Here is a 115343-nt window from a genome sequence, read left to right as displayed (position 1 = left end):
CCTTGCTGTTGCCTCTTTGGTTGTCATTCCCGAAGGGAACCTGCTCTTGCTTTTGTCTCTGCTAACACCAACCGGCGAAACTCTCTCCCCCGGTGTTCATAGTTCTCAAATTGGTCGAAGCTCGAACAAGCCGGAGCCAACAACACAACATCCCCCGGCACAGCCCGCTCTTTCGCCCGTGCAACAGCAACTTCCAATATTCCGGCAGACTCTATCTTCGCCACACCAGCCAGTTGCCGCTCAATCTTTTCCGCGGCAGAACCAATGGTGTAAACAAAGTTAACCCTCTCGCGGATCAAATCGCTCAGCAGCGAATAATCCGAGTCCTTGTCCTTCCCTCCCAAAATCAGGTGTACCCCCTTCGAGAACGAAGCCAACGCCTTCATCGTCGCGTCCACATTGGTCGCCTTCGAGTCGTTATAGAACTCCACCCCATTGATCGTCTTCACCAGCTCCAGCCGGTGCTCGACAGCCTTAAACTCTCCAACCGTCTTCCGAATCGACTCACTCGAAATCCCCGCCAGCCGAGCGATCGTCACCGCCGCCAGCACATTCTCCACATTGTGCGCCCCCTTCAACGGAATCTCCGCAACCGGCATCACCGGCTCGGCCTTCCCGCCCTCCGAAGGCATCCACACCACCGACTCCCCATGCACAAACGCGCCCTGCTTGATCGGCCTCCGTCCGCTGAACCAGAAGATCTGCGCCTTCGTCTTCGCGGCGAACATCTGCGTCTCCTTATCCTCCGCATTCAGCACAAGAAAATCGTCGCTCGTCTGGTTCTCCGTAATCCTCTTCTTCGCCGCCGCGTAGTTGGCGAACGTCCCATGCCGATCCAGATGGTCCGGAGTCAAATTCAGCACCGCCGCAATCTTAGGCTTGAACTCATCGACCGTCTCCAACTGAAAGCTCGAAACCTCCAGCACATCCCAGGTCTCGCCCGAGTCCGCCCCAATCAGCTCGACCACTGGCAGCCCGATATTCCCGCCCACCTGCGTCGGCAGCCCTGCATCCTCAAAGATCTTCCCCACCAGCGTCGTCGTGGTCGTCTTCCCATTCGACCCCGTAATGGCCACAACCTTCCCCTGCAGAAACCGGAAAGCCAGCTCCAGCTCCCCGATCACCGGCGTCCCCAGCGCCGCCACCTGCTTCACCTCCGGCGTATCGAGAGGCACCCCAGGCGAGATCACAATCAGATCCTGCCGCCGAAATGTAAGCAGCCCATGCCCACCCGCTTCCACCATGATCCCAGCCTCGAGCAGTTCCGGAATATCCTTCGCCAGCGCAGCCGCGCTCCGCGAATCGGACACCGTGACCTTAGCTCCCTGCCCCCGCAGAAACCGAGCCGCCGACATCCCCGACCGCCCCAACCCCACCACCAGTACCTTCTTGCCCTTAAGTTCCATGCGTACAGCCTAAAACATCCGCCCCGTTGTTTGTCACTTCCGAGGGCAATCTGCGATCCTGGTCGTCTTTGCACCTTTTGTTGTCATTCCCGAAGGGAATCTGCTTCTGCCTTTGCCGTTGCTTGTTCTTCTACGCCCCCCCAAAAAAAATCACGTCATCTCGACCGAAGCGGTGGACAGCATCATCGTCCATCGCGCAATGGGAAAGTTTCCCCTATCTCCCGTGACTATGCCACGCATCTGCTAAAAATAGAGCACGATGGAAGACTGGCAAGACATGTTTTCAGCCGTTGGTTACAGTCTCGGCACCGCTCTAGCCATTACAGCTGCCATCTGCACGCCAATCTACGCCATCATGCTGCTTATCCTACGTCTGCCCGCTCTTCGTGCAAGTTACACATGGAAATCTCCACTCCTAGGAATGTATTGGGCAGCCGGGACTCTCTCTGTTCTCGTCTTCGCTGGCGGCATGTTTCTAAACTATGCGCTCTCACCTCTGTGCGGCACGGACCACGTCACCGAAGTCGCTTCGCCTGATGCCAAACACAAAATCGTTGTTTACAACTTTGATTGCGGCGCAACCACCGACTTCTCGCTGCTCGTCTCACTCCTGGGATCAAAACAGCAGCTTCCGAAAAACAAAGCGGCAAACAGCCTCTACTCCCATTACCACCAGCTACCCGAAGCCAACGGAATCCGCAAGAACTTTGAAGTGCAATGGCACGATTCCTCGCACGTCACCGTCCGCATCGCAAGCTACGATGGAGCTACCCCCATAAAGAGTCAGGATGGGGTCGTGGTCTCATTTGAAAATTGGCCAAGCCCAATTCCTACCGCAGTTTCAAAGTCGTCAAAGCCAAAAGCGCAAACACCAAAGCCATAATCCAGAACCGCGCAATCACCTTCGACTCACTCCACCCCATCAACTCAAAGTGGTGGTGCAGCGGAGCCATCCGGAAGATCCTCTTCCCATTCCGCAGCTTATAGCTCCCCACCTGCAGGATCACGCTCAGCATCTCCAGAATGAACACGCCCCCAATAAACGGGAGCAGCAACTCCTGCTTGATGATCACCGCCACCGTCCCGATCGCACCCCCCAGCGCCAGCGATCCCACATCCCCCATAAAGATCTCCGCCGGATGCGCGTTGTACCAAAGAAACCCGATACTCCCCCCCACCATCGCCCCGCAAAACACAGTCAGCTCACTCACCAGAGGCATCCGCTGCATCTCCAGATAGTCCGAGAACACCGAGTGCCCGCTCACATACGTCAACACGGTGAGCGCACCGGCCGCAATAATCGTGCATCCGATCGCCAGACCATCCAAACCATCCGTCAGATTGACCGCATTGCTCGCCCCCGTAATCACGATCATCACGAAGATCACAAACGGAAAAAACGCCAGCCATCCCAGGTGAGGCACATGCCGCAGACTGTCGATAATCAGGTTCGGCCGAAAGTTCTTCAGAAACGGCACCACCAACCGCGTCGAGTACATCCCCTTCGTCTGCATCCACACCAGCACCGCCGCCACCAGAAAACTGGCCGTGAACTGGAAGAACAGCTTCTGCCGCCCCGTCAACCCCTGGTTATGCTTGTGTACGACCTTGATGTAGTCGTCCGCAAACCCGATCGCCCCGAACGCCATCGTCGACAGAACCACGATCCAGACCATGGGATTCCCCAGGTCCGACCAGAGCAGCGTAGGCACCAGAATCGAAATCGCAATCAGCACCCCGCCCATCGTCGGCGTGCCGCCCTTCTTCTGGTGAGACTGCGGCCCATCCTCGCGAATATATTGACCAATCTGAAACTGCCGCAGCCGTTCAATCACGAACGGCCCAATCAGCAGCCCGATCAGCAGCGCCGTCAGACTCGCAAACACCGTCCGGAACGTCAGATACCGGAAGATCCGAAGGATCTTGAAGTAGGGAAAAAGCTTCTGGTACAGCAGCCAATAGAGCAAAGTATCGCCTCGCGGGCATCGCAACCCACCCGTATCTTACTAGCCCGAAACCGCCGCGTCCCCGCTTTCCTCCAACGAGTTATCCACTGCGCCACCCCGCCTACCGCCCCAGCACCACCGTCTCATGCCCCCGAAACATCACCCGCGTCTCCTCCACAAAACCCAGCTTCTCCGCCACCCGCAGCGACCCGCGATTCTCAGGATCGATCAGACACACCGCCCCGTCATCCCCAAACCGCTCCCGCCCCCACGCCAGCACTGCCCGCATGGCCTCTGTCGCATATCCCTTCCCATGCGCCGCCGGAGAGAACACCCACCCCGCCTCAGGCCTCCCCACAATCGACGGCTCAATCTCCCGCCGATACTCCGCAAATCCGCACTCTCCCAGATACTTGCCCGTGGCCTTGTCCTCCACCACCCAATACCCATACCCCAGCAGCGCCCAAAGCCCCGCATAACGCAGCAGCCGAGCCCAAGCCTCTTCACCGTTCGATGGCTTCCGCCCAATGAACGCCACCGTCCGCGGATCCCCCCAAAGCTCCGCCAACCGTCCATAGTCCTCCACCCCATGCCCCCGCAGGCGCAGGCGCTCCGTCTCCAAAACCGGTGCAAGATTCATCCTGAAAGACTACCGCAAACCGTCCCGCCGGACAGATCTCCGACCCATCCGGCGGGACAGAGCCTATCCTTCCAGCCCCTCGCAGATCCCATCCGCCGCCATCGCCAGCTCCCACGCCAGATGCAGATCCTGATCCGCTGCCGCCTCCGCCCGCCCCAGTAGCTCCCCAGCCATCAGCGGCAGCCGCGCCTCAAACCCGACAGCCTCCTCCGACTCATCCAACTCATCTACCTTCACCGCCACCCGGTCGATCAGCCTCTCCACCTCGCCTGCCGCAGGCTCCCTCACATCCAGACGATGCATCGCCCGGGCCGCATACAGCCCGGCCATCGCCAGATGCTCGGCCGCCCGCAGCAACCCAGCCGCACCATCCTCCTCATCTCGATATCGCGCCACCCCCACCTCCAGCAGCATCCGCAGATCCCCACCCGACTCGCCCTCCAGCAGCGAAATCACCGCCGAAGCCCGCTGCAGATGATGAAACGCCCGCGCGTCGCTTCCCACCAGCTTCATCGCAACCTTCTTCGCCGCCTTCTTCCCCGCGGACTTCTTCCCAGGCACCTTCTTAGCCGCCTTCTTCCCCGGAGCCTTCTTCAAAGCACTCTTCTTCGCCGACTTCTTCAACGCCGTCTTCTTGGCAGCCTTCTTCAAAGCGCCCCCGCCCCGCACCGACAGTTCCTTAGCCATGGTCTAAATCTCCTCGCTCATAGGATGCGCCCCGTTACTTCCGCGTCAACCCGCGAATCATCCCCTCAAACTCCGGCCACCCACGAACCAGCTCCTCCGCCCCTCCATCCTCATAGTCCTCAAACGCAAACCCCGGACAAACCGTGCACCCCATCAAAGCCCAGCTCCCACCCTCCACCAGCCGCGCCCCCTGCCAGACCCCGCGTTCCACCACCACCTGCGGCCTCTGCCCCGCCCGCAGATCCATCCCAATCACCACCCGCTTCCCCGTCCCATCCGGAAAAAGCTGCATCTGCTCCACCGCATCCCCCGCATACAGATGAAATACCTCATCCGACTTCAGGCGATGCATCTCGCTAAACGTGTCCGGCTCCAGCAGATAGTAGATCGCCGTCCCCGTCAGCCGCTCCAGCCCTTCAATCTGTTGCGACGCCTCCCACGTCCGCACAAACCACCCACCCTCCCGCGGATGCGGCACCAAACCCAGCACACTCTTGATCTCTTCAGCCGTCACGAACGAATCCCCCTTGCGAAATCCTCTTCCTAGGCTATCCTGCCTCTATCCCATGCCCACAAACACCCTGCGCCAACGCCTGGAAACCCACTTCGCCTTCACCGCCCACAACACCACCTGGCGCACCGAGATCCTCGCCGGCCTCACTACCTTCATCACGATGGCCTACATCATCTTCGTGAACCCCGCCATCCTCTCGCAAACCGGCATGCCCCTCGCGGCCATCACCACGGCCACCTGCCTCTGCGCCGCCTTCGGCTCCATCTTAATGGGCAGCATCGCCAACTACCCCCTCGCCCTCGCCCCCGGTATGGGCCTCAACGCCTACTTCACCTACACCGTCGTCAAGGGCATGGGCATCCCCTGGCAAACCGCCCTCGGAGCCGTCTTCCTCTCCGGCATCATCTTCCTCCTGCTCACCTTCGGAGGCATCCGCCAAAAGCTCGTCGGCGCCATCCCCTACCAGCTCCACGCCTCCGTCGCCGGAGGCATCGGACTCTTCATCGCCTTCATCGGTCTCCGCAACTCCGGCATCATCGTCCCCTCCCCCGCCACCACCGTCACCCTCGGCGACATGCACGCCCACACCGTGCAACTCGCCCTCTTCGGCATCGTCCTCATCGCCATCCTGCAAGCCTACAAAGTCAAAGCCTCCATGCTCATCGGAGTCCTCGCCACCCTGGCCGTCGGCATAGCCTTCCACCAGGTCCAGTGGCACCCGTCCACCTTCAACCCCATGGCCATCCGCGACACCGCCTTCCACCTCGACCTCCGCGGCGCTCTCCGCATGAACGCCCTCGAGATCATCTTCGTCTTCCTCTTCGTCGATCTCTTCGACAACATCGGCACCCTGGTAGCCGTCACCGAACGCGCCGGCCTCATCGCCCCCGACCACACCATCCCCCGCCTCGACAAGATCTTCTTCGCCGACGCGACAGCAACAGTAGTAGGCTCCCTCGCCGGCACCAGCACCGTCACCAGCTACATCGAGTCCAGCGCCGGAGTAGCCGCCGGAGGCCGCACCGGCGTCACCGCCATCACCACCGGCGTCCTCTTCCTGGCCGCCATCTTCGTAGCCCCCCTGGTCGGCGCCATCCCCGACTTCGCCACCGCCCCCGCCCTCATCCTCGTAGGAGCCCTCATGGTCGCCGGAGCCGCCCGCATCGACTGGGAAGAGCCCCGAGTAGCCATCCCCAGCTTCCTCACCTTAATCACGATCCCCCTCACCTACTCCATCGCCACCGGCCTGAGCTTCGGCATCATCAGCTTCGCCCTCCTCGAAGTCGCAACCGGCCGAGGCCGCCGCCAGCACTGGATGCTCTACCTCCTCGCCCTCCTCTTCCTCTCCCGCTTCATCTACCTCAAAACCGCCTAAGAATCCCTGAACCAAAGGCAGTTGCAGTTGCAGTTGCAGTCGCGGTGGCAGTTGCGGTGGCAGTTGCAGTTGCAGTTGAGGTGGCAGTTGCGGTTGCACTTGCCGTTGCCTGTTTTAACAACGATCCACCCGCCAAAAAAGCGCGTCATCCCGACCGAAGCGATGGACAGCACCATCGTCCATCGCGCAGTGGAGGGACCCCCGCATTTCGCTTTTGCGGTTGCCTGTTCCTGCCGTTGTTTATCCTTGCTCAACCACCAAACGAAATGCCACAATCCCCGGCATGCCCGAAATCGCCTACGTCTACATCATGGCAAGCACCTTCCAGGTGCTGTACATCGGCATCACCACCCACATAGAACAACGCGTAACCCAGCACAAAGAAGCCAAAGACCCCGACTCCTTCACCGCCCGTTACAAAGTCAACAAGCTCGTTTACTACGAAGAATTCGCCTGGATCACCAACGCCATAGCCCGCGAAAAGCAGTTGAAGCGCTGGTCTCGCATCAAGAAGATCCGTCTCATCGTAGCGATGAACCCAACTTGGCAAGACCTAAGCGCCGACTGGGGCAAACCCTTCCCACTCTTGACCCCAACGAAGTAACCACAACACTCAAGACGTTGGTTGTCCTTAAACCTTCAACGTCCCTAAAAAGATGCGTCATCTCGGACCGAAGCGATGGACAGCACCATCGTCCATCCCGCAGCGGAGAGACCCCCTCATTTCGCTCTTGCAGTTGCTTGTTTTGCTGTCGCATCCGTCCTTACCATTGCTCGTCCTCCCCCCACACCCTACCAAAACTCGTGTCATCTCGACCGAAGGATGGACGGCACACGCAGCGGAGAGCCCCAATAAGGCTGATCCCCCTTGACACCCCCGATATAATATAAACAGAGAAAAAATAAAAGCCCGGCACCCGCCGGGCTTTTCCATTTAACCCGCAACCGCCACAGACCTGCCCCGACCTGGCTCAACCCAGGTCCACCGGCAGGTCTTTTCCTTTGAAGACTTTGCACCAAAAATCCAGGGGGGAGGAGCCCCATCACCATGAACACCGAACCGACCCAAGAAACCCACTTCCAGTGCCGCCACATCTTCACCACCGGCTACCGCTGCGGCAGCCCAGCGCTCCGCCACGAATCCTTCTGCTACTACCACCACAAAAATCGCCGGCCCATCCCAAAACGGGAATTACAGGAGCGTCGAGGCCACCAATCCACCTTCGACCTCCCCCTCCCCGAGGACCGACCCTCCATCCAGATCACCATCGGCGAGGTCCTCCGCCGCATCGCCGCAAATGAGATCGACCCGCGCCGCGCCGGACTTCTCCTCTACGGCCTCCAGATCGCCTCCATGAACCTCCCGCAGCCCAAAGCTCAGGAGAGCCGTGGCCGACGGTCCCACCGAACCCTCGCCCAACGCCTGAATGACCCCACCGAGGCGCCCTCATCCGGACTCATCGAAGAACTCATCGACGACCCCATCCACGGCGAGATCGCCCCCATCGCGCCCTGCGAGAACCCCGAGCGACGCCTCAGCCTCGCCGGTAAACTACTCAAAGAAATCGAGGAGCTGCACAAAAACGAGCAGCCTGCGGTCCTCGCCGAGGTAACCGCCACCGCAGACGCCCCGCACGCGCCGTCCTCAGCTACTTCGTCGCAGCCAGCCGGGGCCGCACGGCAGCCAGCAAATTCTCCGTCAGCATCGGAACATCTTCCTTATGCGGATGGATATACCGGATATCCCTCACAAACTCCCCCACCGGCAGCACCACCGGAGCCTTCGCCGGCAGCGACCCATAATCGTGGTTCATCACCTCGGAGATGTTCGTGCACGCGGGCACCGGAGCCACAAAAAATACCACATCCGTCCCGGCCTTCCGGTACTTCTCACCCAACGCCTTCACCCACGGGAACTGGATGTTATCCAGCAGCAGCGGCGGGAACTGGCACGGACTCGCCAGCACGGTCACGTCGACATTCTCGATCGTTCCATGCGTCCTCGCCAGCATCTCCTCCTGCCCCGCATGCGAAACCCGATGCGATAGAAACTGCAGGGAGTCCGCATAAAACCGCAGGGGAAACAGAAGAACCTCCACCGGCTTCTTCATCAGGAAGGCAAGAACCTCCCTCCCCGTTCCCTGCCTGGCAAGCAGCTCCTCTCCTTCAAAGACGTGCATCGCCTCTAGACTGACGTTGCCATAGTTGAAATCCCAAGGAGCAAAATAAAACACGATCAGCTTCGGCGGCTTGTTCCGCGCCAGATACCGTTCCAGCGGAAGGTCGTTATTGATCATCAGGCTGCCATGCGTGTTCGGCAGATTCAGCACCGTCATTCCCAGCGCTTTCTGCATCTGGCTCGGGTCGATCCCAAACATCGCCGTTGAATCCCCAAACACGATCACATCCGCGTCCTTCACCGGGGTCTCATACGCATAGTTCAAAGGACGCGAATAGTACGAGAGATTCCACTTCTCGTAGATCGCCGACCGAGCCACAAAGAACGGAATGACATACAGCACCAGCAACAGCGCACACACCTGCACGTCGTAGCGAGCCATTGCACTGCGTCCACTCGATCCCCCTGCCTTAGGAGTCTCCGAAACGCGCCTCGGAGCCGAAGCATCCTCACTCTCCATGGTCCTCTGCTCGAAACGTTCCTCTTCCATCACCCGCGAATGGCCCTTGGGCTCCTTAGTCATTCGGTTCTCCGTACTGCACTTCTCTAAAACTGGAAGTAAAGGAACGTTGCCGGCTGCTGCAGCTTCACAAGCACAACGAAGAACAAAGCCCCCACCACAAGCGCCCACACCCTGTTCGGTGCCCACGTCAACCTCTCCGGCACCCCTCTCTGATCCCAAGCCGTCTTCTGCAACGAAGGCTTGAAGTGAGTAAGAATCTGCTGCGTGTTCGGCAGGAACCAGACGATCGCCAGCCCAATCGCAATCAGCGGGAACGCACGGTGCATATCGCTGGCGTCATACCAGTTCGTCGCCGGCGGTGCGCTCAGCCCATGGATACCGGCCATCCCACCCAGCATGGAAAGCGCATGATCCACGCTGCTCGCCCGGAAAAACACCAGCGACACCACGATGCAGAGGAACGTCAGCATCACACTCGCCCCATGCCGCATTCCGTCTAAAAAGTGGTTCGCGATCCGCGCCGGTTTCCCATGGAACTGACGCCACGCATGGTTGATCGACAGGTATACCCCATGCAGAAGCCCGAAAGCCATAAACTGCAACCCCGCCCCATGCCATATCCCCGCCAGCACCATCGTCACAATCAGAGGCAACGCCACAACCTGCACAAACGTCCCCACGGATGCGCGATCCTTCTTCGACATCCCCTGCCCCTGCTTCTTGCGGTACTCCCGCACCAGCTTCGTCAAAGGGCCGTACAGATACGTAAAAATATACCGCCCCAACGTCATATGCCACCGAGTCCAAACTTCGATGATGCTCGCCGATTTGTAAGGCGAATCGAAGTTGAGCGGAAAGTCGATCGAGAACATCCGCGCCAACCCCAGCGCCATATCCGAATATCCCGAAAAATCGAAATACAACTGCAGCGTATACGAGAGAGCGCCGATCCAAGCGTACTTCAACGACAGCGGAGACTGCACAAGAAACATCGGCGTCGCACTCGCCGCAAAGGTGTCGGCGATCAAAACCTTCTTCGCCAGCCCCAGGACAAACCACGTCCCGCCCACCGTAACATCCGCCATGTTCAGCTCAAACCGGCTGCGCTTGAACTGCGGCATCATCTCCCGATGATGCAGAATCGGCCCCGCAATCAGGTGTGGGAAGAAGGTAACAAACAAAAGGTAGTCCGCGAAGTCCTGGTACTCCGCGCTCTTCTTGTGCAGATCCACCAGGAACGCAATCTGCGTGAACGTAAAGAAGGAGATCCCCAGAGGAAGCGCAAGGTTCGCCCAGTGTTTCCCATGCCCAAAGACGTTGCTAAAGAAGTCTTCCGCCGGAATAAGGTACTTGTAATAGCCAAGAATCAGCAGGTTCAAGACGATCGCGCCCGTAAGCCAATACTTGGACTTAATCCCGCTGGGAATCCTCCCACTGATCATCGCCGCGGCAGCATAGTTGATGGCAACCGAGCCCACCAGAATAATCAGCAACGACGGTTGCCACCACCCATAGAACAGCAGCGAAATGAATCCCAGCCAGACGACGACCGCCTTGCGATGGAGGTGACTGGCAATCTGAAACCCGAGTAGCGCCAGGGGCAAATAGATAAAAATGAACGGATACGAATTGAAGAGCATAACCCCCCTTATCCCTCGTGGGACGATCGGCGCGCTTGCCGCGGCGATAATCCTGGGACCTCTGCGATGTGTGGCGTTAGTCGTTCTCTCAATCGACTTCTTTAGGTCTCTTCTACCTCCGAAAGCACCGATTGGACATCAAAGTCGGCAACGATCATGATCCGTCTTTTTACGGAAGTGTAGGCGCTACCCAACGCTTAGGCAATGAAATGCGAATAAAAACTGTCAGTATTTCGATTAGACGCGATTTTTCATAACCCACGTCAAAACCGCCAGCCTCGGAACATGACTAAAGTTTCCTTCGGAAAGCCCATTCCGAGACTTTGGAAGGCTAAGGCTCTCCTACCGCCACACAACTCCCATCCAGTCCGTCATGTCCATCAATCGAGCGCGGATGGTCGACGACCCGCATCATCGCAATCGTCAGCCCCCCCAAGAGCAAGAGGCACCCCTCAAGGGTGCCTCTTGTCAAAATCCCTCTCTGAATCGAGGGTTACTTTGCAGCAGCCTGGAACTCGATCATCTTCTTCAGCGATTCGTAAGGCACCTCAGTAATCGTGATCAGCCGTCCGTTCACCACAAGCGTCGGGGTTTGCTCCACCTGGGCGTCCTCCGCCAGCTTCACGGAGGAATCCACTGCAGCCTTGGTCGCCGCCGTCGTCGAACACGCCGCAATCGCTGCCGGATCGAGCCCAGCCTTCGTCACCGCGTTGCTCAAAACGCCCGTGGTCCCCTCAGCCGTCAGAGCCTCCTGGTGGTCGAAAACATCCTGCGCAAATACGAAGAACGCGTCGTTCTTGGCCTTCTGCACACACACCCCATACGCAGCCGCCTGAAACGCCGAAGGATGAATATTCACCAAGGGATAGCTCTGATACACAATCCGGGCCTGCGGGAAGTCCGCTGCGATCTGCTTCATCGTGTCCTGTGCTGTCTTGCAGTGCGGACACTGCATATCGGCAAACTCCACCAGCAGCAGATCCTTGCTCGCCGCACCGTGCGCAGCGCCATTCACACGCTCCTCCATCATCTTCCGCGTGGCCTCAAACGGCTTCGCGCCAAACGGGATGATCCCAGCGCCATCCACGATGGCATGGTTGCCATCCGGCGTTGTGAAGAACGAGAAGGACTGCACCTTCGCGTTCGGCGTATTGTCGGTCACAAACACCGTCACCTTGCTAATCCCCGCCGCCGCAGTCGACTGCACCGCCATCACCTTCCATACGCGCGCCGGATCGAACCCCCACTGCGCCTTCAAAAACGCATTCACCGTGTCGACACTGGGAGTCGTAGCCGTAAAAAACTTCTGGTCAATCGGAGGAAACGGATCCGTCGCTGCCTGCCCTATCGCGCTCGCCGCCAACCCGCACATCAACGCCAAACCTGCAAAAAAACGCTTCACCGAACTCTCCTTGAACTTTGCTGAAAGCCTCTTCTAGACAGCGACCTTAGCCGCGATTGGAAACCGCCGCCCATTGCCAAACGACTTCTTCGTCACCTTCAACACCGGCGCAGCCTGCTGCCTCTTGTACTCGGCCCGCTCCACCATCTTCAGGATGTGACGCACCATCTCCACATCCAAACCCTGCTCCACGGCAATTTGTTCCGCAGAGAGGTAATTCTCCACGTACGACTCGAGAATCGGGTCCAGCACCTCATAGGGAGGCAGCGAGTCCGTATCCTTCTGGTCCGGCCTCAACTCCGCCGAAGGCGGCTTCTCGATCGTGTTCACCGGGATAACCTCACGCACGCGGTTCGCATACCGGCTCAGCTTATACACGCGCGTCTTCATCACATCGCCGATCACCGCCAGACCGCCGACCATGTCGCCGTAAAGCGTGCAATACCCCGTCGACATCTCGCTCTTGTTGCCCGTTGTCAGCACCAGCGACCCGAACTTGTTCGACAGCGCCATCAAAAGCACACCGCGAATCCGGGCCTGCATATTCTCCTCTGCCAGCCCGAAGGAAGTCCCGGCAAACAGCGGCCCAAGCGTCGTCCCAAACTGCTCCACAATCTCCCGGATCGCGAGTACTTCAAACCGAATCCCCAGGTTTTCAGCCAGCGCTCGCGCATCGTCCACCGAGCCTGTCGAAGAGTACTCGCTCGGCATACCAACGCCCATCACGTTCTCCGCTCCCAGAGCCTCCACGGCAAGCGCAGCCACCAGCGCCGAGTCGATGCCTCCGCTCAGCCCCAGCGTCACCTTCCTGAATCCGCACTTCCCCACATAGTCCCGCACACCGAGCACCAAAGCATCCCACGTCGCGGCGATATCCTCCTCATCCGCATCCCGCTCGGGCAGCGGCTTAGCCTCCTCCGTATCCAGCAGCACCAGGTCTTCCGCGAACGATGCCGCCCGGGCAATCGTCCGTCCCTGCGCATCCAGAGCAAACGACGAACCATCGAAGATCAGGCTGTCGTTTCCACCCACCTGGTTCACCATCACCACGACGGCTGCGTCACGCCGCGCCACATGCCCCAGCATCTCCTCGCGGAGCGCCCGCTTGCCCAGCCAATAAGGCGAGGCCGAAAGGTTCACCATGATCTTCTGCGTATCGTCCCTGCCCAGGGGCCAACGCCCCATCAGTTCCTCGACCGGGTCGAGCGTATACCGGCGCTTCGGCCAGAACCCCTTGTCGTTCCAGGCATCCTCGCAGATCGTAATCGCAACCGTCTGTCCCCGCACCGTCACCAGCGACTGCCCTTCGGCTGCCTCAAAATATCGCTGCTCATCGAACACGTCGTAGAACGGCAGCAGCATCTTCTGCTGCACGAACGCAAGCTTCCCCTGATCGAGCAGCACCGCCACATTCCGAACCAGCTTGCCACCCGATCGCGAAGCTTCCATCACGGTGCCGCACAGAATAGCCGGTCGCCCGTCCCCGGCTGTCCACGCCGCGATCTCGCTGACAGCCTTCTCCGCTCGCTCCAGGAAGTCGGCTTTTTCCAGCAGATCCGCCGGTGGATACCCACACACTGCCAGCTCCGGAAACACCACCAGAGAAGCACCCAGCTTCGCCGCCCGTTCCACACCCTCAAGAATCTTCCGCGTATTCCCCGCGAAGTCTCCAACCGTAGGATTGATCTGTCCCAGCGCTATCTTCACAAGATCAAGTCTACCGCTTTTACCCCGCTCGCAAAGCCAAAAGGGAACGGCTCCAAAACCTCGAAGCCGTTCCCTGTTTTCTATCTATGTGGATCCTGGTCACAGCTTGCTTCACCGCATGAAGAAGCGACTAAGAACCGGTTCCGCTAAACACAACGCCCACCGTGCGAGCCAGGATCTTCAGATCCAGCCAAAGACTCCAGTTCTCGACATACGCCGTATCCAGCGAGATATAGCTGTCGAACGACGGATCCTGCCGAGCTTCAACCTGCCACAATCCCGTAATCCCCGGAAGCACATCCAACCGGCGCAGATGAGCCAGGTCATACTGCTCCACCTCAGCCGCCATCGGAGGCCGCGGTCCCACCAAGCTCATATCCCCGCGCAACACGTTATAAAGCTGCGGCAGTTCATCCAGCGAATACTTGCGCAACACCGCCCCGACCTTGGTAACGCGCGGATCCTTCGCAATCTTGAACAGGACACCCTCGCGCTCGTTCATGTGTGCCAACTGCTCACGCAGCTTGTCGGCGTTCGTCACCATCGTGCGGAACTTGAAGCATGAGAACGTCCTGCCCTTGCGACCAATGCGTTGCGCTCTGTAGAAAATCGGCGCTCCGGAGGTGAAATAAACTGCCGCGGCAATGCCGAGCAGAAGAGGTGAGATCGCCAGGAGCCCAAGGAAGGATACTGTCATATCCAGCATCCGCTTCATCAGGAAGGCGCCAATCTGGAAGTCACGCCGGTGCAGAGGAATCGTCGGAAACTGACCGATGTACTCCACCGGGGCATTCCAAGCCAACCCGTCATACAGATCCGGCACCACCCTCACATCGATTCCAGCTGCCCGAGCCTCTTCCACCAGCGCGATAACCAGCTTCTTCTCCGCCGGAACCGAAAAGAAGATCTCGTCGACGAACAACGAGCGCGCCAGCGGTAGGCAGTTCCTTACATCGCCGATCACATCCGCGTCGCCCGACTCGGCCTCCCGCTCAGTGAGGGCTACAAAGCCCTTGAACCGGAAGCCAAGGTGCCGCAACGACTCCAGGTGGTTCCGCAGTGCATGCGCAACACGGCCAGCGCCCACGATCAGCACATTCCGCGTCTCCAGCCCCTCGCGATACCGGCTGTAAACCACCCGCCGCCACGCTGCCCTGCGTACCGACATCAGGATTGCAGTAAAAAGAATCGTCAGCAGAACGACGACGCGCGAAACAACCTCGGCGCGCCCTAGATACAGGGCTCCGCACAGCAAAAGTCCCGCCGTCAGCGTGGCCTGAAAGGTCATCCTCTGCTCATGCAATCCGCTGCGCGACTGAATCGGGGCATAAAGCCCATAGGACCGCGCAAAGAAAATCAGGCAAAACGAGAACCAGCCCATATAAAGCGCAATGAGCGGAAAGGAGGAAAGACCGAAATGAGTCAGCACATGCCGCGCGCTCACCTCAACCGGTGTCACAGCACGGAAGCGCATCGCAATCGCGCCTGCAACTAAAGCCGTTAAAACGTCCAGCGTCGCCCAGACCAGACTCGTGACCGACGGTCTCTGGAACAGGCCAACACGCGACACACCGCCTGTTCCGTTCCGGCGCCGTCCCGAGATGATCACCTGTTGTAGATAGTCTGGTGTCGCCATCGTTCTGATCAGGCCTCAAACACTCTCAAAGTTAGCCACTACAAAAGAAACCATGCCTTCCGGCCAGTGAAAACAACAACTTGCCTCTGGAAAGCGCCCAAGGAACGATAACGGGTAATGGGAAAGACCCGGGTTGCTACAAAAAGTCTCTGGTCGCCGCCTTGCAGTCCGCGCCATTTTGTCGTTTGCTTACCTCTCACCATACTTTTCTCAAGCGCCTTGGTCAACCCGAACACAAAAATGCAAACCCCTCATACATCGGCGGTTAAGGAATAGCCCGGATTCCGGACTCCGGCGTCATCCCCGAGGTCGCCGGAGGCACGTCCTGATCCGGAAGCACCAAACTATCCAACGCCAGAAACTCTTGCAGAATCGGATCTTGGCTCTCTTCCATCTCCTCCATCGTCCCAAAAAACCGGGCCGTACCCTCATGCAGAAACACAACCCGGTCCGCAAGCTTCTTGGCGAACCGCATGTCGTGAGTCACAACGATACTGGTGAGATGCAACTGCTGCTTCAGCCGTTTGATCAGGTCGCCCAGCAACTGAGCCATCAGCGGATCCACCATCGTCGTCGGCTCGTCATACAACACCGCCTCAGGCTGAGAGGCCAACGCCCTGGCAATCGCCACCGACCGCTTCATCCCGGTCGATAAATCTGAAGGCAGAAGGTTCTCCATCCCCGCCACCCCCACCATCTCCAGCAATCCCTTCACCACCTGAAAGATCTGATCCTCCGCCAGGTCCCCGCGCTCCCTGAGCGGAAACGCGACATTCTCTCCCACGGTGATCGAATCGAACAGCGCTCCATTCTGGAACACCATCGTCACCTTCCGTCGGATCTCTTGGAGTTTCTTCTCGTTGAAGGTCGTAATGTCCTCCCCCGCGACCAGCACGCGCCCCTTATCCGGCTTCAGAAAGCCCATCAGCATCTGGAGCGAGACCGACTTCCCCACACCGCTTCGTCCCAGGATGCAAAGCGTCTCCCCAGCGTTCACAAAGAAGCTGACGTCGTGCAGCACCACAAAGTCCCCAAACGACTTGTACACATGGTCGAACGAAATATAAGGCCCCGGCGTGTCACCTGGGCCAGCGTCATCCACCGCCTCCTTGGCATCGGCGTTCTGCTGTGCGGCCTCTGCCATGAACTCTTCGACCGCCGGAGCCACATCCGCCGAAACCTCTGCCGTCAGCGGCGTATGTTCATCGGTCGTATGGTTCTCCGCGGTGCTATCCGCCATCGTTGCCTCATCATGCCCGTCAGAGATCGCCATCCCGTCACCCCACTCTCATTATCGCGCACGCATCTACGCCGAAAGGGTTAGATGTCCCCCAGACGCACCTCGAGCTCAGCAAATTCCTCGGGGGTATTCACATTGCGAAACCAGCCGTCCTCCTCGAATCTCACCCGGGAAACTTGTCCTGCAGCCTCGATCGCAGCACGCACTCGATAACGGCCAGCCGCCAGTGCAGCCTGCAGCGCCGGCAGCGCCCCCCGGGAATACGCCCCGCATAAAGGATGCACCCGCCCACCCGCCTCCGCCATCACCGCCACGTTCATCCCACCCGCCGCCGAGAGCAGCCTCCGCAAGGCTTCCACCGGAACCAGAGGAACATCGACGGGCAGGAAAAGATTCCACTCCGCCGAACTATCCTCCAGGGCGGCAACCAGTCCCCCCAGAGGCCCACATCCCGCCATTCCATCCGGGATGATCCGGCCAAATCGTGCCAGCTCCGCCGTGCCACCGGCGATCGCGACCTCCGTGCAAACCTCCCGCAGCTTCCGCAGACCGATCTGCACCAGGGCCTCACCATCCAACTCCAGCAGAGCCTTATCGCGGCCCATGCGGGAGCTCTTCCCCCCGGCCAGAAGAAAGCCCGCAACCTCCACTAAGCCCCCAGCGCCGCCAGCCAAAGCACAATCGACTCAATCCCCCGATGAAAGTTCGCCAGGTGGAACTTCTCGTTCGGAGCATGCAGATTGTCATCCGGCAGCCCAAATCCCATCATCACCGTCGGAATCTTCAGCTCCCGCACAAAGTCCCCCACAATCGGAATCGACCCGCCGCCCCTCACAAACACCGTCTCCTTGCCGAACACGCTGTGCATCGCCTCGGTCGCCGCCTTCACGAACGTGTTATCGGTCGAGACCACAATCGGATCCCCTGAGTGAATCAGCCGTACCTCAAGCTGAATCCCCTTCGGGCAGATCGACTCCACATACGCCTTGTACTGCGCAAAGCTCTCCGCCGGAGTCATATCCGGCACCAGCCGCAGGCTCACCTTCGCCAGCGCCTTGGCCGGAATCACCGTCTTCGCCCCCGCACCGATAAACCCACCCGGCATCCCATGCACATCCAGCGTAGGCCGCGCCCACGTCCTCTCCATCACGCTCAACCCTGGCTCGCCGGTAAGTTCAGTCGACCCAACCTCCGTCTCGCGATAGTGCTCTTCGTCGAAAGGCAGCGCCGCCCAAGCCTTGAACTCATCCGCAGTCGGAGCCTGGACCTTGTCGTAGAAGCCCGGAATCAGGATCTTGCCATCCTCATCCTTCAGCTTCGCGATCACCTGTGCCAGCGCCACAAAAGGGTTCGGAGCCGCTCCGCCGTACATGCCCGAGTGCAGATCCGTCCTTGCCCCCCGCGCCTCGATCTCCGTATAGATCATGCCGCGCAAACCCACGCATAGCGTCGGCAGCTCCGGCGCAAACATCTCCGTATCCGAGACCAGCGCCACATCCGCCTTCAACTCATCCCCATGTTCCCGCACGAACGCCGCAATCCCCTCGCCGCCAACCTCTTCCTCGCCCTCCAGGATCACCCGCACATTCACCGGAAGCGGCCCAGCCGAGAACAGCGACTCCAGCGCCTTCACATGCATCCACATCTGCCCCTTGTCGTCCACCGCGCCCCGGGCGTACACGTTCCCATCCCGAATCTCCGGCTCAAACGGTGGCGACTTCCACTCATCCAGCGGTTCAGCAGGCTGCACATCGTAGTGCCCATACATCAGCACCGTAGGCTTCGGCTTTCCATCCGCAGCGGGCGCTGCATGCAACCACTCCGCATACACCAGCGGATGCCCCTTCCGCGTAGCCGTGGATGTCTCGATCAGCCGAACCTTCTCCATCCCGATCCGCGTCAGTTCCTCAGCGCAAAAATCCGCTGCCCGCCGCACGTCCTCTACCCGCGCCGGATCGGTCGAGATCGATGGAATCCGCAGCAGCTCCAGCAACTCCCCTACAAACCGAGTCCCATTGTCCTTCGCAAACTGAACCGCCTTCATCTCCGCCATCACACTCTCCTCAAAACCCCTGCCGTTACGTCTCTATGCTTCAACAACTACCCCCACGTAAACGTGATGGGAGCCTCAATATTCAGGACGTTGTGTATCGGGCACGCATGCGCCGCATTCTTGAGCCTTCGCCGTTGACCTTCGTCCAGTACACCCGGAACACGCACATGCACGGAAATCTTCGCGATTCTCCTCGGTGCATCCGCCATCTCTTTCTCAACCGTCGCGGTAGCGCCGCTCATATCGATCCCCGACGACCGCGCCATGATCCCCATAATGCTTAGAATGCAGCTTCCCAGCGAAACCGACAGCAGCTCACTCGGAGAAAAACTCGAGCCCTGACCATGGTTATCCTTCGGAGCATCCGTGACCACCACCACTCCCGATTCCTCATGCTCGGAGCGGCATCGCAAAGAACCTTCATAGTGAACGACAGTCGCACTCATCGGCCTATTCCCTGCCCTTCGGCTGACCGCCCTTGTTCCAGCTCGGTCTGAAATCGCTCGAAGCCAGCCAGCGCATCGGCTCCACCAGGCTCTGAATCGCCTCCGTCATAAACGCCAGATCCAGATGTTCCAGGTCGTCATTCGGCTGATGATACGTCGGCGGAGTCCCCCACCCCGCTGCCGTATGCGCCACGACACCCTTCAGCGCCAGCATATAGTTATCCGACCGCTGAAAGAAGTGCTGCTCCGGATAAGGATCCGGCCCCAGCAGAGCCCCATGCTCCTTTAACGTCGGGCCCAGGTTCGACCTCTCCCATCCCGTCAGCAGAAGAACTCCCTTCGGCATCTTCGGATCCTGGTTCCCGATCATCTCAAACTCCAGATTCGCGATGATGCTGGCCAGCGCCACCGGAGGATGAGCCCCAAAATAGGTCGACCCAAGACCGCCCAGCTCCTCCGCCCCGTAGCAGACAAACAACACATTCCGCTTCAGCCGCGGACCGCTCGCCAGCGCATGGGCCAGCTCTAGTACCGCAGTCGTACCCGCCGCATCGTCGTTCGCTCCGTTATAGATCCCGTCGCCCTTCCCGGCATCCTTCGTCCCGAGATGATCCAGGTGCGCCGTCAGCAGAATCGTTCCGCTCGACGGGTCCGTCCCCTCCAGGTAGCCGATCGCATTGAAGGTCTTCGCCGCTCCCGGCTTCCCCTGCTGCTCCGCCACCCTCACCCTCTGCCGTCCGTTCGGCGTCTGGTAGGGCTCCACATCCGCGCTCTGCAGATACCCGGTCATCCCCGGCGCCGGTTTCAGGCCATAGCCGATAAACTCCGAAGCCACATAGTTCGCCGTAATCTCTTCAAGCTTCGTCGCACTCCCACGCCCGGCCATCGCATCGCTGGCGAGAAACTCCTCATGCGCCCGCACCCACTCCGGCTTCACCGTCCAGCTCTGCCCTACCGCAGTTCCACACAACACACCCAACGCAAGCAAAACACGAAGCTTCATCTCATCTCCCCGAACCAGCAACCACGCACAATCCTACCGGACCACGACATCCACCACCAACCTCCTGCACAGCCGGAGGCGCACCCGCCACCGGCAACGGCCCCAGCCGGCTGGACAGCTTTTCACCCACGAAGCATTCTTTTCACATACAATTCTCTCGCTACGACATCCCCTTGAGGAACACCCGTGAAACTAGCCGCATCCATCGCACTCCTGGCCGCCACTACCTTCGCCCCAATGCTTGCGAACGCCCAGCTCGCCGGTTCCAAGCCCGACACCACCCCCACCAACCACCCCGTCCCCTCCATCCAGGACACTGAGACCCCCGCCCAGAAAGACGCACGGCTCGCCTGGTTCCGCGAGGCCCGCTTCGGCATGTTCATCCACTGGGGCCTCTACTCCATCCCCGCCGGCACCTGGGACGGCAAGCAGGTCCCCGGCATCGGGGAGTGGATCATGAACAACGCCTCCATCCCCGTCGCCGACTACAAAGCCCTCGCGCCCCAGTTCAATCCCACCGGCTTCTCCGCGCACGACATCGTCGCCCTCGCCAAGGCCGCAGGCATGAAGTACATCGTCATCACCGCCAAGCACCACGACGGCTTCGCCATGTTCGACTCCAGGGTCGATCCCTTCAACATCGTTACCGGCACCCCCTTCCACCGCGATCCCCTCAAGGAACTCGCAGAAGAATGCCGCAAGCAAGGCGTCAAACTCGGCTTCTACTACTCACAGGATCAGGACTGGACCGCTCCCGGCGGTGCCGCGCTCAAGACCGGCGACCACCAGCCCCCCACCTACCACTGGGATAAGGCACAGGACGGCGACTACGCCACCTATCTCCGCACCAAGGCGATCCCACAGCTCAAAGAACTCCTCTCCAACTACGGCGACTACCCCGTCATCATCTGGTTCGACACCCCCACCAAGGACATGACCCCCGAGCTCGCCTCCGAGGTCGTCGCCCTCCTCAACAAGTACCCCAAACTCATCTGGAACAACCGTCTCGGCGGAACCTACAAAGGTGACACCGAGACCCCCGAGCAGTACATCCCCGCCCAGGGCTACCCCGGCCGCGACTGGGAGTCCTGCATGACCATGAACGACACCTGGGGCTACAAGTCCTTCGACACCAACTTCAAGTCCACCGAAACCATCCTCCGCAACCTCATCGACATCGCCTCCAAGGGCGGCAACTACCTCCTCAATATCGGCCCGGACTCCCACGGCATCGTTCCCGCCCCCGAAGTCGAACGCCTCCATCAGGTCGGAAAGTGGCTCGACGTCAACGGCGAGGCCATCTACGGCACCACCAACACCACCTTCGGCCCTGAAGCCGGCGCGTTCAGCACCACCGAAAAGGATAACAAGGGCAATCCGAAGTTCGTCTCCACCTGGGACTGGCGCTCCACCACCAAGGCCCACAAGATATACCTTGAAATCTTCAAGTGGCCCAGCGGCTCCTTCCACCTCGACAAGCTCACCCGCCACGTCACCAAGGCTTACCTGCTGGCTGACAAGAGCCGCAAGCCCCTCAAGCTGACCCAGGGCTCCGGCACCTTGGACATCCAACTCCCGTCCCAGCCCCTGGACCCCATCGCCACGGTCGTAGTCCTCGAAACCAACTAACCGCCGCAACCCCGGGTGAACCCACATCCCGATTCTGGGATGTGGGTTCACCCGGAACTCACCCCAGCGGTCCCGCCTCCCGCCGCAAATCCTCCAGCGAATAGAAAGTCCCTCTCCACCAGACCCCACCCTGCCGCAGTGTCACCGCCATCGACCGGAGCAGCGTAAAGATGAACAACAAAGCCCCCACCGGAAACCCCGCCGCGTACCAGGCCGAGATGCCCGAAGTCCGCCCATAGAGCCGGTAAGCCCACACCGCGCAGAGCAGAGCAATCGCCGAAGGCACCCTCACCCCGGGCATCCACACCCCCACCGAAGGCCCCACCGCAAACACCGCCAGCCACACACAAGCCCCCAGCAGCAGCGAAGCGTGAAACCGGAACGCCGAAAAGATGTTCTTCGTCATCACCCCCACCAGCCCCTTCGCCCCCGACGCCCAGTGGACTGTCACCAACCCATGCCCAAAGCAGATCCTCTGCCGCAACCCGGCCTTCTTCACCCTCTTGGCCAGCGTAAAGTCCTCAAGGATATCCATCTTCTGCCCTTCGAACCCACCGATCGCACGGTACGCCGTCGTCCGCATCAAGTTGAATGCGCCAATCCCCACCACATCCCGCATCGCCTTCGGGTCTTCCACCTTCCACGGACGCGTAGCCCACAGCCCGAAGATCTGAAAGAACCCCAGCACCACCCCTTCGTCCCAGCGCCGCAGATCCATCGTAGGCACCGTCACCATATGGTCCGCCTGCACATCGACCACACGCGCCAGCGTCCGTCGCAGCGCATCGGCACGAAACACCACATCCCCATCCGTAAACAGCAGGAACTCCGGCTGCGTCAGCACCTCAGCCTGCTTCGCCCCTAACGCCAGCGCATGCACCTTCCCCAGCCACCCCGCCGGAAGCTCGGTCACATGCATCACCGTCAGCCTCTCGGGAAACCGTCCCGCCAGCGCATCCATCAACGCACCCGTGGCATCGCTCGACCGGTCGTCCACCGCAATCACATGCAGCCCCGGATAATCCTGCGCCATCAGCGACTCGAGACAAGCCACCACCCCCTCTTCTTCATCGCGAGCCGGCACAATCACCGTCAACCGCGGCCCCCCCACGGGCCACCGGTCGAACTCCTCCCGCAACAGGTCCGGAATCCGTGGAAGTCCCCACGCCGCTTCACCCGTCTTCAGGGCCCACGCTCCCGCCACCACCCAGGCCACAACAACATCCCACCGAATCAACATCTGAGTCTCCGCCTTTGTCTCTTTACCCGCTTGTTCCGCCTTTCCCCAACAGTCTTTTGCTCTTAAGCAACGGCCTCCAGCTTCGGAGCCGACCGCGATCCCAGGTAGAAGATCCCCGACCCAATCACCATCGTGATTAACGTAGCCCCCAGCCCGATCCGCAGGTTCGAGTGGTCGCTCACAATCCCGATAATCTTCGGCGAAGTCATATCCCCCAGCAGGTGGATCACCAGCAACTGCCCCGCCATCGCCGTGGCCCTCACCTCCGCGCTCACCGAGTTCAGCGTCGTCGCATTCACCGGCCCCGTCCCCAGAAAGATAAAGAACACCGCCACCGTCAGCGCCGGCAGCGTAAAAGGCTTCGGCCCAAAGAAGCACAGCAGCGCCGGAGGCACCGCCGCCAACGCACTCAGGGAAGGCACATAAAACATCGCCTTGGGCGTCTTCTTCGACCACCACTGCGCCCAAAGCCCACCTACAATCGTCCCGCCCAGGCCGCCGACCACGATAATCGGCCCCATCACCCCCGAAGCCTCGCTCTGCGACATCCCCTGCACCCTCACCAGGAACGACACCATCCACCACGAGATCCCGCCCAGCGAAAACGTCACTGCTGCATATCCCAGGATCGTGCACATATACGCCCGGTTCGAAAGCAGCGACAGAATCACGCCCTTCTCCACCTTGGCCTTCTCCACCCGTCCGCTCCGCGCCGGCTCCTTGATCAGGAACGCGACCAGTAAGGCAATAATCGCCCCCGGAATCGCCGACACGATAAACGAGTGCCTCCACCCGTACTTCGCCCCAATCATCCCTCCGCCCACGACCCCAATCGCAGCGCCCACCGGCAGAGCAATATTGAAGATCGTCATCACCCGGTTGCGCTGGTCTTCCGGATAGAAGTCCGCCAGCATCGAGGGCGCAAAGATCCCGAAGCTCGCCTCGCCGATACCCAGCATCGCGTGCCGAAAGTTCAGCGAATCATACGAGTGCACATCCGAGGTAAAAAAATTCACGGCACTGATCAAAAGCGCCGCACCCACAATCATCGGCTTGCGCGGAAACCGGTCCCCCAGCCACCCCGTCAGCGGCGAGATTCCCATATACGCGACCATGAACCAGAACGTCAGCGACCCAATCTGACTATCCGTAATATGAAACTCGCCCCGAATCTGCTCCTGCACCGCAGGCAGAATGTAGCGGTCGATGTAGTTCACAAAATTCAGCGCCGTCAGCAGCACCAGCGCAGTCGCTGCCCCAGCCACAGGCAGCCCCTTCGGTTTCGAGGTCGTCTCAGTCACGGTCGTCATACACAGCCGAGCATAGCAGCACCGGAAGATAGATGGTCACTGCGGTCAAGACGAATCCAGGAGGAAGACAGGCAATATTGGTGTCACTACAAGAGCCCAGACAAAGCCCTCCCCAGAAGCTCCAACAGCAAAGAGGCAAGCCCGGGGACTCCCCCGCACTTGCCTCTTTTTCCTGCCTTTTCCGCTTTTTCCCTATAATCTGTTGCCTGTTCTACTTCTCCGAAGGCCGCGGATACCGAGCCGTCACCACAGTAGAAATCCCACCCCTCGGCCGGAAGTCGCCCTTCACCTCAGCCCAAACCGGATCGGTAGCCTTCACGATATCGTTCAGCACCTGATTCGCGATGTTCTCCTGGAAGATCCCCAGATTGCGATAGTGGAACAGATATTCCTTCAGCGACTTCAGCTCCAGGCAACTCTTCCGCGGCGAGTACCGAATCGTCAGCACGCCAAAGTCCGGCAGCGACGTCTTCGGACACACGCTGGTGAATTCTGGATCGTCAATCAGGATCTCATATCCCGGAAACTGGTTCTCCCACGTATCGATCGAGGGAAACTCGTGGTCAAGACCTGCCTTGGCGTGGTCGTCGGTATAGCCTGTGTTCTGTGTGCCCATAGCCTGTATTTTACCGCGAACCCTTACTGCGCCACCGGGAAGTGGAACACCACGCCCGTGCTCACGCTCTGCAACGGATACGTATGGCCGCCGCCCGAGAGAGCCCCATAGCCCACCTCAAACACGCGCCACTCCGCAATCGGCGTCACATGCAACTGCAGGCCGACGAACGCGTGATACTCGAAGTTGTTCTTGTAGATAATGCGCGAAGCGGGCGTGTTCGTCTCCTTGGTGACCGCCGCGATCGCCGCGGGAGGAAAGCCATAGTTCGACTGACCCAGGCCCGCCGAACCCTGCACATACCCCTCGAAAGCCTTCAGAGGCGTATGAAACGTACCGCGCACGCCGCCCAGGTACGAATACACCTTGCCACCGACTCCGTTGTATCCGCTCTCCGCGCCCTGCTTCGTCGTCAGCAGCATCGTACGCGCATCCACACCCAGGCGAACCGGCCCAAGCGTCTTGAAGTCGTAGTAAGCACCAAACGTGCCGCCCAGCGGATTGAACGAATTGTCGATCGGGTTGGGAGCCAGCGGAGCCGCATAAGGCGAGCTCTGCAGGTTCGACATCCGGGACACCGTCAGAGTGGCATACCCAGCCAACTGAGCATGAGCGGAAACAGCAAAGAGAGAGGCAGCGAGCAATACAACTGATTGACGAATCATCTTTCCGTATTCTATCCCGTCTTCAAAGCCTCACCCAAGAGGCCGTGCTATCGCTACTGTTTCGGCTCTTTCGCCACGTTGGCCTTGGCCAGCTTCACACGCGCCCCATCCAACTGGTGCCGCACCTTCGCCACATCCTCAGGATCGGAGTCCGCCGGCAGCGACTGCGCATACTCCGTCATCGCCCTCTCCCACTGGCTCACCGCCAGCTTCAGACGACCGGTCTTCTCATACACCTGGCCCAAATGATCGTGGACCGTAGCGTCCGCGCTCGAGCGCTCAATCGCCTTGTGCAGATTCTGCTCGGCCAGCGCATTCTGACCCATCCGGAAGTACACCCAGCCCAGCGAGTCCAGATACGCGTAGTTCTGCGGATCGAGTTCCACCGCCGTCTTGATCATCTCCAGCGCTTCGGGCAGCTTCTCATTCCGGTCCGCCAGCATATAGCCCAGGTAGTTCAGAATCGCCGGGTCCTTCGGATCGGCCGCGAGGGCCTTCCGGAACTCCGCCTCTGCCAGGTCATACTGCTTCGACTTGTCGTACAGCTCGCCCCGCAGGAACGTAATGTACCGCTTCTCTTCCGGACGCTTCGCCGAAGCCGTCGCGATATCCAGCTCTGCCCCGGCCTCCTTGAACTGCCGCAGCCGAATCTTCATCACCGCCAGTTGCAGATGCACATCGCGGTCATCCGTCGTGCCGGTCAGTTGCGCCTTGGCCAGAGCCATGCCCTCCTCGACCTTGCCCATATCGGTCAACTGTTGCGCATACATCAACTGCACATTCTTGTCCTTCGGAAACGCCTTCGCAGCCTCGGCCGCAACAGCCGTCGCCTCCTTGAACTGGTGCGACTCGCGATACGTATCGACCTCGCCCTGGTACCCGCGAATCGTAAAATCTCCGCCCAGCGCAACGATCAGCTTGTACGCCGCAATCGCCTCCGTGCTCTTGTTCTCCTCGCGGTAGATCGAAGCCTCGCGATCCAGGAAGAGGTAGCGGTTCCCCTTCTCCTGCTCCGAGTAGTTCCCCTCCGGATGCGTGGACGCCGCAATCAGCTTGTCCAGCCCCGCGATCGCCGACGGAAAATCACCCAGCGCGTCGTACAGCAAAGCTTCGTTGTAGCTCAACTCCGCATTGTCCGGAGCCAGCGTCTTTGCCTTCTCCAGCGTAGCCAAAGCCTCTTTATAGTGCCCCTGCCGACGCTGAATCTCCGAAAGATGAATCTGCGACTGCACATCCTGCGGGTCGGCGGCCAGAATCACATCCAGCGACTTCTTCGCCTCGTCCAACTGCCCATCCAGCAGCAGCGCGCTCGCCATCCCCTTCTGCGCGTCGAGATTGTCCGGCTCCATATCCAGCGACCGCTTGTACGCCGCAGCCGCTTCCTTAGGCTTCTTCAGTTGGTCGTAGGTCGCTGCCAGCGCAAACTCCATGCGCGCCGTACGGTCGGTCTCGGGAACCCCAACCAGCACATCCACCGCACGCTGCGGATTACCCTCCTCGGTATACAGCCGCGCCATATTCAACACGACCTCCTCCGAGTTCGAATCGATCCCCTGCGCCGCGCGGAACTGCTTCTCCGCCTTCACCGAGTCGTGATCGACCCCATAGAGCTGTCCCAGCACCAGCTTTGCTTCGACATCCTTCGGCTTCAGCTTCACCAGCTTCTCGTACTCGCCAATCGCCAGCTTCAACATCTCCGCCGCCTGCGCACCCTGCATATCGCCCAGCGAACGGACATAGACCTTACCCAGCAACTCATGCGCTGCAATGTCGTCCGGATTCCGTCCCACCTGCTCCTGCGCGGCCTGCACCGCCTCGCGAATCCGTCCCAGCCGGAAATAAAGATCCGCCAGCCCATCCTGCAACAGCAACGAGTTCGGATCGGCATCGAGCGCCAGCTTATACTGCTCCACAGCCTGCGTCGCATAGTCCGGGCGTCCGGCATTAACCGCCATCTCTTCATACAGATGCGCCAACCCGTAGTGGTAATACGAGGAGGCCCGGTCCGGCGTCTTCACCGCATCGGCGGGCTTGGCCGGAGCCTGCCCCACAGCCGCGGTCGTCACCAGAAGAAGGGCAACCGCAGGGGTCCACATGCGAAAAGAGGCAACAGGAACGAACGAGAGACGACGCAAAGCAGAGCGCAGGAACGGCATGGTCATAAGCAGTAGTTTCCTTGGTGCCGCGGATAAGTAAACAGGCCAAAAACAACGCGTTGCGGCAAGAAACAGTACGATCCGAACGAAACAATCCTGAAACAATACTTTAGACGACACAATACACGGTTTGGGTGCCAAACAATAGACACCGATACCAATGCGACCGTCCTGCGAAACAGTGTGCCCCACCTTCGCGACGGCATCATCGTTCGCGAAGGTGGGGAGTCCATCCGAGAATCCGTCGCATCGGTCAACGCACCTGCCCTACTAGGCTCTGCCTCATCCATGCCGGAAGTGCCGAACCCCCGTAAACACCATCGCCACGCCCAGCTTATTCGCCGCCGCAATCACATCCGCGTCCCGCACCGAGCCACCCGGCTGAATCACCGCCGTAGCCCCCGCCTTCGCGACAACCTCCAGACCATCCGCAAACGGAAAGAACGCATCGCTGGCCGCCACGCATCCGGCCAGGGGAAGCACAGCCTTCTGAGCCCCAAACTCCGCCGCGGCCACCCGGCTCATCTGTCCCGCGCCGATCCCAACCGTCTGCCCAAAGCCCTCGGCATACCGCCCATACACAATCGCATTCGACTTCACATGCTTCGAGATCGTCCACGAGAACAGCAGAGCCTTCATCTCTTCAGGCGAAGGAGCCCGCTCCGTCACCACCTGCAGCTCCGCCTCGGTCACCGACTTCCGATCCGCATCCTGCACCAGATACCCACCCGAGATCTGCTTGATCACCCGCTTCGTCTTCACCGGATCGATCTGCACCAACCGCAGATTCTTCTTCGCCGCAAACCGCTCCAGCGCCTCAGGAGTAAAGGAGGGCGCCACAATCGCCTCCACGAACAGCTTCGCAATCTCCTCCGCCGCTGCTCCATCCACCTCGCGATTGATCCCGATCACGCCCCCAAACGCCGAGATCGGATCGGCCTCCAGCGCCCGCGTATACGCCTCCAGCACCGTCGTGCCCGCCGCAGCCCCGCATGGATTCGTGTGCTTGATAATCGCGACCACAGCCTCCGACGGATCGAACTCCGTCACCAGCTCCCAGCACGCATCCAGATCGACCAGGTTGTTATAGCTAAGCTCTTTCCCCTGCAACTGCTTCCCGCCCGCAACGCCCTTGCCCGAGCCATCTGCATACAAACCCGCCGTCTGGTGCGGATTCTCCCCATACCGCAACGCCTGCTGCAATGGCGCGACCACACGCAGCACCGGAGGCAGCGCATCGTCCACGAACTTCGCCTTGCCCGCCGGCGTCTCCACCGCTTCCAGCGCCGTGGCAATCCCCGAGTCATACGCAGCCGTCACCGCGAACGCCTTCTTCGCCAGCATCCAGCGCGTGTCGTACCCCAGCGACCCATCCGTCTCCGTCATCTCCGCAAGAATCGCGTCATAGTCGCTGGGAGAGGTCACCACCGCCACATCGCCAAAATTCTTCGCCGCCGACCGCACCATCGAAGGCCCGCCAATATCGATATTCTCGACCACCTCGGCGAAACTCACCCCAGGCTTCCCTGCCGTCTTCTCAAACGCATAAAGATTGACCACGACCATATCGATCGGTTCGATCCCATGCTCTTCAACCGAAGCCATATGCTCCGCGTTCCCGCGAATATGCAGAATCCCGCCATGAACCTTCGGGTGCAGCGTCTTCACCCGCCCATCCAGCATCTCCGGAAACCCCGTCAACCCCGAGATCTCCTGCACTTCAAGCCCACCGGCCCTGAGCGCCGACCACGTCCCGCCGGTCGAAACCAGCTTCACGCCAAACTTCGAAAGTCCCCGGGCAAACTCCACCACGCCCGTCTTGTCCGTCACCGAAAGCAAAGCCCGCCGTACTCGCCGCAAACCATCGGTCGAATCGGAGGAAGTGGAAGCAATCACGCCAGAGGGAGAGTCGTTCTCAAAAGTTTTCACTCCTGAATTTTAGTGCAAACGAGCCGCAAAGCCGGGTGCCCGCATCTCGATTCTGAGATGTGGGTTTCAACGCGCCTCAGAAATCCTGGGCAACCGCGCACCGTGCCCCCCTTCATCGCAGCGAATGCGGGCTCACGCCCAAAGCTTCAACAACGCCTACCGCACCATCCCACCCGTCAGCGTCCGCACATCCGTCACCCCATGCGCCCCGCACCACTTCCGCAGCCCATTCGAGATCACCTCCACCGCCCGCGGATCCGCATAACTCGCCGTCCCCACCTCCACCGCCGTAGCCCCCGCCAACATAAACTCCACCACATCCTCCGCCCGCACAATCCCACCCATCCCCACCACGGGAATCCTCACCGCCTTCGACACCTCATGCACCATCCGCACCGCGATCGGCTTGATCGCCGGTCCCGACAGCCCACCCGTCACATTCGCAATCCGGGGCCGCCTCGTCTCCACATCGATCGACATGGAAACGAACGTATTCACCAGCGAAACCGCGTCCGCACCCGCCGCCTCCGCCACCTTCGCCATCGTCCCGATACTGGTCACATTCGGACTCAGCTTCACCAGCAAAGGCCTCTGCGATGCCCTCTTGCACGCGTACACCAGCTCTCCCAGCAGATCCGGATCCGTCCCAAACACCATCCCCCCATGGCTCGTATTCGGACAGCTCGCATTCAGCTCGTACATCACAATCCCCGGCGCATCGTTCAGCACCCGGATCACCTCCACACAGTCTTCCTTCGTAAACCCGAACACATTCGCAATGACCACCGCGCCCTGCATCCGCCGCAGCACCGGCATCTTCTCCTCGCAGAACGCCCGCACCCCCATATTCTGCAGACCGATCGCATTCATCATCCCGGCCGACGTCTCAATAATCCGTGGCGCGTTATTCCCAGCCATCGGTTCCCGTGACAAACCCTTCGTCACGAACGCGCCGATCTTCTCCATGTGGATGATCTCTTCAAACTCCACCCCATACCCAAAAGTCCCACTGGCTGCAATCACCGGCGACCGGAAGTTCACCCCCGCGATCGTCACCGCCATATCCACTGCTTTGCTCATCAGGCCCCCAAACAACGTACTCGTCTCCTGTAGGTTATCCTTCGCAGGTCGCCATTCCAAACCAAACGCAGAGGGCATCCCAATGAACCCCAACTATCCAAAGGAATTTGCTTCTTCGAATGGCACGCCAAGAGCTCTCGTCATCTCGACCGGAGCGAAGCGCAGCGGAGAGACCCCCGCATTTCGCTTTTGCTGTTGCCTGTTCTTTGCTCTCCTCACCATCATCCTCCCCCTCCAAGCCGCCCCCCGCCCCCACCACCCCTCCGAACTCCCCCAGAACTCCCTTGAACTCTTCACCGACATGATGCGCGTAGCCGACGCCAACTTCGACCCCACCACCCACCTCGTCAACTTCCCCGGTCAAAACAATCATCCCCGCCTCGTCGTCCGCGAAACCAGTTGGTACGCCCTTGGACTCCTCCTCCGCGATGCCAACGGCGACCGCGCCAACGCCGCCGCCGCCCTCGAAGCCGTCCTCGCCAACCAGTACCTCGACCCCAAAACAAAGTGGTACGGCACCTTCCGCCGCACCCCTTCCGAGCCCCTTCCCCCCGCAAACGCCATCGATTTCAACCAGTTCGACCCCAACTGGCGTGTCTTCATCGGCACCACCTTCCAGATGATCCTCGCCGACTTCCCCGAACGCATCCCCGCCGCCCTCGCCCAGCGTCTCTACCAGTCCATCGACATCGCCGTAAAGGGCGAAAAGCAGGAGGGCCGCCTCACCCCCACCTACACCAACCCCGCCCTCATGTACGGCGCCCTCTGGGACTTTATCGCCGCCCACAACCACGACACCGGCCGCCTCGCCGAAGCCACCGCCTGGAACGCCGAAGTCTACCGCCTCTTCAAACTCCACAACGCCTTCGGCGAGTACAACTCCCCCACCTACTACGGCACGGATCTCTACGGCCTCGGTCTCTGGCGCATCTACGGAAGCTCCCCCGCCATGCGCGCCCACGGCGCCGAGATGGAAGCCACCCTCTGGACCGACATCGCCGACTTCTACCAGCCCAATCTCCGCAACATCGCCGGCCCCTACGACCGCTCCTACGGCATGGACATGGAGACCTACACCTCCCTCATGGGCCTCTGGATCCGCACCCTCCTGCCCGCCGCTAAAGCCCCTCTCCCGGCCCTCACCGCCACCGGAGACCACGCCCTCGACAACTGGTTCGTCCCTATGGTCGTCCTCCTGGGCTCCCCCGTCCCGTCCGCCGCCAGGGCCAAATTCGAACACTTCGCCGGCCCCCATCAGGTCACCCGCCAGATCACCGACCAACGCAAAGCCACCGCCTGGATCGGCACCGACGTCCTCTTCGGAGCCGAATCCACTCATCAAACCGTAGGCGTAGACGGCCACTCCCAGTTCCACCCCGCCACTATCCAGTGGCGCACCCCCTCCGGTGCCATCGGCTGGATCAACATCACCCACACCCCACCCATCGACGCCACCGCCAGCCAAAGAGGCATCGCGATCTTCACCGCAGGCGATGTCACCTTCCTGATTCACGCACCCGGCATCAATCCCGGAGACATCACCGCCAGCACTTGGAATCTCCCCGGGCTTCCTCTAAAGATCGGAACCAGCGCCACCGCCACCGTCACCCTCCATGGAGACGATACCGAGATCACCTATAAGTCCGTCCAAACCCTCGTCATCAACAGATCCTAGCAACCGCCACCAAACCGGGTGCCCCACATCCCGCATCTGGGATGTGGGTTCCACGGAACCCACAAGGAAGTCGACACATCTACCGCAACATCCTCTCTAATTGCGCCGGATACGTCTCCACTGAATCCCTCTCCTTCGTCCTCCACGGCACCCCATACGTCAAGCTATCGCCCAGACAAACCACCGTCCCCGAAACCACCCGCGGCATCGCCCGCAAAAACGTCTGAGCCAGCAACTCATACCCCTTCACCGTCAAATGCGTCCCATCCGTACTCCACGCCGCCGTAGGCCCACCCACCGCGTCCAGCTTCCGCTGAAAGTCCGCCACCGCCACCTTCTTCTCCCGCAGCATCGCCAGCAAAGCCCGGTTGTACCGGTCGACCTTCCCATTCACCCCTTCATCCCCAAACGACTCAGCCTTATGCCGCGTCATCACCTTCACGGCGTCCACATGCTGGATCGTCGAAACCACCACCACAATCCCATGCGCCCGCGCCTCATCGATCATCCAGGCCATATTCGCCACATACTGCTCCACCGGAAGAAACTTGGGCTCATTCGCCAGGTCGTTCACCCCAAAATAAAGCAGCAAAACCGAAGGCTTTTCCTCCAGCACATCGTGCGCAAATCGAGCCCGCCCCTCCGCACTGTTCTGCCCCGCAATCCCTGCATTCACCACCCGCACCCCGGCCGCCCACCCAGGACAAGCCAGCAGCAGCACCATCACCAACCCGATCCGTTTCATGCGCACCATCCTAACCTCTTCGCGCCTGTCAAGCCCCCATCCCCTCCAACCCACAGAAAGCAAAAGAGATACCCATGAGCCAACAGCCCTCCATCAAAGCGCACAATAGAACCAGCGCCCCAGGCCGTTATCTCTTTTTCCCGCCTTACCCCACAATCTTTTCCAACCTCTAACCGGACAAGTCCACCGCTAAACCCATTGGATCGAATACTTTAACCCAAAAACACCAGGGAGAGGTCCAACGCGCAACAAGCATCCACCCCACCAAACCAGCTAAAATCGACAGCGATGATCGATCTAGCTTACGTCCGGGCCAACCTTGAAACGGTCCAAAAGAAACTGCACGCCCGCGGAGCCGACCCCACCCTCCTCGCCGACTTCGCCACCATCGACCGCGACCGCCGCGAAGCCATCACCCGGCTCGAAACCGTCAAAAAGCAACGCAACGATCTCACCAACGAGATCGCCAGGCTACGCAAAGCCGGTCAGGACGCGACCGCCCCGACCGAGCAGACCAAGTCCCTGAAGACGGAGCTGGAAACGCTCGAAGCGACCGCCGCCGAGGCCGACCAGAAGCTCCAGACCATCCTCCAGGCCCTCCCCAATCTCCAGGCCGACGACGTACCCGAAGGCAAGTCCGCCGACGACAACGTCGAGGTAAAACGCTGGGGCACCCTTCCCGAGATCGCCAACCCCAAACCCCACTGGGAGCTCGGCGAAGCCCTCGGCATCCTCGACTTCGACCGCGCCGCCAAGATCTCCGGCGCAAGGTTCGTCGTCCAGTTCGGCCAGGGAGCCCGCCTCGAACGCGCCCTCGCCGCCTTCATGCTCGACCTGCACACACGCGAGCACGGATACACCGAGGTCCTGCCGCCGAACATGGTGAACTCGAAGAGCCTCTTCGGCACCGGACAGCTCCCCAAGTTCGCCGAAGACCAGTTCCACTGTGACGACAAAGGCCCCTACATCCCCGGCCAGTTCCAGGACAACGACCACTGGCTCATCCCCACCGCCGAAGTCCCCGTCACCAACCTCTTCCGCGACGAGACCCTCGACGAGGCCGAGCTTCCCATCAGCTTCTGCGCCTACACCCCCTGCTACCGTTCTGAAGCCGGCTCCTACGGCCGCGACGTCCGCGGCATGATCCGCCAGCACCAGTTCCAGAAGGTAGAACTCGTCAAATTCGCGAAGCCCGAAGACTCCGCCGCCGAGCACGAGGCCCTCACGCGCAACGCGGAGCGCGTCCTCGAACTCCTCGGCCTGCCCTACCGCCGCATGCTCCTCTGCGCCGGAGACATGGGCGCCGGCGCCGCCAAGACCTACGACCTCGAGGTCTGGCTCCCCGGCCAGCAGCTCTACCGCGAGATCAGCTCCTGCTCCAACTTCCACGACTTCCAGGCCCGCCGCGCCAATATCCGCTTCAAGTCCCCGGCCGCCAAGAAGTCCGAGTATCTCCACACCCTCAACGGCTCCGGCCTCGCCGTAGGCCGTACCTACGTCGCCATCCTCGAAAACTACCAGCAGCCCGATGGCTCCATCCGCATCCCGGACGTCCTCGTCCCCTACATGAACCACGAAACCCACATCACGCAGAAGAAAGTCAGGGGCTAAGACAAATGGGCACCCTCAAGCGCTACATCTTCTGGACCTACGACCGCGGCAGCTTCCACTACGACGTGATGGTCACGATCATCCTGATCTTCCTCTTCGTCTCGCCGCACTACATCGACTTCAAGGACAAACCCGTCTACACCGCAGCCCTCCACTCCTCCGAGGTCCTCGTCAAGGAGGCCGGCATCGGCCCCAACGGCTCCAGCCGCTTCCTCTACGAGCTCCGCGCCGACGACGTCGCCAACGTAGCCGACACCATGGAAACCGACCAGGGCCGTCGCAACGCCATCCTCAAGGCCGTCGAACCCATCGCTGGCGAAGTCCGCATCGAGCGCTACGAATCCGTCTACGACACGCATCAAAAGGTAGTAGCCTACCGCGCCTGGATCCTGCGCTAGACGCGTCGAACCTTTTGGGAGCAAACATGACCAAGCACAGCATCATCGCCGCAGCTTTCCTCCTCACGACACCCCTCTTCGCCGCCCCACAGGCCAAGCCCGATCACCTGGCCACCGTCCTCGCCCAGATGGACGCGGCCTCCGCCAGGTTCAAGTCCGCTCAGGCCGACCTCACCCAGGACACCTACGAGCGCGTCGTCAAGGACACCACCACCGACAAGGGCTCCCTCTACTTCGAGCGCAAGGGAACCTCCACCGAGATGGGCCTCCGCCTTGACCCGCCCACCACCCGCTTCGTCGACTTCAAGAACGGCGTCGTCCGCGTCTTCGACCCAGGCCCCAACACCATCACCGAAATCCGCTCTGCGCAGGCCGCCACCTACCTCGCCATCGCCTTCGGAGGCAGCGGCAAGGACCTCGCCAAGACTTGGGACATCACCGACAAGGGCACCGAACAGCTCGACGGCATCTCCGTCGAACACCTCGACCTCGTCTCCAAGGACCCCACCGTCCGCCAGAACTTCTCCCATATCGAGATCTGGGTCGATCCCACCCGCGCCATCTCCATCAAGCAGATCATCTTCTTTCCCGGCGGCAACACCAAGACCTCCCACTACACGCATATCCGCTACAACGAGAAGGTCAACACCGCGCCCTACGCCATCAAAACCAACAAGGAAACCAAGATCGACCGCCGCTAAATCGGAACCCCGGCCAGCCCCAACTCCGCCGCCTTCGCCTGCATGGCCCGAAGGCAGTTCCCGATATGATCTTCCACCGGAATCCCCAGCAGCTCCGCGCCGCCCGTAATGTCCTCGCGCAACACTGCTCGCGCGAAAGCCTTGTCCTTCATCTTCTTTCGCACACCCGCCACTTCCACATCCATGATCGATTTGCTCGGCTTCACCAGAGCACAAGCCGTCAGAAACCCCGACAACTCGTCACACGCAAACAAAGCCTTGTCCAGATGCGAATCCCGCCCCGCGCCGGTATAGTCGGCGTGCGCCAGGATCGCGTGCAGAATCTCTTCCGGCCAGCCCTGCTCTCGCAAGAACTTCACCCCGACATAAGGGTGCTCCTCTAACGACGGATGCCGGTCGTAGTCAAAGTCATGCAGCAGCCCGGCAATCGCGTACTTGTCCACAAACGCATCGAACGGAGCCCCCGAGAGTCCCAGTCGCTCGGCTTCCAGAACCCCATACGCCTCCGTGCAGCAGCTCACCGAAAGCCCATGCTTCACCAACGAAGCCGAAGCCGTCCACTGTTCCAGCAGCGCCTTCGCGCGTTCCCGCGTAAATCCGTCACTCATAAAGCCTCCAGACACAAGTTACTACTTTGGTTCCATCTTCGGGTATTTTAGGTTTTCCTCCTTGTTTCTTCCCTATACCCCCTTGACTCTCCGTGTACCCAGTGTCATTCTTGGCTCATCGGTTCTTCCGTTATCGGACTTTGTCCTTTCGCTTGACGGCCGCTGCGGTGCCTTGCTCTGGCCACCGCCCGCTACACACAACTTATGGCAACCATGATGGCGTCTGTCGAACAGCGGGAGGTTCTCCGTTGTGACCACTGCAGCCTGGTGCAATTTCGCACCGCCAATGCCCTGTGCCGCCGATGCCACAAGAGCATCGTCGTCGAGGTTCCTCCCCCGGCCCCGGCTCCTCTCGCTCTTGTGACGGCAGCACCCGTGTTGGACAACGGCCTCCAGGTGGCGCATGCGGTCCGCGATCTGCGGCACGTACGCAACCTCTCGCAGCGTCAGCTCGCTGCGCGCATGAACGTTCCCCGCACCTATATCTCGAAGATCGAGAACGGCAAAGCCATGCCGACGCTCTCCTCTCTTGATCGCCTCGCGAAGGCGCTCCAGGTGGACATGAGCGCCCTGCTCCGGGATGCCAAAACCCGTCACCAGGAGGAGGCCGCCGTTCTTATGAACGATCCCTTCCTGGCCGAGATCGCCGCCTACACCTCCAAGCTTGACGCCCTCCAGCGCTCGATCTTCCTCAATCACGTCCGCGAGCTCGCCTCCGGACACCGCCGTACCGCATAAGAATCAGGCAAGTAAGGGACGCAGCTCAAGGTCATTCTCCGTGGCCCGGGTTGGCGTCCCTTCTGCTTTTTGTTCTGACGGCTTTCTATCCCTGTTCCCAGCCTCTATCATTGTGTTAGCGTCTATTCGCGAGGTCCTGTGCGCGCCATGAAATCGAACCAGTCACAATTTCAGCCTCCTCGCGTCCACGAGCTCTCCCCCGAGGAGCAGGCGGTTTACGCCCAACTCGACCCCGAGCGCGCGCCCCAGCATGTGGCCATCATCATGGACGGCAACGGCCGCTGGGCCGGCAAGCGCCTCCTCAAGCGCTTCCTCGGACATAAGCAGGGCGCCGAGAGCGTTCAGTACGTCGTTGAGACCGCCTCTCGCATCAACCTGCCCTGGCTCACCCTCTACGCCTTCTCGCTCGAAAACAACCTGCGCCGCCCCAAGTCCGAAGTCAGCTTCCTGATGACTCTCCTCAAGAACTACCTCGTCGGCAACGTAGAGCGCATGAACGCCAACAACGTCCGCATGGCCTACATCGGCCGCATCCACGAGCTTCCCCAGGAGGTCCGCGACACCATGCAGTGGGCGTCTGAGGAGACCGCCCGCAACACCGGCACCACCCTCACCCTGGCCCTCAACTACGGCGCCCGCTCCGAGATCATCGACGCCACCCGCTCCATCCTGAACAACCTCATCGCCGAAGCCCACAAGCGCGGCTGCTCCCTCGAGGACATGCTCCAGGTCGACGGTCTCGATACGCATCTCGAGGAGCATCACATCACCAACAACCTCTACACCGCGCACATGCCCGATCCCGACCTCGTCATCCGCACCTCCGGCGAGCAGCGCATCTCGAACTTCCTCCTCTGGCAGATCGCCTACTCGGAGATCTTCGTCACGGAGCGCCTCTGGCCCGACTTTCGCGGTGTCCACCTCCTCGAAGCCATCGCCAACTACCAGCAGCGCGAGCGCCGCTTCGGCGGTCTCGGCGAAGGAACCGACGAACACCTCGCCGGCCTCCAACCCGCCAGCGAAGTCGCAGAAGAGATCAGCACCCAACTCGACCAGACCGCCTCAACCCTCACCCGCCGCTAGCGTCGCTGCCTTTCTTGTGTGTCTTCCCCGAAGGGAATCTGCGGTTGCCGCTGAACAATCTTTCCTCAGTTACCGCTGCCTGAAACAATCCCCCGAAACTTATTCCCCGCCGCCTTCGTTCTCACAACCAAGGATGGTAGCCGTATGCGCTGTACCTTACGTAATTCGCTGTCTCTCTCCCTTATCCTGCTTCTTGCCGCAACCCCAATCCTCCGCGCTCAGTCTTCCCCGAGCACCCAGGCCCCACTCCCCTCGCAGATCACCTCCGCCCACACCATCTTCCTCTCGAACGCCGGCGCACCCAATCTCTACGACGCCTTCACGGGCGGCCCCAACCGCGCCTACAACACCCTCTACGCCGACCTCAGGCAGTGGAACCACTACCAGTTCGTCCCCACCCCCGCCGAAGCCGATCTCATCCTCGAGATCAGCGCCGTCGCCCCCATCGTCGACGCCTCCGCCCACACCGGCCCCATCTACAATCCGCAGCTCATCCTCCGCCTCCTCGACCCCAAAACCCACGCCGTGCTATGGACCACCACGGCCAACGTCCACGCCAGTGGCCGTCAGAAGAACCGCGACAAGGGCTTCGATGAGTCCGTCGACGTCCTCGTCACCCAGCTCCGCCAGCTCAACGGCGAGGCCCTCACTCCCACCCAGACCGTCGCACTCCAGAAGAATGCGCGCTCCTTCACACCCACCGGCGTCAAGATCTTCCTGATCGCAGGCATCGCCGGCGCGGTAGCCCTCGGAGCCTACGGAGCCTACCGCGTCAGCCACCCTCCCTCCCTCCAACAGCCCACCCTCCCCTAGCCAACCCACCCGGGTGCCCATTCCGGAGGCTTTTATCAGGAGCGGGCACCAAGCGGGCAAGACCGCCTCAGCGCAACTCCCCCCTTATCCTCCCCGCAAAAATCCCGCCGATCCCCACGTGTACCGCCACAGCGATATATCCTGTCCAAAGCCTTCATGACACGAATCCTCACCGCCGTACTTCTCATCGCCGTCGTCTTCGCCCTCATCTTCTTCGGCCAGTTGTGGATGATCACTCTCTTCGCCGCCCTCGTCGCCGAGCTGGCCGCGTTTGAGTACCTCCAACTCGCCTGGACCGGCGGAGCCCGCATCCCCCTCGCCTGGATGCTCATCGGCACGGCCTGCCTCTTCCTCCCCCTCATGCCCTTCTGGCCCCTCGAAGGCCAGCTCCCTCTCCTCAGCGCCCTCGCCATCACCCTCTTCACCTGGACGGCCTTCCGCTCCCCCCTTGCCACGGTCCTTCCCAGTACCGCCCAGGGCCTCTTCGGCCTTCTCTACGTCGCCTTCCCCATGACCCTGGTCCCGGTCCTTTGGAAGCAGGAAGACGGCCCCGCGCTTCTTGTCTTTCTCCTCGTCTGCGTCTGGTCCGGCGACATCTTCGCCCTCTACATCGGCAAGAACTTCGGCAAGGCCCGTCTCGCCCCGCGCCTCAGCCCCAACAAGACCTGGCTAGGCTCTGCCGCCTCCCTCATCGGCTCCCTCGTCTGTGGCCTCGCCGTCGTCTTCGCGTCGGACACACTCGCCCAGCGAGGCATCACGACGATGCACATCACCGAACCCCTCTGGCAGTCCGCCCTGCTCGCCATCCTTATCAACGCCGCCGCCCAGCTCGGCGACCTGCTCGAGTCCGCCATCAAGCGCGGCGTCAACGTCAAGGACTCCGGCACCCTGCTTCCCGGCCACGGAGGCATCCTCGACCGCATCGACGCCCTGCTCCTCGCCGCCCCGGTCCTCTGGTTCGCCCTCCTGCTCAAGGACACCTTCAAACTCGGTGCGTTTTAGAGCGAGTCGTGGCTCTCCCGTCGGTCGAGAACAAAACTCCCTGCCGACCAACGGAAGGCCCGCACGATTTCACAGCGCCACGACCGGGATACGCGTCATGAAGTGACCGACGCCCGCGCAGGCGCCCGTTCCGCAGGACACACGCCTCAAAGCGTAAAATCCAAGGTGACATGAGCATCCCCTTCCAGAACGAGCCTTTCCAGAACTTCGCCCTCCCCGAGACTAAGCAGAAGATGCAGTCCGCCATCGCCGCGGTCGCCTCCCAGCTCGGCCAGACCTACCCCTTCGTCGTCAACGGCGAGACCATCCCCACCACCACCGAGATCGTCTCCACCAACCCGGCGAATCCCAGCCAGGTCATCGGCCGCCACGCCGAGGCTCTGCCCGAGCACGTCGACCACGCCGTCGAGACCGCCCAGGCCGCCTTCGCCTCCTGGTCCAAGGTCCCCTCACCGGAGCGCGTAGCCCTCCTCCGCCGCGCCGCCCAGCTCATCCGCGACCGCCACTTCGAGTTCTGCGCCTGGCTCTCCTGGGAGGTCGGCAAGAACTTCGCCGAGGCCGACGCCGACGTCGGCGAGACCATCGATTTCCTCGAGTTCTACGCCCTCGAAGCCGAAAAGCTCGCTGCTGCCACCACCCCCATCCAGTACCCCGGCGAGACCAACAAGCTCCGCTACATCCCCCTCGGCGTCGGAGCCGTCATCCCGCCCTGGAACTTCCCCCTTGCCATCATGGCCGGCATGACCGCCGCGTCCATCGTCACCGGCAACACGGTCGTCCTCAAGCCCTCCCCCGACGCCCCGACGATCGCCGCCCGCTTCCTCGCTCTGATGCACGAAGCCGGCCTCCCCAAGGGAGTCGTCACCCTCGCCATCGGTGGCCCAGAATTCGGAAGCGCCCTGGTCGAACATAAGAAGGTTCGCTTCATCGCCTTCACCGGCTCCAAGAAGGTCGGCCTCCACATCCACGAGCAGGCCGCCAAAACCCAGCCGGGCCAGCACTTCATCAAGCGCACCATCCTCGAGCTCGGCGGCAAGGATGCGATCCTCGTCGACGCCTCCGCCGACCTCGACGCAGCCGTCGAAGGCGTCGCCGTCTCGGCCTTCGGATTCAGCGGCCAGAAGTGCTCCGCCTGCTCCCGCGCCATCGTCGACGCCAGCATCTACGACGAATTCCTCACCCGCCTCACCGCTCGCGTCAAGACCATCCAGTCCGGCCCGCCGACGGAGAACTTCTACGGCGGCACCGTCATCAACCAGGCCGCACACGACCGCGTCCTCTCCTACATCGAGATCGCTCGCGCCGAAGGCCGCATCCTCACCGGTGGCCATGCCATCGACACCCCGGAAAAGGGCCTTTACATCGCCCCCACCGTCGTAGCCGACATCAAGCCCACATCCCGCATCGCCCAGGAAGAGGTCTTCGGCCCCCTCCTCGCCGTGATCAAATCCACGTCCTTCGACGAGGCCCTCGACATCGTCAACGACACCGAGTACGGCCTCACCGGAGCCATTTACTCCCAGACCCCCGAGCACCTCGAGCGCGCCCGCCACGAGTTCCACGTCGGCAACCTCTACCTCAACCGCAAATGCACCGGCGCGATGGTCGGCGCACACCCCTTCGGCGGCTTCAACATGAGCGGCACCGACTCCAAGGCCGGCGGCCCGGACTACCTTCTCCTCTTCACCCAGGCCAAATCCGTAGCCGAAAAGCTTTAAGGTTCTGCTCTGCTTTTGCTCCTGCCGTAGCCCTTGCTTCCAACCCGGGCATAAAAACGGGAGCCTCGGCCTCACCCAAGGCCAGGCTCCTGTACCGGTTACTGCCTACTCATCCCTGTTTTAGGCCGACTTCCGTGCCAACAAACTCCCCGCCTTCGCCGCAGCCTCCGCCAGAATCCGGTGGTGGATCGTAAACAGTGCCAGTTCCAGCCTGTCCGATACCCCCGTCTTGTCGTAGATACTCCGCAGGTAATTCTTGATCACCTGCTCCTTGGTCCCGAGCTGCATGGCGATCTCTTTGTTCTTGCACCCCTGAACAATCAGCGCGACAATCTGCAGCTCCTTCGGCGTCAGCCTGTCCCTCACCCGGGCCCCGACAACATCCGGAGCCTGCAGCGTCGTCAGCTTCGCTCCATGGACGCACCTCGTCCCGCGGCCCACCTTCCGCACGCAGTCCACCAGGTCCACACCCGCAATCGCCCTCGTCACCATCCCGTCGAGCGCGCGCACCACCTCTTCCTGGATCTCCGCGCCGTTCTCCGTAATCATGATCGCCCGGCTCCCGCAGGACTTCGTCTGCGCCAGCACCGCCATCGCATTCAGCCCCAGGCTCTGCGCAAACAGCACAAGCGCGCCTCGAAACGTCTCCACCGCCGCTGCCAGCTTCGCCCCGTCATCGCACTGCGCGACGATACGCATGTCGTCTTCGAGCGATAGCACCCGCGCAGCCCCCGCCCGAAAGATTGCCTGATTGTCCGCCAGTATGATGCGATTCATCGTCTCCCACCTCCAAATACCTGCAGCGATCCCCTGCTGCCGTCCCACCCCTTATCGACCATCGCCTCTGTAATCCCGTCTCGTGTCTTAAAATCGTACAAGCCGCGCTTCCTGCAACACATACCGTCCCTGACAGCGAGACGACTCCCCGCTAAACTGGGATCAATCAGCCGCAAGCCTAACCTTTCTGCAACGGAACTTCCTTAACCTGTATCAAATACCCGGACGCCAAATGCCAAAGCCGATCCTATTAGCCGTAGACGATGACACCAGCGTTCTCGAAGCCGTCGTCCAGGACCTCCGCCGGAAGTACGGCGAGCACTACCGCATCGTCCGCGCCGCCTCCGGCGCAGCCGCACTCGACATCTGCCGGCAGCTCGTCGACCGCAAAGACACCGTGGCCCTCTTCCTCTCCGACCAGCGCATGCCCGGCATGACCGGCGTCGACTTCCTCCAGCAGGCCATGCCGCTCTTCCCCGAGGCCCGCCGCGTCCTCCTCACGGCCTACGCCGACACCGAGGCCGCCATCCGCGCCATCAACGCGGCCAAGATCCATTACTACCTGAACAAGCCCTGGGATCCGCCCGAGGAAAAGCTTTACCCGGTCCTCGACGACCTCCTCCAGGCCTGGAATCAGGGCTACAAAGCCCCCTACGACGGCATTCAGGTCATCAGCGTCCGCTGGGCCCAGGGCGACCACGTCGTCCGCGACTTCCTCTCGCGCAATCGCATCCCCTTCAAGTGGCTCAACCCGGAGATCAATCCCGAAGCCCTGCCGCTCCTCTGCGAAAAAGGCATCGACGACGCCAAGCTCCCCGTCGTCCTCTTCGGCGACAACACGGCCCTGGTCCAGCCCACCACCACCGAACTCGCGCAGAAGGTGGGCCTCCGCACGCAGGCGCAGGAAGCCTACTACGACGTGGTCATCGTCGGTGCCGGCCCCGCCGGCCTCGCCGCAGGCGTCTACGGAGCCTCAGAAGGCCTCAAGACTCTCCTCATCGACGCCTACGCCCCCGGCGGACAGGCCGGTTCCAGCTCCCGCATCGAGAACTACCTCGGCTTCCCCGAAGGCCTCTCCGGCGACGAACTCGCCAAGCGCTCCTATCTCCAGGCCCAGCGCCTCGGAGTCGAGTTCCTCACCCAGCGCGTCGAGTGCATCCGCTCCGAAAACGGCTATCACCTCGTCAAGATGTCCGACGGCATCGAGATCAACTGCCGCGTCGTCATCCTCTCCACCGGCGTCGACTACTGCAAGCTCGACATTCCCGGCGAAACCCAGTTCTCCGGCGCCGGCCTCTTCTACGGAGCAGCCCTCACCGAGGCCATGGGCTGCGCCAACGAGACCGTCTACATCATCGGCGGAGCCAACTCCGCCGGTCAGGCCGCCATGCACTTCTCCCGCCACGCCGCCCAGGTCCATATGATCGTCCGCGGGCCCAGCCTCGAGCGAAGCATGAGCAAGTACCTCATCGATCAGATCGCCTCGCGCCCCAACATCACCGTCGAGGCCAACACCCAGGTCAAGGCCCTCGCCGGCAACGGCCACCTGGAATGCATCACCCTCGAAGGGCCCCAGGGAATCGAAAATCGCCCCGCCACCAGCCTCTTCATCTTCATCGGAGCGGCTCCCAAGACCCAGTGGCTTCCCAAGGGCATCGCGACCGACTCCAAGGGCTTCATCCTCGCCGGTCCCGATCTCAAGGCACACGCCAGGGAGACCTGGAAGCTCGACCGCGATCCCTACCTCCTCGAAACTAGCATCCCCGGTATCTTCACCGCCGGGGACGTCCGCTTCGGATCCGTCAAACGTTGCGCCTCGGCCGTCGGCGAGGGCTCCATTGCCATTCAGTTCGTTCACCAATACCTGGCGACCCTATAACCCATGAACCCAACCACCCTCCCAACCGCCCCGTTCGACCGCGCGACCCTGCTCAGCCTTCTCCACGAGGTGCCGATCCTCGCCTCGCTCTCCGAAGAAGATCTCCACTGCCTCGACGACGTCGAGCAGATCCACCTCGCGGCCGGCACCCTCTTCGAACGACAGGGAGAAGCCGCCCGTTACTTCTACGTCGTCCTCACCGGCTCCATCCGCATCTTCTTCCATAAGCCCGATGGAGCCGAAGTCACCGCCGTCACCCTCCCGGCCGGGAACGCTATCGGCGAACTCCCCCTCCTCGCCGGCATCCAGAACCCCACCAGCATGGAAACCGTAGAGCCCTCGCTTCTGCTCCGCTTCAGCGAAGATGAGTTCTGGTCCCTCATGACCACCTGCCCCATGGTCCGCAAGGCCATCCTCGGCAACATGGCCTTCCGCCTGCAGAGGTTCCAGAGCCACACCCTCCAGCAGGAAAAGATGGCCTCCCTCGGCACCCTCGCCGCCGGCCTCATGCACGAACTCAACAACCCCGGTGCCGCCGCCCGCCGCGCAGCCTCCCAGCTTCGAGAAAACCTTCTCCGGCTCCATGAGCTCGCCGCCAAGTTCACCTACCTCGATCTCAGCCACTCCCAGAAGCAGTGCCTGATCGACCTCCAGACCCAGGCCCTCGCCGTCAAAGCCCCCATCCAGCTCAACTCCCTCGAACAAAGCGACGCCGAAGAGGCCCTCGCCGAGTGGATGGAAAACGCCAACATCGCAAACGCCTGGAAGCTCGCTCCCACCCTCGTCTCCATCGGCTTCCATCCCGGCGAGCTCGATTGTGCGCGCTCCTCCTTCACCGGCGAAATCTTCTCCGACGCTCTCTCCTGGCTCGAAGCCCTCGTCTCCAGCATGCAGCTCGTCGGCACCATCGAGGAGTCCATCGGCCGCGTCTCCACCCTCGTCGCCGCCGTCAAAAGCTACGCCTACGAGGGCAAGGGACAGCGCCAGACCCTCAACGTCAACGAGAGCATCTACGCCACGCTCGTCATCCTCGGCCATAAAATCCGCGAAAAACAGCTCATCCTCGAAAAGAAGCTCGATCAGGATCTTCCTCCGCTCGAAAGCTCCTGCTCCGGCCTCAATCAGGTCTGGACCAACATCCTCGACAACGCCATCGATGCCCTTCCCGAGCAGGGCCACATCCGCCTCAAGACCTGGTCCGAGAAACACGCCACCGGTACCGTCGATCTCTGCATCACCATCGAAGACGACGGCCCCGGCATCCCCCTGGACAGCCAGCCCCACATCTTCGACCCCTTCTACACCACCAAACCGGTAGGCGTAGGCACCGGTCTAGGCCTCGGCATCGCCCACCGCATCGTCGAGCAGTACGGTGGCACCATCCGCTTCACCTCCGGCCCCGGCTCCACCATCTTCTACGTTCGCCTCCCCGCCAAACCGCCTACCCCTTAGGACATATCGCCCGCACAGAGAGGGAAAAGCAGCGCTGGTGCCTCGCCCTCCCTGGAGCGCAGGCCAGTCCGGCGTCAGCGCTTCACGCCAAAACCCACCAGGGCGATCCCTCCCGTGACCATGGAGCCGTAAGGCCGGCTTGGACCCACACCTCCTCCGGCCTGCACCGAGCCCGTCCATTGCCCTCCAAAGGCCTTCTTCAAGCCTCGTCCATAGCTCAACGTCACCGTCGAAGACATCGCGTTGCGGTGCGCTTCATCCACCCTCAGATTCACGTCACCGTTGATCCACCATTGCAGGCTCCGTCCGCTGTAGACGCTGTAGAGATCGAGATCCGTACGATTCACGCGCGAACGGCCAGCCCACCCACCGGCTGATACCTGTTGCTGCACGAACTGTGCCAGCAGAAACCGCGGCCCCCAGAAGCGCGCATAGGCGACGCTGGGCGTCAGGCTCAAATCACCGGAGCCCGCGTCCTTGTCCTGCGCAGTGGGCAACCTGAGCGTACCCGTCAGCAGCACTCCCTGCCGTGGCCTGACGTAGGGAATCCACTGCGACTTCAGTGCCGCATCGCCCAACACCATCCCCCGATGGCCAGTCGCCTCCGCGAAAGGAACCGAGACGCCGATGCTCATGGAGGCATGGCGCAACGGCTCCACGTACCCCAGAGACGTCGTCAGGCTATTGCCACCGTACTTCCGGTCCCACTCCTGACCGAGGGAGACGGTACGGAACAGAAACGTGGGATTCTTCGCCGCAGCGGGTTGTTCCGCGACAGAAACATTCATGGCGCGCGGGTGCGACTGCGCAAGGGCAGGCACGCTGGCGGCCAGCAGAACCCCTAAGAGAAAACGAACTTTCATGATGGATCCAGGCGTAGAAAGGCGCCCGCCTCTACACAGAAGCGGGCGCCTCGTTCCGTTATTTGCCGAGCTTGCTGTCGAACCACGCCTTCCACAGCGGAGCGGACGTCGCGTACGTGCCTCGGTGCGTCGTCTTTTCCGTGGAGATCGCTTCGACCTGCATATTGCCGCTCCCCATGGCACGCTGGTAGTTCATCGCAAGTTGCCCAATGCCGATCGCAATCGCCTCGTCCGTCTCGCCATAGTAGTTATGCACCGGGCTCTTGATGACCCAGCGATAAGCCTGCGTCTGCGCGGACAAACGTCCAAAAGCGGAGGCGGCGAAGTACTGCGGGTTGAAGTACTCGGGACGGATCAGCGCATGAAGGTCCGTCGGAACCTCCTTCGGATCCACGTGCTGACGCTCGTACAGGCGACGCGCCACATCGTAGTACTGGTCGTTGATCAAGGCGCGTGCCAGGCCCGGTTCGTTGTAATAATTCTCGAACGAGAACGAAGTCAGCATGAAGATCGTCGTCAGCCAGCTCGCATCGAACGGCCGCGGATAATCCAGCACACCGCTGAAGGTCGCATACCCGTCGACCGGCGCACTCGCCGTTGCCGCCGCATCGACCGGCACACCGGCACTCTCCAGTTTTTCCAGAAAAGCCATGGTGACGAAGCCACCCTGCGACCAGCCCCCCAGAAACAACTTGCTTGTGCCAATCTTCATCTGCGCCAGGACAGCGCGGCTTGCCATCAGCATGTCGAAGGTAGCCTGTTGATGGCTTGCCTTCACCAGGTAGCCCTCCGGCTCCTTCGAGACACCCATCCCGAAGTAATCGGCGCCAATCACGACGTATCCCTGCCCGGCGAACTGCGCCAGCATCAACTCCGTCTCAGCGGACTCCTCCGGGTAAGAGGGCACCTCATGCTTGCCGTACACCGTTCCATGTTGATAAGAAACCATGGGGAAACTGCTGCCGCCGGTCTCCGGAATCGCCAGCAACCCGGAAGCAACGATCGGCTTGTTGTTCAACTCCGGAACAACAGAGTTGTACTGAATGCGGTACATCTTCACGGCATTACTAGCCGGGGTATAGGTAACGTTCACGCCAAAGAACTTCGGAGTTTCGACCGTAAGCACTTCGTTGAGCTTCTTGACATCGAGACGGCCGATGTACTGGTAGCTCACCCCAGACGTCACCTGCACCACAGGGCTTTCCTGAGCGCGCAACGAAGGCAAGAAGGGGAAAGAAGCAGTCAATAAAAACAGAACCGCGGACAAACGCGCAAAACGAATCACTGTTCCTCCCAAAAAGTGCAGTCTTTCGAACGGTTACCATCGCTTTACCGCGGACAGGATCCCCATAAGGCGCCACGCAACGGGCCCAGAGATCCGATCCGCAGCGCAAGAATACAGTCACATCAACAAAGATGTTCAGGCTGAAACAACATCGATATCATACTGCGCTCGCTCGCTTCGTCCGTCAAGCCTCTGCCGGCAACGCATCAGGAGATAAAATCCCCTCATGCCCCTCATGCCCTTCCACATCGCCTTCCCCGTCGACGATCTCGCCGCCGCCCGCGCCTTCTACGGCACCACCCTCGCCTGTCCCGAGGGCCGCAGCTCCGCCGAGTGGATCGACTTCGACTTCTTCGGCCACCAGATCGTCGCGCACCTCTCGCCCAACGCCCCCGGCAAGCCCCACCACAACGGCGTCGACGGCCATGCCGTCCCCGTCCCGCACTTCGGCGTCATCCTCACCATGGAGGACTGGCTCGCCCTCGCCGACCGCGTCCGCTCCGCCGGCATCCCGTTCGTCATCGAGCCCTACATCCGCTTTCAGGGCGAGGTCGGCGAGCAGGCCACCATGTTCTTCTACGACCCCGCCGGCAACGCCCTCGAATTCAAGGCCTTCGCCGACATGTCCCAACTCTTCGCCAAATAGCGCCACCAATCCGGGTCCCCACATCTCGATTCTGAGCTGTGGGGACCCGCCGGGAATCCCCCAATCCCACGCAACTCTTCCTCCGCGGGCACCACGAATCTCCCCGCACTTTTCGGAATCCGTCCTAAAATGATCCCGTGCCCCTTACCCTCAACCCCACCGACGCGTTAGTCGTCATCGACATGCAGCGCGATTTCCTCCCCGGAGGCTCTCTCGCCGTCGCCGGCGGCGACGAGATCATCCCTGCCCTCAACGCCCTGGCTGCAAAGTTCGACCATGTCCTCCTCACCCAGGACTGGCACCCCGCCAACCACATCTCCTTCGCCAGCACCCACGGCAGGCAGCCATTCACCGATACCATCGAAGCCCCTTACGGCACCCAGCACCTCTGGCCCGGCCACTGCATCCAGAACACCCCCGGTGCCGACCTCCACCCGGACCTCGATATCCCCCACGCCGAGCTCATCCTCCGCAAGGGCTTCCGCGAGCAGATCGACAGCTACTCCGCCTTCCTCGAAAACGACGGCACGACCCCCACCGGCCTCGCCGGCTACCTCCGCGAGCGCAACCTCCAGCGCCTCTTCTTCGCAGGTGTAGCCTACGACTTCTGCGTCGGCTTCTCCGCCATCGACGGCCATCGTCTCGGCTTCGAGACCATCGTCCTCGAAGACCTCACCCGCGCGGTCTCCCTCCCCGGCTCCGTGGATCACACCAACGCATGCTTCGCCGAACAGGGCATCCAACGCATCGCATCGAGGGAGATCGCATGAAGCTACCCTGGGACCAGACCGAAGCCACCGTCCTCCAAAGCCGCTACCAGTTCGCTCGCCTCAACACGCTCACCCTCGGCATCCAGACCCAGAAGAAGTTCTGCGTCACCTACACCTTCTCCGTCGATGGCACCGACTACACCGGCACCTTCCAGTCTCCAACGGCCATCCTCCAGAACGAACGCATCCCGGTCCGCTATAACCCCGCCGACCCAGCCGAGAACAACCTCTCCAATCAGCCTCCCGTCCCTGAGATCTCGCTCGTCTTCATCGGTATCGCCCTCCTCTTCCTCATCCCTCTGCTCTGGCTCATCCTCCACCACGGCCACCGCTAAAGAAGATGATGGCAACGCAGTGTTGAATCAGATCCCCAACGGTGGCCTCTGCGAAAGCGAACAATTGCGACCGCCCCCACCCCACATCATCCAAACAGCATGACCATCCCGCCCATTCCTCCTGGCGTCCAGGTAGGCCACATCCATCTCAAGGTCGCCAACCTCCAGCGCGCCCTCGACTTCTACCACGGCGTCCTCGGCTTTGACATCACCACCCGCTTCGGAGACTCCGCAGCCTTCCTCTCCGCCGGCGGCTACCACCATCACATCGGCCTCAACACCTGGGAGTCCCTCGGCGGCCGTCCACCCGCCCCCGGCTCCACCGGCCTCTATCACGCAGCCTTCGTCTACCCCACCCGTGCGTCCCTCGGTCAAGCCCTCCTCCGTCTCATCCAGGCCAGGATCTCCCTCGACGGAGCCTCCGACCACGGCGTAAGCCACGCCCTCTACCTCCGCGACCCCGACCAGAACGGCGTGGAGCTCTACTGGGATCTCCCCCGCGACCAGTGGCCCCAAAACCCAGACGGCTCGCTGAAGATGTACACGCGCGCACTCGACCTGCAAAGCCTCATCGACGAAGCCGAAGCCTGACCCACCACAAACCGGGTGTGCCCCGCATCTCGATTGTGAGATGTGGCTTGTGCGCCTCCGATGCCGCTCAAGCCTACTGAATTCCCTCAGTGATATTCTTCCCACCATGAAACACCTCCTCCTCGCCGCCGCCCTCCTCCTGCTCCCCGCAGCAGCCCTGGCACAAAACACCCCCGACGCCCCACCCCAGACCGCCGTCCCCACCGACGCCCCTCTCAACCCCTCCCTGCCCACCCTCTTCATCGTCGGAGACTCCACCGCCCGCAACAAGCTCGACCTCGGCTGGGGCGATCACTTCGCCCACTTCTTCGACACATCCAGAATCAACATCGCAAACCGCGCCGTAGCCGGTCGCAGCTCCCGCACCTACCTCGTCGAGGGCCGATGGGCCACCACGCTCGCCCAGGTCAAAGCCGGTGACTTCGTCCTCATCCAGATGGGCCACAACGACGGAGCCGGGACCCCCGAGTCCGTCCAGAAAGATCTGAAAGCCCGCTCCAGCCTCAAGGGCCTCGGCAACGAGACCGTCGAAGTCACCCTCCCCGGCAAGCCCACCGAAACCGTCCGGACCTACGGCTCCTACCTCCGCCAGTACATCGCCGAAACCCGGGCCAGGGGAGCCACCCCAATCCTTCTCACCGTCACCATCCGCAATATCTGGAAGGACGGCCATATCGAGCGCGACATGGGCTTCCGCGACTACGAGACCCAGCTCGCCGCCACCGAGCACGTACCCCTCATCGACATGGCCACCTGCGCCGCCGATCGCTTCGAGGCACTCGGCCCCGAAAAGACTGCCCTGCTCTTCCCCATCGACCACACCCACACCAGCCCCGAGGGTGCCGAGATCAATGCCGGCTGCGTAGCCCAAGCCCTGCGCACCGCAAAATCCCCCGTAGCGGCCTACCTCCGCTAAATCAGAGACCGGTACTTCTCCAGCGTCAACAGCACAAGCTGCGACCTCGTCCTCACACCCAGCTTGTTGAAGAGCTGTTGCAGCGAAGACTTCACCGCGCTCTCCGAGGTCTGCTGCTTGTCCGCAATCTCCTTGTTCGACAACCCCTGCAGCAGCGACCGCAGAATAAATCGCTCGCGCTCGGTAAACTGCGGTGCCGCATCCTCCGACGGTTGAGCCGACTTCACAATCGCCTGCAGATACTTCTGGTCGATCAGCACCCGTCCATCCGCCACCTCGCGGATGCTCCGTTGCAGCGCCGTCGGCGAGTCCTGCTTATGAAAGATCCCGCTGATCCCCATCCCGATCAACTGCATCGCATCGCGATCCGGCAGCCCCGCCGTCACAATCAGAATCCGCCCGCCAAACCCGCTCTGCTTCAGCGTCATCGTAAAGTCGACCGCCGTCTGTCCGCCCAGGTCATAGTCCAGGATCAGCACATCCACCGGCTGCGTCTTCAGGATCGCGAGTGCCTCCTCCACATCCCCCGTGTGCCCCACCACTTCAAACTGCGCATCGCTGACCAGCAGCCGCAGCAAACCCTCGCGAAAGAGTTGATGGTCGTCCATCAGAAAGAGCCGTGTCGGTTGCATCGTCGGTGTCATCGCTCTGCAGACATCGTAATGGGTACCGTGATCTCGAAACAGCACCCTTCTTCCGTTGGGATATACCGCAGGTCGCCGTCGAAGCTCTTCACCATCTCCCGCGAGATATAAAGACCCAGCCCCGAGCCCGTCGCGCTCGGCGTAAACGCCTTGAAGAGATGGCTCGCGTCCTCCACACCGGGACCCGCGTCCCGAACCGTCAAGGCCACGAAATCGCCACGCTGCTCCGCCTCCAACCGCAACTCCTTGCGTTCACTCTGCGCCGAGGCCTTCAGCGCATTCTGTGAAAGGTTCAGCAGCACCTGCAACAGGCTGTGCGGATCGGCCTGCAACCGCGGCAGGTCCTCCGGAAGCGTCCACGCCACGGTCCCGCCCGCATCGTTCCAGTCCGGCTCCACGATCACGCTGAACTCCTGCGCAATCTCCGCCAGCGAGATCGTCACCGGCTGCATCTTCTGACGCTTGCTCAGGTCGAACGACGCCAGCCGCCCCAGCGCCTCAATCAGGTTCTTCAACGCGCCGAAATCGAGGTCGTTCTCCAGCTTCAGCCGCCGGTCGAGATTCGACCCCACCACCGCGATCGCCGAACACAGGTTCCTGATCTCGTGCGACACCGCCCCCGCAAGCACCTGGCTATGACTCGCCAACTGCTCGTAGTGCATCCGCTCGCGTTCCCGCACCTCTTCCGAGTTGTCCACCACGATCGCCGCAAGATTCCTTCGCCGCCCCGTCCCATAGATCGAAAACCAGGTCGCCGCCGGAAACGAAGAGTGATCCTTCCGCTTCGCCCACGTCGTCGCCGACGTCCGTACCTGTTCGATCTCCGGGTTCAGATGAAGCGCATTCAGAAAGATCGGGAAATACTCCGCAATCGGCTGATCCACCAGCGAATCGTCCCCCTCAAATCCAAGCATCTGGTGCGCCGCACGGTTCGCGGCACTCACGTTTCCCTCACTCCCGATCGTCAGGATTGCGGCAGGACTGCTCTCCGCCAGCAGACGCAGTTGATCCTCCGCGCGATGCCGAAGCCTCTGCTCGAAGCGTATCCGCAGATACTGCGCCAGCGCCTTCCGCCGGCTCGACGTGATCTGGTTCACCAGCAGCCCGCAGCCCGAATAAGCCACCGTCGCCATCAGAAACCGCAGCCAGTGCTCCAGCTCCGTCACCGGCAGATCGAACTGGCCTCGCGTAAACGCGCACAGCAGCGCAACCAGCGGCACCTGCCACCACACCACAGCCGTCGACGCAAGGATCACCGGAAACAGATACAGAAGCCCCAGCGAATAGTCGAGCTGGAACAGCCACTCCAGCCAGGCCAGTCCGGCGACCATCGCAGCCGCAGCGGTCAGCACCGCCGCCCGGTTGCTCAGCGCCGTACGCGTCCATACCTTCCAGCGAAGTCGATTTCTTGGTCGCACATCTCATTAGACCCCGAAGCCTACCGGCCGGTCACCCACCCCACCGGAAGATGACCGCACCCATCGAAAGATAGCCTCCATCGGCCGCTCTCCACCAGCCATAAGACATCCCCGCCGATAGCTGCTTTTACACCCGATTTCCAGTCATATAGCCCAAGACATTCGAAACACGGAGACTCATCACCATGATCGTAAGCAACGACCTCTCATTCCGAAGAATCTGGCCCCAGGCGTCCCGCCGCCTGCTTGTCCTCCTCATCTTCGACTGCGCCGTCGCAGGCCTCTACTCCGTCACCCACTCCAAGCTGCTCACGCTCGACGGCCTGCCCATCGCTCCCCTCGGCTCCGCCCTTACCATCTTCCTCGCCTTCCGCACCAACGCCGCCTACGGTCGCTGGTGGGAGGCCCGGCAGCTCTGGGGCGCGCTCGTCAACACCTCACGCTCTCTCGCCCGCCAGTTCCTCACCCTCATCGACAACGACGGTGGCCAGGACGGACTCGAGCTCAAACAGCAACTCGTCCGCTACCAGATCTCCTTCGCCCACGCCCTGCGCTGCCACCTCCGCAAGCAGAACCCCTTCCCCGAGCTCAGCTCCTCGCTCAGCCCCGAACAGATCGAAGAGCTCCGCACCTCCTCTAACATACCTGCCGCCATCAACCTCAAGATGGGCGAGCTCCTCCAGCTCACCCGCGAACGTGGCCTCATCGACTCCATCCGATCCGTCGCCATCGATGAAAATCTCACGCAGCTCTCCAACATCCAGGGCGCCTGCGAACGCATCAAGAACACCCCTCTCCCACGTCAGTTCGCTTACCTGCCCCGTATCCTCGTCAACGTCTTCTGCTATCTCGTTCCTCTCGGACTGGTCGCGAATCTCGGCCTCATGACCCCCATCGTCTCGGTCCTCATCAGCTTCAGCTTCATCGCCGCCGACCTCGTCGGAAGCGATATCGAGAACCCCTTCGAGAACACCATCCACGACACCCCCATGACCGCCCTCACGCGGACCATCGAGATCAACCTCCGCGAACACATGAAAGACCCCAAACCGCTGCGTGGCATCCTGTCCGCCGACGGATTCGTCTACTAACCTCCTCACAACCCCCAAGGAGAACCACCATGAACTCCATGACCGACAACATCGTCTTCGCGACGAACTTCTCCGATGCCTGCCACGCCGCCATCCCCGCCGTCACCCGTTGGATCGACTCCCACAAGGCAGATCTCACCCTGCTTCACGTCTACGATCCGTCGAAGATCCTCCGCCGCGACGCCGAGTCGCAGCTCAACTCCTTTTACGCCGAGGCCGACAACTACAGAAACTGCCGCCGTGTCCTCCTCGCCGGAGACCCCTGCGAAAGCATCAAGGACTTCTGCGCCCGCGAGCGCAACGGTCTTCTCTTCATGCCGCCCTCGGACCGCACCGGCCTCCCCCGCCCCTTCCACGTCTCCTCCCGCGCCCGCCTCCTCGAAAGCCTCGACATGCCCATCTGGACCATGGGCAAAGCCACCCTCAGCAACAACGCCGCCGTCGCCGGCAAGAACATCGCCGTCTACCTCCAGGATCTCGATCGCCCCTCGGCCTATATCTCCGCCGCCGCCTCCCACGCCCAGCGCCATGGAGCGACGCTCCATCTCTTCTATATCGTCCCGGAGACGACAGAAGGCACACTCATCACCTCCCTCCACACCGGCGCCCCCCTCGGCATCGAAACCGCCATCGACATGATCGGCGAAATCGCCGCAGGACTGCCCTCCTCGCTCAAGATTCAGATACACGTCCGCATGGGCTCGGAGAGCCGCGAACTCAAGGCACTCCTCCGTGAAAGCGAAGCCGAGCTCCTCATCGTCGGCAGCGGACAGACCATCCATCGCGGCTTCTTCCGCACCACCATCAACTCCACCCTGACAAGCTGCGAGATCCCCATTCTCTGCCTGCCGGAATCCATCCGCCTCCACCCCGGCCGCCGCGACGCCGCACAGGCAATCGCCGCATGACCCGGCAACACCATCAGGGCGTGGAAGAAACCACGCCCTGACAAAGCAAATCCTCACGCAGCAAATCCCAAAGAAACATCTCTCCCGCCCCACTCAAACCGGCAGCCCCTCTGTCAGTCCCTGCGCGACGCACACCCGGTTCCGACCCTCCGCCTTGGCCTCATAGAGAGCCGCGTCCGCCCTCACGATCAGATCGTTCCGGTCCATCCCCGCCTCCGGCAACGTGGTCGCCAGCCCGCAGCTCACCGTCGCCCAGCCATGTTGATACTCCACCCGATGCCCGACCGCCGGACTGCCCGCAACCTCGATCAGCACACGAATCCGTTGCGCCACGCGCAATCCCACCCCGATCGAGCTCTCAGGCAGCACAACGACAAACTCTTCGCCCCCATAGCGGCACCACGATCGCAGGTGGAGTCGCCACCCCAAGCCGAACCGCCAGGAAAGGCAGGAAGGTTCCCGGAAACAGGATCGAATCGGAGATCAGGAAACAGTTGTACAGCAACACGCAGCAGATACCTTCGATCCACATCCGCCGGGAACGCTGTGCGGACGAAGATGCTTCGAACTTCTCTTCAAGAACCGGAGACTGACCGAGCCACCGAAAACGCCCGCCCTCCAGCAAGACAATCTCCTCGTCCAGCGAATCCGGAAGGGAAGAAGACGCAAGAGCAGTTGGACGGAAGGGATCCTCAGCGTTCGAAGTAAGGTCGGAAATAGGGTCAGACATCAGGAGTTCGCCTTTCAGAGGCGGAACATAACTGCTCTGGCCTGAGTATCTCGATGCTTCATCGCCCGTTCCAGGCAGATTTTCATCCAGCGAGCACCTCGGAAATTCATCCCATTGGGAACCAACCCACGGATATTGATTCAGCCAACAAACCGCCGACGCGACATCCTCATGCAGTCCGGAACACGTCGCGCTCCAGCCTCGCGCCATCCAGCCACCGCGCCTGACATCTTTTCGGCTAATTTTCGGCTAAACTGATACCTGAGGAAATCACCATGCTCCGCAGGAGCCAGTCCAGAACACTCATCGCGTCGGCGGTCCTGTTAGCGTGTCTCGCGCTCACCGGCCAGTCCCGCGACCAGATGAGCCGGACCGGCGCCCCCGCGACCCTCGCCAGCCAGGGGAAGTCGAGCTTCAGCCAGAGCATCATCGCACGCGCCCAGCGCATCCTCATCGCGCACGCGGCACGCGGCCAGCACACGCTCCTGACCCTTCAGGCGGCAACCCTATCCGCCGCCTTCATCGACCACGCACCCACCCATCCGGCAGCCGCTCTCCCCATCGAGCACCCCGGCCTCTACGCCAACGACCCCTGGCGACGCACCTCCCGCCCCTTCGCCTCCTGAACCCAGACTCCCTCCCGGTAGAGTCCCCCTCGACATTCTCCGCGCCCATGCGCGCCCGCATACCCCAGTAAGGAAAAATCCAAGTGCTCAACTCCGTTCTCGCCAAAGTCTTCGGCACCAGCAACGAACGCGCCGTCAAGCGCATGCTCCCCACCATTCAGCAGATCAACGCACTCGAGCCCACCCTCACCGGCCTCACCGACGAAGAACTCCGCAACAAGACCGCCGAGTTCCGCGCCCGCATCGCCGACGCCGTCAAGGACATCGATCCCAAAGAGAACCCCGACGAGCTCTACGCCGCCGAAAAGGCCGCACTCGACGCCCTCCTTCCCGAGGCCTTCGCCGTCGTCCGCGAGGCAGGCAAGCGCGCCGTCGGCATGCGTCACTTCGACGTACAACTCATCGGCGGCATGATCCTCCATCAGGGCAAAATCGCCGAAATGAAGACCGGCGAAGGCAAGACCCTCGTCGCCACCCTCCCCTGCTATCTCAACGCCCTCGCCGGCCGCGGCGTCCACGTCGTCACCGTCAACGATTACCTCGCCAAGCGCGACGCTGAGTGGATGGGCAAGATCTACGGCTTCCTCGGCCTCTCGGTCGGCGTCATCGTCCACGACCTCTCCGACCAGCAGCGCCGCGACGCCTACGCCTCCGACATCACCTACGGCACCAACAACGAGTTCGGCTTCGACTACCTCCGCGACAACATGAAGTTCGAGCTCGCCGACCAGGTCCAACGCGGCCAGTACTACTGCATCGTCGACGAAGTCGACTCCATCCTCATCGACGAAGCCCGCACCCCCCTCATCATCTCCGGCCCCACCGACCAGACCACCGACAAATACGCCCGCGTCGACCTCATCATCCCCCAGCTCGAGCTCGGCGAACTCATCGAAACCGTCGAAACCAAAACCTGGTCCGGAGACTTCGTCGTCGACGAAAAGTCCCGGCAGATCACCGTCACCGACGAGGGCTGGGAGAAGATCGAAGGCCTGCTCGGCATCGGTAACATTGCCGACCCCGAAAACTGGGACCTCAAGCACCACGTCGAAGTCGCTATCAAGGCCCACAACCTCTACAAGCGCGACGTCGAATACGTCGTCAAGGACGGCGAAGTCATCATCGTCGACGAGTTCACCGGACGCCTCATGCCCGGCCGCCGCTGGTCCGATGGCCTCCACCAGGCCGTCGAAGCCAAGGAAGGCGTGGCCATCCGCAAGGAAGACCAGACACTCGCCACCATCACCTTCCAGAACTACTTCCGCCTCTACAAGAAGCTCTCCGGCATGACCGGTACCGCCGAGACCGAAGCCGCCGAGTTCGACAGCATCTACAAGCTCGACATCGTCGTCACCCCCACCAACCGCAAGATGCAGCGCATCGAGAACCCCGACGTCGTCTACCGCACCGCGAAGGAGAAGTACTTCGCCCTCGCCGACGAGATCTCCCGTCTCAATGCACTCAAACAGCCCGTCCTCGTCGGCACCACAAGCATCGAAAAGTCCGAGCTCCTCTCCGAGATCCTCAAGCGCAAGGGTGTCCGTCACGTCGTCCTCAACGCCAAGTTCCACGAGAAGGAAGCCGAGATCGTAGCCCAGGCCGGTCGCCTCGGCATGGTCACCATCGCCACCAACATGGCCGGACGCGGTACCGACATTCTCCTCGGCGGCAACGTCGACTTCATGGCCCGCCAGGAGCTCGTCCGCAAAAACCTCGCCCGCGCCGTCTCCGGAGCCGAAGGAGCCATCCAGCCCGTCGCCGGCCCCGGCATGGTCCGCTTCTACTACAACTCACAGGAGTTCGAAACCACCCAGGCGGACTGGGACCGCATCACCGCCCAGCACACCGCATCCGCAAAGGCCGAGCACGACGCCGTCCTCGAAGTCGGGGGCCTCCACATCCTCGGCACCGAACGCCACGAGTCCCGCCGCGTCGACAACCAACTTCGCGGTCGCGCAGGCCGTCAGGGCGACCCCGGTGCCTCCCGCTTCTACCTCTCCCTCGAAGACGACCTCATGCGCATCTTCGCCCGCGAGTGGGTCTCCACCCTCCTCCAGCGCCTCGGCATGGAAGAGGGAGTGCCCATCGAGTCCGGCATGATCTCCCGCCGCATCGAAGCCGCACAGAAGGCCGTCGAGACGCAGAACTTCGAGTCCCGCAAACACATCCTCGAGTACGACGACGTCATGAACAAGCAGCGCGAAGCCGTCTACGGCCTCCGCCGCCAGCTCATGGAAGGCGTCGATCAGAAGCAGCTCATCACCGAGGACTATGTCTCCACCATCCTCTCCAACCTCCTCGACGAGACAGCCCCGGAAAAGGCCCAGCCCGCCGAGTGGAACACCGACGCCCTCTTCACCCAGCTCTACGATCTCTTCGGGGCCCAGTTCAAGGAAGGCCCGGACAAGATCGACGTCGACACCCTCGGCCGACACGACCTCGGCGAGACCATCTTCAACAAGCTCAAGGCCCGCTACGAGATCAAGGAGCAGATCCTCGGCGCGCCCGCCATGCGCTACCACGAGCGCATCGTCATGCTCTCCGTCCTCGACGGTCTCTGGAAGGATCATCTCCTCGCCATGGATCACCTCAAGGAAGGCATCAACCTCCGCGGCTACGCCCAGCAGGACCCCCTCGTCGCCTACAAGAAGGAGTCCTTCGAGATGTTCGAAGGCATGATGCTCCGCTTCCAGGAAGACACCGCCCGCCACCTCTTCCGCATGCAGATCATCGGACCCGACGGCCAGCCCATCGAGACCGCCGAGCAGCTCGCCTTCGCCCAGAACGCCGCCCAGCAGCAGCGCGCGCAACAGACGATGTTCGAGCAGGCCGCCCTCGAAGCGGTCAGCGGCACCCCCACCCCGCCGCCCGCGCCCGTGCCGGTCCCCACCAAGGCCCCGTCGACCACCATCGACGCCCTCGAAAAGGAGTTCCAGCGCAAGAAGCAGCGCGACCTCGATAACGCCCGCGCCGCCGGAGCCTCCGCCACCACCGACGCCGCCACCCAGCGCACCACCGGCCAGAAGGTGGGACGCAACGACCCATGCCCATGCGGCTCCGGCAAGAAGTACAAGAACTGCCACGGTGCCAACGCCTAAATACCGCCACCAAACCGGGTTCCCCACATCTCGCCTCTGAGATGTGGGTGGAACGCCCCAAACTCACCCGGAGAGACACATGCTGAACCCCGAAATCACCCCCAAAGACGCCGCCGCCCTCCTCGCCTCCCCCAACCCGCCCGTCCTCATCGACGTCCGCGAAAAATGGGAGTTCGACACCGCCCACATCGAAAACGCGCTCCTCATGCCCATGGGCGACGTCCCCTCCCGCGCCCATCAGGACCTCGACGAAGACGAACCCATCCTCGTCCTCTGCCATCACGGAGCCCGTTCGCTCAACGTGACCATGTGGCTCCGCCAGCAGGGCTTCTCCCAGGCCCAGTCCATCGCCGGCGGCATCGAGTCCTGGTCCCGCCAGATCGACCCGACCATTCCCCGTTACTAAACAACCCTGCCGATGTGAGCCTATACTGGCATGGCAGGACGGCCCCCTCCCCATGTCGCTCGCTTGGTTCGATCACAGAACGCTGCTCGTCTGTAACGTTCTCGTTGCAATTCTCTTCAGTGTCCTTCTCCTCGGCGTCCGCTGGACCTATCCACGCATGCGCGGAGCCACCGAAGCCGCCATCGCCTTCCTCATCTGCATCCCTGGCGGTATCCTCATGTCCGCCCAGACCCCGACCACTCACCCTATCCTCACCGTCTTCGCCGACTGCTCCATACTGATCTTCTACCTCCTCTGTTACCTCGCGATCGTCCGCTTCCTCATCGTGCCGATGTCCCGCCTCGCCTGGATCGTCACCCTTCTCTCCATCGCCTCCATCGCCTTCTTCACCTTCGTCCACGACAGCGTCATCGCCCGCATGACCACACTCGGCCTCTCCGTCGCCATGCTTCGCCTGCTCACAGGCATCACCCTGCTCCGCTACCCCGTCCAGCGCAGGCTCATGCGCGGATTCGCAGCCTTCATGCTCCTCTCTTCTCTCATCGCCTTCCGCAACAGCTATGCAACAGCCTTACACGGCAAAGCCGCCAGCTTCTACCCGCGCGGTCACGTCGCCAGCGAAATCCTTCTCTTCGCCATCGTCGGCTTCTCGCTCACCGGCGTCTTCTTCCTCGCCCTCTTCGGCGACGAACTCACCGAGATCATCGGCCGCCGCGCCCAGGTCGATCCCCTCACCGGCGTCCTCAACCGACAGGGCATCAACGTCCGCTTCGCCGCCGAGCTCGACCGTGCCACCCGCAACCGGCTACCCCTCTCGATCCTCCTCATCGACATCGACTTCTTCAAGTCCATCAACGACACCCACGGCCACCTCGCCGGAGACAAAGCCCTCGGTCAGGTCACGCTCTGTATCCTGAACGAGATCCGCGCCTACGATCTCCTGGGCCGCTTTGGCGGAGACGAGTTCATGGTGCTTCTCCCCGAAACCAGCTCGATCAAGGCCATCGAAATCGCCGAGCGCATCCGCTCCGCCCCCTCGAAAACCTCACCCATGACCCTCAGCATCGGCGTCGCCGAAGCCATCCTGCACGAACGTCTGGCCACCCTGGTCGACCGCGCCGACGCAGCCCTCTACGACGCCAAGCGCAACGGCCGCAACTGTATCCGCACCAGCCGCTAAACAGCCAGGCCGCACAGACTCCAACCTGCATTACCCTAGACTCATGCCTCCCAAGCGCGCATTCGACGCCGAGCTCCAGGCCCTCGAAGCCCTCCGCCAAGCCACCCCCGAAGAAGCCCTCCCGCACCTCACCAAGACCCTCACCCACCGCAACAACTTCCTCGTCTCCAAAGCAGCCACCCTGGCCCAGCACCACAACCTGACCGCCCTGGCCCCCAACCTCGCAGAAGCCTTCCCCCGCTTCCTCGCAGACGCCCCCAAATCCGACCCGCAATGCTGGGCCAAGAACGCCATCGCCAAAGCCCTCGCCCACTTCGAGTACCAGGACCCCGACCTCTACCTCATCGGCATGCGCCACCTCCAGCCCGAGCCCGTCTGGGGCGGCAATGAGGACACCGCTGGCCCGCTGCGCAGCACCTGCGCCCTCGCGCTCGTCCAGTGCCGCACCATCAACTCCCACAAGCTCCTCCTGCACCTCATTCCACTTCTCGCCGACAAGGAACTCAACGTACGCGTCAACGCCGCCCGCGCCATCGAACAAACCGGTACCGACTCCTCCGCTCTACTCCTGCGACTGCGCGCCGAACTGGCCTCCGACTCCCCCGAGCTCCTCGGTGCATGCTACGCCGGCGTCCTCTCCCTCGAAGGCCCATCCGCCATCCCCTGGGCCGCCCGCTTCCTCCCACCCGAGGACGACGCCGCCGCCGAGGCCGCCATGGCCATCGCCCAGACCCACACCCCGGAAGCGGTAGACATCCTCAAATCCACCCACAAACGAGCCCGCGACCCCTGGTTCCGCAAAGCCACCCTGTCAGCCTTAGCCTTAACCCGCCAGCAGTCCGCGACCGACTATCTCCTTCACCTCATCGAGCAGGACACCCAGACCGCCGACGCGCGTGAAGCCCTCATGCTCTCGGCCCCATCCCCCGAAACGCTGTCCCGTCTCCAACAACTAGCCCCAAATCCGAACAACTAACTCCCGCCCCGCAGCGAAGCGACCCCGCCAACAGCCAAAAAAAAACCACCCAAATCCAATCCCCCAGGCCGTCCAACCGAGCCTCAAGAGAGCGGCATCCTTCACCGAGCCCGCGGATGCGTCTCCTCATACACCCTCTGCACCTGACCCACCGTCAACTGCGTATACCGCTGCGTCGTCGACAGCCTCTCGTGCCCCAGCATCTCCTGGATCGCCCTGAGATCCGCACCCTCCTCCAGCATGTGCGTCCCAAACGCATGCCTGAGCGTATGCGGATGCACATCCGCCGGCAGACCCCGGCTCAGCGCGATCGCCTTCACAATCCGTCCCACCGAACGCGTCGTCAACCGGCAATCCCCCCGCATCCGCAGGTTCGTCACCAACGGCCCCTCTCCCACCAGCGAGCCCTTCCCCGCAGCCTCCAGTTTCGCCGCCCGCAAAGGCAGCAAAGCCCGAATCGCCACCGCCGCCTCATCCCCCAGCGGCACATACCGTTCCTTACGTCCCTTCCCCCTCACCAGGATCGCCTCGTTCCCCCACTGGATATCCCCGATATCGATCCCCACCAGCTCCGAGTTCCGAATCCCGCACCCATACAACAGCTCAAAGATTACCCGATCCCGCTCCGGCCACGCCGCAACCTCAGCGTTGTCGTCCTCCCCAAGCTCCCTCGCACGCACTCCCACGCCCTCCTCCAGCGAGTTCAGAACCCGGTTGACCTCCTCCGCGCTCGGCACCCGCGGCAGATGCTTCGGCAGCTTCGGCGTCGACACCAGCAGCGCCGGATTCTGCTTCACCTTCCCCTCTTTCGCCATCCACTTGAACCAGCTCCGAATCGCCGCCAGCGCCCTCGCCGCGCTCGCCTGCGTCAGCCCCCGCCCATAGAGATCCCCCAGATAAGCCCGGATATGCAGATGCAGCACCGCCCCAATCCCTCGGCCACCCACCTGCCCATCCAGATACGCCGCAAAGCTCCGAATCTCCCGGGCATACGCCCGCACCGTATGCTCCGAGGCCCCGCGCTCCTCCGACAGCATCGCCAGAAATCCCTCCGCCAACATGGAAAACTCGCTGTCCTTACTCATTCCCCACCCCCACGCGCCTCTTCCCTCGCGGATGATGCATCCGATGCACCGCCTTCAGCCTCTCCATCGCCACATGCGTATACACCTGCGTCGTCGCAATGTCCGCATGTCCCAGCAGCGTCTGCACGCTCCTCAAATCCGCCCCATGCTCGACCATATGCGTCGCGCAGCTATGCCGCAGCATATGCGGACTAGCCTTCCTGCCCGTCCCCGACATCCCCCGCACCATCTCCCAAACCCACTGCCGCGTCAGCGCCTTCCCCCGCACGCTCACAAACAAAGCCCTCTGCACCGCCCCCGCTCCCAACAGCGATGGCCTCCCCAGCTGGATGTACCGCTCCAGCGCCTCCACCGCCGACCGCCCCAGCGGCACAATCCTCTCCTTATCGCCCTTCCCCCGCACCATCGCCCGCGCCATATCGAGCGCCAGATCCTCCACCCGCAGCGCGCAGATCTCCCCCACCCTTAACCCGCCTGCATATAACAACTCCAAAATCGCATGATCCCGCAGCGCCAGCCCATCCGCATCCGCCACCCTCGCCGCCGCGCCCGTCTTCTCGAGCATCTCCGCGACCTCAACCTCCGCCAGCGACTTCGGCAGCACCTTCCAGCTCGCCGGCGTCTCGATATTCAGCGTCGGATCGTAGTCGATCCTCTTATCGATCAGCAGCCACTTATAAAACCCCTTCAGACAGCTCAGCTTCCGCGCAATCGACCGCGACTCCACCCCAAACCCGCGTTGCCGCGCCATAAACGCGCTCACATCCTCCTGCCGAGCCGTCACCAACAGCCGCCCGCTTCCCTCCACCTCTTCCGCAAACTGCTCCAGGTCCCGCCCATACGCCTCGCACGACGCCGGCCGCAGCCCCTTCTCCACACGCAGGTATCCCAGGTACTCCCGCACCGTCCGTACATTCCCTGCACCGTTCATTCCCCGATTATCCGGCTCCCAACCCCCATCCCACCGCCTCTCCACAACCCCAGAACCAACATGGTCAGCAACCACCCCGGCACACCCCCAAAAAACACCCCCGCCACCAACCCCGCCCATGTAGCATCCAAAGAACCATGGCCCTCTGCGAACACCTAGCCGCCGCCCACCCCCACAAGCCCAACTCCGCCGGCTGCGAAGAATGCATCAAGATGGATTCCTGGTGGGTCCACCTCCGCACCTGCCTCACCTGCGGCCACGTAGGCTGCTGCGACTCCAGCCCCAACAAACACGCCACCAAACACTTCCACGCAACAAAGCACCCGGTCATGACCTCCAAAGAGCCCGGCGAACACTGGCGCTTCTGCTTCATCGACGAACAGATGGCCGAATAGGGCGTTCACAGTGGCTCCCCGCCGAGCAACGCGAGGCCCAGCACAGCGTGAGTCGGCAACACCGGTAGACACACCACGAAGTGGTCGCCGCCCGCGCAGGGCACCCGTCCGGCAGGACAACAAAGTCCTTGCCGTACCACTCCCTACTCCCTGTTCCCTTATCCCTGTATCCTAGAGACAGTCATGTTTGAGAACTTAAGCGAAAAACTCCAGCGCTCCTTTAAGAACCTCCGCGGCCAGGGCACCCTCACCGAAGAGAACATCTCCGAAGCTCTCCGCGAGATCCGCCTCGCCCTCCTCGAGTCCGACGTCAACCTCGACGTGGTCAAGCAGCTCATCGAGCAGATCCGCATCAAGGCCCTCGGCACCCAGGTCGCCACTGCCCTCTCGCCCACCGAGCAGATCGTCAAAATCGTCAACGACGAGCTCGTCAACATCCTCGGCAAGGACACCGCGCGCTTCAAGTTCTCCTCGCAGCCCCCATCGGTAATCCTCATGGCCGGCCTGCAAGGCTCCGGCAAAACGACCACCAGCGGCAAACTCGCCCAGTGGCTCAAAAAGGGCGGCCACCGCCCCATGCTCGTCTCCGTCGACGTCTACCGTCCCGCCGCCCGCGAGCAGCTCGCCGTAGTAGCCCGCACCACCGGCACCAGCATCTACGAGGGCAAGCTCGACCCCGACACCACCCACGGCACCGCCGACGTCCTCCGTCTCGCCAAAGAAGCCAAGCGCGACGCCGCCAACTTCGGCTGCGACATCCTCATCGTCGACACCGCCGGCCGTCTCGGCATCGACAAAGAGCTCATGGACGAGATGGCCGAGCTCAAAAAGCTCCTCAACCCCTCCGAGATCCTCTTCGTCGCCGACGCCATGACCGGCCAGGACGCCGTCAACTCCGCCAAGGCCTTCAACGACCTCCTCGCCATCACCGGAGCCGTCCTCACCAAGATGGACGGCGACGCCCGCGGCGGCGCGGCCCTCTCCATCCGCCAGGTCACCGGAGCCCCTATCAAGTTCCTCGGCACCGGCGAAAAGCCCGACGCCTTCGAACCCTTCCACCCCGACCGCATCGTCAGCCGCATCATGGGCATGGGCGACATCGCCACCCTCCTCGAGCGCGCCGAAGAAAAGCTCGACCGCGGCAAAGCCGAAAACTTCGCGAAAAAGGCCCTAACCGGCGAAGGCTTCACCTTAGAGGACTTCCGCGAACAGCTCCGCCAGATCAAGAAGATGGGCTCCATGAAGAGCATCCTAAAGATGCTCCCCAGCGTAGGCCCCTTCGCCGGCATGGCCCAGGCCGCCGAAAACGTAGACGAGAGCCAGTTCAGCCGCATCGAGAACATCATCAACTCGATGACCAACAAAGAGCGCCAGAACGCCGACATCATCAACGGCAGCCGCCGCAAGCGCATAGCCACCGGCTCCGGCACCACCGTCCAGGAGGTCAACAACCTCCTCCGCCAGTACAGCCAAATGTCCAAGATGTTCAAAAACATGGGCGGCGGAGGCGGCATCAAAGCCCAGCAAAGAATGATGAGCCAAATGCAAGGCAAACAGAAGTTCGGTCGCTGACGTTACTCGATGTCTGCTACCGGGGAATCTAGCTTGCTGATCTTAAACCGATGCGGATCCTTGTAAAGGGAAGCTCTCAGAGCCATCGCAAACCGCGCATCTCGAAATTCGTAACTAGCCTCGCTTTGTGTGCGCTTTAGAATCGCATTCTGACCTTTACTCAACTCGCTTAGAATTTGGCCTACCCCAAGAGTTTGATCAGGTTTTGTACTGGAGGCAAATTCAAGCCGCAGTGCACTTTCGACATCATTTACATGGAAGGTCTTTTTTTTGCTTTTCGACAAGACATATAAAACCTGATTGCGCCGCCCCGCTTTGGTTTCGCGTTTGTTCATCCATTCATTTATGAGTCCTGACGCTTGACTGAGACCTTGCTTGAGCCAGGCGATATTGGCTTCTTTCAGTTGCTCTGGTTCAATTTTCCAGTTGGAATCCTCCAACACATAGCCAAGCTGCTGGCAGTATTCTTGTACTGGCTGGGCGTAGCCCATTGTTATTTCAAATACATGCTTTTGCCACATGTCGAGAGTCTCTTCGTCTAGCTCAAGCTTGAGCAGGCTGAAGCCAGTTTTTATAAGTGTGCGCACTTGATCAGATGAAAGATTTGAAACTTCCGGGATCTCGGAAAGACGGTTTCCGACACTTGCATGAGTCTTCGACAGGTAGCGCTTCGCATCACTTGGAACTCCGACGATGAGCAACTTTACACTGAATTTTGCGTAGCGAGCATCATCGAGAAGAATCACGATAGAGGCCAATTCCTCCATCAAAGCGGCGCTGCTGAAAATCATTTCCAGGTTATCGATCACTAGGACTGCTGAATTGGATCCCGCCCGCTCCCGAAGAATACGCACGCAGTCTAAGAATGGATCGCTCTCCGAAAACGTGTATTTACGGGTACTTTTCAGGCCACCTTCAGCCACAACTGCTTTAAGTGTTGTGTTCATTTCTTCACTATGTTCTGCAAGTCTCTTCGGCTCTTCTTCATCGACGACCTGCTGAATCTCCGCTGTGAGTGACTTCAATCGAACTGCGTTCGCACAATTTGCAGTTGCCACCAGGGCTCCGATGTCCGAAAGAACTTTTTTGTAGAGCCAAGATTTCCCGCTCCCACTCTCGCCATAGATCATCGTATGCAGTGAGCCGCCCAACGCCCGAATGAGGGCCTTCTCCAGCGCAACTCTGTCAACATATATCGCGCGATTCACTTCCGTGCGTCTCGGTGTGAAAACTTGGTCGATCGATGGCCGGATCTCTTTGCCAAATAGACTTAACATGTAACGGATGATACATCCTCTGCGGGTGCCCCACATCCCGCTTCTGGGATGTGGGTTTGCAGAGAAGCTCACCCCACCTCTCACTCTAAACAACGACTAAAATCCCACCATGCCCCGCGGACTAGTCCGTTACCAACGCGAGCACCACCTGCACTTCGTAACCTTCTCCTGCCACAAACGCAAACCCTACCTCTCCACCCCATCCTCCAGAAACCTCTTCGAACAATCCCTCGAAAAGATCCGCATCCGTTACGCCTTCGAAATCCGGGGCTACGTCATCATGCCCGAGCACGTCCATCTCCTCATGAGCGAACCACCCAAGATCATCCTCGGTGACGCCATCAAAGCCCTCAAACTCTCCGTATCCATCCAAAGCGAACAGACCCCCTTCTGGCTCCCCCGTTACTACGACTTCAACGTCTTCACCACAAAGAAGCGCATCGAAAAACTTCGCTACATGCACCGCAATCCAGTAACCAGAGGCCTGGTCACCGACCCCACCGAATGGCCCTGGTCCTCCTACATCTACTACGCAACCGGCCTCCAGCGAACAGTCCAAATCACCTAAACCCGGCAAAAAACCGGGTGCCCCACATCCCGCTTCTGGGATGTGGGTTTCCAGAGAACCCCAACCCGCCGCTCACTCCAGGAAAAGGAAACCGCCCCCAAAGTCTGGGCCACCCTCCGCGACATCATCCAGAGCCAGCTCCAAATCCCGGAAGAAGACATCCGCGAAGAAGCCCACTTCCAAAACGACCTCGGAGCCGACTAATCTAGTCCCATGCCCACCGCCCACCTCTACACCGACGCCGAAGCCGCCGCCCACCCCCGTGTAGCCGCCGTCTTCGCCGACATCCGCGCCACCCGCAACTCCGACTTCATCAACAACTTCTGGCGAGCCCTCGCCAACCAGCCCGCTCTCCTCGAGCGCACCTGGGCCAGCCTCAAAGAGGTCATGGTAGCCCCCGGCACCCTGGACCCACTCACCAAAGAGCTCATCTACATCGCCGTCTCGACCATCAACGCCTGCACCTACTGCATCCACTCCCACACCGCCGCCGCCCGCGCCAAAGGCATGTCCGATGATCAGCACGCCGAACTCCTCGCCGTAATCGGCATGGCCTCCGAGACCAACGCCATCGCCAACGCCCTCCAAATCCCCGTCGACCCCGAGTTCCAGGTCACCTAGAAAGTCGCCTAGGGATTCTGCGACGCCGCCAGCCGTGCCATCTTCTCCCTGTGCTTCCGGATATAGTGTGCCGCAATCTGCGGATAGAACTCCCGAATCGAAGTAAACGCCACATCCCGCATCGCCGAGTACCCGAACTTCGTAGCCAGCACACTGAAATCGGTAGCTCCCGCCGGATAATATTCCCGCGAAATCACCTGCGTCAGCACCTTGCCACCTAGCCCAGCGATGTTAGGTGTCTGCCGCCCGCCATAGGTCCGAGTAACTCCCTGCCGGCTGATGACATACAGAATTCTCTTCGCGATGTTCCCGCTTCCCATCGCATAGTAGCGAGTATCTTCATGCAGCAAACTAGGCAGAAACCACGCCCCCAGATAAGTCCCATCCGTCTTATCCAGAAATCCCCGCCAGGTATAGGCATAAAATCCACCCACACCTTTTCCCAGCACCGGATGCGAATTGATCCCTTCCGCCGAAAGCGAAGTAATCCCCAGAAAAAGAAACGAAGAATAATCGAACGATTGCCGCGTAGCTACCTTGAAGTTCAGCTTCCACCCCGGCTTGGGTGGCACCCCACCCGCCGACACCGACCGAAAGTTCGGCATGAATCCAAGAATCCGCTGCGGCTGTTGCTGCGAGAGCGGAATCGGGTGTCCGTCCTTGTCCAGATCCGTGCCCAGCATCGGCTTCTGCTTGCCCTTGTCGCTGGCCTTCGCGGCCGCCGCAGCATCCTGCTCGAATCCAACCGGATAAAAGCTGTACTCCCGAGCCCCCTCGAGCGTCACCGAAGACGAACTCCCGGCATCCACGCTGGCCAGCAAAACGGTCGATGGCGCATCGGGCAACGAAGCTTCCTGGGCCACGGCCCCCAGGCTGGTGAGCAAAAACGCAAAACTTGAGATAAAACGCAAAAATCCCCCGGGAAACAAAAGAAAAGCAAAATTGAATCAGATGTCTATCTATTGGACGAAGCCAATCCCTATGAGTTTCCAAATCTTGCGTTTTCCGCAAGATCCCCGTCATTCACACCCCCGCAACACCCCCACAAAAAACGCCTGTACGATAAAGCATGGAAGGGCGAGGTGGAATGAACGAAGGCCGTTGGGTTTTATTGATTGCGAGCGAGGTCGGACGTACCGACTCCGTCTCTGACCGTGCCATGGAGCGGCTTGTTACCGCCATTAGCGACGAAGGCTACGAGGTAGTCCGAACGTCCACCCCAGAAGACGGCCTGTCGCTCGTCACATCCGACCCAAGCTACTCCACCATCCTCCTCGATTGGGATCTCTCCGGAGAATCCCAGTTCGACGAACGAGCCGCGCTCCAGATCCTCCGCGCCGTCCGCCGCCGCAACAAGAAGATCCCCATCTTCCTCATCGCCGACCGCACCCTCGTCTCCGAGCTTCCCCTCGAGGTCGTCAAGCAGGTCCACGAGTACATCCACCTCTTCGGGGACACCCCCGTCTTCATCGCCAACCGCGTCGACTTCGCCGTCGAGCGCTACCACGAACAGCTCCTCCCGCCCTACTTCCGCGAACTCAAGAAGTACACCGCGCAGGGAGCCTACTCCTGGGACGCACCCGGCCACATGGGCGGCGTAGCGTACCTGAAACACCCCGTTGGCCAGGAGTTCCATAGCTTCTTCGGCGAAAACCTCCTCCGTGCCGATCTCGGCATCTCCACCGCCCCCCTCGGCTCCTGGCTCGACCACATCGGCCCCCCGGGCGACGCCGAACGAAACGCCGCCCGCATCTTCGGCGCCGACTGGACCTTCTTCGTCCTCTCCGGCTCCTCCACCTCGAACCAGATCGTAGGCCATGGCATCATCGCCCAGGACGACATCGTCCTCGCCGACGCCAACTGCCACAAGTCCATCTGCCACTCCCTCACCGTCACCGGCGCGCGCCCCGTCTACTTCAAGCCCACGCGCAACGGCTACGGCATGATCGGCCTCGTGCCCCTCAAGCGCTTCTCCAAGGAGAATGTAGAAGCCCTCATCGCCAAAAGCCCCTTCTCCGCCGGTGCCCGCTCCCAGGTCCCCACCTGCGCCGTCGTCACCAACTCCACCTACGACGGCCTCTGTTACGACGTCGACAAAGTCACCACGCAGCTCGCCGAATCCGTCCCGCGCATCCACTTCGACGAAGCCTGGTACGCCTATGCCAAGTTCCATCCGCTCTATAAGGGCCGTTTCGCCATGGGCGTCCCCGACGACATGCCCGACCGCCCCGCCATCTTCTCCACCCAGTCCACCCATAAGATGCTCGCGGCCTTCTCCATGGGCTCCATGGTCCACATCAAGCTCAGCCCCCGCGCCCCGCTGGACTTCGACCAGTTCAACGAAGCCTTCATGATGCATGGGACCACATCGCCCTTCTACCCTCTCATCGCGTCGCTCGACGTCGCCGCCGCCATGATGGACGAGCCCGCCGGCCCCACCCTCATGTCCGAGACCCTGCAGGACGCCATCTCCTTCCGCAAGGCCATGTCGTCGATCGCCCATCGCCTCCGCGCGGCCGAGCAGGGCTGGTTCTTCCGCCTCTACCAGCCCGAGTACGTCTTCGACCCCCTCGACGGCAAGACCTACCTCCTCGAAGAGGCCGCCGACGGTCTCCTCACCAACCGCTCCTCTGCCTGGACCCTCAAGCCCGGGCAGGACTGGCACGGCTATCAGGACGAAGACATCGCCGACGAGTACTGCATGCTCGACCCGGCCAAGGTCACCATCCTCACCCCCGGCGTCAACGCCCAGGGCGTCATCTCCGACTGGGGCATCCCCGGCGCCATCCTTACCGAATTCCTCGACTCCCGCCGCGTCGAAATCGCCCGCACCGGCGACTACACCGTCCTCGTCCTCTTCTCCATCGGCACCTCCAAGGGCAAGTGGGGCGCACTCCTCGAGAACCTCTTCGAGTTCAAGCGCCTCTACGACACCGAGGCCCCCCTCGAAGAAGCCCTGCCCGAGCTCGTCGCCAAGTACCCCACCCGCTACCGCAGCGTGACCCTCAAGGAGCTCTCCGACGAGATGCACGCCGCCATGGTCGAGCTCGACCTCGCCGGCCTCGTCAACGCAGCCTGCGATGAAGACTTCGACCCCGTCCTCACCCCGGCGCAGACCTACCAGAAGCTCGTCCGCGGCGAGACCGAGAAGCTCCGCTTCGCCGACATGGCCGGCCGCATCGCCGCCGTCATGCTCGTCCCCTACCCCCCCGGCATCCCCATGTCCATGCCCGGCGAGCGTCTCGGCTCCTCCGAGTCCCCTGTCATCAAGCTCATCATCGCCATGGAAGAGTTCGGCAAGCGCTTCCCCGGCTTCGAGCGCGAGGTCCACGGCATCGAGGTCGACTCCGAGGGCAACTACTGGATGCGCGCCGTCATAGAAACCGCCAGCCCCAAAAAGCGCCGCAACGGCAAGAACGGCGGCCCACCGTCCTCCGCGCCCCGCGTCAACAAACGCACCACCGTCACCCCGGTCCGCCGCTCCACGGAGTAAAGAAACCTCCTCTCAGCAAAAGGCCATGGCAACTGTTCTTGCAGTTGTCCTGGCCTTTTGTTGTCACGCCCGAAGGGGATCTGCTTTGCCCTTGCCGTTGCTCATTGCCCGCTCCTCATGAGAGTGCCGTTGCTTCTGAAAGAGGTGAGCCGCTCCCTCGCCCAAGCCACCAAACCCAGCGCCCATTCATCTTCCGCAGTCTGGGACGCCCCGGGCTTCATGCCCTAAGACTCAAACCAGAACGCCCAGCGCCATGGAAGCGATCTACCCCACCCTTCCCTGAGCCCCACAATGCTAGAGTAGCCAAATCCATGCCACCCGCCTCTCAAGCGTCACCGGTCACGGCCTCAGGCTCTCTGCTCCTGGACCTCGCACGCCTCGGAGCAGCCCTCGCCGTCGTCTTCGGACACTTCAGCCAGCCCGAATACTCCACCGTCTGGCACTATCACCTCGACTACGCTCTCAACGGAGTCGGCGTCTTCTTCGTCCTCTCCGGATTCGTCATCCGCCTCATCACCACCGCACGAGCCACGGATGCCAGGTCCTACGCCCTCGACCGTGTCTCCCGCATCTACTCCGTCCTGCTTCCCTGCCTCCTCTTCACCCTCCTGGCCTCCGCGATCCTCCGCCATCTCACCCCCGCCCTCCTCCCGCAGATCCTCGCCAACCTCACCTTCACCGCCCAATGCTGGGGTCTGGACATCTTCCTCCACGACAACGGAGTCCTCTGGTCCCTCTGCTACGAGTGCTTCTTCTACCTTTTCTACGGCATCGCCTTCTTCGGTCGCGGCTGGCACCGCATCGCAGCCCTGCTCGTCACCGCCCTCGTCGTCGGCCCTCCCATCCTCATCATGCTTCCTCTGTGGCTCCTCGGCTGCCTCATCCACGACCTCTACCAGAAGCTGCGCCCCCGTCCCCTGGCCGGCATCCTCCGGACCGCCGCTCCCGTCCTCCTCCTCGCCGCCGCAGCCTTCGCCGCCCGTCACGCCCTGCGCACCCTGGCCCACGCCATCAAGCCCCTCGTGCGCCCCCTCTTCGACTTCACCCGGTCCCACGACATCCATCTCCTCCAGCGAGCCAGCCCGCGCTTCTACCTCTTCGGCATCCCCACCGCCATCGCCCTCCTCATCCTTCTGCTCGCCGTCGAAAAGATCCGGATCGACCGCAACCACCCCGCCGTCCGGACCATCCGTTTCGCCGCCAACGGAACCTTCGCCCTCTACCTCCTCCACGTCCCCCTCATCCTCCTCGCCGCCGCCTTCATCCCCTACTCCCACGCAAACCCTCTCCAGGCTCTCGCCCTTCTCTCCGCAATCGTCGTACTCGGCATCGCTGCCCAGCCTCCCATGGACAGCCTCAAGGACCGGATGCGCGGCCGAACCCGCTAAAAAATCCCTGTCTCCCGTATCCATGCAAAAGCCCACATCCTGTCCACGTTTTCCATGCAAAAGACCACGTTTTAGCGTCTCGAAAACTGCAGGTAAAACCCGAAGAAAAAGGCAAGAAAACCGAAACAAACGGTAAAACTCACCACAAATGCCTGAAATCCACCACAAAAACCAAAGTTCAGGCAAAATCACGCCAATCTGCGAAAATAGAAACGTGAAGAAGAAGCTCGCGATCCTTGGCTCGACCGGTTCCATCGGACATTCCACGCTCTCCATCTGCGAGAGCTTTCCCGACCGTTACAAGGTCGTTTCCCTCGCCGCCGGCGTCAATGTAGAAGCCGCGTATAACCAGTGTTTACAGTGGTTTCCACGCGTCATCTCGATGGCCACCGAGGAGCATGCGCAGCGTTTGCGCACCATGCTCCATCAGGCTGGCCACCACGAAATCGAGGTTCTCTGGGGCTCGGAAGGCGCCACCGTCGTCGCCACCCACCCCGAAGTCGACTTCGTCGTCTCCGCCATCGTCGGCGTAGCCGGCCTCGAAGCCACCTACGCCGCCATATGTGCAGGCAAAACCATAGGGTTAGCCAACAAGGAGTGTCTCGTCGCCGCCGGCGATCTCATCATCGCCGCCGCCAAAAAGCACAATGTAGCCCTCCTGCCCATCGACTCCGAACACAACGCCGTTCACCAGGCCATGCGCGGCGGAAGTCCCAATGAAGTCAAGCAGATATGGCTCACCGCCTCGGGCGGCCCCTTCCGCAACACACCCGCCGCGGACTTCGAACATATCACCCCCGCCCAGGCCCTCAAGCACCCCACCTGGACCATGGGACAACGCATCACCATCGACTCCGCCACCATGATGAACAAGGGCTTTGAGGTCATCGAGGCCTGCCGTTTGTTCGACTTACCGCCCGCCCAGGTGCAGGTCACAGTACATCCCCAGTCCACCGTTCACTCTCTGGTCGAGTTCGTCGACGGCTCCATCCTCGCGCAGATCTCGGTCACCGACATGCGCCTCCCAATCCTCTATGCCCTCGCCTACCCCGAGCGCGTTCCTTCCGATCTAACCTTCGACCTCAAGCTATTGAGCCACTTGGACTTCTCCCAGCCCGACCTGTCGCGTTTCCCCTGTCTGCGTCTCGCTTACGAGGCCGCCGCCGCCGGACAATCCGCCTGTATCGCCCTCAACGCCGCCGACGAGATCGCCGTCGCAGCCTTCTTGGCCGGTCAAATTCCCTTTCTGGGCATTCCGCGCACCATCGAAAAGGTACTGGAAAAAACCACTCACGCCTCCCAGGCGTCTATTCAACAGGTGCTTGTGGCCGATCAGGCCGCACGCGAACTTGCGCGGCAGATCATCGCTGGGGTCTAAAATCGTTTTCGCACGACTTTCGAGGTTTCCGCTTGTCTTTGTTTTCTCATTTTTCGCCCGAAGCCATCATTGAACTTCTCGTCGTCCTCGGCATCATGGTGCTGGTTCACGAGTTCGGCCATTTTGCCGTTGCCAAACTATGCGGTATCCGCGTCGAGACCTTCTCCATCGGCTTCGGGAAAAGGCTCTTCGGCTTCCGCCGCGGCGATACCGACTATCGCCTTTCTTTGCTCCCACTTGGCGGCTACGTCAAGATGGCCGGCGACACCCCCGGGGAGGCGCCATCGGGCGATCCCGGTGAGTTCAATGCGCATCCCCGCTGGCAGCGCATCCTGGTGGCACTGGCTGGGCCGGTCGCGAACTTCATCCTCGCCATCGCCATGATGACGGCGCTCTACATGTTCCACTACGAGAAGCCTGCCTACCTCGACGGCGCTCCCATGGCGGATTATGTGCCTGCGAACACCCCCGCCGCAGCAGTCGGCCTTGAGCCCGGCGACACGATCGTGCACTTCGCCGATCAGGAAAATCCAAGCTGGGACGACATCGGCAACAAGAGCCTCCTGAATCTGAACCGCGTTGTCCCGTTCTCCTATATGCATGATGGAAAACGGGTTGATACCAATCTGAAGATCGAGTCGAAGTCGACTCCGGAGCGTTTCACCCTCGATGCCGTCGGCCTTGTCCCTCTCTTCCAAAAGACTCCCATCCAGATCGCCGATGTAGGATCGGGCACTCCAGCCGAGCGCGCTGGGTTGAAGCCAAAGGACATCATCCAGTCGATGGATGGCATCACGATTCACTCGATCATCGCCCTGCAGGCCTACCTGCAGGACCAGGCCGGCAAGCCCATGGAACTCACGCTGCTGCGTGACGGGCAGAAAGTCAACACCACCCTGACCCCGGAGATCTCTGAAACGACGGGAGTTAAGGCATACCGCATGGGCATTCAGCTCATGGCTCCGCCGGCTGAAGTGGAGAAGCACAGCTTCCCGCAGGCGCTTGGTGAATCCGTCACATTCTTCACCAAGAGTTCGTTGCTGATTCGCGATGTATTCAAGGGGATGTTTACGCGGCACGTTTCGGTGAAACAGCTTTCTGGACCGATCGGGATCGGGCAGATGGTTCACATCGCCTTCCAGATGAAGGGATGGAACCCGCTGGTTGAACTGATGAGTGGTATCTCTATCAATCTAGGGATCTTCAACCTGCTGCCGATTCCGATTCTCGACGGCGGCATGATCCTGTTTCTGCTGATTGAGAGCTTGTTCCGGCGCGACATCAACCAGGTGGCGAAGGAGAGGATCTACCAGGCGGCGTTCGTTTGTTTACTATGCTTTGCGGCCTTCGTCATCTTTAACGACCTTACGAAATTAGTCGCTCGGTAGGACGTGGTTTTCTGCATGGAAAACGTGGCCACGTTGCGGTAGATTGCTGGTTACTCAACAGAAAGCCCCACATCCAGGATGTGGGGCTTTCTCTCTAGCTCTTGAAGAAGTTCTTGGCGAGGAAGAGGACGTTGGCCGGGCGCTCGGCGAGGCGGCGCATGAAGTACGGGAACCACTCCGTGCCGAAGGGGACGTAGACGCGGACGCCGTAGCCCTCCTTCACCAGCTTGCGCTGCAGGTCGCGGCGGATGCCGTAGAGCATCTGAAATTCGAATGCCGATTTGGGGACTCCGTTGGCGACCACGAACTCGCGGAGCTGGTCGACGATGGCCTCGTCGTGGGTCGCGATGCCGCAAAAGACTCTGGAGGTCACGAGGCGCTTCATGAGCTTGACGTAGTTGGCGTCGACGTCGGCCTTTGCCGGGAAGGCGATCTCAGGCGGCTCCTTGTAGGCACCCTTGCAGAGACGGATACGGATGCCTTCGGCGATGAGCTTTTCGGCGTCGGATTCGGTGCGGAAGAGGTAGGCCTGGAGGACCGTGCCGACTCGGCCCGGAAAGCGCAGGAAGAGACGCTGGGTCATCGACAGGGTGGCGTCCGTGAGGCCGGAGCCCTCCATGTCGATACGAACGAAGGACTGGGCCATGGCGGCGCGGGCGACGATGCCAGCGGTGATCTCCTCGGCCAGGGCGGGATCGAAGTCCATGCCCATCTGCGTGAGTTTGAGCGAGACGTTGGCGTTGAGCTTGCGCGTCTCGATGGCTTCGAGGAGGTCGTAGTAGATGCTGGCGCTGTGCTCGGCCTCTTCACGCGTGGAGACCGACTCCCCGAGAGAGTCGAGGGAGACGGCGATGCCCTCTTTGTTCAGCTTGGCTGCGACGTCGAGGGCCTCCTCGACCTGCATGCCGGCGACGAAGCGGCTGGACATGGCGCGGCCGACGGAAGAGCGCTCCGAGAAAGAGCGGAGGGTGCGGTTGGTGGAGAGGGCGATGAAGAAGGAACGGAGCATGGAGTTTCGATTCTAGCGTGTCAGGGGTGGATGTTCACTTCCCTTTTTGCTTGAGTCCGCAGCCCAGCTTCGCGATGATGTGTCGCGAAGCTGGGGAACACGATGCAGGGAGGGAGAGCGTTAGCTGCGAACTTTGCCGGTGAAGGTCTCGCGGGCAGGGACGGACTTTTTGGCGATGGCTTCGTCATAGCGGCCCAGCAGATAGTTCTTGCGGATCTCGAGGATCTCTTCGAGCATCTTCATGCCATCCTTGAGATAACTGATGCGGCTGCGCTCATCGTGTCCCCAACTCACCGGAACTTCGACCACCTTCATCTTGAGCTTGCGGGCGATGAAGAGTATCTCAGGATCGAAACCCCAGCGCTCGATGCGCTGCAGACGGAAGATGACCTGCGCGGCGGGCCAGCGGAAGGCCTTGAAGCCGCATTGGGTGTCTTTGAACGGAAGGCCCATGGCGAGGCGGGTGACGGCATTGAAGCAGCGTCCGAAGAAGCGGCGGTAGAGAGGCTGATGGGTGGTCTGCTTGGCGGGATCGAGCCAGCGAGAGCCGATTGCCACGTCCGCTCCCTTGTCGATGGCGGCGATGAGCAGCTCGGCCTCCTCGATCGGCGAGGAGAGATCGGCGTCGGTGAACATGACGATCTCGCCGGCAGCCTGAAGGAGGCCGTTGCGTACGGAGAAGCCCTTCCCCTTGTTGCCTGGATTCTGGATGAGGCGGAGACGGGGATGATCGAGCATCCAACGCTCTACGATAGCGGCGGTATCGTCGGAAGAGCCGTCGTTGACGACCATGACTTCCGCGTCCCAGTTGCGTGCGTAGACGCAATGCATGACGCGAGCCAAGGTGTTCTCGATGCGAGCACTCTCGTTATAGGCCGGAATGACGATGCTAAGACGAGGCTGGCTCACCGCGATCTTTTAACCCTTCTGAATGCGCCCTTCGGCGGGCGGCTTGCTGTGATATTCGACTCTTGTCGGGGACGATTGGTCGCAATCGTTTGCGAATACCGGCGTTGATCATACTTTACGGGGAGCACGGATCACCAGAAGTTTTCCACCGGGCGGCGATTTGTCGCACCCAGTGGTCCTGTTTGGGAATATGTTGATCGACTGGATAGGCCTGGTTGAAATCCCAGACCGACCGCACGAGCAAGAGCAAAGGCTACGGCAAAACAAAGACCATGGCAACAGCAGATCCTCTTTGACGATGACAACCAAGACGGCAGCGACCATAGCAAGAGCCACAACAACGGCGAGAGCGGGTGCCCTTCGGGGATAACAAAATGAAAGACGAGAGCGTGAGCAAGGCAGGTGGAAGAGGTTACTGCTAAACTTCATGCACTATGCCGGAAGACTTTCCTCAAGCCCCGCCTCCTCCTCCGCCGCCCTTCCAGCCACCCTATCAGGCTCCATATGCCGCGGCGTATCCGTATGCGCGTCCGGCTTACCCAGCGCCGATGGCTCCTCCGGTGCGGCGTTCGCCCTGGTTCTGGGTTGCGATTATCGTGGCGACTGTGGCTGTTGCGGCTGTGCTGATGGCGGCGATGTTCAAGTCGGCAATGAAGGATTTGACGGGCAGCTCATCCACGAGCACGACGGCGTTCGGCGGAAGCTCAATCGCGGTAATCGATGTGGACGGCGTGATTCTGGATGCGGACAAGGTGGATAAGGAGCTTCGCAAGTTTGGCGACGACAGCTCCGTGAAGGCGATTATCCTGCACATTAACTCGCCGGGCGGCGGTGCGGCGGCCTCGCAGGAGATCTATCACGAGGTGTTGCGCGTCCGTGCCGAGAAGCACAAGAAGATTGTCGCTTCGGTCGAGTCGGTCGGGGCCTCGGGTGCGTACTACATCGCCAGCGCGTGCGACAAGATCTATGCAAACGACGCCTCCGTGGTGGGTTCGATCGGCGTGATCATGGAGTGGACCAACTACGGCGACCTGATGAAGTGGGTGAAGCTGAAGAGTGTGGTGATCCACGCCGGCGAACTGAAAGACGCGGGCGACCCCACGCATGACATGACGCCGAAGGAGGCTGCGTACTTCCAGGGGCTGGTCGACAACATGTACGGGCAGTTCGTCCATGACGTAGCGGCGGGACGGCATACGTCGGAGGATGTGATCCGGCCATTGGCGACCGGGCAGGTGTGGACCGGGCAGCAGTCGCTTCCCCTAGGCCTGATCGATAAGGTGGGTGGATTCCGGGTGGCGCTGATGGATACGGCGAAGGATGTCGGAATCTCGGGTGAACCGTCGATTGTGAAGCCGAGCACGGGGCGCAAGGGTCTGGCCGCGCTGCTGAACGGCGACGCGGACGATCTGTTGTTGCCATCGCCGGCGCGGATGCTGAATCAGGCACCGGGCTTCTACTTTATGTGGAAGTAGTGTTACCTGGGTGACATAACTGGCCGCTTCCGGAGAGGGTCCCACCTCTCTTTGGAGCGGCCAACGTTTTGATTCCATTGCCCTAGTGAGATTTTTTCCACGGAACATTACGATTCTTTGCGTCAAAACGGCGAATCATCGCGTCTATGGAGGAGAAGCCCTACGGTAGCGCTTTCGTAACCATCCCGTAGGGTACCCCTGACGTTTGGGAGTGCCCCTTGGATGGTGGGGATAAGTCCTCTAGATGCCATAGCTTGGAGTATCAGGCGGTCTAGTTTTTTACACTTACAAGAGGATGAACGATCATCCGGAGAATCTCATGACCAAAGCCGACCTCGTCGACAAAGTAACCTCCCTCGGCGATCTCACGCGACGCGATGGAGAAGTGATCGTCGACACGATGTTTGAAGCCGTAATTGGCGCCTTGAAGTCCGATGACAAGGTGGAGATTCGCGGATTTGGCAGTTTCAGGACGCGCAAACGGAATCCGCGGATCGGTCGCAACCCCAAGACGGGCGCGCGCGTGGACGTTCCCGCCAAACGCGTTCCGTTCTTCAAACCTGCCAAGGAGCTGCGCGATCTGGTGAATGCGGATGCCCCGAAGCCTCAGCACCACCCTGTGCCGCCTCCGCCGGTGCATGTGGATGCGCACCACCCGCCACCGATGTAACCTGTTGTCTGTCGCCTGGGAGCGCTATCCCAGTGCACCAAACCAGCCGGAGGGCCTGCGCCTTCCGGCTTTTCGACAGGATGCGTGTATGCCCCCGGCCTGCAAGCCGATGGCCCGCTCGCCGAAGCCCGATGTATCCGCGATCATCTGCAAGACCCACTGGATGACCGGCATGCCTCGATTTTGAACACGATCAAATCATCCTGCCGCAAAGGGTGTATGTCGGCGATCTTACGAGCGCATTCAAAATCTTGTACTACAAGCAAGGACTGACGTCGCAGCCGGGATGCAGTATGCTGTCTTCACACTATGACCCCTGCCGTCGTCACCACTGGACTTACGCGCCGCTTCGGCGATTTCACCGCCGTTGAAGATATCAATCTTTCTGTCGCTCCGGGTCAGTTTTACGGGTTTCTTGGGCCCAATGGGGCGGGTAAGTCGACCACCATCAAGATGTTGACCGGGCTGCTTGCGCCCACGTCGGGAAAGATCGAGATTCTGGGGATGGACGCCACCGCCTCACCGATGGAGGTGAAGCGGCAGATCGGCGTGGTACCCGAAGGGCTGGCGCTATTTGGGCGGCTGACAGGGGCAGAGTACCTCAAGTTCGTCGGGCAGATGTATGGGCTGGACAAGGCGCTGACCAGGCAGAGGACGACCGAACTGCTGGAGTTCATGTCGCTGGCCAGCGAGCCCAAGAAGCTGATTACCGACTACTCGCATGGCATGCAGAAGAAGCTGGCGCTGGCGGCGGCCGTGATTCACGGACCCAAGATCCTGTTTCTGGATGAGCCGTTCGAGGGGGTCGACGCGATCGCGGCGGGCACGCTGAAGACGATGCTGCAGGGCATGATCGCGCGCGGGGCGACGATCTTTCTAACCTCGCACGTGCTGGAGATCGTCGAACGGCTGTGTACGCATATCGCGATCATCGACCACGGCCATCTGATCACGAATGGGTCGCTCGATGAGTTGCGGGCCGGGGTGCAGACGCCTTCGGGTGAGCGGGCGACGCTGGAAGAGATTTTTATCCAGGTGGTGGGGTCGAAGCATACGGCGGACGCTCCGGCGCGGGAGCTCACATGGCTGGGTTAGGTGGAGCAGTATTCAGCGAGTCTCCCATTCCCACGCCTCGGCAGCAACTGGCAGCGATTGGCTATGTGCGCGGGCGTTTATTCATGAACACCTTCAAGCGCAAGGGCGGCAAGGGCGAGCTGATCGCCCGGATTTTGTTATTTCCGCTGTTCGCAGTGCTGGCTCTGGCTCCGATCCTGGGTGCTGGGTTCTCCTCATATGCCGTCATCCACGGGCCTCTGGCGATGAAGTATTACCCGTGGGTACTTTGGGCGATCTTCCTGATCTGGCAGAGCCTGTCGATCAGCACCAAGGCGGTGGCTCCCTCGTTCGATCTAGGAATGCTGATCCGCTTCCCTCTCCGGTTTTCGACGTACCTGCTGATCCGGCTGTTGTTTGGGCTGCTGGATACGCCGACGGTGGTGTGCTCGCTGATGCTGCTGGCTTCGGCGATTGGGATTGGATGGGCGAAGCCGGCGTTGTTTCTGCCGGCGGCGGGTATTCTGCTGCTGCTGGACTTGACGATCCTGTTCTTCTTCCGGATGCTGTTCCTGTGGTTCGACCGGTTCTTCGCGCAGAGGAAGACGCGAGAGATCCTGATGGGCCTGTTCTTCGTGGGGATGCTTGGGTTCCAGTACGTCAACGTCACGATCAACGGCGGGACGCACAAGCACGATACGCCCGAGGCAAGGGTGAAGCATGCGCAGAGGATCGCGTTTGCGAAGAACGTGGTCCATACCGTGGAGCCGGTGCTGCGTGTCCTGCCTCCGGGCTTGGCGGCTACGGCGGTGACGAACGTCGCCGCGGGCAAGACCGATAAAATCTTCCAACCCATCTTTGCGCTGGCGATCTGGGGAGTGGCGTTTCTGCGGCTGTTTGCGCGGCGCCTGAAGGGCGAGTTCCAAGGCGAGTCGTTCTCGGAGACGGCGGCGCGGCAGGTGGAGGTGGCTTCGGTCGCCTCGTCGGGACCGGCTCCGGTGCTGGAGATGCCGGTTGCCGGGACGGCGAACGCGGCGACGGGTGGACTCTTTTCGCCTACGGTTTCCGCAGTGATCGTCAAGGAATTCCGGTACCTGGTGCGTTCGGGTCCACTGATGCTGGCTCTGATTACACCGATCTTCATGGTGTTCATCCTGGTGGCGCGTTCGGGGATCGCAAAGCATCCCGGCGACTGGCTTCTGCCGAGCACGCTGGCGTACATCATGCTCGGGCTGACTGCGAGCATGTACAACATCCTGGGGACGGATGGGCCGGGGATTCACCTTTACTTTCTGGCTCCAGTCCGGCTGCGAGATGTGGTGCTGGCGAAGAATCTCGTGGGGTTGACGCTGGTGTTGACTGAACTGGCGATCGCCTCGGTGATTGTGCTGTCGACGTCCTCCGTGCCGACGCTACCGGTGCTGGTCGCGACGTACCTTTGGCTGGTGTTCACGCTGATGATGAACCTGACACTGGGCAATATCCGCTCAATCTATTCTCCCTCGTTGATGGATCTGGGGAAGTTCCGGCAGGGGAAGCAGGGTCAGTTAAATGCTTTGATCGGCATCGTGATTTTGCTTCTGGCGCTTGGACTTGGCGGCGGGGTGCTGTTTCTTGCGAATCATGTGCATCTGCCGTGGCTGACGGCAGGCGTGTTTGCAGTGCTCGCTGCCCTGGCGGTTGGGTTCTATTGCCTGAATCTGAATCACCTGGAACGGATTGCGCTGGACCGTCGTGAGGTGATCACTGCGGAGCTTTGCAAGACGTAGCCATGCACCGGAGAAGGCGGGGAGACCTGCACGGTTTCGGGCATTCCTTGATGTAGCCTCATTGAAACAAGACCAGGTACCGCTTCCGGAGAGTTCATGGCTTCGACTGCACGACTGCTTGGCCACGTACTCCTTGGAGTCGTTTGCCTTTCCTCCTTCGGACAACCACAGACGGCAAAGGCTCCACGTAAGGTCGCCCAGCAGACGGCGGGAGTCGCCACGGCTGATACGTCGATCGCGTTTGTACGGGCGGCGCGGCTGCACCGTGGTATCAACCTGAGCATGTGGTACGCACAGGCTGGAGACTACTCCGACGCGCGGTTGGCATCGTTTACGACGGCAGAGGATTTTGCGCTGATCAAGCGGTTGGGGTTCGACCATGTGCGGCTTTCGATCGATCCGGAACCGCTGATTCGCGAGGCACAATCGGGGGAGCTGAAACCGGAGGCGATGGCTCGTCTGGACAAGACCGTGGAGGGGATTGTGGCGGCGGGGCTGGCGGTGGTGCTGGATATTCATCCGGAGGAACCGTACAAGAGGCGTCTGGCGGAGGGGAACGACGATGTATGGCGGTTCTGCGCGTTCTGGCGGGCGTTCGCCGGGCACTATGCGGGGACCGACCCGGATAAGGTGTACTTCGAGGTCATGAACGAGCCGGCGTTCAACGATCTGTACCGGTGGGCTGGGGTGCAGGCGCGAGCGGTCGCGGCGATTCGTGGGGTGGCAGCGCGGCATACGGTGATCGCGACGGCAGGGTCTTATGCGAAGGTCGACGAGCTGCTGGCGATGGAGCCGCTGCATGACGACAACGTGATCTACACGTTTCACCAGTACGACCCGATGTGGTTTACGCACCAGGGGGCGAACTGGGGGGTACAGGGGTGGGTCTTTCTGCGTGGTGTGCCGTATCCCTCATCCCCCGAAGCTGTCGCGGGAAACCTGGCGCAGGAGCAGGACGACCGGGTGAGGCTCTATGTGCAGCGGTACGGGGCCGAGCGTTGGGATGGGGCGCGGATGCGGATGGAGATCGATGCGGCGGCGGACTGGGCGGAAAAGAGGCATGTGCCGCTATGGTGCGGGGAGTTTGGCGTGTACCGGGAGTATGCCAATCCCAAGATGCGGGCGGCGTGGATCAAGGACGTGCGGACGGCGCTGGAGGCGAGGCACGTCGGGTGGGCGATGTGGGACTACCAGGGAAGCTTTGGGATTGTGTTGAAGGATGGGAAGACGACACTCGTGGATCCGCTGGTGCCGGGGGCGCTGGGGTTGGAGGAGAAGTAGGCGCTACTTGCAGGCGATCGGATAGGACTTTCCGGGTTTGGGGGCGGCGGCCAGCTTGATGGTGCGAAAACCGGCGTCGCAGAGGTGCTCCTGCTCGAGGAAGACGTACTCGTTGAGGAAGCGCTTCCGACCGGGCTCGTCGGCGAACTGGTAGGAGAGGGCGTTAAGCTCATCGGGCGGGGTGGAGACAAAGAACTTGATGTCGGAGCCACGTTTGGACTGCTTCGCCGTCTCCGTGGTGGCATAGTGGATGCGAGCGACGATTGCGGCTTGTCTGGAGCCGTCGGGGTCGGACTGGGCTTCGGAGTCGGTCTGCCAGTGGTCGGTGGAGTCGAAGACAGGAGTGACGGCGCCGGTCGCGGAGATCAGGGATGCTCCGTCGGAGCGTGGGTCGCCGCCATCGCCCCAGTGGTACGAGGCCGATTTGTGGATGCTGGAGCCGCAGGGATCGGGTCCGGAGGTGATGTACTGCTCGCCGGCGCACTTAGGCCCGCGGTAGATGTCGACGATGCCGGAGGTGTAGCCGGGGAGGCCGTAGAGGGTGGCAGTGGGCTGAAGGGTGAGGCTCTTGAAAGCGGCGTTGCGGATTTCTGTCCGGAGGTACCAGAGGAGGGATTGGAGTTGGTCGTTGGTCGTGTTCTCGGCGACGACGAGGATGGTAGGCATGTCGATCTTCTGGCGGAAGAGCTTATAGGGAGGATGGGACTTGGCGAAGGCGGCCTTTTCGTTGCGGGTTTGCGGGGACATGACGAGCGTCGGCCTGGGAGTGGGTTCGGGGGTGGGTTTGGGAGGCGTGGGTTGGCAGCCGGCAAGGGTGAGGGCCGCGGCTAGGAGCGTGAGGCGGAGTGTTTTCGGCATGCGCGTTTCCTTAGGATGGAGTGGCGGCATACCCACGTCTCACATGCGAGATGTGGGGCACCCGGAGTGGTGGCGCTAGGAGACCTTCTCCCATTGGCTGGTTTCGGCGGAACGGAAGATGGCGTCGATCACCTTCATGTTCGCGATGGCGTTTTCTACCGTAACGGGAACCTCCGTGTTCTCGAGAACGGCCTTCGAGAAGGCATCGCCTTGCAGGGTGTACTGGTCGCAGATACGGAAGGTCTCTTCGATGGGGCCGGCTCCGGTGTCTACGATGAGACGGGTTGGGCGGTCGGGCGGGGCGTTGAAGGGGATCTCGATCTCGATGCGGCCCTTGGTGCCGAGGAACTGGACGCGCTGGTAGGGCACGAGCTGGGTGCTGCAGGTGAAGATCGCCTGGCCACCGGAAAACTCCATGAGGGCCGAGGTGAGGCGGTCGGTCTTCATGGTGGGGTCGCGTTCGACGAGGGCGACGACGCGGAGGGGCTCTGCGGCGAAGGCGTAGCGGGCGGCATGGATGAGGTAGCAGCCGATGTCCATGAGGCCGCCGCCGCCCTGCTCGATCTTGTTGCGGATATTGTCGGGATTGACGTTGGTGTAGCTGAAGTGTCCGTAGACGGCGCGGAGATCGCCGATGTCGCCCTCGCGGAGGAGAGCCTGGGTGCGGAGCCACTGCGGATGGCAGTCGACCATAAAGGCCTCGCCGATCTGGACGCCCGTGCGGGCGCGGACTTCGAGGAGGCTCTCCGCTTCGGCAGCGGTCAGGGCGAGGGGCTTTTCGCAGAGGACATGCTTGCCTGCCTCGGCGGCTTTGATGGTCCAAGGGACGTGGAGGTCGTTGGGTAAAGGGTTATAGACCGCGTCGATGTCGGGATCGGCGAGGAGCTCTTCGTAGCTGCCGTAAGCGCGCGGAATGCCGAGAACGGCGGCGGCTTCCTCTGCTTTCATGAGGTTGCGGGAGGCGATCGCGTCGACGGAGACATATTCGCCGAGCTGCATGGCGGGTAAAACTTTTTTAAGGCCGATTGCCGCAGTACTGAGTACACCCCAACGCAACTTCTTTTCCATGTCGGACATCATACTGCTAACGACCTTTGTGTCACACCCCTGCACGCGTGACCTAAACCTTTCGGGCCGGCTCCCCGATGAACGAGACTAACCTCCCCTTTTCACCTTCGTCTCGATCAGGATTCCAGTGACAGAGATCACGGAAGACCTGTTCAAAGCCTGCAAGACTTTATCTATCGGAGTAGACACCATGCTCACTTGCGCGATTCCAGGATGCCACGCTTCGCAATCCACGTTGCAGTCGGGCCGACTGCACCTTATCGATACGCCGATCGAGGCCACTCCGGGGCAGAGCCGGAAGAAGTACGTATGGATTTGTTCGACATGCAGTGAAAGCTACGTCGTCCAGACGTGGCGGGCGGCGGGAGAACAGATTCAACGCCGCCGTCCGATGCCTGCGCTTCCCTTTCCGGTACAGCCGGAGACGGTAGATGCTGGCCGACCCTATCTGATTGCGAAACGGCTTGCCTGACAGAGCAATCTTCGTAGAAACATGACGCCTGTTCCGGATGTTCCGGGGCGGGCGTTGTTCGTCTTGGCGGGTCACGATACGATAGACTTTGGACGGTGACCAAGACTCGATGCATCTCGCTGACACGACATTCCGAATGCCTATGGCCATGTCCGCCCCAGGCGGCGTAAGGCCAGTGTTGGTGTAGTGACCGTTTCGTCCACTTCCCTTCTCTGAGCAGCCGTCTGGGGCCAACTTCTCTCCGACCTCGTTTTCTGTTGTCCTGCTCAGTTGCCAAGGAGAATTTCTGTGTCCGACCCGTTATCCGAACGTCCCGCCTTTCAGCCCTCCACGCTGGTGATCCACTCCAACCGCGTGTACGAGAGCCAGTCCAACTCCATTCTTTTTCCGGTTCATCAGACGGCCACGTACATCCACGAGAGCGTGGGAGTGACCAAAGGCTATGGTTACTCGCGTGGCGCTAACCCCACGGTCAACGCGCTCGAACAGTCGATCGCCGCGATCGAAGGGACCGAGCAGGCGCTCTGTTTCCGGAGCGGCATGGCGGCGATCACCACGCTGTGCATGGGGCTGCTGAAGTCGGGCGACCATGTGATTCTGTCCGAGGTAATCTACGGCGGAACAACGCGCCTCTTCGAACAGGTGCTGACGCACTTCGATGTCCAGTACACGTTTATTGACACGGCGGATCTGGCCGCGGTCGAGGCCGGGATCAAGCCGAATACGCGGCTGATTTTCGCGGAGACGCCGGCCAACCCCACGCTGCGGTTGTCCGACGTGAAGGCGCTGGCGGAGATCGCGCATCGGCACGAAAACGTGCTGTTCGGCGTGGACAATACCTTCCTCACGCCTCTGTTGCAGAACTGCCTGGAGCTGGGCGCGGATATCTCCATGCTGTCGACGACGAAGTACATTGACGGGCATAACGCCACGATCGGCGGGTCGCTGGCCTGCCACGATGCCGTCATCATGGACCGGCTGCGGTTTGTGCGGAAGATCATCGGCACGATCCAGGCTCCGCAGGACGCGTGGCTGACGATCCAGGGCGTGAAGACACTGCCGGCCCGGCTGGCGATGCATTGCAGCCATGCCCAGCAGGTGGCGGAGTGGCTGGAAAAGCATCCGCGCGTCTACCACGTGAACTATCCAGGACTAGCCTCGTTTCCGCAGCATGCGCTCGCCGTCAAGCAGCAGAAGGGCTTTGGCGGGATGTTGTCGTTCGAGCTCAACGCCACCACCGACGAGTCGCTGCGCTTCATGAAGGCGCTGAAGCTGTGCACCTGCGCGGAGAGTCTGGGAAGCGTGGAGACGTTGATTACAAATCCGGCCACAGCTTCTCACTGTGACCTGACGGTGGAGCTGCGGGAACGGCTTGGGATCTCGGACCGGTTGATTCGTCTGTCGGTGGGCCTGGAGTCGCCGATCGATCTAATCAAGGATTTTGAGCAGGCGTTCGACGTGATCTTCGGAGGTTCGAAGTGAAGTTCGCGACCCGGCTGGTTCACTACGATGTGGCGCCTAGAGACCCGTACAGCCCGATGAGCACGCCGATCTACCAGACGGCGACCTTCGAGCAGGAGCATGCGGACAGCTTTGGAGAATACGACTACTCGCGCAGCGGCAACCCTACGCGGCGTGTGCTGGAAGACCAGATCGCAGCTCTCGAAGGAGGGAGCCGCGCATTCTGCTTCGCCAGCGGCATGGCGGCGATCTCCAATGTGACGCGTCTGCTGAAGGCGGGCGACGAGATCGTGGCGGACTGGGATCTGTATGGCGGGGCGACGCGGCTGTTTGGCGAGGTGATCGACCGGGCGGGCGTTACGGTGCGGTATGTCGATGCCTCGGATGTGGCGCAGGTCTCGGCGGCGATCTCTCCGGCGACGAAGATGGTGTACCTGGAGTCGCCGACGAATCCCCTGCTGCGAATTATCGACCTGGCGGCGATTGCCGCGGTGGCGAAGGAGCGTGGGGTACTGGTGGTGGTCGACAGCAGCACGATGTCGCCGTATTTACAGAATCCGCTGGAGTTGGGTGCGGATATCGTGATTCATTCGGCGACCAAGTTCCTCAGTGGGCACAGCGATGTCACCGGCGGGGCGGTCGTCGTCAAGGACGAGGAGCTGGCCCGGCAGGTCTACTTCCTGCAGAACGCGGAAGGGACGGCATTGGGGCCTTTCGACTGCTATCTGGTGCTGCGTGGGCTGAAGACGCTGAAGCTGCGGATGGATGCGCAGCAGGCAAACGCCCTGCGGATCGCGGAGTTTTTGCAGGGTCACGCAAAGGTCGCGGCGGTCCATTATCCGGGAATGCCTTTTCATCCCGGGTACGCCGTACAGATGAGGCAGGCGCGCGGCGGCGGAGCGGTGTTAAGCTTCGCGGTCGGCTCAGCGGCGGCAGCGAAGATCGTTGCAGAAAAGACGGAGCTGTTCAAGATCGCAGTCAGCTTTGGGAGCGTGAACTCGACGATCAGCGTTCCGCTGAAGATGTCGCATGCGAGCACACCGGCTGCGCTCAAAGACGCCAGGGGGATTCCGGCGGAGTTGATACGGGTATCGGTGGGGATCGAGGACTGCGATGAGTTGATTGCGGATCTTGAGGCGGCGCTGAAGCTGGTTTAGGGGCTCAAGGCGATGGTCCTGCCGGACGGTCCCACTAGACGCGGGGCGGTCACTGCGTGACTCGTATACCGGTTCATGGCGCTATCGGAGAACGCGGGGCTTCCGTTGGTCGGCAAGGAGTTCTGCTCTCGATCAACAGGCCCAGCAGGAGATCTAAGGCATCTGTCCAATCGGCAAGCGCCGCGAGGCCAGGCTTTGCGATAGCATCCATGTATCTCTTCAGGGATCGGTGTCCATGGATGCTACAAAGGCAGGCTTAGCCGACAGGATCGGCTACGGGAAGTTTCTCCTCTTCATCGCGGGTATGGGCGGGTTGCTGTACGGGATCGATGTGGGCATCATCTCGGCGGCTCTGCTGTACCTGGGCAAGACGATCAGCCTCTCGCTCGAACAGACGTCGATGATCGTAGCCGCGGTTCTGGGTGGGAGCATGCTGTCGTCGCTGGTCGCGGGCTTCTTTGCCGATCTGCTGGGACGCAAGACGATGATGATCGTCAGCGGCCTGATGTTCGTAGCGAGCGTTGGCTTGATCGTCATCTCGCATGGATTTGTGCCTCTGTTTATCGGGCGCCTTTTGCAGGGCATGAGCGGTGGCGTAATCGCCGTCGTTGTACCGCTCTATCTGGCGGAGGCGCTGAGTGCGGAACATCGCGGGAGCGGATCGGCGGTCTTCCAGTTCATGCTCACGGTGGGCATCGTGATCGCCTCGTTCGCGGGGCTCTACTACACGCACCAGGCGGAGAGCGCGATTGCTGCGGCCCATGGCAATGCGGACCTGATCTATGCGGCGCAGAATCATGCGTGGCGCGCCATGTTTCTTTCGGTCGTGTATCCCGGGTTGATCTTCTTTTTCGGCAGCTTCTTCATCAGCGAGACGCCGCGCTGGCTGTTCCGCAAGGGCAAGGTGGAGGCGGCGCTGGCTTCGCTGCGGCGGTCCTCGCCCGAGGCCGAGGCGCAGAGGCAGTTGGCAGAGATGCAGACGCTGGCCGACGAGAAGACGAAGGGCGAAGGCGCGAAGGGCGGTGGATCGCTCCTGCAGCGGAAGTACATCATTCCATTTGTGCTGGCGTGCCTGATTCTGGGGCTAAATCAGGCCACGGGCATCAACTCGATTCTTGGGTACCTGGTCGTGATTCTGCGGCAGGCGGGCATGAACGCACAGCATGCCACACAGGGCGACCTCTCAGTGAAGATGCTGAACTGCGTGATGACCATCGTCGCGGTGGCGCTGGTCGATCGCAAGGGACGGAAGTTCCTGCTGATGATCGGCACGGGCGGAATCGTGATCTCGCTGGCGGCGGCAGCCTTCTTCTTCCACTCGTTCGAGGCGAAGAGACTGGATGTGATGCCGGCGGTGCAGGCGCAGGTACGTGGCAACGCAGTGGACGTTCCACTGAAGACGCTGATGGCAGGGAGTGCGAGCGGTGCGCCGACCAGCGTGACGGTGCTGTACAGCTATGGCGATGGCGAGAAGGTGGCGACGGCGCTGAGCGATGAGGGCGACGGACTGCTGACGATCCATCCGGATGCGGCTGCCCCGAAGGCTCCGCTGGTGCTGAAGCGAGCGATGTACGGAGCGATTCCGAGCGAACAGACAGGCTGGATCATCGCTCTGTGCGTGGCTCTCTTTATCGCCTCATACTCGGCTGGACCGGGCGTGGTGGTGTGGCTGGCATTGTCGGAGCTGATGCCGACACGGATTCGCTCGAACGGGATGGGCATCGCGCTTCTCATCAACCAGGGAGTCTCCACGTTGATCGCGGGGTTATTCCTGCCCACGGTCGGAAGCTACGGGTATGCGGCGATGTTCGGGTTCTGGGCGGCCTGCACGGTGCTCTACTTCGCGATCGCTGTGTTCTTCCTGCCGGAGACAAAGGGCAAGACGCTCGAGGAGATTGAATTGGGGTTTGAGAAGAAGACGGCCTGAATCGACAAGCAACACGCAACCGGGAGTAAATGAATGAAAGACGGATACGTGCAAGCAAAGCGCTTGCTTATCCGTCTTTCTTTTCTTGGTTGTGGGTCGACGGCTTATTTCTGCCTAGTACATCCAGCTTTTGACGTCGGCCCCGGCGGGGGCGGTTTTGACCATGTGCTCGGTCATCTGGGGGATGACGCGCTGGGCCCAGTTGGCGTTGTTCTGCTGCATGGTGTACTCCGACGGGCCGCCGGTGTAGCAGTGAGGCATGCCGGGGCCGTACTGGAACTGCGCGTCGCTGTGCGGGTTCACGCTGGCCTGAAGCTGCTTGTCGAGCAGGTGTACGGCGTTGTTGAGAAAATAGGTGTCGCCGTCGCCGACCTGGATGTGCAGCTTGCCCTCAAGCTTGGGACCGAGGGTGGGCCAGTCGCGCTTGAGGATCGCGGCGAGGTCGTAGTGATCGTGCCAGTACTGCACGACCTTGGGGTCGATCTCGCCGGTCTTCGAATCGAGCACTTCCGCGGGATAGCCATCGGCTCCCTGCGGGGAGAAGACGGCCTGCCAGATCATCCATTGTTCGGTGGAGCGTCCGTGGGTGCCGAGAACGTACTCGTAGGCAAACTCGCCCGCTGCGGTGGCGGTGATGGTGCCGTCCGGCTCACGGTCGCCCGCGGTAGGAACCTCGCCGAAGTCGCCACGGCGGTAGAAGGCGTTCTTGTCGTCGTAGAGATTGATGTTCTGGTAGGCGTGGAAGTCGACGGGATCGGGGCAGGCGGACCAGGTGCCGTTGTAGCTGTCGGGGTAGAAGATCTGGGTGGCGAGCGACTCCCATCCGCCGGTGGATCCGCCCATGGTGGCGCGAGCCCAGCCCTGGCCGATGCCGCGGTATTTGGATTCGACGGCCGGGATGAGTTCGTCGTTGATGGCCGAGCCATAGGGGCCTACATTGGCCGAATCGACCACGTAGCTGTCGTCGTAGTAGGGGTTGGCGTTCTGGACGAAGAGGATGATGACGCGTGGGACGCGGCCGTGGGTCCAGTCCTGAAAGAAGTTATAGCCGGCGACAGCGCGAGCGGCACCGGGGCCCTTGGGGCCGGTCGCGGTGAAGGCGGGCCTGGGGCCGGCGCTGTAGTGGTCCTGCCAGACGACGAGGGGATAGTGGGCGTCGGGGTGTTCGTCGAAGCCGTCGGGGAGGAGAACCCATGCGCCGAGATAGGTGTCGCGACCCCAGAATTTGCTCAGTTTTTCGCTCTTGAAGCGCATGTACTTGAGCCATCTGGACTCTGGCGCGTGCTGGGCGATGACCTCGGGATCCTGCGGCGTGCCCTTGATCTCGGGCATGGTCTGGTCGAGGGTGAGCTTGATGGTGGATTTGGGGTCGAAGTGGACCTTCACCGGACGGGAGTAGGGGTTGCCGGGCTTGCGGTTCCACTTCTGACCTTCGCCCTTGTCGGGAGAGAGCCATACGGTCTTGCCGGAGCCGAGGTGGAACTCCTCATAGAGGTTGAAGACGCCCTGGACGAAGTAGTCGCCGGCGGGAATCTCGGTGAGTGAACGGAGTGGGTAGCCGAAGGTCTTAGCATCGACCGTGATGGTGCCGGGGGCGGGGATTCCGTCGATCCCCACATCCACGCCGAACCCCTGCGCGGACTCGTAGCGCTCGTCCATCTGCATGCGGGGCTCGGACTTTTCGTTCTTGCTGAAGACGACGATGAGGTGGCCGTGCAGAGGAGCTTTCGTGGGGACAATGACCTCGATCTTCTGGGCGAGGGAGGACGCGGAGGCGAGGACCAGGAGGGCGGCCGAGAGAAGGGTTTTCATGAATTGACTTCAATCTACAACACCGCGGAAGGCGTGCGCTATTCCGCGGTGTCGTAGTTGAGGCTCTGACTAAGCCAGCGTTCTACTTCGGCGACCGTCATGCCTTTGCGCTCGGCGTAGTCGGCGGCCTGGTCGCGGTCGATCTTGCCCAACGAGAAATAGCGGGACTCAGGGTGCGCGAAGTAGATGCCGCTGACGCTGGAGCCGGGCCACATGGCGAAGGATTCGGTGATCTTCATGCCGGTGTTGGCTTCTACGTCGAGCAGGGTCCAGAGGGTGCCTTTTTCGGTGTGGTCGGGGCAGGCGGGGTAGCCGGGGGCGGGGCGGATGCCTCGGTACTTTTCCTGGATGAGTTCTTCGGGGGTCCAGGGCTCGTCGAGGCCGTACTCCCATTCGTCGCGGACGCGCTTGTGGAGGCACTCGGCGAAGGCTTCGGCGAGGCGGTCGGCGAGGGCTTCGGCCATGATGGCGTTGTAGTCGTCGTTGTCCTGGCGGAAGCGCTCGGTGATGGCGGCGAGGCCGATGCCGGTGGTGACGGCAAAGGCTCCTACATGGTCGGGGAGACTGGTTTCGCTCGGGGCGATGAAGTCGGCGAGGGAGCGGCAGGGTTCGCCTCCGTCGCGGTTGGACTGCTGACGGAGGAAGTGCAGGCGGGCGAGGGGTTCGGTGCGGGCCTCATCGGTGTAGAGCTGGACGTCGTCGCCAAAGGCAGCGGCCGGGAAGAAGCCGTAGACGCCGCGCGCGGTCATCCAGTTTTCGGCGATCATCGTGTCAAGGAGCTTGTTGCCGTCGGTGTAGACGCGGCGAGCTTCGCTTCCCTGCCGCTCATCTTCGAGGATGCGGGGGAAGATGCCCTTGAGGCCCCAGGTGTGGAAGAAGGGGGACCAGTCGATGTACTCGCGGAGGGTGGCTAGCGGGAAGTTATCGAGGACGCGGACGCCGGTGAAGGCGGGCGTTGGGATGTCTTCGGGGCGCCACTCGATGGGGGTGCGGCGTGCGCGGGCTTCGGCGAGCGGGGTGATCGCAAGCTTGGGGGCAGAATACTGTTTGCGGATGGCCTCGTAGTCGCTGCGGTGCTGGGCGACGAAGACGTCCTTGCCGTCTTCCGAGAGAAGGCTGGTGGTAACGCCAACGGCGCGGCTTGCGTCGAGGACATGGACGACCGGCTCGCTGTAGTGCGGGGCGATCTTGACCGCGGTGTGGGCCCGGCTGGTGGTTGCTCCGCCAATGAGAAGAGGGAGCTTGAAGGACTGGCGCTCCATCTCTTTCGCTACGTGGACCATCTCGTCGAGGGATGGGGTGATGAGGCCGGAGAGGCCGATCATGTCAGCCTTTTCTTCGCGGGCGCGTTGCAGGATCTTTTCGCAGGAGACCATGACGCCGAGGTCGATGACGTCGTAGTTGTTGCAGGCGAGGACCACGCCGACGATGTTCTTGCCGATGTCGTGGACGTCGCCCTTGACGGTGGCGAGGATGATCTTACCCTGCGCCTTGACGATCTGTCCGGCGGCCTCCATGGCTCGCTTCTCTTCTTCCATGAAGGGCGTGAGGTGGGCGACGGCCTTCTTCATGACGCGGGCGGATTTGACGACCTGCGGGAGGAACATCTTGCCTGCGCCGAAGAGGTCGCCGACGACGGACATGCCGGCCATGAGGGGGCCTTCGATGACGAGAAGGGGGCGGCCTAGTTGGACGCGGGCTTCTTCGGCGTCGATCTCGATGTAGGTGTCGATTCCCTTCACCAGCGCGTGCGAGAGGCGCTCCTCAACGGTGCCGTTGCGCCATTCCTCCGTTTTCTTCTCGGTGACAGCTGTGCCTACGTGTTTGAGGGATTCGCCGAATTCGACGAGGCGCTCGGTGGCGTCGGGGCGGCGGTTGAGGAGGACGTCCTCTACGAGAACCTTGAGCTCCGGCTCGATCTCTTCGTAGACCTCGAGCATGCCTGCGTTGACGATGCCCATGTCCATGCCGGCGGCGATGGCGTGGTAGAGGAAGGCGGAGTGCATGGCCTCGCGGACCTTGTTGTTGCCGCGGAAGGAGAAGCTGATGTTGGAGACGCCGCCGCTCACCTTGGCGTGGGGGAGGTTGGCCTTGATCCAGCGTGTGGCTTCGATGAAGTCGACCGCGTAGTTGTTGTGTTCCTCCATGCCGGTGGCTACGGTGAGGATGTTGGGGTCGAAGATGATGTCTTCGGGGGGAAAGCCTACTTCGTCGACGAGTATGCGGTAGGCGCGCTCGCAGATGCGGATCTTCTCGGCGTAGGTGGCGGCCTGGCCGTTTTCGTCGAAGGCCATGACGACGACGGCGGCTCCGTACTTGAGGACTTTGGCGGCGTTTTCGCGGAACTTCTCTTCGCCTTCCTTGAGCGAGATGGAGTTGACGATGCCCTTGCCTTGCAGGGTCTTGAGGCCAGCCTCGATGACCTCCCACTTGGAGGAGTCGACCATGAAGGGGACTTTGGCGACCTCCGGCTCAGAGGCTAAGAGCTGGAGGAAGCGGGTCATGGCGGCTACGCCGTCGATCATGCCCTCGTCCATGCAGATGTCGATGACGTTGGCGCCGTTCTCGGTCTGCTGGCGGGCGATGGCGACCGCTTCTTCGTACTTGCCTTCCTTGATGAGGCGGGCGAACTTGGGCGAGCCGGCTACGTTGGTGCGCTCGCCGATCATCATGTAGACGCCGGGCTGCTGGGTGAAGGGCTGGGAGCCGGAGAGGCGCAGGGGTTTGGTCTCGGTCATGCAGCCCCTTTCAAGGCGCGGGGGGCTTTGCCTTCGAGGGCTTTCGCGATGGCGGCGATGTGCTCGGGCGTGTTGCCGCAGCAGCCTCCGGCGATGTTGATGAGGCCGTCGTTCGCGAAGTTCCCGAGGAAGCGGGCCATGTCGGGCGGGCCGAGGTCGAAGCCAGTCTCAGACAGAGGATTGGGCAGGCCGGCGTTGGGGTAGGCGGAGATCGCCACGTCGGCTTTCTCGGAGAGCTCCGATAGGAAGGGGTACATGAGGTCCGGGCCTAGCGAGCAGTTGAGGCCGACGGAGAGGGGCTTTACGTGCTTCACGGCGGTCCAGAAGGCCTCAGTGGTCTGCGCGGAGATGAGCGTCTCGCCGCCGCGGCCTACGGCGGCGGAGATCATGATGGGGAGCTGAACCTTGTCGGCGTCGAAGACTTCGCGGATGGCGACGAGGGCGGCTTTGGCGTTGAGGGAGTCGAAGATGGTCTCGACGAGCAGCAGGTCGGAGCCTCCGGCGATGAGGGCGCGGACCTCTTCCATGTAGGCCGTCTTGACCTGGTCGAAGGTGACGACGCGGAAGCCGGCGTCATCGGCGTCGGGGGAGTTCGAGAGCGAAACGGTGAGCGGCCCGATGGCTCCGGCCACGAAGCGCTGGCGGCCGGTCTCGTTCCCGACGCGGTCGGCCCACTCGCGGCACTGGCGGGCGGAGGTTTCGTTGATCTCCCAGGCGAGGTCGCGGAGAGACTGGTCTTCGATGATCTTCTGATAGAACTCGGGGTCTTTGCGGCCGCCGGTTTCGCGGGGGTCGTCGACGAAGAACTCGGACTGCGTGATGGAGGTCGCGCCGAAGGTATTGGTCTCGATGATGTCGGCACCGGCCTCGAGGAAGCGGCGGTGGATGTCGCAGATCATGTCCGGCTGCGTGAGGGAGAAGAGATCCCCGTTGTTGAGGAGGTCCTTGTCGGAGTCGCGGAAGCGCTCGCCGCGGATGTCGGCCTCGTGCATGCCGTAGGTGCGGATGGTCGTGCCCATCGCGCCGTCGATGATGGCGATGCGTTCCTTCAGAATGGCTTCGAGGGGATGGATGGTGGTCTGGGTCATCGATTCCTGCATGTGGCACCGCACCGGAGGGTAGTTTTGAGAATGATCCGGGTGTTGGGGCACATCTTCCGATTATAGCTAGGCCATGGGCCTGGCTATTCGATGACCTGGGTTCGGGAAGGGTTCATGGGCAGCAGCCCACATCTCAGAATCGAGATGTGGGGCACCTGGATTGGCGGCGGGCTAGGCTACGGTGTTTTCGAGGGTGCCGATGCCCTCAATGGTGATGCGAATGTGGTCGCCGTGAGCCAGGGTGAAGTTGTCCTCGGGGACGATGCCGGTGCCGGTCATGAGAAAGACGCCATTGGGGAAGGCCGTCTCGCGGAAGAGGAATTCAACCAGTTCTTTGGGATCGCGCTTGAGCTCGGCTAACGTGGTGGTGCCGGCGAAGACCTCGGCGTGGTTGCGCTCGATGACGATTCCGATCGTTGTGGTAGTGGGAATCGGCTCGGAGGCGAGGAGGATGCAAGGACCAATCGCGCAGGCTCCGTCGTACATCTTGGCCTGCGGCAGATAGAGGGGGTTCTCGCCCTCAATGTCGCGGGAGCTCATGTCGTTGCCGATCGTGTAGCCCGCAATGTGTCCGGTGGGGGCGACAAAGAGGGTGAGCTCAGGCTCGGGCACGGACCAGGTGGCGTCTTTGCGGATGCGGACGGGACCGTTGGGACCGATGACGCGGCGTCCGGTGGATTTGAAGAAGAGCTCCGGACGGACGGCGGAGTAGACGCGGTCGTAGAAGGTGCCTCCGCCAGCGTCTTTCGATTCCTCGATGCGTGCGGAGCGGCTGCGGTAGTAGGTAACACCGGCGGCCCAGACCTGCTGGTCGTGGATAGGGGCGCAGACGGAGGCGGGGTGGAAGGCGACAAGGTTGGACTCGCGGATGCTGCTGTGCGCGATGTCATAGAGGTGCGGGTCGCGGAGGAGGCTATTCCAGTCCTGCGTATCGACGCGGTAAAAGTTGGCGTTCTCTTCGACGACGATGCCCTGAATGGTGCGATAGAGTTTCATGCGTTGGTGTCTCCGTAGGTCGAGGTTGAGAGTGCGCCGCGCTGAAGCTGAGCGACGATGGTGTCGGTGTCGTAAACGCATCCCCCCCAGACGCCTCCACTGGCCTGCACGAGGGCGGCCCAGAGGCGGGTGTCGGCGGGAAGATCGGGGTGCGGGGCGAGATCGGGCCGGGGCGCGCGCGAGGCAAGGCGTTGGATGCCGTCCTCCGGGGAGAATCGCTCGTCACCCTCCCCGATGAGGTTCACCGTACCGTGAAGCTGGCTGCGGTTGATGACGATCTCGATGGTGTCGCCTTCGAGGATGCGGCCGATGGGGCCTCCAGCGAGTGCCTCGGGAGAGATATGTCCGATGCAGGCTCCGGTGGAGACCCCGCTGAAACGAGCGTCGGTGAGGACGGCCACGTGCTTGCAAAAGGGCAGGCTCTTGAGGGCAGAGGTGATTTGGTAGATCTCCTGCATGCCAGCTCCGGCGGGGCCTCCGCAGATGAGGACGATGACATCTCCTTGGCCGACCGCGCCTTGCTTGATGGCGTCGATGGCTGCGGATTCGGTGAGGAAGACGCGCGCGGGGCCGGTGTGGCGGTAGGTGCTGTCGGCGCCGATGAGGGTGGGATCGATGGAGGTGCTCTTGATGACGCAGCCGTCGGGCGCGAGGTTGCCGACCGGGAAGCAGACGGTGGAGGTGAGGCCGCGCTGGCGGGCCCGGTCGGGGGAGAGGATGACGTCGTCGGGATCGATGCCGTCGAGAGCTGTCAAGCGTGTGCGCAGGAGAGCCCGCCGCTCGCTTTGCTCCCACCAGTTGAGGTTCTCATCCAGGGTCTGGCCGGAGACAGTGAGGACGGAAGTATCGAGGAGACCGGCGCGGCGGAGATGCAGCATGACCTCGGGGACGGCTCCGGCGAGGAAGACCTGTACGGTGGCGAAGTTTCCGGGGCCGTTGGGGAGTGCGTCAACGAGGCGTGGGACCTCGCGGTTGACGGCAGACCAGTCTGCAGCGACCGGCCGGCGGAGGCCGGCGGCGTGGGCGATCGCGGGCACATGCAACAGCAGATTCGTCGATCCGCCAAAGGCTGCGTGGAGCACCATCGCGTTGCGGATGGCGGCATCCGTGAGAATGTCGCGGGTACCGATGTTCCGCTGAGCCATGTGCAGGATCGCGCGAGCGGAGCGGGCAGCGGCGTCGAGCCAGATGGCCTGGCCCGAAGGCGAGAGAGCGGCGTGAGGGAGAGAAAGGCCAAGAGCTTCGGCGACGACCTGCGAGGTAGCGGCGGTGCCGAGGAACTGGCAGCCTCCTCCAGGTGTGGCACAGGCGCGGCATCCCATCTCTGCGGCGTATTTGAGGGTAATCTGCTGCTGGGCGTAGCGTGCCCCGATGGTCTGAACGCCGCCGGCATCTTCGCCCTGCTCGGGCAAGAGCGTGACGCCGCCCGGGATGAGGATGCTGGGTAACGGGCCGGAGGAGGCGAGTGCCATCATCATGGCGGGGAGCCCCTTGTCGCAGGTGGCGACTCCCAGGACGCCACGGCGCGTGGGTAACGACCGCATGAGGCGGCGCAGGACCATCGCGGCGTCATTACGATAGGGCAGAGAGTCGAGCATGCCGGCGGTGCCCTGGGTGCGACCGTCGCAGGGGTCGGTGACGGCTCCGGCATAGGGGATGGCGCGGAGGTTCCTCAACTCTCGAGCCGCTTCGCCGACGAGAAGTCCAACCTCCCAGTGACCGGTGTGAAAGCCGAGGGCGATGGCGGTGCCGTCGGCGGCGCGGAGGCCTCCGTGGGTGGAGAGGATGAGGAACTCAGGGTCGAGGAGGCGGGTGACATCCCAGCCCATGCCTGCGCTCTGGGACAGTCCGAACAGATTGCCGGAGGGCTGTGTCAGGAGCATCTCGGGCGTGATGGGCAGCGCGCCCTCGGGGCCGGGCGCGTGAGTCTTCGCCTCGGCGAAGAGCTTGGGGTCGGTGTCGAGAATGCGGCTTGCTGGAATATCGGGCATCATGCACCACTCTCCAGCGTGAGAGGGGGTGGCGTCAATGGCGCAGCCTTGGGCAGAAAGAGCAGCAGCACCGCCGAGACAATGAGGGACAGGGACATGAGCAGAAAGCCGGCCTTCGGGTTTCCGGTCGCGGCCTGCAGTGCACCGACGAAGTAGCTGCCGAGAAAACCGCCGAGAGCTCCGGCGCTGTTGATGAGGGCGAGGACCGCGGGCGTGACGTTGCGGGGGAGGCGTTCGGGGATGATCGCGAAGAAGGGTCCATACGGGGCGTACATGGCGGCGCCTCCGAGGATAAGGAAGAGAAAGGCGGCAAGAACGCTGCGCTCCGCCGTGAGGAAGGATCCAAGCAGGGCGAGGCCGGCGACAAGCAGGAACGGCCAAACCAGGGATTCACGGCGCTGGGTGCGGTCGGAGAGGTAGGAGGCAAGGAGCATGCTCAGGACAGCAGCCAGGTAGGGGATGGCGGAGAGGAGACCGGTGCGTCCCATGGCAAGGGCGCTTCCCTGCCGGACGATGGTCGGCAGCCAAAGGACGAAGCCATAGACGCCGACGCTCCAGGCGAAGTACTGGACGGCAAGAAGGAGGACATCGGGACGAAGGAGAGCCTGACGGACGGCTCCGACTGGTGCTACGGCCAACTGCTCTTCGGTGAGGGTTTGTTCGAGGGCGGCTCCGGCCTCGGGCTTCAGCCACCAGGTCTTCGAGGGCTTGTCGCGAACGACCAAGATCCACACGAAGGCCCAGACGATGGACGGGATGCCTTCGAAGATGAAGGTCTTCTGCCAGCCGACAGCCTGGATGAGGTAACCGGTAATCACGGACATCCAGAGCACGGTAAGGGGGTTGCCCAGGATAAGGAGGGCGTTCGACCTGCCGCGCTCGGAGCGTGTAAACCAGCTATTGAGCAGCACGAGCATCGCCGGAAAGATAAGGCTTTCGGCGGTGCCGAGCAGGAATCGGTCCGCGAGGAGAAGAGGATACGAGGTGATGACGCCGGAGAGCGCGGCGAAGCTTCCCCAGGCGACCAGAAGGAAGAAAACGAGGCGGGTGACGCCGAACTTTTTGGCCAGCGTTGCGCCGGGGAGCTGGAAGGCGAAGTATCCAAGGAAGAAGACACTCGAGAGCATGGAGGTCTGCTGGCCGGTAATGCCCAGAGTAGAGGCCATGCCGGCGGCGACGCCGAAGCCATAGTTGGCACGGTCGAGATAGGCGAGCGAGTAGGTGACGAAGACGGCGGGGAGGATAAAAAACCAGCGGCGGAAAAGGTCTGCCTTGAGAACTGCGGGGGCGGCGGGGCGCTGGCTCGTCGTGATCACGCTGGGCGTTTCCCTTTCGACGACTGCGCGGAGCGAGCCGTGTTGCATCGTTTTCGTTTGCGGGAGAAGTGTAGCGCGATGAGGCTACGCTTGTGGAGTGCCCAGTCGATCCTGCACGAAAAAGGGTTGACGATTCCATCCTGGAGAGAAGAGGATGACTGTGCCGTTTGACGGAGCCGTTTTTGACAGGCCAAAGTTGATTTTCAAAAAGGCAGAGTATCCCGCGCGTGAAACCTTCCGATCGAAAGCCCGTTCTGTTCTCCATGCGCGCCTTGGGGTGCGTGGTGGTGTGCGTGCTGATGACGGGCTGTCGTGCGAAGACGGTGGCGCGGACGCAGGCGCTGGACTTCAACCAGGATGTGCAGCCGGTGCTGGCGAGCAACTGCTTCAGTTGCCATGGGCCGGACCCGGCAGCGCGGAAGGCAGGGCTGAGGCTCGATCTGGAAGAGTCGGCCTTTCGCAAGAGACCGGGAAAGCCGGATGCGATCGTTCCCGGGCATCCTGAGCAGAGCGAACTGATCAGGCGAATCGAGTCGACGGATGCGCATCATCTGATGCCGCAGTCGCCCGAGGGAGAGGCCAAACCCATGAAGCCGGAGGAGATCGCAATCCTGAAAGAGTGGGTGAAGGAGGGCGCACACTATCGTCCGCATTGGGCGTTTGAGGAGCCTGCTCGGCCCGTGGTGCCAGAAGCTGGTACGGCAATCGATGGATTCATTTTGGCGAAGCTTACCAAAGAGGGTCTGCGGCCTTCGCCTGAAGCGGATAAGGCTACCCTGATCCGGAGGGTGACGCTGGATCTGACGGGGCTTCTCCCTACGCCGCAGGAGGTGGATGCTTTTCTGCGGGACGGTTCTCCGCAGGCGTATGAGCGTGTGGTCGACAGGCTTCTGGCGAGTCCGGCGTACGGAGAGCAGAGGACCCGGTACTGGCTCGACTATGCGCGCTACGCCGACACCTATGGTCTGCACTACGACAACAGCCGTCATGCGTGGCCCTACCGGGATTATCTGATTCGGTCCTTCAATGAGAACAAGCCGTTCGACCAGTTTGCACGCGAGCAGATCGCAGGCGACATGCTCCCGGCGCAATCGATCGATTCGATCATTGGGAGCGGATATGTGCGGTCGGGAGTGAGCAGCAACGAGGGCGGCACAATCCCCGAAGAGCTGCGATTCAACATTGCGCGAGAGCGTGCCGAGGCATACGGTGCGGCTTTCATGGGGCTGACCGTCGGATGCGCGGTGTGTCACGACCATAAGTACGATCCGACGACGCAGAAGGACTTCTACCAGTTGAGCGCCTTCTTCAACAACATGAACGAGGAGCCGTTCAATCTGGATCAGCCGGACTGGGCTCCGGTCCTGCGGATTCCCAGGCAGCAGAATCTGGCGGCGTACAACCGTGCGCTCAAGCAGAGGTCCGCGCTGCTGAGCGAATTGAATGGACTCCGTGCGAAGGATCGCGAGGCGGTCGATCGGTGGTTGAAGTCGTCGCACGACCTGCCGGTGCCGGTGTCGAATGCCGGGTTGCAGGTTCGGTTACGGCTGGACGAGGGCGGGGGCGAGACGCTGGCGAATAGCGCTCCCGGGGCGAATCCGGCGAGCTATCCGATCGGCATGGGCAAGCCGCAATGGGGAGAGACGACGTGGTTCTGGCCGGATTTTCGCACGGACACGACGACGCATATTGCGCTGGGTCAAGCGGGTGACTTCGAGTGGAACCAGCCGTTCTCGACGGGCGGATGGATGATGGTGCGGTCCTCGCCCAATCTCTCATCGTGGAGGCTGACCGGCACGCTGCTCTCGAAGATGGATACCACCAACAAGAGCAGGGGTTGGGATCTGGTCGCGGACAAGGGTTTCATCAGCGTCGACCTGGTAAGCGAGGCTACGGGCAAGATGGATGTGCAGCAGGATAAGCCTTCGAAGCCAAAGCCCGGCCAGGCTCCGAAGCCGAAGCTGATACCTGCTTCCAAGCCGAAGACACCACCTCCTCCCCCACAGCCGCTGGTGGGTAAGCTGCTGAAGGTCTCGACGACGAAAGAGGTGGTGACACACGGAGACTGGCAGCACATCTTTTTTACGTACGACGGCTCGGGCAAGGCCGCAGGAATCAGGATCTATATCGACGGGGTGGCCGTACCGACCAGGGTTGTTTCGGACACGCTGGGGCGGTCGAGCATCAAGACGCCGGTGCCGATGTTGCTTGGGTATCGGTATCCGGAGGAGAAGCCGGCGCGCGATACGCGGTACCAGGATGTAAGGCTCTATGCGCGTGGGCTTTCGGCCGCGGAGGCGAAGAGGCTCCCGTATGAAGACTACGTGGCCGAGGTGGTCAGCAAACCTGCGACGCAATGGAACGGCGACCAGAGGCATACGGTCAGCCAGTTTTACTTTACAAGCGTGGACGCCCGCGCGAAGGAGATTGGGGCTAAGGTCGCGGAGCTGAATACACAGATGGAGAAGCTCTCCGAGGGGGGCGATCTGACGATCGTCTCCGCGGACAAGCCCTCGCTGGCCTACGCGGATATTCTGGACCGCGGCATCTATAGCGCGCGCAAGCAGAGAGTGGAGGCGGACGTCCCACACTTTCTTCCGCAGCTTCCCACGGGAGTTCCTCATACGCGTCTGGCACTGGCGGACTGGACGGTGAGCAAGAACAATCCGCTGACGGCCCGGGTAACGGTAAACCGGATGTGGAACGAAGTCTTCGGCACCGGGCTGGTAGAGACGACAGAAGACTTCGGCATCATGGGCGGAAGGCCGACCCATCCGGCACTGCTCGATTGGTTGGCGGTGGAGTTTCGCGAAAGCGGCTGGAATGTGAAGCACATGTATAAGCTGATGGTGATGTCGGCGGCATACCGGCAGAGCGCTAAGACAACTCCGGAGCAACTCAACAAGGATCCGCGCAACCTGCTGCTCGCGCATGGGCCGCGCTTCCGCATGGATGCGGAGATGCTGCGGGATATCGCGCTGCAGACGAGCGGCCTGCTGGTGAACAAGATCGGTGGACCGAGCGTGAAGCCCTATCAGCCGGACAACGTTTGGACGGTGGGGTATCCGACGAGCGATACGACGATCTATGTGCAGGAGCATGGAGATGCGCTCTACCGGCGCAGCATGTATACGACGTGGAAGCGGATGGCGATGGAACCGGACATGGACGCGTTCGATGCTCCGCCACGCGACACGGTGTGTACACGACGGCAGAGGACGGATACGCCGCTGCAGGCCCTGGTAACGATGAACGATGTACAGTGGGTCGAGGCTTCGCGGGCACTGGCGGAGCGGGTGATCGTAGAGGGTGGGAAGAAGCCCGAGGAACGCATCCGGTATATGAGCGAGATTGTGCTCTCGCATACGCCGACGCCGCAGATGCAGGGTGTGCTGACGGCCTCGCTGACGCAGATGGAGCAGCACTACGGGGCCGATCCGGCAGCGGCGCAAAAGCTGGTCGCGGTGGGCGAGAAGAAGCGGAATCCGGCCATTCCGGCACCAGAGCTGGCGGCGTGGACGATGGTCGCCAGCGAGATGATGAACCTGGACGAGACGGTGAATAAGTAGGAGGACGACGATGAAGCAGCATGCCTTGTGCACCGATCCCGAACACGGCCCGACCGTGATGGACCTGCCGATTCCCGAAGGATTGAAGGCGGAGTGGGCTGCCCTGCAGACGCGCCGGCATTTCCTGGGCCGAGCCGGCAAGGTTCTGGGCTGGGCCGGCCTGGCCAGCCTGATGGGCGATGCCGCGCTGACCCCGCGCGTACAGGCTGCGGGAATTCCAGCGGCGGATACGCTGAAGCTGCCGCACTTCGCCCCGAAGGCGAAGAGGGCGATCTACCTGTTTATGTCGGGGGCGCCACCCCAGATGGATCTGCTGGACTACAAGCCCGGGCTGGCGCAGATGTATGACAAGGATTTGCCGGAGTCGGTACGTGGTGTGCAGCAACTCACCGGGATGACCTCGGGACAGGCCCGCTTTCCGATTGCGCCGTCGCATTGGGACTTCAAGCAGTATGGCAAGAGTGGCGCCTGGGTGAGCGATCTGCTGCCCAATACGGCGAAGATGGTCGACGACCTGACGATCATCCGGTCGACCAACACGGACGCGATCAACCATGAACCCGCGATCATGCTGCTGAATACGGGCAATATGAATGCAGGCAAGCCGTGCCTCGGATCGTGGCTTTCGTATGGCCTGGGAAGCATGAACGACAACCTGCCGGCATTCATGGTGCTGCTGAGCAGGACGAATCCGAAGGAGAACAACCAGCCGGTGTCGTCACGGCTATGGAGCAGTGGGTATCTATCGTCGGAGCATGCAGGCGTGGGATTGCGATCTGCCGGAGATCCGGTATTGTTCCTGAGCGATCCGGCTGGCGTGAATACCGAGGTACGGCGCAAGATGCTGGACGCCGTGGGCGAGATGAATCACCAGGCGTACCAGGAGCTGGGCGATCCGGAGACAAACGCGCGCATTGCCCAGTACGAGATGGCATACCGGATGCAGGCTTCCGTGCCGGAGCTCTCGGACCTGAGCAAGGAGCCACAATCGACGTGGGACCTGTACGGCCAGGATGCAAAGGTGCCGGGTACGTTTGCGTACAACTGTCTGATGGCTCGGCGCATGGCCGAGCGTGGCGTTCGGTTTACGCAGATCTACAAGCGTGGCTGGGATGTGCACGCTGACGTCGTAGGGCTGCTGCCGGTGCTTTGCCAGGAGACGGACCGTCCCGCGTATGCGCTGGTGACGGACCTGAAGCAGCGGGGCCTGTTGGACGATACGCTGGTCATCTGGGGAGCGGAGTTTGGCCGCACGGTGTACAGCCAGGGCGGCCTTTCGGCGACGAACTATGGCCGCGATCATCATCCGCGGTGCTACACGACGTGGATGGCGGGCGCGGGGGTAAGGCCGGGAATCACCTATGGCGAGACCGATGAGTTCAGCTACAACGTGGTAAAGGATCCGGTGCACGTACGGGACTTCAACGCGACACTGCTGCACTGCATGGGGATTGACCATAACAAGCTGACGTACAAGTTCCAGGGGCTGGACCAGAAGCTGACGGGTACGACGCCGGCGAACGTGATTCAGGGGCTGCTGGCTTGAGGTTGAAGGCAAAGCCAGCCTGGATTGCGCCTGTGGTGGCGTGTGCGATGTTGCTTGTGCTGCCGCTTGTCTTCAGGCTGGACGGCAAGCCGCACGCCGACTGGCAGCAGTTTCTGGGGCGGTTTCATCCTCTCATGGTGCATCTGCCGATCGGGCTGCTGGTGCTCGTGCCGGTGCTGGAGCTCTGCGGATGGCTGCGGCCTCCGTTGCGGGAAGCAGCGGGGTTTGTGCTTGGGCTCAGTGTGCTTGCGTGCATCGCGTCCCTGGTGCTCGGGTATCTTCTTGCCTATGGCGCTGGCGAGGCGGGTGCGGGCATAACGCGGCACATGTGGGGCGGGATTGCCCTGACGATCGTGGTGCTGCTCTCTGCGCTGATTCGGCCTGCGTGGAGCGCAGGACGAGTGGATTGGAGCTATCCCTCGCTGCTATTTGGGGTGATGCTGGTGCTGGCGTGGACGGCACATCAGGGCGGTTCTCTGACGCATGGAGAGAACTATCTGACAGAGTATCTGCCTGCCCCGTTCAAGAGTCAGGCGGGAAATTCCTTCTACGCAAAACAGATTCATCCGGTGATGGATGCGAAGTGCGTGGCGTGCCATGGAGCATCCAAGGCGAAGGGAGGCCTGCGGATGGATACGTACGGGGCGCTGATGAAGGGCGGATCGGATGGACCTGTCGTCGTCGCGGGGCATCCCGAGAAAAGCCTCCTGATCGAGCGTGTGATGTTGCCGCGTGAGCATGCGAAGTTTATGCCGGCCGAGGGGCGAGCTCCGCTGCGGCCAGAGGAGGTTGCGCTGATCAAAGCGTGGATCGCGCAAGGGGCCTCGGAGTCGGCATCCACATTGGTTGGCGTTGCGGTGCGCGAGAAGGATAAACCTCTGCCGCAGGTCGGGGACTATAGGGGGCGTATGGAGGAGATTGCGCAACTGTCAAAAGCGACGGGCAGCACGCTGATGCCGGTGTCGAAGAACATGCGGGATGGGTTGATCCTGAATACCGTGGATGCTTCAAAGACATTTGGGGATGCGCAGCTAGCCAGGCTGGAGCCTCTGTATCCGTATATCGTCGAGGTGGAGCTGGGGCGTTCCGGCGTGACGGATGCAGCATTTGCGAAGCTGGCGAAGTTTCCGCATCTGCGGGCGATTCACCTCGAAGGAACGAGCGTTACGGGAGCCGGGATCGATGCGATTCTGCGACTGCCCGAGCTGACGTATGTGAACCTGAGCAGCACGCAGGTAACGGCGGCGGCGGTGGCTCCTTTGGCCGCCAGCAAGACCGTGGTTCATCTCTATCTGTACAACACTCCGGCGCAGCCCGTTGCAGTCGCGACCGATGCCAAGAAGGTGCTATGAAGACTCCGAATCGTCCGCTGGATCGCCGCTTCTTCTTGACGCTTTCCGGTATGACCGCCGCTGCACTTCCCTTGCGGGCCGAGGCTGCCGAAGAGCGTGCGCCTGAGCCTGCAGCGCAGACTGGCAATGGGGAGTGGACCTATCGGGTAGCGGATGGGTGGGGAGCGTTGCCCACGGGGATATCACTGGGTGGGACGCACGGCGCAATCGCGACGGACACGGCGGGGCGCGTGTATGTGAGCACGCAGAGCGCCACGGGCATTGTGGTGTACGACAGCGATGGGCGGTTCGTGCGGACGATGGCGCATGAGTTCCCAGAGGTCCACTCGCTGGTGCATGCGACCGAGGGTGGTGTGGAGTACTTCTACGCAACGGTGCAGCACGGAACTCCCACGGACAACTGGCTGTTCGTGAAGATGAAGACGGATGGGACGGTGGTGCTCAAAATTACCGCTCCGGCGGAGGCCGGCTTCAAGGCTGCGAACGAGTGGAGGCTGACCGCAGCGGTTCCGGGGCCGGATGGATCGATCTTCATTGCCAATGGATATGGGGATTCGCGGATCTTCCGGTTCGACAAGACGGGAGCTTATCGGGGCAGTTTCTCAGGGAAGGGGGACGCCGATGGAATGTGCAACTGCAGCCATGGGCTCGCAGTCGATACGCGCTATGACCAGCCTCTGCTTCTGGTATGCGACCGCGAGAATCGCCGGCTGAGCCACTACGACTTCGATGGGAAGTTTGTGAGCAACGTGACGCAGCATCTGCGGCGGCCGTGTCAGGTGAGCTTCCATGGCGATCATGCGGTGGTGTCGGAGTTGGAGGGACGGGTCACGGTGCTCGACAGGAACAATGCGCCGGTGGCTTTCCTGGGCGACAACCCGGAGAAGGAGCAGTGGGCGAACTACAAGGTGCTTCCAGAGAAGGTGAAGCCCGCGATCTTCAGCGCGGCGCACGGATGCTTTGTAGACCGGGATGGAAATATCTATGTCTCGGACTGGAACCAGACGGGGCGGATGACGAAGTTGAGCCGAGTAGTTTAGGCAAAGCAAAGAAGGAGCGAAGCTTTCCGGAAGGGCATGGTCGAGACCATACCTTCCGGAAAGCCTTCGAGCGTTATTACTGAGCGGCTTTGGTCAGAAAAAATCCGGCTGCTTTGAAGTCTCCCTTCATCAGCGGCGTGATGCCATGCTCCATCCAATAACGGCCGCTCGCGGATGCGGGAGCATTGGCCGCGGATGAGCCTTCGAGGGCGCGGAGGTGGTACTGGGCTTCCGGGTCAAGCCCCTTGAGCTGGATCGTGGGATACGGGTAGGACTCGTGACCGGAGTGCAGATAGGCGAAGAGTACGGCCTGCGACCGGTCGAGCGAGACGGTCTCGGTGGCGGAATCGGGGCTGTCGTGGCGGGGTGAGATCAGGCGATAGAGGCTGCCGTGCTGCACCACTTCGCGGACGAGCTTGTAGTCGGCCACAAGGCGCTTCGCGTTGGCGAAGTCTTCGGGGGTCCACTTGTTGAGGTTGGCGCCGATCCCGAGCGATCCCTGCATCGCGACCAGAAAGCGGTAGTCGAGCGAGGTGGTGCGGCCCGTGCCGCCCCAGCCGGTGTCCGTGACCCAGGCCATCATAATATTCGGGGTGTAGGCGTAGCTGAAGCCATCCTGAATGGTGAGACGGTCGAGGGGGTCGGTGTTATCGGAGGTCCAGACCTCTTCGGTCAGGCCCATGATGCCGAGGTCGACACGTCCACCACCGCCGGAGCAGGATTCGATCTCAAGCTTCGGGTGCCTGGCGCGCAGGTCACGCAGGATGCCGTAGAGATTGCGAACATACTCGACATAGACCTTGCGTTGCTCATCGGGCGCGACGGCGGGCCAGCCGGGCTCGGACCAGTTCCGGTTGTAGTCCCACTTCAGGAAAGCGATGTCGTTCTCGGTGACGAGCTTATCGAGGAATCCGAGGACGTAGGCACGCACATCGGGCCGGGCGAGGTTGAGGACGAGTTGGTTGCGGGACTCGGTACGCGGGCGTCCTGTTTCGTTGAGGACCCAATCGGGGTGCTTCCGGTAAAGGTCGCTGTCGGGGTTGACCATCTCGGGCTCCACCCAGAGACCGAAGTCCATGCCGAGGGCATGAACCTTGTCGATGAGGGGCTTGAGACCATTAGGGAACTTCTGCTTGTTGACGTACCAGTCGCCAAGTCCGGCATGGTCATCCTTGCGCTGGCCGAACCAGCCGTCGTCCATGACGAAGCGTTCGACGCCGATGCTGGCGGCCTCTTCGGCGAGCTTAGCCTGACCGGGCTCGTCGACGGCGAACTCGGTGGCCTCCCAGGAGTTGTAGAGGACGGGGCGCACGGTGGTGCGGGGCATGATGCTGGCACGCTCGAAACGATGCATCGTGCGGGAGGCACCGCCGAGACCATTCTTGGTAAAGCCGGCATAGAGGATGGGGGTCTCAAGGGTCTCGCCGGGGTTGAGCTTGTAGCCGAAGTCGAAGGGGTTGAAGCCGCCGACGACGTGGACGCGATGGAGTGGATCCTCCTCGATGGAGATGCTCCATGAACCGCTCCAGGCAAGGGCGCCGAACCATACATCACCGTGCTCCTCGTCGGTCGATGCGCTGCGCTCGATGGCAAACCATGGGTTGTTCTGGTGACCGGTGGAGCCGCGCCGGCTTTCGAGGACGGTCTTGCCAGGCTGGAGAGGCACCTGCTGGAGGTTGAACTCGCCAGCCCAGCGTCCGGTGAGGTAGTTGAGCCGGTAGGTCTCGCCGATGGGCAGGTTAAGGCTGGCGGCGGCGGCCTTCTCAATCTGGAAAGCCGCTTTCGTCTTGTTTTCAATCAGAGCGGAGCGTCCGATGACGCCAGTAGCGGAGTCCACCGTGTAGGTAAGGACAACCACCACATCGCGGCTCATGTCCTTCAGAGTGACGGTGAGTTTGTCCGCGGCAAGGGTGTGCGAGACGTAGTGCAGGACGAGGTCGCGTACGCCGTCAGGGAAGGTGATCTTCAGGGCAGGTTCCACCACCATACCTGCGCCGGAGCCGCCGAACTCCTGCGGGGCAAGCCCGTTTTCCGTCTCAAAGGCGAGAGCTCCCACGGCGGAACGCGCTGCGGGAAGAGGGTCGCTGGGCTGCAAACGCCCGCCCCAGTAGACGGTCTCGAGGGCTCCCTGGGGATTCACGCCGAAGGCATAGGTGCTCTCTCCACCATCGATACGGAAGACACGTGTCTTTTCGTCGAAACTGATGTGCGCGGGTGCCGGATCCTGGGCACGGACGACCGGTGAAACGGTGAAAAGCAGCATGATGCAGGCTGAGATCAAACGCATTGCACTCCCCTTCTGTTGCTCAAAAAAGTATCGCTACTACAGTAGCAACTTCGGGAGTGCAACGGCTTGCATGGCCGCATTTTTGTGAAAACGGCTTGTTTCTACTTCGATGCGGCCTGAAGGTGGATCACAGTTACGCTCTCGTGCGGCAGCGTGAGATGCAGGGGCTTCCTGGCCTCGACGTTCAGGCCGCTCACCTGCGGGACGACACGCTTCGGCTCGACCTCGTCGTTCATGACGTAGCGCGAGACTGCCGTCATCTGATCGACCTTTGCAACGCCCGATACCAGGGATGGGCCGAGATCGATCTCGGTGGGGGCATCGTCAGTGAGCGATCGGTTGACGCAGAAAAGGGTGATGGTGCGGTTGTCCTTGCTGCGTGTAGCGACGATATCGACATAAGGGACATCGGCGACGTCGGCGTAGCCCTGGGTGCCGTTCTTAACGCTGTAGGTGCCGGTATCGGTGGTGACCGGCAGAACCGTATCTCCCTTGGCTGCGGCATAGAGCTGGAAGACGTAGTAGGCGGGAGAGGCGAAGACCTGCTCGCGGCGCTTCCAGATGCCGGCAAACTCCATGAGGCCGGTCATGTCGACGAGCTTGACCTCGGCGTTATGGCGGAAGTACGTGTTGAAGGTTGCGGCAACCATCACGGCCCCGCCTTCATTGCGGGAGCTTGGGCTTTCGTTGGTAAAGTTGCGCTCGCCCTCGCCTTTGCTATTGAAGAGCCATTCGGTGATCGCGAAATGTGCCTTGCCTTTGTAACCAGGAACAGCGTCCATTTGGGCCTGCATGCTGTCGAGATGGGCACCGAGCGCATGGGGTACGGCGTAGGCGGCGGCGGCCATGAAGTCGGGCGTGTAAGGCGCGAGACGGACGTGGTTGGTGCCGGTGATGAAGTGCATCGTAAGAAGATCGAAGGTGCCGGGCGGGTTGGTGTACTGCGCAGCGTTCCATGCCTCGAACTGGTTGGGGGATTCGCCGGTCGCCATGAGCATGGCGTCCTTCGCGAGAGGCTTCAAGGCCTGGCTGAAGGCGAGAGTGCGGGGCGCGATCTCGTGGATGGTAGGATAGCCGACCTGCCAATGGCCATACAGTTCATTGCCCATCTCGAGGATCAAGGGCCCCTGGTAGCGCTCGCGGATGTAGCGAACCCAGTCGGCTGCCTCGGAGGGCGTGCCGCTGCCCATGTTGAGGTTGAACTGCGGCTCGGCATGGACAAGCTTGCAAAAGGCAAGAAACTCATCGGTGCCGAAGTTGTTGTATTCCGGGATGCCCCACGCGATGTTCTCCATGGTGACGCGCTTGTCGAGAGGACCAATACCGTCGCGCCAGTGGTAGTAACTGATGAAGTTTCCTCCGAGACGGAGCTCCGTCATGTGCATGTCTTCGGACATGCGAACCACTTCAGGATCGAAGGGGCCAAGAGCGTCGTCCGGCATGAGGGAGATTTGGTCGAGGTCCACCCGCTCATCGCCCTCGACGGAGATAGCGAAATCCACGGGCTCGAGGCGATGCACGTCATTGAGCTTGAGCTGGAGCTTCGCGGCGTACTTCGTCCACTCCCCTGCCGCAGCCTCAATGGAGGCGGTGGCGAGTATCTTGTCCGTGCTGCGCGACCGAAGCGAAACATTGAGGCGGGTTGGCCCACTACCGTGTCTTGCGTAGAGCGAGACACGGTAGCCATCCGTGCGGGGGACCGGCAGGTAGACGCGCTGCTTGATCCCGGTGAGATCGTCTGGCGTGCCCATGATCTCGAGCGATTGCCAACTGTTGGCGGCATGCCCGACGTGCAGCTCGTAGCGGTTGCCTGCGGCCTTGTTGAGTGGCTGCCATGGGATTGGAATCCCGGTCTGGTTGGTCGAGTCGATCAATTCGGGCTGGTCGCGGAAGATTTGCTCCAGCATGGCGTGATTCCAGAGGCCGGCTTCGAGGCTCCCGTTCACGAGAATCTCGGCGATGACGCCGTTGTTGATGGAAGAGTCGATAGGCTCGAGGAAGCCGCCGAAGAGGTGCGGAGGCACCGTGCCCTGGTTGCCCGCGGGGTCCACATGGACCTTGACGGTCTTCGGCATAGGCCTGCCGGCCGTCACCTGCGCCAGGCAAGCGGTCGTGAGGAGTGAAGCGACGAGGAGATGGGCGGGTCGTAGGGCTGGCATGAGGTCCTTCTTGTAATCCATTACACGAAGTCACGCTACTGACTCCCAGCCTGGACTGTCAAGGGTATGCAGGATTTGTGTGGGTTACGCGTTGAGAGTAATGTAATGCTTTACAGAGACATCGTTGAACCTATACTGTGTTCTCGCTGCATACTTCCGAGGTCCAGGCATGAACCGGCGCAACTTCTTTACGCTCTCGGCAGGAACCCTTCTTGGAGGCGGCCTGCTCTATGGGGAGCAGGCTCAATCCGATAGCAGGACACGCCCGCTCAAATTTACGCAGGAGCGCACAGGCGCTGGCCCGTTCCAGCGGGCGGAGGGCGGCAAGGCCCCCCATATCCTGCTGATCAGCGCCGATATGGTCAGCCCGGATCTCTATCATCCCGCGCGGCCGGCTTCGCAGCATGTGAACATTCCCAACATTCGCTCGTTGATGCAGGATGGAACGTTCTTTGAAAATGCCTTCTGCACCGTGCCCCTGTGCGCCCCTTCGCGGGCTTCGTATCTGACGGGGCGGTACAGCTACATCCAGGGCAATGGTGAACGCGCCCCGGAGGGACTGGAAACGCAGCTTCGTCCAGACGATATCGTATTTCCGGAGTATCTGAAGGCAGCCGGATATATCGCACGGCAGGTGGGTAAGTGCCATGTGGGCACGAAGAAGTTTCTGGATGCGTTCGGCGAGAACGACCAGCCGTGGGATCGGTGGTCGCCTCCGGTGTTCGACGATGACGACTTCCTCGCGTACCAGCGTTCACTCGGCGTGAAGCAGCAGAAGTACTCGCGGGAGATCGTCTTCAAGATGCAGGATCGAAAAACTCCCGGAAACTCCACCGGTGGATGGATCGTGCAGGAAGATGGGAAGCCGTTTCCGCTGGAGGCGCACTACAGCTATTACCTGGCCAAGAAGGCGATCGAGACGGTGGAGGGCCTGCTGGCCAATGGATCGGGCAAGCGGCATCCAATGTATATTCAGCTCGACATCTTCGATCCGCACCAGCCCTTCTCCATTCCTGCTGGATTCGAGCAGCGGGAACGCGAGTTGCGCGCCTTGATGACGCTGCCCGATACCTACAGGGATGCGCAGAAAAGCGACTTCAAGCGAGCGGAGAATGAGCCTGAGATCGTCGATGTCTACCGGCGGTACTGGGGGATCTACGAGCCGGAGAAGCTGCTGGAGTATCGCGTTGCCTATGCGTTGCAGATGGAACTGGTGGACCATGTGATCGGCATGGTTTTAAGGCGGATGAAACACCTCGGGCTGTATGAAGAGATGGTGGTTGCTTTCATCTCAGACCATGGAGAGATGAACGGTCGGCGAGCGATGGTGGATAAGGGCGTGTATTTGTATCCGGATGTGTTACGTGTACCCTTCGTCGTAAAGAGTCCGCGTTCCATGCCGCGGGCACATGCCACGGTCGCTTCCCCGGTATCGCTCATGGATCTGTCCCAGACGTTGCTTGGATTTGCCGGAATTGTGCCCGAGGCCAAGTTCGACGGCATCTCTCTGCTTCCTTATCTACGCGACGGCAAAGGCAGCGAGGAACGCACGCTGCTGTTCTTTGGCGGATGGCACGTCGGCGTCAA

At 61.5% G+C, this 115343-nt stretch carries 97 protein-coding genes (1 of these 97 only partly in view); 49 read left to right on the top strand and 48 right to left on the bottom strand.

Going from position 1 to position 115343, the window contains the following annotated elements:
• Positions 1–23 precede the first annotated feature (23 nt).
• A complete protein-coding gene (gene murD / locus BM400_RS11395; RefSeq protein ID WP_089839278.1) occupies positions 24–1406 on the bottom strand; it encodes a UDP-N-acetylmuramoyl-L-alanine--D-glutamate ligase in 1383 nt (460 codons plus the stop codon).
• Positions 1407–1665: 259 nt separating this feature from the next.
• Between murD and BM400_RS21690 the strand changes: the two genes are divergently transcribed.
• The gene (locus BM400_RS21690; protein WP_141223896.1) at positions 1666–2289 is read left to right on the top strand and encodes a DUF5412 family protein; all 624 of its coding nucleotides are present in this window, start codon (positions 1666–1668) and stop codon (positions 2287–2289) included.
• Here the strand turns inward: BM400_RS21690 and mraY are convergent.
• The 4 genes from mraY to BM400_RS11375 all read right to left on the bottom strand — a co-directional run bounded on the left by mraY (position 2237) and on the right by BM400_RS11375 (position 5193).
• Positions 2237–3373, bottom strand: a complete 1137-nt coding sequence (mraY, locus tag BM400_RS11390) for a phospho-N-acetylmuramoyl-pentapeptide-transferase (RefSeq protein WP_089839277.1) — start codon at positions 3371–3373, stop codon at positions 2237–2239. The genes BM400_RS21690 and mraY overlap by 53 nt on opposite strands.
• A gap of 100 nt (positions 3374–3473) precedes the next feature.
• On the bottom strand, positions 3474–3992 hold the full coding sequence (locus BM400_RS11385) for a GNAT family N-acetyltransferase (protein ID WP_089839276.1): 519 nt from the start codon (positions 3990–3992) through the stop codon (positions 3474–3476).
• A gap of 63 nt (positions 3993–4055) precedes the next feature.
• A complete protein-coding gene (locus BM400_RS22060; protein WP_175528984.1) occupies positions 4056–4679 on the bottom strand; it encodes a hypothetical protein in 624 nt (207 codons plus the stop codon).
• A gap of 34 nt (positions 4680–4713) precedes the next feature.
• Positions 4714–5193, bottom strand: a complete 480-nt coding sequence (locus BM400_RS11375) for a cupin domain-containing protein (protein ID WP_089839275.1) — start codon at positions 5191–5193, stop codon at positions 4714–4716.
• A gap of 52 nt (positions 5194–5245) precedes the next feature.
• On the opposite strand from BM400_RS11375, the gene BM400_RS11370 reads away from it, so the two are divergent.
• Both BM400_RS11370 and BM400_RS11365 read left to right on the top strand, forming a co-directional pair.
• Complete coding sequence (locus BM400_RS11370) at positions 5246–6568, top strand: NCS2 family permease (protein WP_089839274.1); 1323 nt, start codon at positions 5246–5248, stop codon at positions 6566–6568.
• A gap of 283 nt (positions 6569–6851) precedes the next feature.
• Complete coding sequence (locus BM400_RS11365) at positions 6852–7172, top strand: GIY-YIG nuclease family protein (protein WP_089839273.1); 321 nt, start codon at positions 6852–6854, stop codon at positions 7170–7172.
• A 588-nt stretch (positions 7173–7760) separates the two neighbouring features.
• Here BM400_RS11365 and BM400_RS11360 read toward each other — a convergent pair.
• From BM400_RS11360 to BM400_RS11310, 11 genes are all read right to left on the bottom strand, one after another.
• Complete coding sequence (locus tag BM400_RS11360) at positions 7761–7973, bottom strand: hypothetical protein (protein WP_141223895.1); 213 nt, start codon at positions 7971–7973, stop codon at positions 7761–7763.
• Positions 7974–8217: 244 nt separating this feature from the next.
• Positions 8218–9270 (bottom strand): hypothetical protein, encoded by a 1053-nt coding sequence (locus BM400_RS11355; RefSeq protein WP_141223894.1) that lies wholly within the window; start codon positions 9268–9270, stop codon positions 8218–8220.
• 23 nt (positions 9271–9293) lie between these two features.
• The gene (locus BM400_RS11350; RefSeq protein WP_089839270.1) at positions 9294–10850 is read right to left on the bottom strand and encodes an MBOAT family O-acyltransferase; all 1557 of its coding nucleotides are present in this window, start codon (positions 10848–10850) and stop codon (positions 9294–9296) included.
• A gap of 493 nt (positions 10851–11343) precedes the next feature.
• Positions 11344–12252 (bottom strand): DsbA family protein, encoded by a 909-nt coding sequence (locus BM400_RS11345; RefSeq protein ID WP_245781821.1) that lies wholly within the window; start codon positions 12250–12252, stop codon positions 11344–11346.
• Positions 12253–12285: 33 nt separating this feature from the next.
• Complete coding sequence (locus BM400_RS11340) at positions 12286–13959, bottom strand: NAD+ synthase (protein ID WP_089839268.1); 1674 nt, start codon at positions 13957–13959, stop codon at positions 12286–12288.
• A gap of 130 nt (positions 13960–14089) precedes the next feature.
• Positions 14090–15595 carry a sugar transferase gene (locus tag BM400_RS11335; protein WP_089839267.1) on the bottom strand — a complete coding sequence of 502 codons (1506 nt, stop codon included), beginning with the start codon at positions 15593–15595 and terminating at the stop codon, positions 14090–14092.
• Positions 15596–15860: 265 nt separating this feature from the next.
• Positions 15861–16835: an ABC transporter ATP-binding protein gene (locus tag BM400_RS11330; protein WP_089841784.1), complete on the bottom strand. Its 975-nt coding sequence runs from the start codon at positions 16833–16835 to the stop codon at positions 15861–15863.
• Positions 16836–16915: 80 nt separating this feature from the next.
• Positions 16916–17485 carry a molybdenum cofactor guanylyltransferase gene (gene mobA / locus BM400_RS11325; RefSeq protein ID WP_281245499.1) on the bottom strand — a complete coding sequence of 190 codons (570 nt, stop codon included), beginning with the start codon at positions 17483–17485 and terminating at the stop codon, positions 16916–16918.
• Complete coding sequence (locus BM400_RS11320) at positions 17485–18888, bottom strand: dipeptidase (RefSeq protein ID WP_089839265.1); 1404 nt, start codon at positions 18886–18888, stop codon at positions 17485–17487. The genes mobA and BM400_RS11320 overlap by 1 nt, the downstream gene beginning before the upstream one ends.
• Positions 18889–18935: 47 nt before the next feature.
• Positions 18936–19334 (bottom strand): OsmC family protein, encoded by a 399-nt coding sequence (locus tag BM400_RS11315; protein ID WP_089839264.1) that lies wholly within the window; start codon positions 19332–19334, stop codon positions 18936–18938.
• A gap of 4 nt (positions 19335–19338) precedes the next feature.
• The gene (locus BM400_RS11310) at positions 19339–20337 is read right to left on the bottom strand and encodes a M28 family peptidase (RefSeq protein WP_089839263.1); all 999 of its coding nucleotides are present in this window, start codon (positions 20335–20337) and stop codon (positions 19339–19341) included.
• A 186-nt stretch (positions 20338–20523) separates the two neighbouring features.
• Here BM400_RS11310 and BM400_RS11305 point away from each other — a divergent pair, with 186 nt between their 5' ends.
• Positions 20524–21966 carry an alpha-L-fucosidase gene (locus BM400_RS11305; protein WP_089839262.1) on the top strand — a complete coding sequence of 481 codons (1443 nt, stop codon included), beginning with the start codon at positions 20524–20526 and terminating at the stop codon, positions 21964–21966.
• A 58-nt stretch (positions 21967–22024) separates the two neighbouring features.
• Here BM400_RS11305 and BM400_RS11300 read toward each other — a convergent pair whose 3' ends face one another.
• The 7 genes from BM400_RS11300 to BM400_RS11270 all read right to left on the bottom strand — a co-directional run bounded on the left by BM400_RS11300 (position 22025) and on the right by BM400_RS11270 (position 30962).
• Positions 22025–23206, bottom strand: coding sequence for a glycosyltransferase (locus BM400_RS11300; protein ID WP_089839261.1), 1182 nt, complete (start codon positions 23204–23206; stop codon positions 22025–22027).
• A 62-nt stretch (positions 23207–23268) separates the two neighbouring features.
• On the bottom strand, positions 23269–24516 hold the full coding sequence (locus tag BM400_RS11295) for a spinster family MFS transporter (protein WP_089839260.1): 1248 nt from the start codon (positions 24514–24516) through the stop codon (positions 23269–23271).
• 211 nt (positions 24517–24727) lie between these two features.
• Positions 24728–25132, bottom strand: coding sequence for a preQ(1) synthase (gene queF / locus BM400_RS11290; RefSeq protein WP_089839259.1), 405 nt, complete (start codon positions 25130–25132; stop codon positions 24728–24730).
• A gap of 23 nt (positions 25133–25155) precedes the next feature.
• Positions 25156–25797 carry a hypothetical protein gene (locus tag BM400_RS11285; RefSeq protein ID WP_175528983.1) on the bottom strand — a complete coding sequence of 214 codons (642 nt, stop codon included), beginning with the start codon at positions 25795–25797 and terminating at the stop codon, positions 25156–25158.
• A gap of 53 nt (positions 25798–25850) precedes the next feature.
• A complete protein-coding gene (locus BM400_RS11280) occupies positions 25851–27959 on the bottom strand; it encodes a tetratricopeptide repeat protein (protein ID WP_089839257.1) in 2109 nt (702 codons plus the stop codon).
• A gap of 276 nt (positions 27960–28235) precedes the next feature.
• Positions 28236–29849, bottom strand: a complete 1614-nt coding sequence (gene purH / locus BM400_RS11275) for a bifunctional phosphoribosylaminoimidazolecarboxamide formyltransferase/IMP cyclohydrolase (protein WP_425432406.1) — start codon at positions 29847–29849, stop codon at positions 28236–28238.
• Positions 29850–30038: 189 nt separating this feature from the next.
• Positions 30039–30962: a dihydroorotate dehydrogenase gene (locus tag BM400_RS11270; RefSeq protein WP_245781820.1), complete on the bottom strand. Its 924-nt coding sequence runs from the start codon at positions 30960–30962 to the stop codon at positions 30039–30041.
• Between the two features lie 82 nt (positions 30963–31044).
• On the opposite strand from BM400_RS11270, the gene BM400_RS11265 reads away from it, so the two are divergent.
• Positions 31045–32637, top strand: a complete 1593-nt coding sequence (locus BM400_RS11265) for a hypothetical protein (protein WP_089839256.1) — start codon at positions 31045–31047, stop codon at positions 32635–32637.
• A gap of 79 nt (positions 32638–32716) precedes the next feature.
• Here BM400_RS11265 and BM400_RS11260 read toward each other — a convergent pair whose 3' ends face one another.
• Positions 32717–33382, bottom strand: coding sequence for an SGNH/GDSL hydrolase family protein (locus BM400_RS11260; protein ID WP_175528982.1), 666 nt, complete (start codon positions 33380–33382; stop codon positions 32717–32719).
• A gap of 288 nt (positions 33383–33670) precedes the next feature.
• Here BM400_RS11260 and serS point away from each other — a divergent pair, with 288 nt between their 5' ends.
• The 3 genes from serS to BM400_RS11245 are packed head-to-tail and all read left to right on the top strand — an operon-like array spanning position 33671 to position 36092.
• Positions 33671–34993: a serine--tRNA ligase gene (gene serS, locus BM400_RS11255; RefSeq protein ID WP_089839254.1), complete on the top strand. Its 1323-nt coding sequence runs from the start codon at positions 33671–33673 to the stop codon at positions 34991–34993.
• Between the two features lie 5 nt (positions 34994–34998).
• The gene (locus BM400_RS11250; RefSeq protein ID WP_089839253.1) at positions 34999–35391 is read left to right on the top strand and encodes a hypothetical protein; all 393 of its coding nucleotides are present in this window, start codon (positions 34999–35001) and stop codon (positions 35389–35391) included.
• A 26-nt stretch (positions 35392–35417) separates the two neighbouring features.
• Positions 35418–36092 (top strand): LolA family protein, encoded by a 675-nt coding sequence (locus BM400_RS11245; RefSeq protein ID WP_089839252.1) that lies wholly within the window; start codon positions 35418–35420, stop codon positions 36090–36092.
• On the opposite strand, the gene BM400_RS11240 is transcribed toward BM400_RS11245, so the two are convergent.
• On the bottom strand, positions 36089–36700 hold the full coding sequence (locus BM400_RS11240; RefSeq protein WP_089839251.1) for an HD domain-containing protein: 612 nt from the start codon (positions 36698–36700) through the stop codon (positions 36089–36091). The genes BM400_RS11245 and BM400_RS11240 overlap by 4 nt on opposite strands.
• Positions 36701–36904: 204 nt before the next feature.
• Between BM400_RS11240 and BM400_RS11235 the strand changes: the two genes are divergently transcribed.
• From BM400_RS11235 to pruA, 5 genes are all read left to right on the top strand, one after another.
• Positions 36905–37438 (top strand): helix-turn-helix domain-containing protein, encoded by a 534-nt coding sequence (locus tag BM400_RS11235; RefSeq protein ID WP_089839250.1) that lies wholly within the window; start codon positions 36905–36907, stop codon positions 37436–37438.
• A gap of 147 nt (positions 37439–37585) precedes the next feature.
• The gene (gene uppS, locus BM400_RS11230; RefSeq protein WP_089839249.1) at positions 37586–38521 is read left to right on the top strand and encodes a polyprenyl diphosphate synthase; all 936 of its coding nucleotides are present in this window, start codon (positions 37586–37588) and stop codon (positions 38519–38521) included.
• Positions 38522–38665: 144 nt separating this feature from the next.
• Positions 38666–39334: a DUF4136 domain-containing protein gene (locus BM400_RS11225; protein ID WP_089839248.1), complete on the top strand. Its 669-nt coding sequence runs from the start codon at positions 38666–38668 to the stop codon at positions 39332–39334.
• 156 nt (positions 39335–39490) lie between these two features.
• Positions 39491–40336, top strand: a complete 846-nt coding sequence (locus BM400_RS11220; protein WP_089839247.1) for a phosphatidate cytidylyltransferase — start codon at positions 39491–39493, stop codon at positions 40334–40336.
• 170 nt (positions 40337–40506) lie between these two features.
• Positions 40507–42054: an L-glutamate gamma-semialdehyde dehydrogenase gene (pruA, locus tag BM400_RS11215; RefSeq protein WP_089839246.1), complete on the top strand. Its 1548-nt coding sequence runs from the start codon at positions 40507–40509 to the stop codon at positions 42052–42054.
• A gap of 120 nt (positions 42055–42174) precedes the next feature.
• On the opposite strand, the gene BM400_RS11210 is transcribed toward pruA, so the two are convergent.
• Complete coding sequence (locus tag BM400_RS11210) at positions 42175–42831, bottom strand: response regulator transcription factor (protein WP_089841777.1); 657 nt, start codon at positions 42829–42831, stop codon at positions 42175–42177.
• Between the two features lie 232 nt (positions 42832–43063).
• On the opposite strand from BM400_RS11210, the gene BM400_RS11205 reads away from it, so the two are divergent.
• Both BM400_RS11205 and BM400_RS11200 read left to right on the top strand, forming a co-directional pair.
• Complete coding sequence (locus tag BM400_RS11205; RefSeq protein WP_089839245.1) at positions 43064–44710, top strand: NAD(P)/FAD-dependent oxidoreductase; 1647 nt, start codon at positions 43064–43066, stop codon at positions 44708–44710.
• A gap of 3 nt (positions 44711–44713) precedes the next feature.
• Positions 44714–46162, top strand: a complete 1449-nt coding sequence (locus tag BM400_RS11200; protein WP_089839244.1) for an ATP-binding protein — start codon at positions 44714–44716, stop codon at positions 46160–46162.
• Positions 46163–46236: 74 nt separating this feature from the next.
• Here the strand turns inward: BM400_RS11200 and BM400_RS11195 are convergent, their stop codons facing one another.
• Both BM400_RS11195 and BM400_RS11190 read right to left on the bottom strand, forming a co-directional pair.
• Positions 46237–47025: a hypothetical protein gene (locus BM400_RS11195; RefSeq protein WP_089839243.1), complete on the bottom strand. Its 789-nt coding sequence runs from the start codon at positions 47023–47025 to the stop codon at positions 46237–46239.
• A gap of 58 nt (positions 47026–47083) precedes the next feature.
• Positions 47084–48241, bottom strand: coding sequence for an alpha/beta hydrolase family protein (locus BM400_RS11190; RefSeq protein WP_217644106.1), 1158 nt, complete (start codon positions 48239–48241; stop codon positions 47084–47086).
• A gap of 295 nt (positions 48242–48536) precedes the next feature.
• On the opposite strand from BM400_RS11190, the gene BM400_RS11185 reads away from it, so the two are divergent.
• The 5 genes from BM400_RS11185 to BM400_RS11165 all read left to right on the top strand — a co-directional run bounded on the left by BM400_RS11185 (position 48537) and on the right by BM400_RS11165 (position 51568).
• On the top strand, positions 48537–48956 hold the full coding sequence (locus BM400_RS11185) for a VOC family protein (RefSeq protein ID WP_089839241.1): 420 nt from the start codon (positions 48537–48539) through the stop codon (positions 48954–48956).
• Between the two features lie 137 nt (positions 48957–49093).
• On the top strand, positions 49094–49726 hold the full coding sequence (locus BM400_RS11180; protein ID WP_089839240.1) for a nicotinamidase: 633 nt from the start codon (positions 49094–49096) through the stop codon (positions 49724–49726).
• The gene (locus BM400_RS11175; protein WP_089839239.1) at positions 49723–50061 is read left to right on the top strand and encodes a DUF3592 domain-containing protein; all 339 of its coding nucleotides are present in this window, start codon (positions 49723–49725) and stop codon (positions 50059–50061) included. The genes BM400_RS11180 and BM400_RS11175 overlap by 4 nt, the downstream gene beginning before the upstream one ends.
• 99 nt (positions 50062–50160) lie before the next feature.
• Positions 50161–50652, top strand: coding sequence for a VOC family protein (locus BM400_RS11170; protein WP_089839238.1), 492 nt, complete (start codon positions 50161–50163; stop codon positions 50650–50652).
• A gap of 106 nt (positions 50653–50758) precedes the next feature.
• Entirely contained in the window at positions 50759–51568 is an 810-nt protein-coding gene (locus BM400_RS11165) for a rhamnogalacturonan acetylesterase (protein ID WP_089839237.1), read from the top strand.
• On the opposite strand, the gene BM400_RS11160 is transcribed toward BM400_RS11165, so the two are convergent.
• Both BM400_RS11160 and BM400_RS11155 read right to left on the bottom strand, forming a co-directional pair.
• Positions 51565–52212, bottom strand: coding sequence for a response regulator transcription factor (locus BM400_RS11160; protein WP_089839236.1), 648 nt, complete (start codon positions 52210–52212; stop codon positions 51565–51567). The two genes, BM400_RS11165 and BM400_RS11160, sit on opposite strands and share 4 nt — an antisense overlap.
• Entirely contained in the window at positions 52209–53630 is a 1422-nt protein-coding gene (locus tag BM400_RS11155; protein ID WP_141223891.1) for a sensor histidine kinase, read from the bottom strand. Before BM400_RS11155 ends, BM400_RS11160 begins: the two co-directional genes overlap by 4 nt.
• Positions 53631–53815: 185 nt before the next feature.
• Here BM400_RS11155 and BM400_RS11150 point away from each other — a divergent pair, with 185 nt between their 5' ends.
• Both BM400_RS11150 and BM400_RS11145 read left to right on the top strand, forming a co-directional pair.
• Positions 53816–54721: a bestrophin family protein gene (locus BM400_RS11150; RefSeq protein WP_089839234.1), complete on the top strand. Its 906-nt coding sequence runs from the start codon at positions 53816–53818 to the stop codon at positions 54719–54721.
• A gap of 29 nt (positions 54722–54750) precedes the next feature.
• Positions 54751–55629, top strand: a complete 879-nt coding sequence (locus tag BM400_RS11145) for a universal stress protein (RefSeq protein ID WP_089839233.1) — start codon at positions 54751–54753, stop codon at positions 55627–55629.
• 93 nt (positions 55630–55722) lie between these two features.
• Here BM400_RS11145 and BM400_RS11140 read toward each other — a convergent pair whose 3' ends face one another.
• The gene (locus BM400_RS11140; protein ID WP_175528981.1) at positions 55723–55998 is read right to left on the bottom strand and encodes a diguanylate cyclase domain-containing protein; all 276 of its coding nucleotides are present in this window, start codon (positions 55996–55998) and stop codon (positions 55723–55725) included.
• Positions 55988–56569, bottom strand: coding sequence for a hypothetical protein (locus BM400_RS21685; RefSeq protein ID WP_141223890.1), 582 nt, complete (start codon positions 56567–56569; stop codon positions 55988–55990). Before BM400_RS21685 ends, BM400_RS11140 begins: the two co-directional genes overlap by 11 nt.
• Positions 56570–56634: 65 nt before the next feature.
• Here BM400_RS21685 and BM400_RS11135 point away from each other — a divergent pair, with 65 nt between their 5' ends.
• The 5 genes from BM400_RS11135 (at position 56635) to BM400_RS11115 (ending at position 62645) form a co-directional block, all read left to right on the top strand.
• Positions 56635–56985, top strand: coding sequence for a hypothetical protein (locus BM400_RS11135; protein ID WP_089839231.1), 351 nt, complete (start codon positions 56635–56637; stop codon positions 56983–56985).
• 83 nt (positions 56986–57068) lie between these two features.
• A complete protein-coding gene (gene secA / locus BM400_RS11130; RefSeq protein ID WP_089839230.1) occupies positions 57069–60083 on the top strand; it encodes a preprotein translocase subunit SecA in 3015 nt (1004 codons plus the stop codon).
• Positions 60084–60162: 79 nt separating this feature from the next.
• Entirely contained in the window at positions 60163–60489 is a 327-nt protein-coding gene (locus BM400_RS11125; RefSeq protein ID WP_089839229.1) for a rhodanese-like domain-containing protein, read from the top strand.
• Between the two features lie 52 nt (positions 60490–60541).
• A complete protein-coding gene (locus tag BM400_RS11120; RefSeq protein ID WP_089839228.1) occupies positions 60542–61669 on the top strand; it encodes a GGDEF domain-containing protein in 1128 nt (375 codons plus the stop codon).
• Positions 61670–61712: 43 nt separating this feature from the next.
• Positions 61713–62645, top strand: coding sequence for a HEAT repeat domain-containing protein (locus BM400_RS11115; protein ID WP_089839227.1), 933 nt, complete (start codon positions 61713–61715; stop codon positions 62643–62645).
• 101 nt (positions 62646–62746) lie between these two features.
• Here the strand turns inward: BM400_RS11115 and BM400_RS11110 are convergent, their stop codons facing one another.
• Together BM400_RS11110 and BM400_RS11105 are read right to left on the bottom strand one after the other, a co-directional pair.
• Entirely contained in the window at positions 62747–63730 is a 984-nt protein-coding gene (locus BM400_RS11110; RefSeq protein ID WP_089839226.1) for a tyrosine-type recombinase/integrase, read from the bottom strand.
• The gene (locus tag BM400_RS11105; RefSeq protein ID WP_089839225.1) at positions 63723–64661 is read right to left on the bottom strand and encodes a site-specific tyrosine recombinase; all 939 of its coding nucleotides are present in this window, start codon (positions 64659–64661) and stop codon (positions 63723–63725) included. Before BM400_RS11105 ends, BM400_RS11110 begins: the two co-directional genes overlap by 8 nt.
• A gap of 137 nt (positions 64662–64798) precedes the next feature.
• Between BM400_RS11105 and BM400_RS11100 the strand changes: the two genes are divergently transcribed.
• Both BM400_RS11100 and ffh read left to right on the top strand, forming a co-directional pair.
• Positions 64799–65056: a UBP-type zinc finger domain-containing protein gene (locus tag BM400_RS11100; RefSeq protein WP_089839224.1), complete on the top strand. Its 258-nt coding sequence runs from the start codon at positions 64799–64801 to the stop codon at positions 65054–65056.
• A gap of 183 nt (positions 65057–65239) precedes the next feature.
• Positions 65240–66628, top strand: a complete 1389-nt coding sequence (gene ffh / locus BM400_RS11095) for a signal recognition particle protein (RefSeq protein ID WP_089839223.1) — start codon at positions 65240–65242, stop codon at positions 66626–66628.
• Positions 66629–66630: 2 nt separating this feature from the next.
• On the opposite strand, the gene BM400_RS11090 is transcribed toward ffh, so the two are convergent.
• Complete coding sequence (locus tag BM400_RS11090) at positions 66631–67905, bottom strand: ATP-binding protein (RefSeq protein WP_175528980.1); 1275 nt, start codon at positions 67903–67905, stop codon at positions 66631–66633.
• A gap of 109 nt (positions 67906–68014) precedes the next feature.
• On the opposite strand from BM400_RS11090, the gene BM400_RS11085 reads away from it, so the two are divergent.
• Both BM400_RS11085 and BM400_RS11080 read left to right on the top strand, forming a co-directional pair.
• A complete protein-coding gene (locus BM400_RS11085; RefSeq protein ID WP_089839221.1) occupies positions 68015–68473 on the top strand; it encodes an REP-associated tyrosine transposase in 459 nt (152 codons plus the stop codon).
• Between the two features lie 213 nt (positions 68474–68686).
• Entirely contained in the window at positions 68687–69094 is a 408-nt protein-coding gene (locus BM400_RS11080; protein ID WP_089839220.1) for a carboxymuconolactone decarboxylase family protein, read from the top strand.
• 8 nt (positions 69095–69102) lie between these two features.
• On the opposite strand, the gene BM400_RS11075 is transcribed toward BM400_RS11080, so the two are convergent.
• Positions 69103–69939 carry a hypothetical protein gene (locus tag BM400_RS11075; protein WP_245781819.1) on the bottom strand — a complete coding sequence of 279 codons (837 nt, stop codon included), beginning with the start codon at positions 69937–69939 and terminating at the stop codon, positions 69103–69105.
• A 242-nt stretch (positions 69940–70181) separates the two neighbouring features.
• On the opposite strand from BM400_RS11075, the gene BM400_RS11070 reads away from it, so the two are divergent.
• The 4 genes from BM400_RS11070 to rseP all read left to right on the top strand — a co-directional run bounded on the left by BM400_RS11070 (position 70182) and on the right by rseP (position 76741).
• Positions 70182–72587: an Orn/Lys/Arg family decarboxylase gene (locus BM400_RS11070; RefSeq protein ID WP_089839219.1), complete on the top strand. Its 2406-nt coding sequence runs from the start codon at positions 70182–70184 to the stop codon at positions 72585–72587.
• Between the two features lie 311 nt (positions 72588–72898).
• On the top strand, positions 72899–73975 hold the full coding sequence (locus BM400_RS11065) for an acyltransferase family protein (protein WP_089839218.1): 1077 nt from the start codon (positions 72899–72901) through the stop codon (positions 73973–73975).
• A gap of 214 nt (positions 73976–74189) precedes the next feature.
• Positions 74190–75353, top strand: a complete 1164-nt coding sequence (gene dxr / locus BM400_RS11060) for a 1-deoxy-D-xylulose-5-phosphate reductoisomerase (RefSeq protein WP_245781818.1) — start codon at positions 74190–74192, stop codon at positions 75351–75353.
• Positions 75354–75385: 32 nt separating this feature from the next.
• The gene (rseP, locus tag BM400_RS11055) at positions 75386–76741 is read left to right on the top strand and encodes an RIP metalloprotease RseP (protein WP_089839216.1); all 1356 of its coding nucleotides are present in this window, start codon (positions 75386–75388) and stop codon (positions 76739–76741) included.
• 94 nt (positions 76742–76835) lie between these two features.
• Here the strand turns inward: rseP and BM400_RS11050 are convergent, their stop codons facing one another.
• Both BM400_RS11050 and BM400_RS11045 read right to left on the bottom strand, forming a co-directional pair.
• Positions 76836–77750, bottom strand: coding sequence for a proline dehydrogenase family protein (locus BM400_RS11050; RefSeq protein ID WP_089839215.1), 915 nt, complete (start codon positions 77748–77750; stop codon positions 76836–76838).
• Positions 77751–77870: 120 nt separating this feature from the next.
• Positions 77871–78659, bottom strand: a complete 789-nt coding sequence (locus BM400_RS11045; protein WP_089839214.1) for a dolichyl-phosphate beta-glucosyltransferase — start codon at positions 78657–78659, stop codon at positions 77871–77873.
• 434 nt (positions 78660–79093) lie between these two features.
• Between BM400_RS11045 and sppA the strand changes: the two genes are divergently transcribed.
• The 5 genes from sppA (at position 79094) to BM400_RS11020 (ending at position 84907) form a co-directional block, all read left to right on the top strand.
• Positions 79094–80134, top strand: a complete 1041-nt coding sequence (gene sppA / locus BM400_RS11040) for a signal peptide peptidase SppA (RefSeq protein WP_089839213.1) — start codon at positions 79094–79096, stop codon at positions 80132–80134.
• A 319-nt stretch (positions 80135–80453) separates the two neighbouring features.
• Positions 80454–80804, top strand: a complete 351-nt coding sequence (locus tag BM400_RS11035; protein WP_089841771.1) for an HU family DNA-binding protein — start codon at positions 80454–80456, stop codon at positions 80802–80804.
• A 309-nt stretch (positions 80805–81113) separates the two neighbouring features.
• The gene (locus tag BM400_RS11030) at positions 81114–81899 is read left to right on the top strand and encodes an ABC transporter ATP-binding protein (RefSeq protein WP_089839212.1); all 786 of its coding nucleotides are present in this window, start codon (positions 81114–81116) and stop codon (positions 81897–81899) included.
• Positions 81887–83626: a hypothetical protein gene (locus BM400_RS11025; RefSeq protein WP_175528979.1), complete on the top strand. Its 1740-nt coding sequence runs from the start codon at positions 81887–81889 to the stop codon at positions 83624–83626. The genes BM400_RS11030 and BM400_RS11025 overlap by 13 nt, the downstream gene beginning before the upstream one ends.
• Positions 83627–83722: 96 nt before the next feature.
• Positions 83723–84907 (top strand): glycoside hydrolase family 5 protein, encoded by a 1185-nt coding sequence (locus tag BM400_RS11020; protein ID WP_089839210.1) that lies wholly within the window; start codon positions 83723–83725, stop codon positions 84905–84907.
• Positions 84908–84910: 3 nt separating this feature from the next.
• Here the strand turns inward: BM400_RS11020 and BM400_RS11015 are convergent, their stop codons facing one another.
• Together BM400_RS11015 and BM400_RS11010 are read right to left on the bottom strand one after the other, a co-directional pair.
• On the bottom strand, positions 84911–85765 hold the full coding sequence (locus tag BM400_RS11015) for a hypothetical protein (protein WP_089839209.1): 855 nt from the start codon (positions 85763–85765) through the stop codon (positions 84911–84913).
• A gap of 75 nt (positions 85766–85840) precedes the next feature.
• Positions 85841–86833, bottom strand: coding sequence for a Gfo/Idh/MocA family protein (locus BM400_RS11010; RefSeq protein ID WP_089841768.1), 993 nt, complete (start codon positions 86831–86833; stop codon positions 85841–85843).
• A gap of 190 nt (positions 86834–87023) precedes the next feature.
• Between BM400_RS11010 and BM400_RS21680 the strand changes: the two genes are divergently transcribed.
• The 4 genes from BM400_RS21680 to BM400_RS10995 all read left to right on the top strand — a co-directional run bounded on the left by BM400_RS21680 (position 87024) and on the right by BM400_RS10995 (position 91850).
• Positions 87024–87305, top strand: coding sequence for a hypothetical protein (locus BM400_RS21680; RefSeq protein ID WP_141223889.1), 282 nt, complete (start codon positions 87024–87026; stop codon positions 87303–87305).
• A gap of 288 nt (positions 87306–87593) precedes the next feature.
• The gene (locus BM400_RS11005) at positions 87594–88787 is read left to right on the top strand and encodes a trans-sulfuration enzyme family protein (RefSeq protein ID WP_089839208.1); all 1194 of its coding nucleotides are present in this window, start codon (positions 87594–87596) and stop codon (positions 88785–88787) included.
• Positions 88784–89923 (top strand): cystathionine beta-lyase, encoded by a 1140-nt coding sequence (locus BM400_RS11000; protein WP_089839207.1) that lies wholly within the window; start codon positions 88784–88786, stop codon positions 89921–89923. The genes BM400_RS11005 and BM400_RS11000 overlap by 4 nt, the downstream gene beginning before the upstream one ends.
• Before the next feature lie 235 nt (positions 89924–90158).
• The gene (locus tag BM400_RS10995) at positions 90159–91850 is read left to right on the top strand and encodes an MFS transporter (protein ID WP_089839206.1); all 1692 of its coding nucleotides are present in this window, start codon (positions 90159–90161) and stop codon (positions 91848–91850) included.
• A gap of 114 nt (positions 91851–91964) precedes the next feature.
• Here the strand turns inward: BM400_RS10995 and BM400_RS10990 are convergent, their stop codons facing one another.
• From BM400_RS10990 to BM400_RS10965, 6 genes are all read right to left on the bottom strand, one after another.
• Complete coding sequence (locus BM400_RS10990; protein WP_089839205.1) at positions 91965–93662, bottom strand: alpha/beta hydrolase-fold protein; 1698 nt, start codon at positions 93660–93662, stop codon at positions 91965–91967.
• Positions 93663–93700: 38 nt separating this feature from the next.
• Positions 93701–96400 carry a methionine synthase gene (gene metH / locus BM400_RS10985; RefSeq protein ID WP_089839204.1) on the bottom strand — a complete coding sequence of 900 codons (2700 nt, stop codon included), beginning with the start codon at positions 96398–96400 and terminating at the stop codon, positions 93701–93703.
• Complete coding sequence (locus tag BM400_RS10980) at positions 96397–97488, bottom strand: homocysteine S-methyltransferase family protein (protein WP_089841765.1); 1092 nt, start codon at positions 97486–97488, stop codon at positions 96397–96399. The genes metH and BM400_RS10980 overlap by 4 nt, the downstream gene beginning before the upstream one ends.
• Before the next feature lie 183 nt (positions 97489–97671).
• The gene (locus BM400_RS10975) at positions 97672–98496 is read right to left on the bottom strand and encodes a fumarylacetoacetate hydrolase family protein (RefSeq protein ID WP_089839203.1); all 825 of its coding nucleotides are present in this window, start codon (positions 98494–98496) and stop codon (positions 97672–97674) included.
• On the bottom strand, positions 98493–100490 hold the full coding sequence (locus tag BM400_RS10970) for a YjhG/YagF family D-xylonate dehydratase (RefSeq protein ID WP_281245498.1): 1998 nt from the start codon (positions 100488–100490) through the stop codon (positions 98493–98495). Before BM400_RS10970 ends, BM400_RS10975 begins: the two co-directional genes overlap by 4 nt.
• Positions 100487–101803, bottom strand: coding sequence for an MFS transporter (locus tag BM400_RS10965; protein WP_245781817.1), 1317 nt, complete (start codon positions 101801–101803; stop codon positions 100487–100489). The genes BM400_RS10970 and BM400_RS10965 overlap by 4 nt, the downstream gene beginning before the upstream one ends.
• Positions 101804–102030: 227 nt before the next feature.
• Here BM400_RS10965 and BM400_RS10960 point away from each other — a divergent pair, with 227 nt between their 5' ends.
• Genes BM400_RS10960 through BM400_RS10945 form a run of 4 tightly spaced genes read left to right on the top strand, consistent with a single transcriptional unit; the run spans position 102031 to position 109310 of the window.
• Positions 102031–105372 carry a DUF1553 domain-containing protein gene (locus tag BM400_RS10960; RefSeq protein ID WP_141223888.1) on the top strand — a complete coding sequence of 1114 codons (3342 nt, stop codon included), beginning with the start codon at positions 102031–102033 and terminating at the stop codon, positions 105370–105372.
• Between the two features lie 10 nt (positions 105373–105382).
• Positions 105383–106918, top strand: a complete 1536-nt coding sequence (locus tag BM400_RS10955; protein WP_217644105.1) for a DUF1501 domain-containing protein — start codon at positions 105383–105385, stop codon at positions 106916–106918.
• Positions 106915–108270: a c-type cytochrome domain-containing protein gene (locus BM400_RS10950; RefSeq protein ID WP_141223887.1), complete on the top strand. Its 1356-nt coding sequence runs from the start codon at positions 106915–106917 to the stop codon at positions 108268–108270. The genes BM400_RS10955 and BM400_RS10950 overlap by 4 nt, the downstream gene beginning before the upstream one ends.
• Complete coding sequence (locus BM400_RS10945) at positions 108267–109310, top strand: NHL repeat-containing protein (protein WP_089839199.1); 1044 nt, start codon at positions 108267–108269, stop codon at positions 109308–109310. The genes BM400_RS10950 and BM400_RS10945 overlap by 4 nt, the downstream gene beginning before the upstream one ends.
• Before the next feature lie 76 nt (positions 109311–109386).
• Here BM400_RS10945 and BM400_RS10940 read toward each other — a convergent pair whose 3' ends face one another.
• Entirely contained in the window at positions 109387–111597 is a 2211-nt protein-coding gene (locus BM400_RS10940; protein WP_089839198.1) for an alpha-galactosidase, read from the bottom strand.
• A 101-nt stretch (positions 111598–111698) separates the two neighbouring features.
• Positions 111699–113756, bottom strand: a complete 2058-nt coding sequence (locus BM400_RS10935) for an alpha-L-arabinofuranosidase C-terminal domain-containing protein (protein ID WP_175528978.1) — start codon at positions 113754–113756, stop codon at positions 111699–111701.
• Positions 113757–113925: 169 nt separating this feature from the next.
• On the opposite strand from BM400_RS10935, the gene BM400_RS10930 reads away from it, so the two are divergent.
• A protein-coding gene (locus BM400_RS10930) for a sulfatase-like hydrolase/transferase (RefSeq protein ID WP_089839196.1) crosses the window boundary here: on the top strand, positions 113926–115343 show its 5' portion. 289 nt of this gene lie beyond the right edge of the window; 1418 of the gene's 1707 nt are visible here — the first part of the coding sequence; it begins with the start codon at positions 113926–113928; its stop codon lies off the right edge, out of view.

Origin of the sequence: Granulicella pectinivorans (assembly GCF_900114625.1) — a bacterium.
GTDB lineage: Bacteria > Acidobacteriota > Terriglobia > Terriglobales > Acidobacteriaceae > Edaphobacter > Edaphobacter pectinivorans.
This window is presented reverse-complemented; position numbering and strand designations above follow the sequence as displayed.

Bases quoted from the DNA above. Each gene is read 5' to 3' on its own strand.
- BM400_RS11265 (WP_089839256.1), top strand. From the start codon at position 31,045: ATGAACCCCAACTATCCAAAGGAATTTGCTTCTTCGAATGGCACGCCA.
- BM400_RS11210 (WP_089841777.1), bottom strand. From the start codon at position 42,831: ATGAATCGCATCATACTGGCGGACAATCAGGCAATCTTTCGGGCGGGG.
- ffh (WP_089839223.1), top strand. From the start codon at position 65,240: ATGTTTGAGAACTTAAGCGAAAAACTCCAGCGCTCCTTTAAGAACCTC.
- BM400_RS11110 (WP_089839226.1), bottom strand. From the start codon at position 63,730: ATGAGTAAGGACAGCGAGTTTTCCATGTTGGCGGAGGGATTTCTGGCG.
- BM400_RS11170 (WP_089839238.1), top strand. From the start codon at position 50,161: ATGACCATCCCGCCCATTCCTCCTGGCGTCCAGGTAGGCCACATCCAT.
- BM400_RS10935 (WP_175528978.1), bottom strand. From the start codon at position 113,756: ATGCCAGCCCTACGACCCGCCCATCTCCTCGTCGCTTCACTCCTCACG.
- BM400_RS11090 (WP_175528980.1), bottom strand. From the start codon at position 67,905: ATGTTAAGTCTATTTGGCAAAGAGATCCGGCCATCGATCGACCAAGTT.
- BM400_RS11355 (WP_141223894.1), bottom strand. From the start codon at position 9,270: ATGACTAAGGAGCCCAAGGGCCATTCGCGGGTGATGGAAGAGGAACGT.
- BM400_RS11015 (WP_089839209.1), bottom strand. From the start codon at position 85,765: ATGCCGAAAACACTCCGCCTCACGCTCCTAGCCGCGGCCCTCACCCTT.
- BM400_RS11125 (WP_089839229.1), top strand. From the start codon at position 60,163: ATGCTGAACCCCGAAATCACCCCCAAAGACGCCGCCGCCCTCCTCGCC.
- uppS (WP_089839249.1), top strand. From the start codon at position 37,586: ATGAAATCGAACCAGTCACAATTTCAGCCTCCTCGCGTCCACGAGCTC.
- BM400_RS11295 (WP_089839260.1), bottom strand. From the start codon at position 24,516: ATGACGACCGTGACTGAGACGACCTCGAAACCGAAGGGGCTGCCTGTG.
- BM400_RS11035 (WP_089841771.1), top strand. From the start codon at position 80,454: ATGACCAAAGCCGACCTCGTCGACAAAGTAACCTCCCTCGGCGATCTC.
- BM400_RS11310 (WP_089839263.1), bottom strand. From the start codon at position 20,337: ATGAAGCTTCGTGTTTTGCTTGCGTTGGGTGTGTTGTGTGGAACTGCG.
- BM400_RS11220 (WP_089839247.1), top strand. From the start codon at position 39,491: ATGACACGAATCCTCACCGCCGTACTTCTCATCGCCGTCGTCTTCGCC.
- BM400_RS11165 (WP_089839237.1), top strand. From the start codon at position 50,759: ATGAAACACCTCCTCCTCGCCGCCGCCCTCCTCCTGCTCCCCGCAGCA.
- BM400_RS11135 (WP_089839231.1), top strand. From the start codon at position 56,635: ATGCTCCGCAGGAGCCAGTCCAGAACACTCATCGCGTCGGCGGTCCTG.
- BM400_RS11030 (WP_089839212.1), top strand. From the start codon at position 81,114: ATGACCCCTGCCGTCGTCACCACTGGACTTACGCGCCGCTTCGGCGAT.
- BM400_RS11205 (WP_089839245.1), top strand. From the start codon at position 43,064: ATGCCAAAGCCGATCCTATTAGCCGTAGACGATGACACCAGCGTTCTC.
- BM400_RS11020 (WP_089839210.1), top strand. From the start codon at position 83,723: ATGGCTTCGACTGCACGACTGCTTGGCCACGTACTCCTTGGAGTCGTT.
- BM400_RS11365 (WP_089839273.1), top strand. From the start codon at position 6,852: ATGCCCGAAATCGCCTACGTCTACATCATGGCAAGCACCTTCCAGGTG.
- BM400_RS11270 (WP_245781820.1), bottom strand. From the start codon at position 30,962: ATGAGCAAAGCAGTGGATATGGCGGTGACGATCGCGGGGGTGAACTTC.
- BM400_RS11235 (WP_089839250.1), top strand. From the start codon at position 36,905: ATGGCAACCATGATGGCGTCTGTCGAACAGCGGGAGGTTCTCCGTTGT.
- BM400_RS10975 (WP_089839203.1), bottom strand. From the start codon at position 98,496: ATGAAACTCTATCGCACCATTCAGGGCATCGTCGTCGAAGAGAACGCC.
- BM400_RS11145 (WP_089839233.1), top strand. From the start codon at position 54,751: ATGAACTCCATGACCGACAACATCGTCTTCGCGACGAACTTCTCCGAT.
- BM400_RS11085 (WP_089839221.1), top strand. From the start codon at position 68,015: ATGCCCCGCGGACTAGTCCGTTACCAACGCGAGCACCACCTGCACTTC.
- pruA (WP_089839246.1), top strand. From the start codon at position 40,507: ATGAGCATCCCCTTCCAGAACGAGCCTTTCCAGAACTTCGCCCTCCCC.
- BM400_RS11245 (WP_089839252.1), top strand. From the start codon at position 35,418: ATGACCAAGCACAGCATCATCGCCGCAGCTTTCCTCCTCACGACACCC.
- BM400_RS10980 (WP_089841765.1), bottom strand. From the start codon at position 97,488: ATGACCCAGACCACCATCCATCCCCTCGAAGCCATTCTGAAGGAACGC.
- BM400_RS11065 (WP_089839218.1), top strand. From the start codon at position 72,899: ATGCCACCCGCCTCTCAAGCGTCACCGGTCACGGCCTCAGGCTCTCTG.
- BM400_RS10940 (WP_089839198.1), bottom strand. From the start codon at position 111,597: ATGCGTTTGATCTCAGCCTGCATCATGCTGCTTTTCACCGTTTCACCG.
- BM400_RS11315 (WP_089839264.1), bottom strand. From the start codon at position 19,334: ATGAGTGCGACTGTCGTTCACTATGAAGGTTCTTTGCGATGCCGCTCC.
- BM400_RS11370 (WP_089839274.1), top strand. From the start codon at position 5,246: ATGCCCACAAACACCCTGCGCCAACGCCTGGAAACCCACTTCGCCTTC.
- BM400_RS11120 (WP_089839228.1), top strand. From the start codon at position 60,542: ATGTCGCTCGCTTGGTTCGATCACAGAACGCTGCTCGTCTGTAACGTT.
- sppA (WP_089839213.1), top strand. From the start codon at position 79,094: ATGCCGGAAGACTTTCCTCAAGCCCCGCCTCCTCCTCCGCCGCCCTTC.
- BM400_RS11150 (WP_089839234.1), top strand. From the start codon at position 53,816: ATGATCGTAAGCAACGACCTCTCATTCCGAAGAATCTGGCCCCAGGCG.
- BM400_RS11320 (WP_089839265.1), bottom strand. From the start codon at position 18,888: ATGGCGGAGATGAAGGCGGTTCAGTTTGCGAAGGACAATGGGACTCGG.
- BM400_RS11260 (WP_175528982.1), bottom strand. From the start codon at position 33,382: ATGAAACGGATCGGGTTGGTGATGGTGCTGCTGCTGGCTTGTCCTGGG.
- BM400_RS10970 (WP_281245498.1), bottom strand. From the start codon at position 100,490: ATGATGCCCGATATTCCAGCAAGCCGCATTCTCGACACCGACCCCAAG.
- BM400_RS11285 (WP_175528983.1), bottom strand. From the start codon at position 25,797: ATGATTCGTCAATCAGTTGTATTGCTCGCTGCCTCTCTCTTTGCTGTT.
- BM400_RS11200 (WP_089839244.1), top strand. From the start codon at position 44,714: ATGAACCCAACCACCCTCCCAACCGCCCCGTTCGACCGCGCGACCCTG.
- BM400_RS11050 (WP_089839215.1), bottom strand. From the start codon at position 77,750: ATGCTCCGTTCCTTCTTCATCGCCCTCTCCACCAACCGCACCCTCCGC.
- BM400_RS11185 (WP_089839241.1), top strand. From the start codon at position 48,537: ATGCCCCTCATGCCCTTCCACATCGCCTTCCCCGTCGACGATCTCGCC.
- BM400_RS11115 (WP_089839227.1), top strand. From the start codon at position 61,713: ATGCCTCCCAAGCGCGCATTCGACGCCGAGCTCCAGGCCCTCGAAGCC.
- BM400_RS11280 (WP_089839257.1), bottom strand. From the start codon at position 27,959: ATGACCATGCCGTTCCTGCGCTCTGCTTTGCGTCGTCTCTCGTTCGTT.
- BM400_RS11300 (WP_089839261.1), bottom strand. From the start codon at position 23,206: ATGTTGATTCGGTGGGATGTTGTTGTGGCCTGGGTGGTGGCGGGAGCG.
- BM400_RS11105 (WP_089839225.1), bottom strand. From the start codon at position 64,661: ATGAACGGTGCAGGGAATGTACGGACGGTGCGGGAGTACCTGGGATAC.
- BM400_RS10945 (WP_089839199.1), top strand. From the start codon at position 108,267: ATGAAGACTCCGAATCGTCCGCTGGATCGCCGCTTCTTCTTGACGCTT.
- BM400_RS11385 (WP_089839276.1), bottom strand. From the start codon at position 3,992: ATGAATCTTGCACCGGTTTTGGAGACGGAGCGCCTGCGCCTGCGGGGG.
- BM400_RS11175 (WP_089839239.1), top strand. From the start codon at position 49,723: ATGAAGCTACCCTGGGACCAGACCGAAGCCACCGTCCTCCAAAGCCGC.
- BM400_RS21690 (WP_141223896.1), top strand. From the start codon at position 1,666: ATGGAAGACTGGCAAGACATGTTTTCAGCCGTTGGTTACAGTCTCGGC.
- BM400_RS22060 (WP_175528984.1), bottom strand. From the start codon at position 4,679: ATGGCTAAGGAACTGTCGGTGCGGGGCGGGGGCGCTTTGAAGAAGGCT.
- BM400_RS11335 (WP_089839267.1), bottom strand. From the start codon at position 15,595: ATGGCGACACCAGACTATCTACAACAGGTGATCATCTCGGGACGGCGC.
- BM400_RS11250 (WP_089839253.1), top strand. From the start codon at position 34,999: ATGGGCACCCTCAAGCGCTACATCTTCTGGACCTACGACCGCGGCAGC.
- BM400_RS11240 (WP_089839251.1), bottom strand. From the start codon at position 36,700: ATGAGTGACGGATTTACGCGGGAACGCGCGAAGGCGCTGCTGGAACAG.
- BM400_RS21685 (WP_141223890.1), bottom strand. From the start codon at position 56,569: ATGGCGCGAGGCTGGAGCGCGACGTGTTCCGGACTGCATGAGGATGTC.
- murD (WP_089839278.1), bottom strand. From the start codon at position 1,406: ATGGAACTTAAGGGCAAGAAGGTACTGGTGGTGGGGTTGGGGCGGTCG.
- BM400_RS11350 (WP_089839270.1), bottom strand. From the start codon at position 10,850: ATGCTCTTCAATTCGTATCCGTTCATTTTTATCTATTTGCCCCTGGCG.
- BM400_RS21680 (WP_141223889.1), top strand. From the start codon at position 87,024: ATGCTCACTTGCGCGATTCCAGGATGCCACGCTTCGCAATCCACGTTG.
- metH (WP_089839204.1), bottom strand. From the start codon at position 96,400: ATGACCGAGACCAAACCCCTGCGCCTCTCCGGCTCCCAGCCCTTCACC.
- BM400_RS11160 (WP_089839236.1), bottom strand. From the start codon at position 52,212: ATGACACCGACGATGCAACCGACACGGCTCTTTCTGATGGACGACCAT.
- BM400_RS10995 (WP_089839206.1), top strand. From the start codon at position 90,159: ATGGATGCTACAAAGGCAGGCTTAGCCGACAGGATCGGCTACGGGAAG.
- BM400_RS11225 (WP_089839248.1), top strand. From the start codon at position 38,666: ATGCGCTGTACCTTACGTAATTCGCTGTCTCTCTCCCTTATCCTGCTT.
- BM400_RS11025 (WP_175528979.1), top strand. From the start codon at position 81,887: ATGGCTGGGTTAGGTGGAGCAGTATTCAGCGAGTCTCCCATTCCCACG.
- BM400_RS11330 (WP_089841784.1), bottom strand. From the start codon at position 16,835: ATGGCGGATAGCACCGCGGAGAACCATACGACCGATGAACATACGCCG.
- BM400_RS10955 (WP_217644105.1), top strand. From the start codon at position 105,383: ATGAAGCAGCATGCCTTGTGCACCGATCCCGAACACGGCCCGACCGTG.
- queF (WP_089839259.1), bottom strand. From the start codon at position 25,132: ATGGGCACACAGAACACAGGCTATACCGACGACCACGCCAAGGCAGGT.
- BM400_RS10990 (WP_089839205.1), bottom strand. From the start codon at position 93,662: ATGAAAACCCTTCTCTCGGCCGCCCTCCTGGTCCTCGCCTCCGCGTCC.
- BM400_RS11100 (WP_089839224.1), top strand. From the start codon at position 64,799: ATGGCCCTCTGCGAACACCTAGCCGCCGCCCACCCCCACAAGCCCAAC.
- serS (WP_089839254.1), top strand. From the start codon at position 33,671: ATGATCGATCTAGCTTACGTCCGGGCCAACCTTGAAACGGTCCAAAAG.
- BM400_RS11010 (WP_089841768.1), bottom strand. From the start codon at position 86,833: ATGGAAAAGAAGTTGCGTTGGGGTGTACTCAGTACTGCGGCAATCGGC.
- BM400_RS11195 (WP_089839243.1), bottom strand. From the start codon at position 47,025: ATGAAAGTTCGTTTTCTCTTAGGGGTTCTGCTGGCCGCCAGCGTGCCT.
- BM400_RS11070 (WP_089839219.1), top strand. From the start codon at position 70,182: ATGAACGAAGGCCGTTGGGTTTTATTGATTGCGAGCGAGGTCGGACGT.
- BM400_RS11080 (WP_089839220.1), top strand. From the start codon at position 68,687: ATGCCCACCGCCCACCTCTACACCGACGCCGAAGCCGCCGCCCACCCC.